The following is a 111,924-nucleotide window of genomic DNA, read 5'->3' as shown; positions in this document are numbered from 1 at the left end:
GTGCCGCCGCCGCCGCGCGCTCGCACGGCATGAAGTACCTCACCGGCACTGAAATCTCCGTCACATTCGCTGACCACACGGTCCACATCGTCGGCCTTGGTTTCGACCCGCGCAACGACGACCTGGTGCAGGGCCTCTCACGCATGCGCGGCGGCCGCGACCAGCGCGCGCGCCTGATGTCAGACGGCCTGGCCCGTGCGGGCATTCACGGCGCCTACGAAGGCGCCCTGAAATACGTAGGCAACCCCGACCTCATCTCCCGCACGCACTTCGCGCGCTTCCTGGTGGAAAGCGGCGTTTGCTCTGACACCAATGAAGTTTTTCGCCGCTTCCTCACTGAAGGCAAGCCGGGCTTCGTGACGCATCGCTGGGCGCCCCTGCGCGACGCGGTGCAGTGGATCACGCGGGCCGGCGGCATGGCGGTGATCGCGCATCCGGCCCGCTATGGATTCACGCCCAACGAAGAATATGCACTGTTCCTCGAATTCAAGGCGCATGGCGGGCGCGGTGTCGAAGTCGTCACGGGCAGCCACACCACTGCTGAATACGTGACGTACGGCGAGACAGCGCGTGAGTTCGGGCTCGCATCGTCCAGGGGCAGCGACTTCCACAGCCCCGAAGAAAGCCGCACCGACCTCGGCGGCCTTGCCTTCCTGCCCGGCGAGCTCACGCCAGTGTGGGAAGTGCTGGCCGACCGCATCCAGTGACAAGGCGTCCGCATGTGCTGGCGGGCGTCGCGCTCGCCGTGGCGGCGGTGGCGTGCTTCTCGGCACTCGACACCACCACCAAGTTCGTCAGCGCTTCCGTACCGTTGTTGATGGCGCTGTGGTTTCGCTATGCGTTCCAGGCGATTGCCACCACCATCGTGGTGCTGCCGTGGCGCGGCACCCGCGTGCTGCGCACGCTGCATCCGAAGTTCCAGGTCCTGCGCGGCGTGCTGCTCCTCACGTCGAGCCTGTTCGCATTCGCGAGCCTGCGCTACATCCCCGTCGGTGAATTTACCGCCATCGTGATGATTGCGCCGCTGGCCATCACGCTGCTTGCTGCCACCGTGCTGAAAGAGCACGTCTCAGCCATGCGGTGGACACTGGTGGTGGGCGGCTTCGCGGGCACGCTCATCATCATCCGGCCCGGCGGCGAGACGTTCCACTGGGCGAGCCTGCTGCCGCTCGGCCTGGTGGGCACGAACGCGTGGTTCCAGGTGCTCACGAGCCGCCTTGCACGCACCGAAGACCCCGTGACCATGCACCTGTGGACGGGCTGGGTCGGCACGATCCTCTCGTCGCTTGCCCTGCCCTTCGTCTGGACACAGCTGCACGACTACAGCCTGTGGGCGCTGCTGTGCTTCATGGGTTTGACAGCCACGGTGGGCCACTTCTTTCTGATCCTCGCTTACCAGCGAGCACCTGCGGCCACACTCACGCCCTACCTCTACGCGCAGATCGGCTTTGCGATGCTCGGCGGCTGGCTCGTGTTCGCGCACGTGCCGGACAATTGGTCGATGATCGGCATGGTGACGATTGCGGTGTGCGGCGCGGCTGGCGCGTGGCTGACCGTTCGCGAGAGCCGCGTACACATGGAACCCGTGGAACCCTGAGAACGCATGGCACAGTATTTCGACGTCCACCCGGACAACCCGCAGGCACGCCTGCTCAAGCAAGCCGTTGGCCTGCTTGAAAAAGGCGGCGTGCTGGCCGTGCCCACCGACTCCAGCTACGCCATTGCCTGCCACCTGGACGACAAAGCGGCCGCTGACAGGCTGCGCCAAATCCGCGGCGTTGACGACAAGCACCTTCTCACGCTGCTGTGCCGAGACCTGAGTGAGCTGGCGAACTATGCGCGCGTCGACAACCGCCAGTACCGCCTGCTCAAGCTCGCAACGCCCGGCCCTTACACCTTCATCCTTGAAGCCACGAAGGAAGTGCCGCGCCGCGTGAGCCATCCCCAGCGCAAGACCATCGGGCTGCGCGTGCCCGAGCACACGGTGCTGCAGGAGCTGCTCGCCCTGCACGGTGCGCCGCTGCTCGCATCAACGCTCTTCGCGCCGCACGAGAGCGAGCCGCTGAACGACGGCGAAGAAATCCGGCAGCGCTTTGAACGCCAGCTGGCCGGGGTCATTGGTGCGGGCGCCTGCCCTTCAGAGCCCACCACGGTGATTGACCTGGTGCCGATGGCAACAGGCGGCGATGCAGTGGTGGTGCGGCAAGGGCGCGGCAGCGTGGCAGCGCTGGGGCTTTAAGGCGCGGACTCCACATAAGCCGCATGGGCGCGCGGGTTGCGATGCTCTCGCAGGCCGAGCGCTGCATAGGCCGCATCGAACTTCAGGCCCAGCGCGTTGCGCGGGAAGCTGGCATCGGTACGGCTGCCCAGCGGGATGTTGAGCGTGATCACCGCCCATTCCAGCCGCCGCAGTGTGGCCTCGTCGAGCGTGCCAAGGTCCAGCTCGTCGACCAGGTCGTGCAGCGGCACATTCGTTTGCGACCGCGCGCGCTCCACCAGCTCGTCGATGAGCTGGGCGGGCAAGCCGCGCTCATGGGGTGCAGGCAGCCTGAAAGACGGAAAGTGCGGTTCCTCGCCCGGCACCCGGTCATACGGCTCACCGTGGTCTTTGTAAGCCTTCATCAGCCGTTCAGCGCCCGACTCAGACGCCTCCTTGCGTACGCCCCGGTACATGTCGAGCCGCTCCGCCGCCGTGATGACGTGCTGGGCCGCCTGAAGCGGAGTCGACACTTCACCGTCTGCGTCGAAAGCAACGCCTCTCGTGAACGACGCGATGGCGTAGAGAAAGCCGTGGCCGGCCGTCTCAAGCCGCTCACGCGCCCGGTCAACGCGGTCGCGGTGGCCATGGCTGGCGCGTGGAAGATTGGCAAACGCCTCACGCAACGCCAGGCGCTGCACACACAGCTCCAGCCGCCCTGCGGCGGTCAGCGGCGGCGGTGGTGGCGGCTCGTCTGCTTCGACCGCCTGCGCGCCCGTGCGCGGCCCAACCGCTTGCTGGTGAGTCAGCCGATGGCCCAATCCCGGTTCATGCTCCGCAGCCCGGCCTTGCGGCGTATGCAACCTGGGGCGGCGCGCACCTTCAACAAGGGCAACCGACCTTTGGAGCTGGCTCGGCGCTTCGCCTTGTTGATTCAACAGCGGGTCACTGCTTGTGCGCGGAACGAACTGCACTGGCAACTTGCCGCTGGAGCGGGACTGCGGACTGGGAGCACTCAACATTGGACATACCTTTCATCTGTTGGCTGTGAGTGACCAAGCAGGCGATGTAGTTCCAAGCGCGGCCCGGCCATTCACGGGCTGTGCCGGCGCTGTCTGCGCTGGTGTCTGCGATGGTGTGTGCGTCTGAGACAATTCACCGGGTGAATACCAACCTCCTGATCCAGACGATCCTGATCTACGCACTGCCGGTGCTGTTCGCGATCACGATCCACGAAGCAGCACACGGCTACGTAGCCCGCCACCTGGGCGACAACACGGCGTACATGCTCGGCCGCGTGTCGCTCAACCCGCTCAAGCACATCGACCCGATCGGCACCATTGCGATGCCGCTGCTGCTCCTGTTCTCTACAGCGGGGATTCCCGGCGGTCCTTACCTGCTCGGCTACGCCAAGCCGGTGCCCGTGGCGTTCGGCAAGCTGCGTCACCCCAAACGCGACATGGTGTGGGTTGCACTGGCCGGACCGGTGTCCAACTTCATCCAGGCGCTTGCGTGGGGCTTGTTGCTGGTGGCGCTTGTCGGCCTGCAAATCGAGGAATCGTTCTTCCTGCGCGTGGCACAGGCCGGCATCAAGGTCAACGTGATCCTGGCGGTGTTCAACCTGTTTCCGATTCCGCCGCTGGACGGCGGGCGCGTGCTCGTGGGCCTGCTGCCATGGAAGGCCGCGATGCAGTTCTCGCGCATCGAGCCGTACGGATTTTTCATCGTGCTGTTGCTGGCCGTTGCGCCACTTGCCAACGGTGCCCCCATCCTCAACCGCATCTGGATGTCGCCGCTGGTCGGCGCGTCCTTCTCGGTACTGAACTTCGTGCTCGAACCGCTGCTTGCACTTGTCCGCTGAAAACCTTGTCCGCTGAAATGAAACCAGTCCGTTACCTCACCGGCATCACCACCACCGGCACACCGCACCTGGGCAACTACGTCGGCGCGCTGCGGCCCGCCGTCGAAGCCAGCCGCCGCGCCGGCACCGAGAACTTCTACTTCCTGGCCGACTACCACGCGCTGATCAAGTGCGACGACCCGGCGCGCATGCAGCGCTCCACGCTCGAGATTGCCGCGTGCTGGCTCGCCATCGGCCTTGATCCCGAGCATGTGTTCTTCTATCGCCAGTCCGACATTCCCGAGATCCCCGAGCTCACCTGGCTGCTGACCTGCGTCACTGGCAAGGGGCTGCTCAATCGCGCGCACGCCTACAAGGCGTCGGTGGACAAGAACGCAGCAGCGGGCATCGATGCCGATGACGGCGTCACTGCAGGCCTGTTCATGTACCCGGTGCTCATGGCCGCCGACATCCTGATGTTCAAGGCGCACAAGATTCCCGTGGGCCGCGACCAGGCGCAACACATCGAGATGGCGCGCGACATCGCCTCCAGCTTCAACCATCTCTACGGCGAGCTGCTGGTGCTGCCCGAAGCCGCCATCGACGACAACGTCGCACTGCTGCCCGGCACCGATGGCCGCAAGATGAGCAAGAGCTACGACAACGCCATCCCGCTTTTCCAGCCGCGCGAGCAGCTGCGCAAGCAGATCGCCGGCATCGTGACGGATTCGCGCGCGCCCGGCGAGCCCAAGCAGGCCGAAGGCTCTGCCCTCTTCCAGATCTACGAAGCATTTGCATCGCCCGCCGAAACGCAGCAGCTGCTGCAGGCCTATGCCGACGGGATTTCATGGGCGGACGCCAAGCAGATGCTGTTCGAGCGCATCGAGCGCGAAGTTGCCCCCATGCGCGAGCGCTACGACGCGCTCATGACCAACCCGGCCGAGATTGAAAAGACGTTGCAGCGCGGCGCCGAGAAAGCGCGTGCATTGGCAACTCCGTATATCGGCGAGTTGCGCCATGCCGTGGGCCTGCGCAACCTCGCTGCGCAGGCCGCGCCTGTAAAGAAGGACAAGGCGGCCAAAGCCGCGCTGCCATCGTTCAAGCAGTACCGGGAGGCGGACGGCCTGCACTACTTCAAGCTTGTCGATGCGCAAGGCCGGCTGCTGGCGCAAAGCAGCGGGTTCGCATCACCGCAGGACGCAGGCCGCACGATCGCGCAGCTCAAACGCAACGAGTTGACGGGTGTGAGTTTGCAGCTGGCTGACGGCATCACCGACGCCGATGTCGCGAATGCCCTCTCAGCACTGGACGCGGCTGCGTGACTGATGGCATGCTAAAAGCGCACAGCGCGCAGAACCTGCGTATTCGAGGTTATCCTTAAGTCTATGCCCGTCGATTCGATCAAAACCCCCGCTCCCAAGCCGATGAACCTGTATGTCATTGACGACCATCCGCTCATGCGAGAAGCCGTGGTCATGCTGCTGCGCCGGCTGCGCCCCGGCTCGAATGTCATTGAACTCGACCGCCTTGGCGGCATCGAGTCTGCGGTACGCCAGCACGGCACGCCGGACCTGATCTGCCTCGACCTGAAACTGCCCGACACCACAGGCACCTCCGGCATCCATGAAATCAAGAAGCGCTATGGCGACGCACCGCTGGCCGTGCTCTCCGCCTCACCTGCGGCCGACGCGGAAGAAAGCTGCATCGACGCGGGCGCTGACATTTACATCGAGAAGTCGTCCGGCGCCCAGGAAATCGGCAGTGCGCTTCGTGCGCTGCTCAACGCCGATGGCGGCTTCGAGGAACTCAGCCCGAGCGACAACAAGCTGTCAAAGCGCCAGAAGCAGTTGATCGTCATGCTGGACCGCGGCTTGTCCAACCGCGATATCGCTGACGAACTCGGCATCAGCGAGCACACCGTGAAGGTCCACCTCTGGCGCCTGTTCCGCCGCCTGGGCGTCAAGAGCCGCACGCAGACGATTCACTACGCGCGCACTCACGGCATGTTGACCAGCTGAGCGACCGACGCGGCCGCCCTGTCGGCTGCGTCTTGCGGGTTAGTGGGCTTGAGCAACAGCCTGAACACCGTACCCTTGCCCACGCGTGAGGCCAGGCCCACAGGATGTCCAAGAATCGTCGCCAGCCGCGCGACGATATACAGGCCCAGTCCGAAACCGTCTTCGGTTCCTGCGTGGCCAGGCACCTTGTAGAACTCCCGGAAGATTTCGCGCTGGTGCACGGGTGCAATGCCCAGGCCGGTGTCCCACACCTCGATGCGGCAGCCGCGTGCGGACGATCGCGAGGCCAGCAGCACGCCGCCGTGCGGCGTGTACTTCACGGCGTTCGACACGAGGTTGCCCACGATCCGGCTGAGCAAAATCGGATCCGACATGACGGTGCCGGGGGTAGCGTGAACGCGAAATTGCAGTCCGCGCGCTTCAGCCAGCGGCCGGTACTGCAGTTCCAGGTCGTGCAGCAGCCGGGGCAAATCAACAGGCTCGATGTTGAGTTTGATCTTGCCGGAGTCCAGCCGCACCATGTCAAAGAGCGAGTCGAACAGCGCGTTGACTGCCTTTGTCGATTCAACAATCTTGGGCGCGAGCTGATGCACAAGCTCGGGCTCGGAACCCAGCCAGTCTGCGTAGAGCCCCAGCGCGTGCACGGGCTGCCTCAAGTCATGCGCGGCACTGGCGAGAAAGCGGTTCTTGATCTCGACCGCATCGAGCGCAGCCTGCGTCTGGCGGGTGAGCGAGTCGATCAGCTGGCTGTTGCGAAACTGCAGCTCGAAATTCTTGCGATGCGTGATGTGCAGGCGCAGCCCCGCCTGACGCAGCACCTGCCAGAAAATCCCGAGCAGCGCGATGATCCAGTAGTGATAGGCGGGCCCGCCGAATTGCAGCTCGACGCCGATGCGCCAGAGCATCACCGCGAGCGCCGTGCCTGCCAGCACATCGAGATAGCGCCTGACGGTGCGCAGGTGGCTCGACAGGCTGTTGATCGAGAACATCGCCAGGCCCGCCAGCACCAGCCAGCACACGAACTGGTCGTCCAGCGACGCGCGGTCGAAGTACAGCAGCGTGGACAATCCCCACACCATGGCGCTGGCCGGCCAGAGCAGCTGGTAGCGCTCGAAGAACGCAAGATGGGCGTCGGCCCCTGCAGCCATCACGTGCTGCACGTAGCGGCGAATCACCCAGAAGCGCGCGCCGACGATGGCAAGTGCGGCAAGGCTCCACAGCACCAGCGAGCCGAGCGGCGCGTCGTTCCACAGCACCGACAGAAAAACCGGGATCAGCACCAGGCTGGCGACCTGCGTGTTGCGCGCTGTTCGCATCAGGCTGCGAATGAGCTCGGACTCTACCCACCGTGATTCGGCAGGCGTGGCGATGGCGGGCGGTATCTCTGGCTTCACGGGGCAGGCGCCAGTTGCCAGACGGCCAGAGCGCGCGGGTTTGTGTTCAGGGCTTGATATATGCGAAATGCTCGCGCGACTGCAGCTGGCCAATGCGCACCACGCCGGAAGGAACAAACTCGGCATCAAGAATGAATTTGTCCTTGGAGATATTGCGGCTGCGCAGCGTGATCTCGCACACCTCGAACACAACGCCGCGCGCCTTGAGCGCGCTCACGAGCGAGGCGTAGTCGATGTCGGGGTTCTTTGCGTCTTTGGCGCCTTCCATCAGGAAGTCGATACCTTCCGCGTGCGTCACGACGACGATCTTCGTGGCAGGCGCCACGTCCAGGTGATTGCGGATGTTGCGCAGCCCCTTGGTCGCCTGGGTCGCTGCGCTGTCGATGTGATAGACGACCTTGTCCTGCGCAACGGCGAAGCCCGCGAGGCCGAATGCAAGTGCGAGAGCCACCCAGATGCGAATTGCCAGCTTCATCTTCTGTCTCCTGATGATCGGCGCTTAGATTACCACCAACTGATGTATTTCACGCCAAGGCAGAATCTCGTGTCATGACATCCCTCTCCTCCCCGCAAGCCATCACCCAATTCGTCCTGTGGGGCGGCCTTGTGCTCGGGCTCCTGTTTGGCGCCGTCGGCCAGTGGTCACGATTTTGTGTGCGCGGAGCCATCGCCGACTGGGTCGTGTTCCGCGGCACGTCGCGCTTCGTCTCGTGGATGCTGGCCATTGCGGTGGCGGCCATTGGCACACAGTTGCTGGTAAGCCTGAACCTGTTCGACGCCACACGCGCGCTCGCGTGGAGCAACCGGCTCACCTGGGTGTCATGCCTCGTGGGTGGAGCAATCTTCGGCTACGGCATGGTGCTGGCTGGTGGCTGCCCGCAGCGCAGCCTGGTCAAGACCGGTGCGGGCGACCTCAAGGCACTCATCACCTTGATCGTGACGGCGATCGCTGCGCTCATGACACTGCGCGGGCTCTTTGCTTCACCACGTGTAGACGCACTCGACGTGTGGAGCATCACGCTGGCATCGCCGCAAGACATGGGCTCGCTCGCTGCGCTCGCGGGCGCGCCTGCACCGGTGGTGAGGTGGTTGCTGGTGGCCGCGCTTGCTGCCTTTGCGCTCGCGCTGTGGTGGCGGCACCGTGCCACGCTCGACAAGAGTCACTGGGTTGGCGGCATCGCTGTCGGCCTGCTGGTGCCCGCAGCGTGGCTGATCACGGGTCACTGGGGCTTCCTGGCGGAGCACCCTGAAACGCTAGAGCCTGCCTGGCTGGGCACCCAATCGCGGCGGCCCGAAGGCCTGTCGTTCGTGGCGCCCATGGGGCAGGCGCTCGACCTGCTGACGCTGTGGTCCGACAAGAACACCAACGCCACCTTCGGCATCACTGCGGCGCTCGGCGTGCTGATCGGCAGCTTCGTCATGGCCAAACTGCGCGGCGACTTCCGGCTTGAGTCGTTCCAGAACGCGAAGATGCTCGTGTCGCACCTGGCAGGCGGCATGCTGATGGGCTTTGGCGGGGTCACCGCACTGGGCTGCACGATCGGCCAGGGGCTCACCGGGCTCGCGATGCTGTCGCTGGGATCGGTGCTGACTGTGGGCGGCATCGTTGCAGGCGCCGTCGCGGCCCTGCGCGTCGCGGCCCGTCATGTCGAGAGCGAAGCAGCAGCCTGAAAAACACGCGATAGACGCCGATCACCTCCGCGCACATCAGTGTGCGACTTAGGTATGAAGCTGGCCAGAACTCCGGTCTGTAGCATCAAGCCGCGTTTAAGCACCTCAGCACGGGTGCGAGCAGGCTGCGCGCATTTGACGATGGCTCGGATGGCGCCCCAGGGAGATGAAAACAATGAGTGGCATTCGGCAATTTGTAGAGATCCGCGAAGATGGCAGGCTCAAACCCGAAACAATGACGGTTGATGAATTCGTCGCGCAGGGCGTATCTCCCAAAAGGGTGGTCCAGGCACGATGGGAGTTTGACGGCCGCACGGTGCTGATCGCCAACAGGTTCGGGATGCACGCACAGGTCTTGCCGGAGCGCGACGGTGTTGTCGCGCTCTATGACCATGGCAACAACCCGCCGACGTGCGAGCTCAGGGTGGTCAACGGCGACGGCTCGCTGCGAATGGTGATCAACAATCGCGTACACATCAACGGAAGTGACTGCCCAGGCATATTCAGCTGGTTCTCGCCACCGCTGCTGAGTGCACCCGGCGCGTTCGGCGCAATTTTCAGTGCAGACAGCGGCTCGATGTGGCACCTCGACATCGACGCGAACGATGGCCGCGTGCTGGCCGCGCGCCAATCAAAGTAGTTCAGCGAGCACTTGCGCCAGCTGTGGCGCGCAGAAGTCAGCGCTTCTCTTTCAAAGTCACCGCCCCGCTCCCGTTTGAGTTTCTGATCGGCGCCGTGCTCACGCCGATGGAGCCCAACGCCGCAATCTCGCGCGGGGAAGGGCAGAAGAACATGCGAGCCCGTGCGGCCGCCCTGGGCGCCGGACTCGAGTGGCAGACGGGAGCAGGCGGCACAGTCCCGCGGCTGCGGACTCCGGATCGCAGCGGCGCCTAGAAGTGAAGCGACTGCGTCCCCACTACACTGGCCCGTCTGTTCCAGTCCAGTGAGGGTTTCATGAGGCTTTCCGTCCACGGCGTCGTTGCCGCGCTGGTGTTCGCGTCTGCCGGCCTCGTTGCTTGCGGCCACGCAAATGCGGCCGCTGACGCAGACGCACCCGCGCTCGCTGGAATTCATCGCGTTGCGGAATTCAAGAATCTGTTCGAATTCGACCAGGCGCGCGGCAGCGCACCCCATTCGGCTCCCGTGCGCGTCTCGCGCCGCGATAGCGAGGTCTACTGGGGCGTCACTCGCGATGGCGGTGCTTACGGCACCGGTGCGCTGTACCAGCTGTCGCTCGCGGGCCAGATGACGCTGGTGCACTCCTTCATCCAGGACGGGCAAGACGGCTTCTGGCCAGAGGCAAGTCTCACGCGCGCCTCGGACGGCAGCCTGTGGGGCACCACAGTCGGCGGAGGGCGTCACTACGGCGGCACGATCTTTCGCATTTCGCGTGCGGGGGTTTACAGCGTAGTGCACAGCTTCGGCGATGCAACCAATGACGGACGCTACGGCTCTAGCGCGCTCGTCGAGGCGCCTGACGGCAGCATGTTTGGCACCACAGCATTTGGCGGCCAGTACGGGCAAGGCACGATCTACCGCATCACGCCGGACGGCACGTACAGCGTGGCCTACGCACTCAAAGGACTTGACGGCACTGCTCCTCAATTCGGCCTGGTGCGCGCGCGCGATGGCAACTTCTACGGCGGCACGAACGTTGGCGGCGAACATGGCAACGGCACGCTCTTTCGATTCGAGCGGTCGGGCCGGTTCACCCGCCTGGTCTCGTTGCAGGGCCCCACGACTGGCGTTTACCCCTCGCGCCTTGTTGAGGGCCCCGATGGTTTGCTCTATGGGGCCATGGCCAGCTCCGGACCGGCCTATGGCGGCGCCTTGTTCCGCATGACGCTGAACGGCGACATCACCCTGATGCATCTCTTCGCGCCGACGACACTGGAAAGCCACTGGCCAACCGGCCTGATCTTCGCGAGTGACGGCAACTTTTACGGCACCAATGCCGGCTACAACGTCAATGCGGGTGCGCTGTTCAAAATGTCGATCACCGGACACGTCACGATCCTGCACAGCTTTTCGCCTGCCAGCCCGTACTTCCCCATGGACGGTGGCACACCCGTGTCACCACCTGTCGAGGTTCACCGCGGCTTGCTCGTCGGCACGACAAGTGTCGGCGGGAGTTCGCCGGGTCACGGCGCGGTGTACAGCTACACCCTGGCGCCGCACCACTGGCCGCGCTGAAGCCACGGGACGCATCGCCCATGACTGCGCACATCGACTCGCCCTCCAGCCTCGCTGGCGCACCACCCACACAAGCTGTCGTGCGCCACACCGCCATCTTCCTGCCGCTGTTCGCGCCTTTCGGCATCAGCAGCGGGTATGTGAGCGTGACACTGGCGTTCCTGCTGGGCCGCGCGGGTTTGAGCACACTGGAGATCACCACCATCATCGCGGCGACGATCTGGGTGCAGACGTGGAAGATCCTCTGGGCGCCCATCGTCGATACGGTCGGCAATCCAAAGCTCTGGTACGGCCTGGGCGCCGTGGGTGTCGGCGGGACGATTCTGGCGATGAGCGTGCTGCCGGCCACCGCGCAGCAAGTGCCACTGATCACTGTGCTTGCCGTCATTTCATCTGCCGCATCCACGCTGGTGAGCATGTCGTCCGAAATTTTTCTGGCGCAGTGCGTGCCCGCGCCAACGCAGGGCCGCGCGAGCGGCTGGTCGCAGGCAGGCAACCTCGGCGGCGCGGGCCTCGGCGGTGGCCTCGGCCTGCTGCTGGCCGAGCACGTGTCGCAGGCCTGGGTTTCGGGTGGCGTACTCGCCATCATCTGCGTTGCGTGCTGGGGCTGCCTTTACTTTGTGCCCGCCGCAATGCGAACACACTCTGCGCCGTCGTACTTCGACGAACTCAAAGGCGTTGCGACCGACGTGTGGGAAGTCGCGCGCTCGCGCGTGGGCTACCTCGCGCTGATCCTGATGGTGCTGCCTATCGCATCCGGTGCCGCGCCATGGTCCGCAATCGCCGGTGAGTGGAATGCCGGTGCCGACCTCGTCGCGTGGGTCAATGGCGTTGCAGGCGGGCTCGCTGCAGCGGCAGGTGCGATGGTGGGCGGCTACCTGTGCGACCGCATGAGTCCCGGCCGCGCGTATTGCGTGTTTGGCATGGGAGCTGGGGCTGTGGCAGTAGTCATGGCGTGGTCCGCACGCACGCCCACATCGTTTGTCGTTTTCACCATGGCTTATTCGGCAGTGGTCGGGTGCGGCTACGCGGCGTATTCGGCCATCGTGCTGCAAGCCATCGGGCAGCGATCAGCGGCGACCAACTTCAATCTGATGTCGGCGCTGGCGAATGTGCCGATTGCGGTGATGACAAGCTTTGACGGATGGGTGCATGACCGCTTCGGCACCAACGCCATGCTGTACGGCGAGCTTGCGCTGCCCGCGGCCACGATTGCCGCGTTCGTGGTGTTTACGTGGCTGACTCGGCCACGCGAGCCTGCTGGTACTGTCCGCACGTGAAGTTGGCGATGGGTGCGGCGCCCGTCACCCCAACACTCGCCCGAACAGCTCGCGCCAAATAAGCGCGTGCACACGCGCAGGAGTTGCTCGCGGGTGATGGGCGGCGCGTCACTCATGGGTTGGCTCGCCTCAAGCTCAGGCGGCAGGCGGAATCTGGAACCCCGGCGTGGACTTCGACAGCGCCTCTTCCTGCGGGGTCATCTCGGTGGCGACGCCATCGAACAGCGGTGTCGACAAGTAGCGCTCGCCAGTGTCGGGCAGCATGCAGCACAGCACCGAGCCTTCAGGTGCTTTCTGCGCCACCTGGATCGCCACCGCGAGCGTCGCACCGCCCGAGATGCCGGTGAAGATCCCCTCCTCAGCAGCCAGCCGCTTGGACCAGGCGATTGCGTCAGGACCCGCCACCGGGATCAGCTCGTCGTAGTACTGCTTGTCGACTGCTTCCTGCAGCACGTAGGGAATGAAGTCCGGCGTCCAGCCCTGGATCGGGTGCGGGGTGAAGGCCGGATGGCTGCTGGCGGGCGCATTGCCCTCACCGCGCTGCTGCGCAACACCACTGGCCAGCAGCGGCGCCATCGCCGGTTCGCTCAGCACAATGCGCGTTTGCGGGCGCTCCCTGCGCAGCACGCGGGCCACGCCCGTCACCGTGCCGCCAGTGCCGTAACCGCTGACCCAATAGTCGAGGCGCTCGTCCTTGAAATCTGCCAACAGTTCGCGCGCGGTGGTGTTCTCGTGAATCTTGGCGTTGTCCTGCGTCTCGAACTGGCGCGCATAAAACCACCCGTTGGCCTGCGCCAGCTCCTGCGCCTTCTGGTACATGCCCAGGGCTTTGGACGCGCGAGGCGTCAGCACGACCTTGGCGCCCAGAAATCGCATCAGCTTCCTGCGCTCAACAGAGAACGAGTCCGCCATGGTGATCACCAGCGGGTAGCCCTTGGCCGCGCAGACCATGGCCAGGCCGATGCCGGTATTGCCGCTGGTTGCCTCCACCACGGTCTGCCCCGGCTTCAAGTCGCCGCGGCGCTCGGCCTCTTCAATGATGCTGGCTGCCAGCCTGTCTTTGACGGAGCCTGCCGGGTTGAAGAATTCGGCTTTCACATACAGGCGCACATGCTTGGGCGCAATGTGATTCAGCCGGATGCAAGGGGTGTCGCCGACTGTGTCGACGACGCTGTCGTACAAGCGGCCGCGGCCTTGGGTCGATCGGGATTGCTGCATGGCCATGTAGAGCTCCTGCGTGGTTGCGGGCGCCTTGCGACGCGGAAACGTCCACAGGCTGCAGCCGCCGCACATGAGCCAAGACCGAGCCGCCGGACGATGAACCGCGATGGTAGCGGTTCATTGCTGCGAGCGCTTCACGGCCACGCATTGCATCTGGCGCCACTCACGCGCCATTTCGTCGCAGGGCTGGCGACACGGCATCGGCGCGCGGGAACACTTCGCCGGTGCGCTGCCTGTAGCGCTCGCCACAACCCGAAAGAACACCCGCCATGTCGACCCGCTCCCTCACCAGCTTCAGCGCCCTTCCATTGGTCATTGCAGCAGCCTGCCTTGGGGCACAGCCTGCAGCGAACGCCAGCGAGGCGGGCTATCGCCAGATGACCGTCACCGCCAGGGCCGCGGCCGACAAGCCGGCCCACTTCGCCCTTTACTACCCGGCGACCAGCGCGGCGCGCGTGATTCCCATGGGGCCGTTCCCGCAGACCGTGGCCATCAACGGCACACCGGAGCCGAAGTTCAAAGGCCTGGTCGTGATCAGTCATGGCACGGCCTCGACTGAACTGGGCTTTGCCACGCTGGCTACTGCGCTGGCGCGCAGTGGCTACCTGGTTGCCAGCGTGGAGCAAGTGGGTGACACTTGGCAGGACCAGTCGATGCGTGCCACGCTCGGGCGCTACTTTGCCGAGCGGCCGCGCCAGGTCTCGCGCGTGATCGACACACTGCTGGCCGACCCGCAGTGGCGCGCCGGCATTGCCAACAGTGCAGACGGGCGCCCGCTCATCGGCGCCGTAGGCCATTCAGCCGGCGGCTACACCGTGCTCGCGCTGGCAGGCGGCAAGCCGGTGATGTCGCAACTGCGCAAGCACTGCGAGACCGAAGCAAAGCTGGACCCGGTGCTGTGCGGCATGACGCACGAGATCGCCAGTGCATCAGCGCAGAACAGCGCTGCCGCTGACGGCCAGGAAGAGCCCGTGCAAGCCGACACACGCGTGCGCGCCGTGATGGCCCTCGCGCCGCTGGGCGCTGCATTCAGCGCGCGGTCGCTGGCAGCGATCAGCGTGCCCGTGGCCATCTACGCGGGTGAGAAAGACACGTTCCTCGTGCCGCGCTTTCACGCGCAATGGGTCATGCAGAACATGCCAGGCGCCACCACCACCTTCCAGCTCGTGCCCAATGCAGGCCACTACGCCTTCATGAACACGCCGACGATGGATTTGCCTTCACCGGACGGCAGTGTGGCCCGTGACCCGCAAGGCTTCGACCGCGCTGCTTTCCTGGACCGGCTGGCGCAAGAGTCTGTCGCGTTTTTCGACAAGACGCTGCGATAAGTTTGACGCGTTTGATAGGGGCTTCGCGTCAAGCCCCTATCAGCGCCTGCACATCCTGGCGGCCCTGCGGCGTCGTCATCAGGATCAGGGCCGAGCCCGGTTGCACCACATGGTCGTCACCCGGGTTGAAGACCCACTCGCCCTTCTCATGCGTTGCCATCAGCATGTAGCGGCGAGACCTGGGCAGCAATGCGCCGAGTGATCGGGCCGGCAGGTGGGCCGGCACGGTGACCTCCTCGACGCGCAGGCCTTCATCGGCACGCAGCATCTGGTCCATGAAGTTCACCACGTGTGGCCGCACCATGGCAGAGGCAATGCGCATGCCGCCGGTGAAGTCCGGTGAGACGATCTCATCAGCCCCGGCCTTGCGTGCCTTGTCTGAATTGCGGATGTCGTGCAGCCGTGCGACCACGCGCGTCGCCGGGTTGAGCAGCTTGACCGACAGCGCAATCATCAGGTTGTGGCTGTCGTCGCCTGTCACGGCGAACACGCCGGCAGCACGCATGACGCCTGCACGCAAAAGCGCGTCGTCGCTCGCGCCGTCGTCATGCAGGTAGAGCGTGTCAGGCGAGCGCTCGAGCCACTGCTCGATCGTGCCCACATCACGTTCGATCACCACGAATTCGCGCTGCGTCTTGAGCAGCTCAGCAGCAACGTTGCTGCCCACGCGCCCCACGCCGCAGATGATGTAGTGACCTTTCATGTCGGATATCTGGCGTTGCATGTGGCGTTTCCTCAAAACAGAATTCAGGTCGGATTCGAGCAGCAGGGCCACGAACGTGGAGAACAGGTAGCTCCAGGTGCCAATGCCGACGATCGCAATGGCGACCGTGAAGAGCCGGCCGAATGGATGAGCACTGAGATCAACCGTCTCGCCGTAGCCGATGGTGGCCACGGTGATGAACGTCATGTAGAAACTGTCGATCCACGTCGCGACTGGCCGGCCGATGAAGTGATAGCCCACCGTGCCCACCAGGTGGACCAGCGCCATGAGCAGGCCGCCCGTGACGAGGCCGCGGATGTGGCGGCTGCGGGCGATCTTCTTCAAGGGCGTTATCTCGAGCATGGGGGGGCAGGCTGACATTAGACCGGCAGCGGGCATGGCAGTTTGACCGATATCAAGACTGGCTGAGTTTGGGGGCGGGGCCGGTCGTGTATAAAACCAGCCAATCGCTGAGGATCCCATGAAGCAATCCGCCGCCGAACGCCCCGATCCCACCACCCAGCGCAAGGCCGCCATCGCCCGCGGCGCCGCGCTGGAGCACACTGGCAAGGTCCGTGTCGAGCCGATCCCGGATTTCGATCTTGATCGCACCATCTTCAAGACGCTCGAAGGCAGTGCCGCGCGCTTTGTGGTTACCACGCGCGTAGGCAAGGAGGCGCACTGGGACGCCGCGGCTGCCCAGGCCGTGCAGGCTGAATACGAGGGCGCCCGCGCGGCGCATCCGCTTCCGGCTGTGAGCGCGGAGCTGATGCAGTTCCTGGTGAGCGAGTGCGACTTCGATGTGGAGCACGCCGACGGGTCGTTCCTCGACCACCTCTACTTCTGCTTCGAGTACACCGTCCAGCACTATCCCCAACAGTCCGCGCTGGTCATGTTCCTGCACTCGATCCTCGGCACGGGCACCAACACCTTTGCAATGACTGCCGACAAGATACCGGCGTTGCGCAAGCTGATGTCGCCATCGGACTGGACGCAGGTCGAGGCCTTTCCCTCAGTGCTGCGGCTGCTCTACGCGGGCCCGCTGCGCCGCGAGCTGCGCGACAACGCCCACCGCGCCGACGCCATCGACACGATCTCCTTCCACCGGGTGATGGACAACGAGCCCATCACGATCAGCGGCAAGGATCTGTGGGTCGCGCTGAACTACCAGCTCATCCACCTGGTGGACTTCCTTCCCGTGGCGAACTGGGCCACGCACCAGAACGACACGTCGTTCATCCTGTTTCGCGACCTCTACGACCTGCTGGAGAAGGCCGGCAAACGCGAGGCGCATGTGGACTACACGCCGGGCCCCACCACTCGAAAGATGGAGGGCGAGCCGCAGGGTGTCGGCGCCTGGCTGACGACGCTGATCCCGGTGAGCGTGAGTGAACGGATGGCGGCCAAGTCAGTCACACGTTTCTCCGAGCGCATCGGGCATTCGCTCGACTACAAGATCGTCTGGGCCGCAGCCTGATGTTTAACTTGATCTCAATAAGGTGAACCAACCATGTGCGATTTGAGAGACCAGGACGACCTTCAGAAATACACCCACCGCGATTTCGCGGCATGGGCCGCCTCCGCCGGCCTGATCACGGCACTGCCTGCCGTCGCCAACGCTGCGGCCGTGTCCGAACGTGAAGTGACCATCACCACGCCCGACGGTGTTTGCGACGCGTACTTCGTCGCGCCGACGTCGGGCACCGCGCCCGGCGTGCTGGTGTGGCCCGACATCTTCGGCCTTCGCCCTGCCTTCAGGCAGATGGGCCGGCGCCTGGCCGAGTCAGGCTACAGCGTGCTGGTGGTCAACCCGTTCTACCGGCAAAAGAAGGCACCCACTGCACCGCAGGGCGGCAAGACGCCGATTGCCGAAGTGTTGCCGCTGATGCAGGCGCTGACACCGGCCATGCACCTGAGCGACGGCAAAACATTTGTGGCGTGGCTCGACGCACAACCCGAAGTGGACAAGGTGCGCAAGATCGGCACGACTGGCTATTGCATGGGCGGGCCGATTGCGGTGCGTACGGCGGTGGCCGCGCCGGGCCGCGTGGGCGCCATAGGAAGCTTTCACGGCGCCGCTATGGTCACTGCCGCGCCCGACAGCCCGCACCGGCTGGTCGCGCAGACGAAGGCGCACTACCTGATCGCCGTGGCCGAGAACGACGACCAGCGAGACCCTGAAGCCAAGAACGCACTGCGTACTGCGCTGCAGGCTGCAAAGCTGCCGGGTGAGGTGGAGGTGTATGCGGCCGCGCACGGCTGGTGCCCGCCTGATTCGCAGGTCTACGATGCGGCGCAGGCTGAACGCGCGTGGGGAAGGTTGCTGGCTACGTTCAAGCAAGGGTTGGTGTAGGCGGCAAAGAGCATGCTCAAGCTCTACGGCTTCTCGAAAGTCAACGCAATCGCGACCGGTGTCTGGGCCGCGATGCGTGGAAGCGGGTGATGCAGGCGTATTGCGACAGGGTGGTGGCGGGTTAGCTCAAGATCGCCAGTGCGAAAACCCACGCCGGGACCATGCGCCGGGCGCGCTGTGCACATAAGCCGGCCGGGGAAAGCGGCTCAACGCGCTGCAGGGACGGCGGGGAGCATGGCAGCGGCAGCAAGTCCGTGAAAGCCACCTTTGCCTCGGTCATCCTGCAAATCATGCTGGTCTACCTGGTGTTCTCGCTGGACTCCATCATCACCGCGGTGGGCGACAATCATGTGCCGAAAGGAAATGTGTACTTCGGAATGGCGTTTTCGCTCGCAGTGGAAATGCTGAACATCCGCATGCGCAAAAAAGGCGCGCGCACCGTTCAACTGAATCCGCCGCACATTCCTGGGGACTGATCCGGCACTGACCGGGCGATCAGGTCACTCGAAGTCCGTGCGCTTGAAGCGCGCAATTTGCCGCACATGCTCGCGTTGGCGCGCGCATATGGCCAGCACGACTTCCTTGAATCGATGCGCCACGGCTTCGGGAACGTGCTGTCCGATCATGTCTGACAGAAACCCGTCCATCACCGCGCTCACCTGCCCGCACAAGCTCTCAAGCTCATGCGCCACCAAGCGGAACGGCAGCTTGCACAGATGCGCGAAATGCGCCCACTCGTAGGGTTTCAGTTCGTCTTCGCTGAATGCATCGCCGATTGCCATCGCGTAGGTGTGCGAGAAACCAGCATCGAGCGCCTCCATGCAGACCAGGTCATAGGCCGGTGCCAGCCGCAACCCGCGTGCATCGCAGAAGAAAGACACGTTCTTGCCGTGCGCGTCGGTATTGCCGATCAACACCTGGAAAATCACCCATCGCAGCAAGCGCAGCCGGTCCACCGCGGGCAGCGGGCTTTGGTCGAGCAACGCGAACAGCTTTGGCAAGCTCGCACCATCACGCAGGTGCGCGACCTCGGCGGCGTCGCCATAGGCACGCTCGTACTTCATTGACACTGCCAGGCCCAGCGCCTGGCAGCCATCAACGATGTGAAGGCGCGTGACACCAGCGTCAGTTTCGACACGGTCAAAGCGGCGCACCAGCAGCACCGGTTCCGGCACATGCACAAGCCTCGTGTCTGCGGCTTCCATGCCGATGCGACGCGCCAGCTGCATGCACAGGTGCTCGTTGGCCGGCAAGGTGTCGAGCTGCTTGCGCATCGGCAGCGGCTTGACGATTTGCGTGGACGCGAGCCGGCCGCCTTCTGTCAGGTACCAACGCCCTTCGCTTTCATATACCGCGATCTTGTCCTGGTAGCCCGCAATCGAAAGCCGCACCTTGCCGTCCCACACGGAGAACGGCAGGCTCTCGCGCTCGCGAATCCGGCGTGAGAGTTGCTCAGGGGTGACTTCCCGCAGGCGCTGCGTATCAACAGCCGCGCGTTGAACCGGGTTGTCATCGGCAAGCGTGACGCGCAAGGCGCCAGCGGTCTCCCGGCCGATGGCGATCAGCAGGCCCACCAGATTGGAACGGGTCGTGCCAGCCGTCTGTGCGGCGTGGTCCAGCGCCTCGCCTTCGGGCAGCAGGTTCTCGAAAAACTGCCGTACCTGCGCGCTGTGCTGCTCAGGTGTTTCGCTGGCCGGGCGCTCCAGCGGCAGCAACGGGCTGAGCGGAAAACGCCCGTCAGCCCTAAGCCATTCGCGGGCGTAGTCGAAGGTGAAGCGATTGGCTTGTGAATCGTGTCCCAGCACACCCACCAGCTCATCACCTGACCACACGTTCAGCGTCGCCATGGCGCGTTACTTGTCTGGCGACGGCGCGTTCTGCGCGTCGTCTGGCGCGGTCATGCTGGCCAATGCACGACGCACGCCCTCGCGCTGGCCGCCGGGCACGGCCAGGATCGAGACGCCGAATTCACGGGCAGCACGCAAGGCGGTGTCGAGGCTGACGCTGCTCTTGGCGGTTTCGAGGTTGGTGAGTGTCTGCCGCGCCACGCCCAGCAAGAGCGACGCCTCGGTGAGCGTCATGTGGGCCCCGCGCCGCGCGGCGCGGATCGAAGCGCCGAACGCCTTGGTGTCGGACGCGATCAGGTCCGGGGGCGGCGGGAGTGGTTTGAGGCGGCTCATAATGACTAGATTTCTAGATTTTATGGCCCTTGGCACGCCATTGAAAGCAATTTGTCTAGAAAATTAGTCTTTTTATGTTTCTTTGGGTTTTTCAGGCAATTTGCCTAGTTTTCTAGACAAAACCTTCAAGCTTCGCCCCAGCAACTTAGGCGCCCCCATGCGCTTCGTCCACTCCGCAAAGCTGGCCGTCGGCCCCATCCACCGCAGTTGCTCGACGTCGCCAAACAGCTTCGCATCCGTCCTCAACGTAGCCAGCCGCTTGAACAACAGCGCGGCTTCGCGCTGCTCGCCGAGCACGCTCGCCGGAAAGTCTTCGATGGCGCCGTGCTCGTTCAGCAACCGCGCCGCACCCACAGCCCCTATCCCCTTGATACCCGGATACCCATCGGCTGCATCACCGACCAGCGCGAGATAGTCGGGGATCAACTGCGGCACCACGCCGAACTTTTCGCGCACTTCAACAGCGCCGCGCACCTTCTTTGTTTTCCGATCGACCTGCAGCACGCGGTTGTCGCGCACGCACTGGGCCAGGTCTTTGTCGGGCGTCCAGATGCGCACGAGTTCAACCCGCTCGTCTTCATCGGCGAGTCGCGCTGCGGTCGCGAGCGCATCGTCTGCTTCAAGCTCAACCATCGGCCACACAGCAACGCCCATCGCCGCCAGGCTTTCTTCCAGCGGATGGAACTGGGCGAGCAGTGCCGGCTCGATGCCCTCACCCGTCTTGTAGCCGGGCCACAGGTCATTGCGGAATGATTCGATCACGTGGTCGGTCGCAACGCCCACATGCGTCACGTCGCGCTCGATCATCTCGAGCACGGTGTTCAGCACGCCAACGACAGCGCCATACGGGCGGTCTTCGCCCTGGTTGAAGCGGCGCAGTCCATAGAAGTGCCGGTAGAGCTCGTAGGTGCCGTCGATGAGGTCGATGTTCATGATTCGGGATTGTCGCGCTGCCCTTTGTGGATCCCGTCAGCGTTGTTGGCGACTTGAGGCTTGCGGCAAGCAAAGTGACTACAGTCGCGCCATGACCTATGAACTCCACTACTGGCCGACGATCCCCGGTCGCGGCGAATTCGTCCGCCTCGCACTCGAAGCGGCTGGCGCGCCTTACATCGACATCGCGCGGGGCGCAGAGGACGCGGGCCGCGGTGTGCCTGCCATGCTTCGAACACTCGGCGACCGCAGCCTGCGCCAGCCGCCCTTCGCGCCGCCCTTTCTCAAAGACGGCGACTTCGTCATTGGCCAGACCGCCGCCATCCTGCAATACCTCGCACCGGTGCTCAAGCTGGTAGCGCGCAGCGAGCAGGCGCGCGCCTGGACGATGCAGATCCAGCTCACCATCGCCGACATGGTGACCGAGGCGCACGACACGCATCACCCCATCGCGACGAGCCTGTACTACGAAGACCAGAAGGCCGAGGCGCTGCGGCGTGCTGGCAACTTCTGCAGCGAGCGCATGCCGAAATTCCTGCAGTGGTTCGAGCGCATTCTTTCGCAGAACCCGGCGGGCGATCGCTGGCTGGTCGGCAATCGCATGAGCTATGCCGACTTGTCGCTGTTCCAGCTCGTCGAAGGCCTGCGCTATGCATTCCCGCTGGCGGCCGAGCGTGTGCTGTCGCGCACACCGCGGGTGGTGGGCACGCACAACCGCGTCGCCGCGCAGCCGCGCGTGGCGGCGTACCTGCGAAGCGAGCGGCGCATTGCGTTCAACGAGCAAGGCATCTTCCGGCGGTATCCGGAGCTGGATGTGCCGGCGGGCTAGCACGGCGCGCGGACACAGATGGCACCCGCCACCCGACCCGCAACCTCAATCGGCGAGCTGCCACTTGCCCTTGACCCAACGCAGCATCACGAGCGGCTGCGAACTCGCATCGAACCCGCCAGGGTCGGTCGCTGGGCAGCATCATGAAGAGTTGACTGGGTGAGCCAAGCGATACGGCCGCCGGAAAGAGAAAAGCCCTGATTGGTCAGGGCTTTTTTCTGGTGTGTTGGCGGAGCAGGTGGGATTCGAACCCACGGTACGGCATAACCGTACACCGGATTTCGAGTCCGGCGCATTCGACCACTCTGCCACCGCTCCTGATTCGGGTTCGCTGTGGTGCGAAGCCGCAAATTCTAACCGATCAAATGCCAGTGGCTGGCGTCAGGGTTTCCACACCGCCCATGTACGGCCGCAGCGCCTCTGGCACGGTGACTGAGCCGTCGGCGTTCTGGTAGTTCTCCAGCACGGCCACCAGCGTGCGGCCCACGGCCAGGCCCGAGCCATTGAGTGTGTGCACCAGCTCGTTCTTGCCTTGCGCATTCTTGAATCGCGCTTGCAGCCGGCGCGACTGGAACGCCTCGCAATTGGAGATCGAGCTGATCTCGCGATACGTGTTCTGCGCCGGCAGCCACACTTCCAGGTCGTACGTCTTGCTCGCACCAAAACCCATGTCGCCGGTGCACAGCAGCACCACGCGGTAGGGCAGGCCCAGCCGCTGCAGCACGGCTTCGGCGTTGCTCACCATCTGCTCGTGCGCTTCATAGCTCTTGTCGGGGTGAACGATCTGCACCATCTCGACCTTGTCGAACTGGTGCTGGCGGATCATGCCCTTCGTGTCGCGGCCGCCGCTGCCCGCTTCAGAGCGGAAGCAAGGCGTGTGGGCCGTGAGTTTGATCGGCAAGTCAGACTCAGCAACGATTTCGTCGCGCACAAAATTCGTGAGCGTGACTTCGCTGGTCGGGATGAGGTACAGCGCCGAGTTGTCGGGTGCAGCTTCGCCTTCCTGGCCGCCTTTTTTCGCAGCGAACAGGTCGCCCTCGAACTTCGGCAGCTGGCCCGTGCCGCGCAGGGTTTCCGCGTTGACGATGTACGGCGTGTAGCACTCGGTGTAGCCGTTTTCCTGCGTCTGGATGTCGAGCATCAGTTGCGCCAGCGCCCGATGCATGCGGGCGATCGCGCCGCGCATCACCGTGAAGCGCGAGCCCGCGAGTTTCACGCCCGTCGCAAAGTCGAGGCCGAGTTTTTCACCGAGGTCGGCGTGGTCTTTGACTTCGAAGTCGAACTGGCGCGGCTTGCCCCAGTCGCGAACTTTCTGGTTGCCGTGTTCGTCTTCGCCGATGGGCACGCTTTCATGCGGCAGGTTGGGCACCGACAGCAGCAGGGCCTGCATCTCGGGCTGGATCTGTTCAAGCCGCGCGGCGGAATCATCGAGCTCGCCCTTGAGCGCGGCGACTTGCGCCATCACGGCATCAACCGATTCGCCCTTGGCCTTGAGCTGGCCGATTTGTTTGGAGAGCGCATTGCGTTGCGATTGCAGTTCTTCTGTGCGCGTCTGTATCGACTTGCGCTCTGCTTCGAGGGCCGTGAATGCATCCACGTCGAGGAAGGCCTGCGGTTTCTTGCGCGTTTCCAGGCGCGCGATGACCGAGGGCAGGTCTTTGCGGAGATAGGTGATGTCGAGCATGTTGCGATTTTATGGGACGCTTCGGTTGTGCCACTTCACGGTGCTGCTGTTCGGGGTGGGCCGCGGACAGAGCGGTTCAGTAGTTACTCAGTGAGAACCGCTGCGCACACATCTACGGCGCAGCGGTTTTCACCGAGTTGATCGCCAACCACCCTGCTCAGGCTGTGGACGTTGGGCGGCCTTTTCCCGCAGGTAAAGAAGAGAGCTCGCCCCCGCGCCAGTAGGGCGCGCTTCGCGCTTTGTGCGGCGGAATGACACGGAGGGAAAAGGCCGCCCGACGGCCGCAGCCCACCCCCGAACAGTGAACGACCCAAAGAGCTCAAGAGCTCAAGAAAGCGTAGAAGGATCCAGATTCGCGCCGCAGATCACAAGGCACACAGTCTCGTCACGACGCGGGATGTACGCACCCGTTTGCAAAGCAGCAAGACCCAACGCAGCGGAAGGCTCCACCGCCAGCTTCATCTCTTTCCACAACCACAACTGCGCAGCGCGAATCGCGTCGTCGGGCAACACCAATGAATCTTTGACGTGCTGCTGCGTGATGTCCCACGCGATCGCGCCTATGCGCTTGGCGCCGAGAGCATCAGCGGCTACACCGCTGACAGCAACATCAACCGGCTCGCCTGCACGCCGTGCGTCGAACAACGTGGGGGCGAGCACGGGCTCGAGCGCGACGACACGCGAGCGTTGCTCGAACCACGCCGCGATGCCGGCGATCAAGCCGCCACCGCCGACACTCACGAGCACGTTGTCGGGCAAGCCGCCGTCCGCCTCGATCTCTTGTGCCAGCGTGCCTGCGCCTGCGACGACTTCAGCCTGGTCATACGCGTGCGTGAGGAGTGCGCCGGTTTCCTGCTGGCGCGCAAGGCACGCTTCGAGCGCTTCGGCATAAACCGCGCCGGTGACAACCACCTTCGCACCGAGCTCGCGCAGCTTGGCCTGCTTCATCGCGCTCGACACTGTTGGCACGAACACTTCGCATTTCACGCCGAGTGCCTTCGCGGCAGCTGCCGTCGCAATACCGGCATTGCCACCGGAAGCGACGATCACGCCGCTGGCCGGAATGTCGTTCGCAAGCAAGCGATTCAACATGCCGCGCGCCTTGAAGCTGCCGCCCACCTGCATGTGTTCGAGCTTCAACCACACTTGCGCGGCATTGATGCCAAAGGCGCTTGCGGGCAGCCTCCACAACGGCGTGCGTCGAATGAGGCCGGGCGTGCGCGCGGCGGCGCGACGAGTCGCGTCGATGATCTGCTGGCGGTTCAAATCCGAAGGCCCTTGGGTAGCGGAAACTTCACGGTCTCCTGGATGCCGTCCATCTTGCGCACGGACACTGCACCTAACGACTTCACGCGGTCGATCACCTGCTTGACCAGCACTTCGGGCGCGGATGCACCTGCCGTCAGCCCCACCCGCGACTTGCCCTCCAGCCACTCAGGCTGCAGCTCTTGCGCGCTATCGACCATATAGCTCGGCACGCCGAGCTTGCGCGCGAGTTCGGCGAGGCGATTGCTGTTCGAGCTGGTCGGGCTGCCGACGACGATCAGCACCTCGATTTGCGGCGACATGATCTTCACCGCGTCCTGCCGGTTCTGCGTGGCATAGCAGATGTCCTGCTGCTTTGGCTCGCGAATGCTCGGGAAGCGTTTGCGCACGGCGGCGCTGATTTCGGCTGCGTCGTCGACCGACAGCGTGGTCTGCGTGACAACGGCAAGCTTTTTCGTCTGCGCGGGCTGCACGTGCGCGACGTCTTCCACGTCTTCGACCAGGTGGATGCCGTGGTCGAGCTGGCCCATCGTGCCTTCGACTTCGGGATGGCCCTTGTGGCCGATCATGATGAACTCGTAGCCTTCCTTGGCGAGCTTGGCGACCTCGACGTGCACCTTCGTCACGAGCGGGCATGTCGCATCGAAGATGTCGAAGCCGCGTGCGCGCGCTTCCTGTTCCACCGCTTTGCTCACACCGTGTGCGGAGAAAACAAGTGTGGAGCCCGGCGGCACTTCAGCGAGGTCTTCAATGAAGATCGCGCCCTTGGCTTTCAAGTCGTTCACGACGTAGGTGTTGTGAACGATCTCGTGGCGCACGTAGATGGGCGCGCCAAACTTCTTGAGTGCGTGCTCAACGATGTCGATGGCACGGTCGACGCCTGCGCAAAAGCCGCGCGGCTCGGCCAGAAAGATTTCCACAGCTGCCTCAGTCATTGCAGGTGCATTTCATAGGACACCTACCACTTTCACTTCGAACGTGACGCCGTGCCCCGCGAGCGGGTGGTTGAAGTCGAACAGCACGGCATCGGCCTTGCCATCACCATCACCGTCTTTGCCCACCTGCACCACCGAGCCCGCATAGCTGGCCATGCCGTCGGGTGTGGGGAACTGCACCACCTCGCCCACCTGGTAATTCTCCAGCGGATCGCCCATTTGATTGAGCAGCTTGCGCGCTACCCACTGCTGCATCTCGGGATTGCGGTCGCCGAATGCTTCGCCGGGCGGTATCTCGAATGTGCAGTGCGCGCCCTCTTCCAGGCCGATCAGTCGCTTCTCGACTGCAGGCGACAGCTCCCCACTGCCCAGCGTGAGCGTGGCGGGTTTGTCGTTGAACGTGTTGATGATGTCGCCGCCCGGGCCAGCCAGGCGGTAGTGCAGCGTCAAAAAGGAGCCCGGCTGTATCCGGGGCGTGGGAGAAGGCATTCGGGTCACCAGTGATGTAGCGCCCATTGTAGGAACAGTTGTTGGCTGTCTGCGGTTCGGGGCGCCCATAGGGCCGGCGGGGGACACGGAGGGAAAAGGCCGCCCAACGTCCGCAGCCCACCCCCAAACCGTTGCCAGCAGCCAAAACACAAAAGACACCAAACCGCTGTAACCAACCACACAAGCAGCGGCACAAAACACGAACACAGCAATGACAAGCTCAGCAGCACATGATCAAACACATACCTTCCGATTCGCAGCCGCGCGAAAAACTGCTGGAGCGCGGACCCGCCGCGTTGAGCGACACCGAAATGCTCGCCATCCTGCTCAACACAGGCACCGCCGGCCGCGGCGTGATGCAGATGGCGTCGGAGCTGCTGGAGCGCTATGGCGGGCTGGCCGGCTTGCTGCATGCGACCGCTGACGACCTCAAAAACTTCAAAGGACTGGGCGGCAAGGCCAAGCGCGCATCGCTCATCGCCGTGCTCGAACTCGCGCGGCGGGCCATGGCCGAGCAACTCAAGGCGCGCGAAGTGCTGGCGTCGGAGTCCACCGTCAAGCAGTACCTGCAGATGCAGCTGGCCATGAAAAGCCACGAAGTGTTTGCCGTGCTGTTCCTCGATGCAAGGAGCCGCATGATCGAGTTGCGCGAACTCTTTCGCGGGACATTGACGCAAACCAGCGTCTACCCACGCGAGGTGGTCAAGCATGCGCTGGCACTCGACGCTGCGGCAGTCGTCCTCGCGCACAATCACCCCAGCGGCAACGTGCAGCCCTCGCGGGCGGACGAGGCCATCACGCAGACGCTGAAGGCAGCGCTCGCGCTGATCGATGTGCGCGTGCTCGATCACGTCATCGTCGCTCGCGGCGAGGCGTTGTCGATGGCCGAGCAGGGCCTTGTTTGATGGTGTTGTACTTACTTCAGGAGCCGGGCGTTTGCAGTCATGAAAGCGAAATCGCTCCAGGACCTTCACCACATCCAGAAGCTGCTGGCCGCGCAGCAGCGCGTTGCAGCCGCACAGGAAGCGGCGCGGCGTGAGGCCGAGCGCCGGGCCCAGGCTGATGCCAACCTTTTTGCGCGTGCCGCCGGCAAGGTCGAACCCCTGAAGCATCGCCAGCGCGTGAACCTCTCACCCGGGCAGCCGCCGCCAGTCGCGGTGCAAAAGCAGCTCGACGAGCAGCGTGTGCTGCAAGAAGCCATCAGCGACGAATTCGACGCGACGACACTGCTCGATGTGGATGATGCGTTGAGTTTTCGCAGGCCCGGTGTCGGCACCGATGTCACTCGCAAATTGCGCAAGGGCGGCTGGAGCATTCAGGGCGAGATCGACCTGCACGGCCTGCGCCGTGAAGAAGCACGCGAGGCGCTGGCTGGCTTCATCCGCGAGGCGCACAAGCGCGGCTGGCGCTGCGTGCGGGTCGTGCATGGCAAAGGGCTAGGCTCACCGGGCAAGACACCCGTGCTCAAGGGCCGCGTGCACAGCTGGCTGGTGCAGAAGAACGAAGTGCTCGCCTTTGTTCAGGCGCGCGGCGATGAAGGCGGCGCGGGTGCGCTGGTTGTGCTGCTCAAAGGTTGAGCTGCCGCAGCGCCACGCCGAGTGCAACGAGCTGCGTGACGTTCAGCGCAATCGCGCCGACATGCAGCTTGCGGAATCTGGAAATCTGCGCGGGGTCACCGCCGTTGTCGTGCATCGTGACGCGCAATGCGTCCATGCGCGTGAGCAGCCATTCGTGCATGAACAGCGCCAGCGCGGCGATACAGCCGACGCTGATGGCCAGCGCGAATCGCCCCGACCAGCTGTAGCCGATCGCGGCGCCCACACCGGCAACGGTGACCAGCCGGTAGCAGTAGTGAAAAACCTGCCGCACCACCCGCGAATCCATCGGCACGTCATGCTTGAGCACCAGCAGCGGCGTCGAGCTCAACACGAAAAAACCAAGAAAGACGAGCAGCAACACCGTCGAAATCATGGAAATGGCGATAGGCAGCATGTGGTCCCTCAGGGTGTGTTGCGCATCCAGTCAGCCGTTTGGAAAAACGATTCTCGCAGGCGGGCACGCAGTTTGTCATCCACGCCGGTCTCGCCCATGGCCTGGTCCATGCAGGCCAGCCACTGGTCACGCTCCTTGATGCCGATGGCAAAAGGCATGTGGCGCATGCGCAGCCGGGGGTGGCCGAATTTATCGGTGTAGTACTGCGGGCCGCCCAGCCAGCCGCACAAAAACCAGAACAGGTGCTGGCGCGCGCGGTCCAGGTGCGAGCCGTGTGTGGCGCGCAAGTCGGCGTAGGCTGGCTCGAGGTCCATCAGGTCGTAAAAGCGCGTGACCAGCGCCTGGACTTTGTCTTCACCGCCCATCCACTCAAAGGGCGTGTCAAAAGGCGGTTTGTCCTGGATTTGCATCGCCATATTGTCGGCGATGGGCGCCGGGCGCCAGCCGCCAAGACTACTCGGCCGCCCGCCGCAGCGTCTCGACGACAGGCCGGTTCAACACCTCGCGCAGGCCCCACCAGCCGGCGGCCAGAGCCAGGAATGCGCCGGCGACAGCGCCAAACAACGGCACCCAGGCCGAGGCCGTCCAGTCGAAGTCGAACACGTACTTCGCCATCGCCCAGCCGATCGCACTCGCCACGATGCTCGCCAGAAAACCGGCGAGCAAGCCCACGCCCGCCAGCTCCGCGCGTTGCACCTGCCGCAGCAGCCGGCTGCTTGCGCCCACGGCCCGCATGATCGCGAATTCACGCGCGCGTTCTTCACGCGTGGCCTGCACCGCCGCGAACAGCACGACGATGCCCGCCGCGAGCGTGAAGCCGAACAGGAACTCCACCGCGCGAATCACCTTGTCGAGCACGCCCTGCACCTGGTTGATGGCCGTGGTCATGTCCACATTCGTGATGTTCGGAAACGCGCGCACGAGCTCGCTGTCGAAGCCCTTGCGGTCGGGCGCGCGAAAGGCGCTGAGGTACGTCACCGGCACGTCCTGCAGGGTCGTCACCGGGTAGATCACGAAGAAGTTCGCGCGCATCGAGCCCCAGTCCACCTTGCGCAGTGAGGTGATCTTCGAGCTGGTCTGGATGCCGCCAATGTCAAAGCGCAGTTCGTCACCCAGCTTCAGGCCCAGCGTGGTCGCGATGCCTTCTTCGACACTCACGGCGCCGCGCTCCTCCTGCTGCCACTTGCCCGCCACGATCTGGTTGTGCTCGGGCTGCGCCGCAGAGGTCGACAGATTGAACTCGCGATCAACCAGCCGCTTGGCACGGTCTTCAACGTAGTCGTCGGGCGTCACTGTCTTGCCGTTCACGGCCACAAGGCGGCCGCGGATCATCGGGAACCAGTCGAACCGCGTCACGCCGGCATCGCGCAACTTCTGCTGGAACGCGTTGCCCTGCTCGGGCATGACGTTGATCACGAACCGATTGGGCGCATCGGCAGGCGTCGCGCGCCGCCAGCTGGAAATCAAATCGGTGCGCAACAAGACGAGCAAGACGAGCGCGAGCAAGCCGACGGCCAGCGCACTCACCTGCACCACGGCATACGCGGGCCGCGCAGAGATCTGCCGCGTGGCCATCACCAGCCAGCGCGGCGCTGTGGCTTCGTTCACCAGCGGTCGCAGCATCTTGACTGCAAGCCAGCTCAGGCACGCAAAGAGCACGACGGCGCCGGCAAAGCCCCCAACCGCCATCGCTCCGAGCTTCAGGTCGCTGCTCGCGCCGATCAAAAGCGCAGCAAAGCCGGCAACACCAATGCCCAGCACGGCGAGCGACGCCGGCTTGAGGTTGCCCACGTCGCGGCGGATCACGCGCAGCGGCGGCACTTGCGCGAGCTGCAGCACAGGCGGCAGGCCGAACGCCATCAACAGTGTGAGCCCCATGCCAACGCCGAATGCAGCCGGCCACAGGCTCGCGGCAGGCAGCGCTGTATCGACAAGGCCAGACAGCAGCAGGATGAACACGAAGTGCACGCCGAACCCGATCGCCACACCGAGCAAGCTTGCAGCGAGCCCCACGACGGCGAATTCGAAGGTGTAGCTCCAGGCAATCGTTCTCTGGCTCTGCCCGAGCACTCGCAGCATCGCGCAGTCGTCCAGGTGGGCCGCGGCAAATCCACGTGCGGCGAGCGCCACTGCCACAGCGCTGAGGAGCGCCGAGAGCAACGCAACAAGATTCAGAAATTTCTCGGCGCGGTCCAGCGTCTGGCGCATTTCGGGCCGGCCGCCTTCAAGCGACTCCACGCGCACGCCGCGAATCTCGGGCTTCTTGACTTCCTGCAGCGACCACTTGACGAACTCGCTCACCTTCGCGTCGGTGCCGGCCAGGGCAAAGCGGTAGGTCACGCGGCTGGCGGGCTGCACCAGCTGCGTCGCAGCCAGGTCGGCCTGGTTGATCATCATGCGCGGCGCAAAGCTCATGAAGCCGGCACCGCGGTCGGGCTCGAGCACGATCACGCGCGCCAGCTTGAGTTTTGCATCGCCCAGCAGCACGGTATCGCCCAGCTTCAACGCGAGCGCCTCCAGCAGCGGCGCATCGATCCATGCTTCACCGCGGGCCGGCACGTCGCGCGTGGCCGCACCTTCGCCGTCTGCCTGCGTCGCGACTTTGAGGCTGCCGCGCAGCGGATAGCCCGGCGACACGGCCTTGAGCGCTACCAGCCGCGTGCCGCCGCCCTGCTCGTCGCTGGCGCGCGCCATTGTTGGAAAGCCCAGCGTCGTGACACCTTCAAGGCCCAGCTCACGGGCTTTGGCAATGAACGAGGCTGGCGTCGGGTTGTCACTGGAGACGACGGCGTCGCCACCCAGCAACTGCCGCGCATCGCGCGTCAGGCCGCCCTGCAGACGGTCCGCAAAGAAACCGACTGCAGTGAGCGCGGCAACGGCAAGCGTCACGGCAACGATCAACAGACGCAGTTCGCCCGCGCGCAAATCGCGCCAGAGCGTGCGCCAGCCGAGCTGCCAGGGCGAGGGATGGTTCATGGGGAGACGTTAACCTGCAAGTCTCATTGCCGAATTAGGAGGTGGCCTGAATGGTGCTTGCCGCATGGGCCTAGCCGGGCCGGGTGCCCAGCCGCTGCTCCAGCTCATGCAGCACGGGCCGGATGCGGTCGCCCACGCTGATCTGCGGATTCGAAAAGCCGTCGGGCTTGTTGCCTTCGATCTCGCGCTGCTTGATCACCGGCACCGCCTGCGCAAAGGCCTGCTCGAACGAATGCGTCTTGCGCAACTGCTCATCAAACACCGCGCGGCCAAAGAACGTGAGTTTGGAACGGCTGCCGCAGCCATACGAGGTGTGGTCCGCATCTGCGGCGGTCATCACTAGCGTGGACTCGCTCGACAGCGGCCCGATCCAGCCGCCCGAATAGCAGGCCGACACGGCGATCACCCGGTTGCGGATGCCGGCCTTGTCGAGCGCACGGCGCAAGTCGCCCGGGCTCAGCGGCTCGACTTCCAGCGGCGGGTTCGCCGCGGCAAGCTTGAAGTCACGCGCGCCATGCGACGTGAGGTACACCACGAGCACATCGTTCTCACGGTCCATCTTCGCCGCTATCGCATCCACAGCGCGATCGAGGTTGTCGGGTGTGGCCCACGCAATGCTCTCGGGCGTCGCGGCGTTGTTGGCAAGGTGGATGACATGGCCCTGCGCGTCGAAGCGTTCGGCAAGCAGGTCAGCAACCATCCGGCTTTCACGCATGAACACTTCACCTTCTGCATAGGGCGAGAACACGATGCCATACACATCGACGATCCCCTCACGATGTGGCGCAACGCCTTGCAGCGTGCGCTCCAGCGTTGCCTGCTGTGCCTCGATCACCGGCTGGCTCAGCTGCATACGGTTGGCGGCTTCCGGCTCGGCCTGCGCCATCACAGGCTGCCACGGCCGGTCGGGAAACTGCCATGCACTCAACGCAAAAATGCCGATCATGCAGGCGCTCACCACCGCGAGGCGCAGCGGTGGTACGGCGAAGGAATGGAGAAGCCGGACCACTGCAGCGACGGTCCACAGCCACAGTCCGCCATAGAGCAGCCAGCCCTCCCACTCGAATTCGGACAGGAACGCGGGCAGCGCCTCATGCAGTTGAGCCAGCGTCAGCACCTGCGCAACCAGGCTCGGCAGGATGACGGCGCCCATCCACAGCGCAAACCACGCGGGCAGGCCCGAGGGGCGCTGCAGATGCTCGTCACGGCGCGGCAGGCCCCACCAGGCGATGAGCAGCATGGCAGCGGTGCTCCACCAGGGCGCGAGTGCACCGCGCAAGTCGAAGGCAGCTTCGCCCATCACTTCGAAACGGCCGAGTGCGATGTCGATCAGCGCGACGATCAATACAAGTGCACCGACTTGCAGCGGATTCGGCTCGCTGCCGCCGACGCGCGGCCTCAGCAGCAGGCCCGCGCGCAAGCCTTCCCGCAGCCATTGCGCCAGCGTGAGGCGGCGCGGTTTGAGCAGGCCGTTGGGGTCGATTTCGAAGCCGGGTTCCATCGGGCCATCATGCCACTGCGCCCTGGCAGCGTGTGCGCCTCAGGTGTCTTTGGAGATCGTGATCGAAGGGAACTTCGACGAAAAATCCTTGGCCTTGGCGGCGATCTTGATCGCGACCTGGCGCGCCAGCGCTTTGTAAATGCCGGCGACTTCACCTTCAGGATCGGCGACAACCGTGGGCTTGCCGCTGTCGGCCTGCACGCGGATGGCGATGTCGAGCGGCAGCGCGCCGAGGTAGTCCATGCCGTACTGCGCGGCCATCTTCTTGCCGCCACCCTCGCCAAAGATGTGTTCGACATGGCCACAGTTGCTGCATACATGCACCGCCATGTTCTCGACGATGCCCAGAATCGGCACGCCGACCTTCTCGAACATTTTGATGCCCTTCTTTGCATCGAGCAGCGCGATGTCCTGCGGCGTCGTCACGATCACCGCGCCTGTGAGCGGCACGCGCTGCGCGAGTGTGAGCTGGATGTCGCCGGTGCCAGGCGGCAGATCGACGATGAGGTAGTCCAGGCCCGACCAGTTGGTCTGCCGCAGCAATTGGTCAAGCGCCTGCGTGGCCATGGGGCCGCGCCAGATCATCGCTTCGTCCTGGTTGACCAGAAAGCCGATCGACATGACCTCGACGCCGTAGTTCTTCAGCGGGTCCATCGTCTTGCCGTCGCTTGACTCAGGGCGGCCTTCGATGCCCATCATCATGGGCTGGCTCGGGCCGTAGATGTCGGCGTCGAGCAGGCCGACCTTCGCGCCTTCGGCAGCGAGCGCGAGTGCAAGGTTCACGGCCGTGGTGCTCTTGCCAACGCCGCCCTTGCCGGACGCGACTGCAACGATGTTCTTGATGTTCGGCAGCAGCGCGACACCGCGTTGTGCTGCGTGGGCAACGATGTTGCTGCTGATCGAGACGGACACGTTTGCTACGCCCGGCACCGCCTTGGCTGCGGCGACCAGCAACGAGCGCAAGGCAGTGAACTGGCTCTTGGCGGGGTAGCCAAGCTCGATGTCGAAAGCCACATCGCCGCCATCGCTGACCGTGAGGTTGCGCAGCGCGCGCGTGCTGACGAAATCTTTGCCGGTGTTGGGATCGGTCACGGCCGCAAGGGCCTGCGACAGCTGGTCGGTGGTGACTGCCATGGGGAATGCCTCGTGTTTGGCGGTGAGTGTAGCGACTCGGCCCATCGCGCGTGAGCACACGCTGAGCTACGCGGTAGCACCCGCCTGCTGCAGCACCCGCTCAAATTCCAGCTCGACCGCTTGCGCATCGAATTGCGCCTCTATCTCTTCAAGATCGATCCGCGAGGGCGGATCAGTCTCGCGCAGATGTACCAGCACTTGCGGCGACCAACCGTCACCAACCATCAAGTCAGCCAGCACCTCGCGGAACTGCGCGAACACTGCGTATTTGCCCTGCGCCACCATGGCCGACGCTTCGATGGAAAAACCTTGCGTTCGCATGAACACATAGGTGGCGGTTCGCGCCGCCATCAACAGCGAACGCACCGCCCAGCGATCGACGATGGTGGCAGCGCGGCCCAGCATCGTCTTGGGTTCGGCTTGATAGTCAATCGGGTTGTCTGGCAGGCCGTCGCGCTTGCCGCCGTCCCACGTATGGATCACCACCGTGGCATTGACGCCGTTGCGCAGCACGTTGGTCAGGCAGGTGACGAGCACAGCGGCGACGAGGTCTTCGAAAACGACATCCTGGCTGACTCCATCGCCATTGGCCAACAGCGCCGGGGCGGCCATGCCGTTGATGAGAACGCAGGCGGCGATGTACGGCAGCAACCCTTGCGCGGCCGCCTTGATCCGGTCGTCAAAGGTCAAGCCGCGGCGATCAACCGATGGGCCGCAGCCACTCAGGAGCTCTTTGCCGATCTCGACCGCGAGCGCCTCGACGAGCGAGCCGGCCTGGCGCGCCAGAAGAAATCCGTCGGGCCCGCCTCCCATGTGGATCGCGCGGGATCCGCGTGGCACCGCGATGGTGAATGCACAAAAGGCCATAACGCCTGCGGCCACAGCTGCCAATACACAGCCCGCATTGATCCACGGCGGCACTTCCTCGCGGCTTCGGACGGCAACAACACGCGCTGCGCACAAGGCAATCGCGCTCACTGCCACCATGGACTCTGTCGCCATCACGGCCGCTTCGTTGCCAATTGCGCAAGCGGCGGCGAGCCCACCGCCCGCAGCTGCTGACAGCGCCACGGCTGCTTTGCTACGCGCTGTCGTCGTGCCGAACTGGTGGCAGGCGATGCGGCCCACCACCAGCACGCCCGCGCCTGCCGTCGCGCCGATCAAAAGACCGGTTGCAATCGTTTCGTCGCCGGACGACCACGCCCCTGCAGTAGCGCACAAGGTTGCCAGCCCCGCCAGTTTTGCAGGTGGCTGGGCGATGACTTCTCGCAGGCAGTGCGCCCCCACTGTGCGCAGCGAGCGCAAACGCTCAGACGTGCAGTGCATGGCGCATCCCAAACATGCCACCTTGCGCGCGAGCAGGTGGCGTCTCGTCAATAAAGAAACTCTCGCGCCATTCGCTCGCCTGCCCGGCCGCCTGCTCGATGCCAGCGAGCAGCGCCTGCGCGGTGAGCCCATGCAGGGCGCTCGAATAGGTGAAGACGACGCGGTCCGTCACGGGGTCAAGCGCGAGGCGCGGGCTGCCCTGGGCGCCGAGCAGCAGGTTGACTTCGAGCAATCGCTTGTAGACAGGCAGGGCCTTTTCCGTGGGGCAGGCGCCGAAGTCGATGAACACTTGAACAAGTTGGCCCTCGCGCGAATCGAGCGCAATCGTCAGTGCCACGCCGTTGAATTTGAAGTTGCCCGTGTGGTGAAGGCTGCCGGGCCGGCTGCGCAAGCCGACGAGCTGCGCCAAGTCTTCCATGAGACTGCGATAGGCATCCTCGAGCGGGGGAAGTGGGGGTTCCATGGGTGAATCCGTACTGCAAAAGAGCTGCGGATTCTAGGAATCAAATAAGTCAGTTCTGTGTATCTTTTTCTTATATGCACATGCAAAGCGCATTCGCGAGACCGAAGCATAGAATTCCCGGCTCCCCATCTGACAACCCACATGACACAGCGCCAGCTCTTCGTTACCACCGCCTTGCCGTACGCCAACGGCAAGTTCCACATCGGCCACATCATGGAATACATCCAGGCCGACATCTGGGTGCGGCACCAGCGAATGCAGGGCAGCCAGGTGCACTTTGTGTGCGCCGACGACGCGCATGGCGCGCCGATCATGATTGCCGCCGAAAAGGCGGGCAAGACGCCGCAGCAGTTCGTCGCTGAAATCGCAGCGGGCCGCAAGCCGTACCTCGAAGGCTTTCACATCGCCTTCGACAACTGGCACAGCACCGACGCGCCTGAAAACCATGAGCTCGCGCAGCAGATCTATCGCGACCTGAAGGCCAACAACCTCATCTCGAGCAAGACCATCGAACAGTTCTTCGACCCACAGAAGAACATGTTCCTGCCCGACCGCTTCATCAAGGGCGAGTGCCCCAACTGCCACGCGAAGGACCAGTACGGCGACAACTGCGAGGTGTGCAGCAAGGTCTACAGCCCGACGGACCTGATCAACCCCTACTCCGCCCTCTCAGGCGCGACGCCGGTGCTCAAGACATCGGAGCACTTCTTCTTCAAGCTGTCCGATGCGCGTTGCATGGCGTTCCTCAAAGAGTGGACGACCAGCGGCGCGGTTCAACCCGAAGTGCTGAACAAGATCAGCGAGTGGCTCGAGCCTGATGCCGACGGCAAGACGGCCATGGGCGACTGGGACATCAGCCGCGATGCGCCGTACTTCGGCATTGAGATTCCTGATGCACCGGGCAAGTACTTCTACGTGTGGCTCGATGCGCCGGTGGGCTATCTCGCTTCGCTGAAGAACTACCTTGGGAAGATCGGTGTGGACTACGACAAGTTCATCGCCGACCCGACCGTGGAGCAGTACCACTTCATCGGCAAGGACATCATCACGTTCCACACGCTGTTCTGGCCCGCGATGCTGCACTTCAGCGGCCGCAAGGTGCCCAACAAGGTGTTCGTGCACGGCTTTCTCACGGTGAACAACGGCGAGAAGATGAGCAAGAGCCGCGGCACGGGGCTTGACCCGCTGAAGTACCTGTCGCTGGGCATGAACCCCGAGTGGCTGCGCTACTACCTGGCCGCCAAGCTGAACGGCCGCAACGAAGACATCGACTTCAACCCCGATGACTTCATGGCGCGCGTGAACAGCGACTTGATTGGCAAGTACGTGAACATTGCCAGCCGGGCGGTGAAGTTCATTCCGCAAGGCCAGCTGGTCGCGTCGCCCGTTGATGAAGAAGCGCAGGCCCTGGTGCGCAACACGCAGGCGCTGTATGAAGGTCGCGACTACGCGCGCGCACTGCGCGAAATCATGGCGTATGCCGACAAGGTCAATCTGCGCTTCGATGCTGCTGCACCGTGGAAGCTGGTGAAGGAAGGCAAGGCTGATGAGGCGGCTGCTATTTGCTCTGCGTGCATCGAGAGCTTCAAGGTGATGACGGCGTGCTTGAAGCCCGTGCTGCCGACGCTCGCTGCGCAAGCGGAGAAGTTTCTCGCCTGCGCGCCGCTGGATTGGAGCAACGCTGCTGCGCCGCTGGGTGCGGGGCATAGCGTGGGCAAGTACGAGCACTTGATGCAGCGCGTTGACGTGAAGCAGCTGGATGCGCTGTTTGAGGTAGCGGGGGAAGAGCCCCCACCCCAACCCTCCCCCAACGGGGGAGGGAGTGAACTGCCAGTGGGCGAAGAAATCGCCCCCACCATCACCATCGACGACTTCGTGAAGATCGACCTGCGCATCGCGAAGATCGTCGAGTGCAAGGCCGTCGAGGGTTCGACCAAGCTGCTGCAACTGACGCTCGACGCTGGCGAAGGCCGCATGCGCAACGTGTTCTCCGGCATCGCATCGGCTTACAAGCCGGAGCAACTCGTCGGCAAGCTCACCGTGCTCGTGGCCAACCTGGCGCCGCGCAAGATGAAGTTCGGCGTGAGCGAAGGCATGGTGCTGGCGGCGAGCCACGGCGACGAGAAGGCGAACCCGGGCATCTACGTGCTCGAGCCCTCGCCGGGTGCAATGCCGGGCATGCGCGTTCGATAGCAACTCGGCTTCAAGGGCAGGCGTAAACTGGCTCCATGGGCCGTACCCCCTTTCTGCCCCTCTCGCGCCGCAAGCGTTTCATCACGCGACTGCATCACTGCGGCCCCCCGGAATTGAACTGACTTTTCTGGTCCGTTCAACTCCGGGAGCATTCATTGAAATTTCCGTTCGTTTTCCGTCCGCGGCTGCTGGACGCGTTGCCTGGTTACGACCGTGACCGCTTCCTGCGCGACCTGGGCGCCGGCATCACCGTAGGCATCGTCGCCCTGCCGCTGGCCATGGCGTTTGCCATCGCGTCAGGCCTCAAACCCGAAGCCGGCCTGTGGACCGCCATCCTCGCGGGTTTCATCATCGCCGCGCTCGGTGGCTCCAACGTGCAGATCGGCGGGCCTGCCGGCGCATTCATCGTGATCGTGTACGGCATCGTCGAGCGCTACGGCCTGGCCAACCTGCTCATCGCTACCTCGTGCGCGGGTGTGCTGCTCTTCCTGCTGGGCGTGCTGCGGCTGGGCCGCCTGGTGCGATTCGTGCCGGTGAGCATCGTCATCGGCTTTACCAACGGCATCGCCGTGCTCATTGCCAGCTCGCAGATCAAAGACTGGCTCGGCTTGAGCATCGCGAAGATGCCTGCGGATTTTTTCGCGCAGCTCACGCTCATCAGCCGCCACATCGACACGTTCAATCCGTATTCCTTCGCGCTGGGTGTGACCTGCGTGTTGGGCCTGTTCTTATGGCCGCGCCTGTGGGGCAGCAATTCGCCGATCAAGGGCGCGATGAATCTGCCGGGGATGAGCAGCACCGCTGCAATTTCGGCGCGTGTGCCCAGCCCTATCGTCGCGCTCGTCACGCTCACGCTCTTTGCGTGGTACTTCAAATTGCCCGTGGAGACAATCGGCTCGAAGTTCGGCTCCATCCCGCGCGGGCTTCCGGCGTTCGCACTGCCCGCCTTTTCGTGGGAGACCGTCAAGCTGCTGGTCACGCCCACGATCACGATCGCACTGCTAGGCGCCATCGAGTCACTGCTCTGTGCACGTGTGGCAGACCAGGCCTCGACGCTGCGGCGGCACGACCCGAACCAGGAACTGATGGCGCAAGGCATCGCGAATTTCGTGGTGCCGTTCTTTGGTGGCATGCCAGCCACCGGCACGATCGCGCGCACGGTGACCAACGTGCGCGCAGGTGCCACCACACCTGTCGCAGGCATCACGCACGCCATCACCATCGCCGTGATCGTGATGGCTGCGGCGCCGCTGGCGCTGCATGTGCCCCTCGCCGTGCTGGCCGGCATCTTGCTGTTTGTGGCTTTCAACATGGGCGAGTGGCATGAGTTCGCCAAGCTGAAAACCTACAGCGCGCACTACCGCATCCTGATGCTCGGCACGTTCTTCCTCACGATCGTGTTCGACCTGACGGTCGCCATGGAAGTGGGCCTGGTCACCGCCTGCGCGCTGTTCATCCGGCGCATGAGCGGCGTCTTCACCGTGGAGCGCGTCCCGGCAGACGGCACCGTGCTGCAGTTCAAGCTGTACGGCTCGCTTTTCTTTGGTGCCGTGGCGAAAGTGGACGAGGTGGTGGAAGCGATCGAGCAAGGCCCTGACCAGCCTGTCGTCGTGCTCGACTGCCTGCAGCTCGTGCACATCGACACCAGCGGCCTCGATGCGTTGCGCGGCGTCCAGAAGGCGGCACTGCAAAGAACGGGAACGCTTCGCCTGGACAACCTGCAGCCAGAGGTGCGGGAAGTGATCGTGCGCGCGGGGTTCGATGCTGGCAGGTAAAATCGCCCGACTATGTCTTTCTCGTCCCTGATGATCCGCATCTTCCGCCGTCCCGACTATGAGTCGGACGTTTCGCAGTTCATCGGCCAGCTCAAGTCCGAACAGCCCAATCTCGAAGCGCAGCAGCGCGCCGGAAGGGCCTTGCTGTGGGACAAACAGGTCAACCGGCAAGCGCAGGCCGAATGGCGCGACGCACGCGTGGCGCAGACACCGTACGTGTACGGCGGCAACGGCACCGGCCACTAAAAGCAGCCCCGCGCGATGTCGGCATCTGTCGATACAACGACCCTGCCCGACGCGCCCGTGGCGGACGTGCCCGGCATCCCGCAGGTGATCGACCAGGTCGCATTGGCCCGGCTCTACGGCGAGCCGCTGTTCGCCATGCCGACCGACCTGTACATCCCGCCGGATGCACTCGAAGTCTTTCTGGAGGCGTTCGAAGGCCCGCTGGACTTGCTGCTGTACCTCATCCGCAAGCAGAACTTCAACATCCTCGACATCCCGATGGCCGCTGTGACGCGGCAGTACTTGGTGTATGTCGATGAAATCCGCACGCGCAACCTCGAACTCGCTGCCGAATACCTGCTGATGGCGGCGATGCTGATCGAGATCAAGTCGCGCATGTTGCTGCCACCCAAGAAGGTGGCCGAAGGGCAAGAGCCTGAAGACCCGCGCGCCGAACTCGTTCGCCGCCTGCTCGAATACGAGCAGATGAAACTTGCCGCCGCCCGCCTGAACGAGATGCCGCAGATCGGGCGCGACGTGCTGCGCGCGCAGGTGTTCATCGAGCAGGCGCTGCAGCCGCGCTTTCCGGATGTGAACGTGGTCGACCTGCAGGAAGCCTGGCGCGATATCGTCAAGCGCGCCAAGCTCGTGCAGCATCACAAGATCACGCGTGAAGAGCTCTCGGTGCGCGAGCACATGTCGATCGTGCTGCGCCGCCTGCAGGGGCACAAGTTTGTCGAATTCGAAGATCTGTTCGATGTCTCGCGCGGCATGTCGGTGCTCATCGTCACGTTCATCGCGATGCTCGAACTCGCGAAGGAATCGCTGATCGACCTCACGCAAGCCGAGGCCTACGCCCCCATTTATGTGCGGCTGGCTTACCAGCCCGCCTGAACGCAGGAAACCTGATGCCTGAATCATCCGCCGCGCGCGACTTCGACGTATTGATCGTCGGCAGCGGCCTCGCGGGACTGACCGCCGCCCTTCACCTCGCACCCAACTATCGCGTCGCGATCCTGACCAAACGGTCGATGGCAGATGGCTCATCCGGTTGGGCGCAAGGCGGCATCGCGGCTGTGTTCAGCAAAGACGACTCGTTCGAATCGCATGTCGATGACACGCTGGTTGCTGGCGCTGGCCTGTCGGACATCGACGCAACGCGCTACGTGGTCGAGCACGCGCCTGAAGCAGTGGACTGGCTGCGCGAACTCGGTGTGCCGTTCACGCAGGAAGAAGGCCACCTGCATCTCACGCGCGAAGGCGGCCACAGCGCGCGCCGCATCGTCCATGCGACAGACGCCACGGGCGCTGCCGTCCAGCGCACGCTGATCGAAGTAGTGCGCCGCACGCCCAACATCACCGTGCTCGAAAACCACATGCTGGTGGACCTGATCACCAGCACCAAGCTCGGTGCTGGCTCGACGAACGGGCCGACCTGCCTGGGCCTGTACGCGCTCGACGAAACCACTGACGAAGTCATCACCTATCGCGCGCCGCACACCATCCTGGCGACAGGCGGCGCGGGCAAGGTGTACCTGTACACGACCAACCCCGACACCTCCACCGGCGACGGCATTGCGGCTGCGTGGCGCGCGGGCTGCCGCGTGACGAACATGGAGTTCATCCAGTTCCACCCGACGTGCCTGTACCACCCGCACGTCAAGTCGTTCCTGATCACCGAGGCCGTGCGTGGCGAAGGCGGCAGGCTGCTGCTGCCGCAATCGGCTGGCGGCACGCGCTTCATGCCGCAGCACGATCCGCGCGCCGAACTCGCGCCGCGCGATGTGGTGGCCCGGGCCATCGACTTCGAGATGAAGAAACACGGCGTCGATTGCGTGTACCTCGACATCTCGCACCAGCCGCCCGAGTTCGTGAAGGAACACTTCCCGAACATCTACGCGCGCTGCCTGGAGCTGGGCATCGACATCACGCGCGAGCCGATTCCCGTCGTGCCCGCAGCGCACTACACCTGCGGCGGCGTGCACACCGACCTGGCGGGCCGTGCGGACCTCAAGGGCCTGCAGGCCATCGGCGAGTGCGCCTACACGGGCTTGCATGGCGCGAATCGCCTGGCGAGCAACTCGCTTGTCGAATGCATGGTGTTCGCCCGCGCGGCGGCCAAGGACATCCAGGAGCATTCGCTGCCCATGCCACCCGTGCTGCCGCCCTGGGACGAGAGCCGTGTCACCGATGCGGATGAGACGGTGGTCATCTCGCACAACTGGGACGAACTGCGCCGCTTCATGTGGGACTACGTGGGTATCGTGCGCACGAACAAGCGGCTCGAACGCGCGTCGCACCGCATTGCCTTGCTGCAGGAAGAGATCCAGGAGTTCTACGCGAACTTCCACGTGACTCGAGACTTGCTGGAGCTGCGCAACCTGGTGACGGTGGCCGAGCTGATCGTGCGCAGCGCGCAGGCGCGGCATGAAAGCCGTGGCGGCCACTTCATCAAGGACTATCCGCAGCTCGAAGACGTCGCGCACCCGACGATCCTGGTGCCGGCCTGAAACTTCGCGGGCGCAAGGCGTTGCAATGAGCCCCCTGGTCATTCGTGCAGCCACCGCCGAAGACGCGCTGTGCATCAGCGTGCTGGCAACGCAGGTCTTCCTCGACACCTATGCGCCGCGTGGCGTCTCGGCGCAGATTGCGCGCGAAGTGCAAGGCGTTGTCGGGCTCGATGCGGTGACGCGCGAATTAAGCGATGCATCGGTGAAGGTGCTCGTTGCCACGCGCGATGAATTCCTGCTCGGGTTTGCCAAGTGGACGCCCGGCGCACGCCATGAACTGCTCGACGCAACTACGCCGGCCGCTGAGCTGGACAGGCTCTACGTGCAGGAAGCGTCAACAGGCCAAGGCATTGGCTCAGCGCTGATGCGCGAGGTGGAGGCGCAAGCCGCCCGCGCGGGTGCCGCAACCCTCTGGCTCACGGCGTGGGTACACAACGAACGGGCGCTGCGCTTCTATCCGCGCCAGGGCTACACCGATGCGGGCGGCACGCTCTATACCTACGAAGGCGTCTCGCACGACAACCGGCTTTTCGTCAAAACGCTTTGAGGCCGCCAGCGATGCAACTCGTTCGACCTGCACTCGATCACCTACCCAGCTACATCGCCGCGCTCGAGCGCGTCTGGTCCGCTGATTCGATTCGCCCGGAAGCGGGCGCCGAGGAGCTCGCGCGCATTCGCGATGACGCGCAGGCATTCATCGCGAGCATGGAAGACCGCGAAGGCAATGGGCCCAAAGTCAAATTGCCGGACGGCACGCTGGTGAACCGCATCCCCGGCTATACGCGCTGGATGTGGGACGGCGAGTTTGCCGGCAGCATCAACTTTCGCTGGCAGCCGGGCACATCGGAATTGCCGGCGCGCGTGCTTGGGCACATCGGCTACGCGGTGGTGCCGTGGAAGCAGCGGCTGGGCTATGCAACGTCGGCCTTGCGCCAGTTGCTCGATGAAGCGCGCGCAGAAGGACTGCCCTACGCCATCATCACGTGCGATCAGACGAACATCGCCTCGCAGCGCGTGATTGAAGCCAATGGCGGCGTGATGATCGAGCGGTTTCTCAAGCTGCCGCAGTTCGGCAGCAAGCCGAGCTTTCGCTACCGGATCGCGTTCAACTAGGACACAGCGAACGCCAGCGCTGCCTCAGGCCGCGCCGATGTTCGGCACCAGCGAGCCCGCAGGCTGACCCGCCTTCAATGCCGCCGTGAAAGCCAGCATCCGGTCGATCGGCAAGCGCGCACGAAAACCCAATGCCGGGTCGACGTGAACTTCATTGGCGCCCGTCTCCAGCACATGTGCCAGACCTGCCAGGCCATTCATCGCCATCCACGGGCAGTGCGCGCAGCTCTTGCACGTCGCGCTGTTGCCGGCAGTCGGCGCTTCGATGAACACCTTGCCGGGGTTCAACGTGCGCAGCTTGTGCATCATGCCGTTGTCCGTCGCTACGATGAACTCCTGCGCGTCCAGCTCTTTCGCAGCGCGCAGGATGCCCGAGGTCGAACCCACTGCATCGGCCAGTGCAATCACGTCAGCCGGTGACTCCGGGTGCACAAGCACTTTCGCCTTCGGATGCTGCTTCTTCAGCTCCACCAGCTCGAACGCCTTGAACTCGTCGTGCACGATGCATGCGCCGTTCCAGAACACCATGTCCGCGCCAGTCTCGCGCTGGATGTACGAGCCGAGGTGTTTGTCTGGCGCCCACAGCAGCTTGTGGCCTTTGTCTTTGAGGGCGCGCGCAATGTCGAGCGCGCAGCTGGACGTGACGAGCCAGTCAGACCGCGCTTTGACGGCGGCGCTCGTGTTCGCATAGACCACGACAGTGCGGTCCGGATGCTGGTCGCAAAACGCGGAGAACTCGTCGGCAGGGCAGCCGAGATCGAGCGAGCAGGTCGCATCCAGATCAGGCATGAGCACGCGCTTTTCAGGCGAAAGAATCTTCGATGTCTCGCCCATGAACCGCACACCCGAGACCACCAGCGTCGTCGCCGGGTGATCACGGCCAAAGCGCGCCATCTCGAGCGAGTCGCTCACGATGCCGCCAGTCTCTTCAGCCAGGTCCTGCAGGTCCGGGTGAACGTAGTAGTGCGACACCATCACGGCGTTGCGCTCTTTCAAAAGGCGCTTGATGCGCTCCTTGAGTTCGGCGCGCTCGTGCGGCAGCGGCTCCACAGGTACGCGCGCCCACGCATGACGTGTGTCGCACGCGTTGGCCGCGGGCTCGGGGTGGTCGTACTCGACGTCGAAGATCGGAATGACTGCGCTCATCACAGCTCCTTCAGGCGCATGGAAAAATCGGTGGCCTTCACGTCTTTGGTGAGCGCGCCGATGGAGATGCGATCCACGCCCGTCTCAGCCAGCGCCCGCACCGAATCAAGCGTCACGCCGCCGGAGATTTCGAGAATGGCGCGACCATTGTTGATGCGAACGGCTTCACGCAAAGTGGGCAGCGGCATGTTGTCGAGCAGGATCATCTTCGCGCCGGCACCCAGGGCTTCTTCCAGCTGCGCGAGCGTCTCGACTTCGATCTCGATGAATGTCGCGCTCGCCGCAGCTTGCGCCGCTGCCTTCAGCACTTGCGTCACGCCGCCGGCGGCAGCAATGTGGTTTTCCTTGATGAGCACGGCGTCGTACAGGCCGATGCGGTGATTGGTGCCGCCGCCCGCGCGCACGGCGTACTTCTGCGCAAGCCGCAATCCCGGCAGGGTCTTGCGCGTATCGACGATGCTGGCGCGCGTGCCTCGAACGGCATCGACATACGTTGCCGTCTTGGTGGCAACGGCGCTCATCATCTGCAGGAAATTGAGCGCGGTGCGCTCGGACGTGAGAAGCCCGCGTGCGGTGCCTTCTATCTCAACAACGATTTGGTCTGCGGTGCACCTTGCGCCTTCACGCACGAGCCAATGAACAGTCGCGTGCGGCTCAACGAGTTTGACGGCGGCATCGAACCACGGCTGGCCGCAAATCACCGCCGCTTCGCGGGCCAGAACGCGCGCGCGCGCACGGCGTGCGGGGTCCACCAGGCTGGCTGTCAGGTCACCATCGCCAACATCCTCTGCAATGGCGCGAGCGGCATCGTCGCGGGCCAGCCGCTCGATGGAAGCAGTAGAAAAATCAAAGGGCAGACTCATGCCGCCAAGCATAGCCGCATGCCGGAATCCGCGTGGATCAGAGACAATGTTCGGCATGGAATCCGCCTACATGACGCAGGCGCCAACGCGCACGGAAATCGACAGTGCGACGGGCGCCATGGTGCTCAACTTCGGCACCGACTGGTGCGGCCACTGCAAGGCCGCCGCGCCGCTTGTGCAGCAAATGCTGCAGGGGCACGGCGATGTGCAGCACGTCAAGGTGGAAGACGGCAGCGGCCGGGAACTGGGGCGCTCCTTTCACGTCACGTTGTGGCCAACGCTGGTGTTCCTGCGCGATGGTGTTGAGCAGGCGCGCGTCGTGCGGCCGCGCAGTGTGGATGTGATCCGTGAGGCGCTCGCGAAGATCGCCTGAGCAAAGATCGCTTGAGAACGGCGCGTTACGCCTCCGCCGCCGGGCCGCGGCCCATCAAAGCAGCCAGCGCCTGTGCGGGCGTGACAGCGCCATCAAGCAGGGCCACCACACCCGACGCTATCGGCATGTCCACGCCCAGGGCCAGAGCGCGTGCAACCACCGTGCGTGCGCTGTTAACGCCTTCTGCCACATGCCCGAGTGAGGCCACGGCCTGGTCCAGCGTCTGGCCTTTTGCGAGCGCCAGGCCCACCTGCCGGTTGCGGCTGAGGTCACCGGTGGCTGTGAGCACCAGGTCACCCAGCCCCGACAAGCCCATGAACGTTTCAGCGCGCGCGCCCAGCGCGATGCCCAGCCGCGTCATCTCGGCCAGGCCGCGCGTGATCAGCGCAGCGCGCGCGTTCAAACCAAGGCCCAGGCCATCGCACAAGCCCGTTGCAATCGCCAGCACGTTCTTGACGGCGCCGCCCACTTCAACGCCAACGAGATCGTCGTTGGCATACACGCGCACGTTCGCACCATGGAAAGCGCGCACGAGCGCTTCACGCACGGCGCGCTCTGAACTGGCGGCCACAAGCGCCGTGGGCTGGCCGCGCGCCACCTCCAGCGCAAAGCTGGGCCCGCTCAGCACGCCAGCCTGCAAGCGCGGTGCGACTTGCGCGCGAATCTCGTGGCCCAGCAGGCCGTCATGCCCCTGCTGTGGCAGCTCGAAGCCTTTGCACAGCCAGGCCACCGTCGCGGGGCAGTCTTGCAACTCGATGAGTTTCTGGCGCAAACCAGCCATGGGGGTGGCGATGACGGCCAGCTCGCAGCTGCCCGCCAGCTCAGGCATGAGGGCAGTGCTTTGCGCAACGACGTTCAGCTGCGGTGCCAGCGCAACGCCAGCGAGGTAGCGTTGGTTCTCGCGCGACGACTGCATGGCCTGCGCCTGCTGCGCGTCACGCGCGACAAGCGTCACGTCGTGCCGCGCAGCCGCGGCGCTGGCAAGTGCTGTGCCCCAGGCGCCAGCGCCGAAGATCGCGATCTTCATTGGCGGGCCCGGGGGTCGCTTCAGGCGGTCGTGATGATCTGCGACGGCGCGGCTGCCTGCGCCAGTTCGGCCTGCTGGCGCTCGTACATGGCCTGGAAGTTGATCTCAGCCAGGTGCACCGGCGGAAAGCCCGCGCGCGTGACCAGGTCGGCCACGTTGCCGCGCAGGTACGGGTACACGATTTGCGGGCACGCAATGCCCAGGATCGGGTTCATCTGCTCGGCCGACAGGTTGCGGATTTCGAAGATGCCGGCTTGCTTGGCTTCAACGAGGAACACCGTCTTGTCCTTGATGGTGGTCGTCACTGTGGCCGTGACGCTCACTTCGAAAACGCCGTCGGCCACGTTGCCGGCCTCGACACCCAGCTGGATGTCGACGGAGGGCTGTTCCTGCTCCAGCAGGATGGCGGGGGAATTCGGCTGCTCGAGCGAAGCTTCCTTCAGGTAGACGCGCTGGATCTGGAAAACGGGTTCGGTGGAAGGTTGCTGCTGTTCGTCGGCCATGGTTGTCTTTGAGGTTCGGGGAAAACGGGGATTATCTCAGCTGGGTTTTGGCAGCCGCTCAGGTGGCGGTGGCCGCGCCCTGCAGCAGCGGCATCAAGCCGCCGCGGCTGTCGAGCGCCATGAGGTCGTCGCAGCCGCCCACGTGGGTGTTGCCAATGAAGATCTGCGGCACGGTGCGCCGGCCGGTGATTTCCATCATCTTCATGCGCTCATCGGGTTGCATGTCGACACGGATCTCGTCGATCGATTCGACGCCGCGCGCCTTGAGGATTTGCTTGGCGCGAATGCAGTATGGGCAGACGGCCGTGGTGTACATCGTGACGGATTGCATGTGCGTCTCTCAGGCCGGGCGTCAGGCTTTTTCGACCGGCAGGTTGGCCTCGCGCCAGGCCTTGAGCCCGCCCGTGAGGACCTGTGCCTGCTCGTAGCCCAGCTTCCTGGCCGTAGCCAGCGCCCGGTTGGCGCGAGCGCCGGTGGCGCAGACCAGAATCAGCGGTACGGTCTTGTTCTTGACGACTTCCGGCAACCGCTTTTCAAGCTCGCCGACGGGCACGTTCTTGGCGCCGCCCACATGGCCAGCGGCAAACTCGTCAGCCTCGCACACATCAACAACGATGGCGCGTTCGCGGTTGATGAGTTGCACGGCACCTGCCGTGGAAATGCCACCGGCAGTTGCCCCCTGAATGACGGGCCACATCAGCATGCCGCCAGAGGCGAGCGCAACCGCGATGAGCTGCCAGTTGTCGAGAATGAATTTCACTTGTTTCCTTGGGCGCGGGTTGGGGGTCAGCCCTCGATTCTAAAATGCCGGGTTACGCCACGCATTCACTCCATCCAAAACCCATGTTCAAGCTCGTGCTCATCCGCCACGGCCAGTCCACCTGGAACCTCGAAAACCGATTCACGGGCTGGGTCGATGTGCCCCTGACACCCCAGGGCGTGAACGAAGCCAAGTCCTGCGGGCGCGTGCTGCGCGAAGAAGGCTACGACTTCGATGTCTGCTACACGAGCGTCCTCAAGCGAGCGACGCATACCCTGTGGCACTGCCTCGACGAAATGGATCGCACCTGGCTGCCCGTGCTGCATACCTGGCGGCTCAACGAGCGTCACTATGGTGCGCTGCAGGGGCTCAACAAGGCCGAAACCGCCAGGCAGTACGGCGACGAGCAGGTCCTGATCTGGCGCCGCAGCTACGACGTGCCGCCGCCCGCCCTCGACGCGAATGACATCCGCAGCGAACGCGGCGACGTGCGCTACGCCAAGCTCGAACCCGGCCAGCTGCCGCTGACCGAGTGCCTGATGGACACGGTCGAGCGCGTGATGCCCGTGTGGAACGAAAGCATTGCGCCGGCCATCAAGGCGGGCAAGCGCGTGCTAATCACGGCGCACGGCAATTCGATCCGCGCGCTGGTCAAATACCTGGACAACATCAGCGACAGCGCCATCGTCGGCCTGAACATCCCGAACGGCGTCCCGCTGGTCTACGAGCTCGACGAGCACCTCAAGCCGATTCGCAGCTACTACCTGGGGCTGCCCCAGCAGTAAAGTTCAGGTAAACAAAGACTTTTTCACAGAGTCACAGCAACACCCGCGGGAACTGCGGGCATGCGATTTGCCTCTTACTCCACTCGCAGGTGTATATTTTCGACACTAGAGGACTGGATTGAGTCGCATGAGCCACAAACTGAAGATTGCCGGCTGGGTTACTGTTGGCGCACTCGCTGGCGCGCTGACCACGGTGTCGCTGCAAACGGTTGCACGAGGAGCGCTCGCCCCCTTGCCACTGGAGGAGCTGCAGCAGCTGGCCGCCGTATTTGGCATGGTCAAGAGCGACTACGTCGAGCCCGTCGACGAGAAAAAGCTGATCCAGGATGCGATTGCCGGCATGGTGGCCAGCCTCGATCCTCACTCGCAGTACTTCGACAAGAAGTCCTTCAAGGAATTCAAGGAAGGCACGACGGGCCGTTTTGTGGGCGTCGGCATCGAGATTTCCCAGGAAGACGGCCTCGTCAAGGTTGTCTCGCCGATCGAAGGCTCGCCGGCCTTCCGCGCAGGCCTCAAGCCCAACGACCTCATCACCAAGATCGACGACACGGCCGTCAAGGGCCTGTCGCTCAATGAAGCCGTCAAGAAGATGCGCGGTGAGCCCAACACCAAGGTGATGCTCACGATCTATCGCAAGGACGAAAGCCGCAGCTTCCCCGTCACGATCAACCGCGAAGAAATCAGGACGCAGTCCGTCAAGGGCAAGGTGCTGGAGCCGGGTTACGCCTGGATCCGCTTGTCGCAGTTCCAGGAGCGCACGGTTGACGACTTTGCGCGCAAGCTCGAAGAGATCTACAAGGCTGAGCCCAACCTCAAGGGCCTGGTGCTCGACCTGCGCAACGACCCGGGTGGCCTGCTCGACGCAGCGGTCGCCGTCTCTGCGGCTTTCCTGCCGGAAAACGTCACCGTGGTTTCGACCAACGGCCAGCTGGCCGAATCGAAGTTCACTTACAAGGCCGCGCCGGAGTACTACCAGCGCCGCGCCGGCAACGACCCGCTGCGCCGCCTGCCCGCGTCGATCAAGACAGTGCCGCTGGTGGTGCTCGTGAATGAAGGCTCTGCGTCCGCCAGCGAGATCGTCGCTGGCGCCCTGCAGGACCATCGCCGCGCCACCGTGATCGGCAGCCAGACGTTCGGCAAGGGTTCGGTGCAGACGGTGCGCCCCCTCGGCCCCGATACGGGCCTGAAGCTCACAACAGCCCGCTACTACACGCCCAGCGGCAAGTCGATCCAGGCCAAGGGCATCGTGCCCGACGTGATGGTGGACGAGTCTGAAGAAGGCAACGTGTTCTCGGTGCTGCGCACCCGCGAGGCTGACCTTGAAAAGCACCTGGGCAGCGGCCAAGGCGCAGAAGTGAAGGACGCGGCTCGCGAAAAGGCCCGCGACGAAGCGCGCAAGAAGGCCGAGGAACAGGCCAGCAAGGCGCCGAGCGAGCGGCCCAAGGTGCCCGAGTTCGGCAGCGACAAGGACTTCCAGCTGGTTCAGGCACTCAACCAGCTCAAGGGTCGCCCGGTGCTCATCTCCAAGACGATGGTCGAGCGCAAGGAAGAGAAGAAGGAAAATTGATCCTGGCCCTTGGGTCCTGAACAAAGCCGGCGCCAGCCGGCTTTTTCTTTTGCGGCCATGCCCTTTCCTCCACAATCCGCCACATGACCGACGACCAGTTGCTGCGTTACTCGCGCCATATCCTGCTCGATGAGATCGGCGTGGAAGGCCAGCAGCGCATCGCCGCGGCCCACGTGCTCGTGATCGGCGCGGGCGGCCTGGGCTCACCGGTCGCGCTCTACCTCGGAACGGCAGGCGTTGGCCGCATCACGCTGGTGGACCACGACACGGTGGACCTCACGAACCTGCAGCGCCAGATTGCCCACAGCATGGCGCGCGTGGGCCAGCCAAAGGCGCAGTCCGCACGTGAGGCCATTGGCGCCATCAACCCGGAACCCATCGTGGACGCGATTACGCAACGCGCCGATACCGCGCTGCTGGATCGCCTCGTGCCGCGGGCCGACGTGGTGATCGACTGCACGGACAACTTCAAGACCCGGCATGCAGTGAATGCAGCCTGCGTGGCGCACGCCAAACCGCTCGTGTCGGGCGCTGCCATACGGTTCGACGCGCAGATCTCGGTCTATGACACACGCTACACCACTGCACCTTGCTACGCATGCGTGTTTCCGTTCGACCCCGACTTCGAAGAAACGCTGTGCGCAACGATGGGTGTGTTCGCGCCAATCGTGGGAATCATCGGCGCGATGCAGGCGGCCGAGGCACTCAAGCTCATCGCCGGCGTCGGGCAATCGCTGGCCGGACGGCTGCAAATGCTGGACGCGCGAACGATGGAATGGAATGAAGTGCAGGTCGCGCGCGATGGGGCGTGCGCGGTGTGCGGGCATCGGGGGTAACAACTAGCGGCGGGGAGTGCCCCCACCCTAACCCTCCCCCGGGAGGGGAGGAAACCATACGAACTACAGGCGCAGCTGCGCATACAGCGCATCGGAAATCGCGAGGCCTTCTGCGCGCGCCTTGCGCTCCAGCGCGAGCCGCCTGGCACCGGCCAGCCGCACGCCGTCGTCGGAGAGCATCTCTGCGATCACTGTCTCCATCCGCTCGTAGTAAACCGCCGGGCCGGCCAGCGACGCAGGGTCGATCAGGATGAACGCCTGGCCGATCCGCGGCGCATTGCCTTCATCCACAAAAAACGACGACGCCTCGAAGCCGAAGTTCGCGCCAGTCAGCGTCGTGACGAGCAGCTCGACGATCAGCGCCAGCATCGCGCCTTTGCTGCTGGTCGCCGCACCCATCGGCAGCATGGAGCCTTCCATCGCGAGCCACGGATCTGTCGTCGGGTTGCCGTCCTTGTCGAGCGCCCAGCCTTGCGGAATGGCGCGGCCGTCACGCGCTGCCGCCATGACTTTGCCGCGTGCCACTTCAGACAGCGCGAGGTCAATAAGCAGCGGGTCATCACTGCGCCGCGGAAAGATCGCGGCAATCGGGTTCGTGCCGAACATCGCATGGCGCCCGCCTGCCGCTGGCATGGCCGCGGGCGAATTGGCGAACGCCAGGCCAACAAACCCCGCCGCACCCGCAGGACGCAGGTGATCGACCAGCACGCCGGCGTGATGGCTGTTCGTCACAGCGGCGATGCAGATGCCCGTGTCGCGCGCCATGCCAATCGCCTCTTGCACAGCGAAGTCGCATGCAGGAAAGGCCAGGCCCTGCTTTGCATCAACCAGCACCGCCGTTCCCTTGCGCCGCAGCAGCGATGGTTCTGCATCGCCCTTCACGCGGCCATTGAGCAAGTGCACGCAGTACTGCTGCACCCGCACGAGGCCGTGCGAAGAAATGCCCTGGGCTTCAGCAAGCACGAGCGCACGCGCGGTGCTGGCGGCCATGTCGTGGCTTGCGCCAGCCTTGTGCAGCTGCGCATAAGCGAGCTGCACGGCCTCGTCAAAGCCCAGGACAGGCATTACGCCGACTCGTAAAGACGCGTGAGCACAAACTCGCGGTGGCCCAGTGCCTCGGCCGCTGTCAGGCGCCCGTTCGCCGTGCGCAGCATGCATTCGAGCAGCTGGTCGCCCGCCTGGTCGAGCGTGATCTCGCGCTGCAGCAGGCCCGAGGTATCGACGTCGATGTGCTCGCTCATGAGCCGCACCGTGCGCGGGTTCGCGCAGATCTTGATCACCGGCAGGATAGGGTTGCCAATGACGTTGCCCTGCCCCGTCGGGAAGAAATGCACCGCGTAGCCTGACGCGGCGCACAGCGTCACCATCTCCGCCGCTGCACTCGACGAATCCATGAACCACAGGCCCGGATGCGTCGGCATCTCGGCCTTGTCGATCACGCCGTCCACCGTGCAGGTCTTGCCGATCTTCTGGATGTTGCCCAGCGCTTTTTCTTCGATCGTCGTCAAGCCGCCCGCGATGTTGCCCTTGGTGGGCTGCGAGTCCGACAGGTCGCTCGTCTTGTGGCGGTTGATCACGTCCTGGTAGCGGTTGAACATGAACATGAACTGCTCGCGCACCGCGTCGTTCGCGCAGCGCGCCGCGACGATCTGCTCGCCGCCCGTGAGCTCGGTCGTCTCGCCGAAGCACAGGTAGGTGCCCAGCTTGTGCAGCTTGTCGAACGCATTGCCCACCGTGGGGTTCGCACCGCAGCCCGATGTTGTGTCCGACTCGCCGCATTTGGTGGACACCCACAGATCGCTGATGGGGCACGGCTCGCGCTGCTTCTCGCTCGCCCACTGCACGTATTCGCGCGCGGCCTTGCTTGCACGCATGATCGTGTCGTGATCGCCGTGGCCTTCAATGCCGAAGCCCGTCACGGGCTTGCCGGTGGCGGCGATCCCATCGACGACTTTCTTCGTCCAGCCGTCCTCGATGCCGATGACGACAACCGCCGCCACATTCGGGTTGCAGCCCGTGCCGATCAGCGTGCGGAAATGCAGCTCGAGGTCAGCGCCGAATTGCAGCCGGCCGTACGGATGGGCAATCGCCATCGCGCCCTTGATGTTGTGCGCGACGGCTTCGGCAGCTGCATTCGACAGATCGTCGAGCGGCAGGATGATGACGTGGTTGCGCACGCCCACACGGCCGTTCTCGCGCCGGTAGCCGAGAAACGTGGTGTCACTCTGGATAACTGCCATGTGATTCACCACCGTTTCGTTTTGATGTTGTGGACGTGGGCATGTTCGCCCGCGTGGATGGGCGCGACGACCCGGCCCATGTCGATGCCGTACTTGACGACGGTGTCGCCCACGGCCATGTCCTTGAGCGCGATCTTGTGACCGATGGGGATGTCCTGGCGGGCCTGCAAGTCAACCATGCGGTCGTCGTCCATGACCCAGCCCGTGAGGCCTGCGCCCGCCTTGACGCCTTCGACGACCACCACCGCCACGGTGTCGTGTGCATCGTGCAATACGAAGTGAATCAACTGCTTGTCTCCATCGAATAGTGGAGCGGCCAGTTTACGGGCCGGTCACTGCCCTGCCAAGCAACGTTTCTACCGTGTCGCGGCGGCTGCGGCAGCGGGTTTGCCCGCACCGAAGATGCGCTGCCAGAACGTGGGCTTGCGCTGGTCCGCAGGCGCTGCCGCGCCGTTGTTCGCGTCAGCGCCCTCCTGCGCCATGATCGCCACCTTGGCCTGCATGTCGGTGGAGGCGGCATCGCGCAGCACTGTGCGGCAATTCGCATCCTTGCCCGGGCCTGTCTCGACCGTCGAAGCAAGCGCGAGCAGCGGATTGAGCGCGCCGAGCGCGAGCGCGAAGCCGGCCCGCTGCGCAAGTGCGCCCTTGTCCACGCCAGCCTTTGGCGCGTCGAACGTACCGGAAAGTGTGAGCGGCGAACGCAGCGACAGGATGCTCATGTCCTTGGGGTAGGGCCGCAATGTCAGGTCCAGCGACTCCCTGGCCAGGCTGATGCCGCCGCTGCCGTAGATGATCGTGTCTTCGGTATCGAGCACGAATGCGCGGCTCGTCATCAGGCCGTCTTTCACATCGAAGGAGGCCGCACCGCACCGCAGCACCACGTTCTTGTCGCCCCGGATCAGGAACTTGATGATCTCGCCGCCGTCCAGCCCGGCGAACTCCATCAGCAGGTTGCTGATCTCGCCACGACCCATCAGCATCGACACACTGCCCGACGATGTGCCGAGCATCGTCGCCACTGAGTTGCCGCGGCCCTTGAGGTCGATGTCGCCGTGCAACTTGCCGAAGCTCGCCTGCGTGATCTTCAACCTCGGAAAGAGTTTGTTCAGCTCCAGGGCACGCGCATCCAGGTGCGCCTCGGCCAGCGCAGGGTTGGTGTTGCCGTTGATGATGATCGAGCCGGCAAGCGAGCCGCTGGCAACGCCCAGCTTCATCGGGCCCAGCCGCAGGAAGCCATCTGCCATCACCACCCGCAAGCTCATTCGCTCCAGCGGCAGGCCACGCGCATTCACCACGCGTGCCGCGCTGTAGTCCACTTCGGCGGTCATCGCCTTCAGGCGCGCAAGATCGAGTTGCGCGGTTGGCAGCACCTTGTGCCCCTTGTCGTGCACGACCTTCTCGACCTTGCCACCCGGCGCGACTGCGGGCATTGCAGCTGCACTGCGCGGCTGCTCAGGCAAACCGACCAGCGGCGCAAGATCATCAAAGTCCAGCGATTGCGAATGCAGCCTGCCCGCCAGGTGGGGCACATCCTTTGAACGGTCGAAGTCCAGTTCACCCACCAGGTCGGAGTTGCCGAGTTTTCCGTTCAACCCGCGCGCATGCCACACATCGCCTTGCCTGAGCAGGTGGCCACGCAACGCGTAGCGCGGCGTCGCAGGCAGGACCACGCCGAGCAGCTTGTAGAGCGTCGACAGATCCTGGCCACGCAAGTTGAAGCTCAGGTCGGCGCCGTCAAAAGTGGCCAGACTCGCCACAGCGCCGTTGGCCTGCATGGCCGTCGTGCCCGACGCGGCGCTCACCTCCAGCGGGAACGGCTCGCGGCTGGCGCTGTTGATAGTCAATACGCTGCCTGTCCGGCCTTGTGCGGTGAATGGCTCCTTGCACCAGGTGCCTTTGGACTTGAATGTCATTGGCATCGGATGCGCCGCCGCCGAGGCTGCCGTGTCGATCGCGAATTCGGTCAGGATGTCCGCACCGTGCTCGCTTGCCACGAAGTGCGCCGAGCCGTTGTCGACAACCAGCAGCCCGATGTGCGGAATATTCTGCGGATCGCCTTCGTCGCGGCCCAATGCCCAGGTTCGCCTGCCGTCCGGCTCGATCTGCAGGCCCAGCACCGGCTTGCGCAATGCGATGCGCGCAATCTCGATCCGGCGGTGGAACAGCGCAGACAGCTCGATGTCCAGCTCCGCGCTTTCAGCGGTGACCAGGTTCCTGTCTTGCGCCCAGGCCGGATTCGCGAACTCCAGGCCATCGGCGAACACGCGCGTCGTGCGACCGAGTTTGACATCAAGCTTGCGCGTGATCTCGAAGTGCCGGCCAGTGCGCTCGCTCACGTAACGATTGAGCGGGCCGCGCAGCACATCCCACGGGAAGAAGATCACCAGCAGGGCGAGCAGCGTGATGGCGGCCACCACTGCCACGAGCCACTTGACCCAGGGTGTGCGACGCAGTTGCGCAAAAGAAGGGGGCGTGGCATTGCTCATCGGGTGAGTGTGGAGGGCATGCGCCGCTTTCGCAGTCAGTGCTCTGCGTCAGCACCTGTCGTCCTGCGACTACGGCGTACATGGGGCAGACATGGGTGCGGGTATGGGTGCGGGTATGGGTGCGGGTATGGGTGCGGGTATGGGTGCGGGTATGGGTGCGGGTATGGGTGCGGGTATGGGTGCGGGTATGGGTGCGGGTATGGGTGCGGGTATGGGTGCGGGTATGGTCGCAACGGTGACAGCGTCATGGCTGTAGGAAACTTCCTACCGCCCATCCGCGGCGTGACTGGCAGAATCAGCACCACACGTCAGTGACCGACATTTCGCCCCTGCAGCTCCACCCAACAACCGTGCAACTGCGTACCTATATCGTCGAAGACAACCCCACCATCCGTGAGAACCTGGTCGGCACGCTGGAGGAACTCGCGTCCGTGCAGGCCCTTGGCTGGGCCGAGACTGAATCGGACGCGAGGTCGTGGCTGTCGGCCAACCAGTCGACATGGGACCTGACCATCGTCGACCTGTTCCTCAAGAAGGGCAGCGGGCTGGGTGTGCTCGAAGCGTGCATGCAGCGGCGCCCCGGCCAGCGCGTGGTGGTCCTGAGCAACTACGCCACGCCCGACATGCGCAAGCGCTGCAGCCAGTTGGGCGCCGACGCCGTGTTCGACAAGTCCAACGAGATCGACGCACTGGTGGACTACTGCATCGGGCAGGCGAGGGCTGGCGCGTGAGCGTGCAGGCAACCGTGCTTGCAACCCGCGAGAATTCCATGCACAACAGGTGCAGACATTGACACCAACGCGCCCGGCGACACCTGCGCCCTCTTCCCTGCCTTCGCGCACGCTGCCCAGGATAGCCATCAGCCTCGTGCTCGCGCTCGTGGCGGCGACTTTCCTGATCGGCATCAACGAGACGGGCTACAACCAGTCGGCCAGCGCACTCAACGACATTGCTGAAGCGTCGAAGACGCGCGCCTCGCTCAATCGCGTACTGCAGCACGTGCTCGATGCAGAAACAGGCTCGCGCGGCTACCTGCTCACCGGCGATCCGCGCTACCTCGAGCCGTACAACGCCGCACTCGCTCAGCTCACAGAACAGCTTGACGCGCTTCGGCTCGTGTACACAAACAACGCCGACGAATATGCGACGCTCGCGCAACTGTCGCGCAACGTGCAGCGCAAGCTCGCCGAGATGGACTTGTCCGTGCGCATGCGCAAGCAGGGCAACGAAGACGCGTGGAAGTTCGTGCTGATGACCGACGTCGGCAAGGAGCACATGGATGCGATCCGTGAACAGGCCGCCAAGCTGATCGAGAGTTCGACCGCGCGCATGGACGTGAGCCAGCGCCAGGTGCGCCGCACGCTCATGCTCTCGCGCCTGGGCATCGGAGGCGTGACGGTGCTGGGCCTGCTGGCCTTCTACCTGTACCTGCGCCAGACGACGAAGCTCAAGCTCGCGGGAGATCGCCAGCAGGAAGCGCTGGAGCGCGAGCGCGACTTGCTCGAGCGCCAGGTCCGCGAACGCACGGCCTCGCTCGCGCAACTGGCCACGCACCTGCAGAACGTGCGCGAAGAAGAGCGCGGCCATCTCGCGCGCGAGCTGCACGATGAACTCGGCGCGCTGCTCACGGCAGCCAAGCTCGATGTCGCGCGCCTGAAATCGCGCCTGGGCCCGCAGGCCGGGCCGGAGATTGCCGAGCGCCTGCAACACTTGACCGGCGCGCTCAATAGCGGCATTGCGCTCAAGCGCCGCATCATCGAAGACTTGCGCCCCTCGTCGCTGTCCAACCTGGGGTTGACGGCGTCCCTCGAAATCCTGGCGCGCGAATTCTCGGATCGCGCAGCGCTGGAGGTCACGTGCGAGCTCGAGCCCGTCGATCTTGACGAAGGGCAACAGCTCACGGTGTACCGGCTGGTGCAGGAGTCGCTGACCAACGTCGGCAAGTATGCCGAGGCCGCACAGGTGGAGATCAGCGTGCGCGACTACGACAGCTTTGTGGAAGTTGACATCAAGGACAACGGCAAGGGCTTCGATGTGTCGCAGATCCGCCCCTCGACGCACGGCATTGCCGGCATGCGTCACCGCGTCGAAGCCGCCGGCGGCAAGCTGATGGTGACCTCCGCGCCCGGCAAAGGCACGCGCATCGCGGCCGTCATGCCCAAGGTGGCTGCCGCTGCTTGCGCATAGGCAGGCAAGCGCCGCGCGCCAGTCGGCGCTCTCCTACACCACTCCAACGCGAATGCCCACAGCCGATCACGCCTGCCGCTGATCAGGCAGACCCGGCTGCTGCGCTGACACTTGCTGCAGGCGACTTGCAGGGTTTGCAAGACGCATTCAAAACACGCGGGCCTGCCCCGCCATGGAGATACAGATGCTGCACTACGCCGTCGTGTTCCTCGTGATCGCGCTGATCGCTGCCGTTTTCGGCTTTGGTGGCATTGCCGCCGGCGCCGTTTCGATCGCCAAGATCCTGTTCTTCGTCTTCGTGATCATGGCCGTCGTCGCATTCGTGATCGGCCTGGGTCGCAAGAGCTGATTCATCCACCTAACGGAACTCCCACATGACCAACACCAAAGAACTCGCCAGCACGGCCCTGGATGCGGCAAGCGACAAGATTCGCGACCTTCGTGTCGGCGCGCGTGACCTCGCACACCGCGGCGCGAACAACCTGGGCAACTACACCCAGGCCACGACCCGCTACGTGAGCGAGCGTCCCCTGCAGTCTGCATTGATCGCCGCCGCCGTAGGCGCCGCAATCGCAGGCCTGGTGATCGCGCTGCGCCGCAGCGAGAACCGCTACTACTGATCGCACAAGAGAGCATCCGCGCGTGCCAATGGTCCATCCGGTCTTCACAGTCCTGATCACTCGCCCCGAGCTGGTGATGGACCACGTCGCTGCCTATACCGCGCTTGCACAGGAAGAGGCGTCGAGTGTCGGCCTGCATGTGGCCCGCCGGGTACTGGCCTGGGGCGTTGCGGTCATGGCGCTGCTGGTGTTCCTGATCCTGTGTGGTGTGGCCGTGATGCTCGGTGCGATGCACGACGACTTCAGCTGGGCCCTGGTGGTCACACCCGGGGTCGCGCTGGTAATGGCCGTCGTTGCGGTAGTGGTCGCCAGGCAAAAATTGCCTTCCAAAGGCTTTACGCAGTTGCGGGCTCAGCTGGAAGCAGATTCTCAGGCGCTGCGCACGATTGGGGCGAACTCATGAGCGACGCGACAGACAAGCTCGCGCTCACGCGGCTCGCCATCATCGAATACGTGTGGCGTCGCGAGCCTGGCAACGAATTGCCAGGCTCGAGGCCATCAGGCTCCACCGGTCGTGCGAAGGCCAGCAATGGCAGCCGCAACCCGGATGCGGCGGCCGCCGACGCGCACAAAGAGTATGCAGATGCCAGGCGCCACGGCGCGGGCTGGGCCGGCGCTTTCAGGCGTGCGGCGGGCACCTGGTGGCGTCGTCACCCTGCGCGCACTGGGCTCGATCTGGTGACGCCGATGTTGTCCTCGTACGCAGCCAGGCGTCCTGTGGTGTACCTCGGAGCGGCCGTCGCGCTGGGCGGGCTCGTCGTCGTCACACGTCCGTGGCGGCTGATATCGGTCACGGGGCTGGTCATCGCGGTGCTGAAGTCATCGCAGCTGTCAGGCATGGTCATGTCGGCCATTTCGGCAGCGAGCTACGACGGTGAATATTCGCCGTAGCGCAGAAAAGAAAAAACAAACCTGCGAGGCGTGGTGCCACACGCGGGTGAGTCTGAGAGTGAAGCTGGGGCACCGCTAGCCAATTTTTTGTCAACTGAAGGAGAAACTCATGAACTACACAACCCGAGCCATCGCTATCGCCCTCGTCGCCGGCGCCACCCTCGTGTCCACTGGCTGCGCCGTTGTGCGCAACCAGGAAACCGTCGGCGCTTATGTCGATGACGCAGCCATCACCACCGCGGTGAAGGCCAAGTTCGTCGAAGACAAGACCGTGGATGCCGGCGCGATCAAGGTCGAAACGCTCAACGGCGCCGTGTCGCTGTCCGGCTTCGCCAAGTCGTCAACGGAGAAGGCACAAGCCGAATACATCGCGCGCAACACCAAGGGTGTTCGCCAGGTGCTCAACAACCTGTCGGTTCGTCCGTAAGGACTTGCGGGCAGCGGCCGGCTTGCCCGCCCCTCAAAGGCAGGCGAGTGACATCGCCTGCCTTTGTCGTTCTGGTTTGCGCTTTTTGCATTGAGGCTTGCAATGAGAACCTTCCGCTGCGATCACTGCGGGCATGCACTGTTCTTCGAAAACGTCCAGTGCCTGCTCTGCGGAAGTGACCTCGCGTTCCTTGCCCACAGGCTGGCGCTGTGTTCGATCGAGCCGGCACCGGGCAAACCTGCGGGCTGCTGGCAGCGCAAGTCGTCCAGCCGGCGCAGCGGCGCCAAACGCTTCTACAGGCTGTGCGCCAACCACACAGCGCACCAGGCATGCAACTTTGCCGTGCCCGTTGACGACCCGAACGAGCTGTGCGTGTCGTGCCGCCAGACCCGCCTGTTGCCAGACCTGACGCTTGGCGACAACCACCAGCGCTGGTACCGCATCGAAGTCGCGAAGCGGCGCCTTTTCTATACGCTCGCCAAGCTGCGGCTTGCCTCCGTGGACATTCCCAGTGGCCTGAGTGACGGACCCATCTTCGAATTCCTGGCAGACCAGCCCGGGCAGGCGGTGATCACGGGTCACGTCAATGGCGTCATCACGCTGAATATTGCAGAGGCCGACGACGCCGAACGCGTGCGCCGCCGCGTCGAGTTGCGCGAGCCTTATCGCACCCTGCTCGGGCACTTGCGTCACGAGTCCGGCCACTACTACTGGGACAAGCTGATTCGTGATGGCGGCCGCCTCGAGTCGTTCCGCGAGATCTTCGGCGACGAGTCGGTGCTGTACCGCGAAGCACTCGACACGTACTACCGCAGCGGCGCGCCAGCCGGCTGGCAAGACAACTATGTGAGCGCGTACGCCACCGCGCACCCATGGGAAGACTGGGCCGAGACCTGGGCACACTACCTGCACATGGTCGACCTGCTGGAGACGGCATCGTCGTACAACACCAAGGTCGTCGTCCCTGGCGACGACAACGAGGAAGAAGTCACCAATCCGTTTGAGACAGACAAGGCCGAGTTCATGCAGCTCGTCGATCAATGGGTGCCACTGACCCTGCTCGTGAACAGCCTCAATCGCAGCCTCGGACAAGACGACGCGTATCCGTTCGCGCTGTCAGCGCACGCGCTCGAGAAGTTGAAGTACGTCCACGACGTGATTCATGCGCCGCCGCAGCCGGACAGCAGGGCCTGAGCGTCAGCCGGGATCGTTCTCCATATCGCGAATGATCCGGTCGAGCCGGGTGGAGAGCTGCTCCGTGGTGAGCTGCTCGCGGAAACGCTCGACCATCAGCGGCAGGCTCATGGGGCTGGGGTGGCGCAGCTGCACGTAGTCCACACGCAGCTTGCTCATTTTCTTGAGCGTGGCGCGCAGGCGCGAGATCTCCAGCTCCTGGCTCAGCACTTCTTTCTGTGCCTGCGTGAGCAACAGGTTGCCCTCGTCGTACTTGCGAAATACCTCGAAGAACAGGCCACTCGACGCCTGCAGCTGCCTGGTGCTCTTGGGCTGCCCCGGATAGCCTGAAAACACAAGACCCGCCACCCGGGCGATCTCGCGAAAGCGCCTTTGCGCCAGCTCGGTGGAGTTCAGCGATGCGAGCACGTCATGCAATAGCTGCGCCGTATCGAAAACGGATGTGTCCACGACGGGCGTGACATTGAACGGCTGCGCGCTCACCAGCTCGAAGCCGTAGTCGTTCACGGACATGCTGAACGTGTTGGGCTGCTGGCGCGCGAGGCGCCACCCCAGCAAGCTCGCCAGGCCCAGATGCACGTGCCGCCCTGCGAAGGGGTAGACATACAAGTGATGCCCTTCACGCGACGTGAATGCCTCGACCAGCAGCGTGTCAGGTGTGGGAATGCGCGACAGGCGCGCCTGGGTCTGCAGCATGGGCCGCGACGCCTGCAGCTCCGGCTCGAAGAAGTCGCCCTGCGCGGCGCGCTGCATCATCTCAAGCACGGCATCGCCCAGCTCGGTGGACAGTGCCATCTTGCTGCCTTGCCACGAGGGCACCGTCCCCTTGTTCTTCGCGGCCTTCTTCACATACGCAGCCATCTCCCGCACGCGCACGAATTCAAGCAGCTTGCCCGCGAAGAAGAAGCAGTCGCCCTGCCGCAGGCGCGCAATGAAGCCCTCTTCGATCGTGCCGATGTTCGCGCCGCTCATGTACTTCACCTGCATCGACGCATCGCTCACGATGGTGCCGATGCCCAGCCGGTGACGCTTGGCGATGCCCCGGTCGGGCACGTGATAGACGCCCTCTTCGTTCATCACGATGCGGTGGTAGTCGGGGTAAGCCGTGAGGCTCGCGCCGCCCCGCTCGCAAAACGCCAGCGCCCAGTCAAACTCCTGCTGCGTCAGGCTGCGATAGGCCCAGGCCGTGCGCACTTCGGCATACAGCTGCGCCGCCACGAAGCCGCCACCGAGCGCGATCGTCACGAGATGCTGCACAAGCACATCGAGCGGCTTGTCGGGCGACTGCCTCTCCTCGACCCGCCCTGCGTACGCGGCACGACGCGCTGCGGCCGCCTCGATCAATTCCATCGTGTTGGTCGGCACGAGCGTCAGGCGGCTGGAGCGGCCGGGCGCATGACCGCTGCGGCCCGCGCGCTGCATGATGCGTGCGACGCCCTTGGCCGAGCCGATTTGCAGCACGCGTTCCACCGGCAGGAAGTCCACGCCCAGGTCGAGCGAGGAGGTCGCCACGACCGCGCGCAATGTGCCCGCTTTCAGGCCCTGCTCCACCCAGTCGCGCGTGGCTTTGTCCATCGAGCCGTGGTGCAACGCAATCTCGCCCGCCCACTCGGGCCTGGCTTCGAGCAGCAGCTGGTACCAGATCTCCGCCTGCGAGCGCACATTGGTGAACACGAGTGTGGTGCCCGACTTCGCGATCTCATCGACCACGGGTTGCTGCATGCGCGCGCCCAGGTGCCCCGCCCACGAATACTTGCCAGGCTCCGGTGGAATCAACGTGTCGATCACCAGGCTCTTGTCGATGCGCCCGCGCACCAGCGCAGGTTCAGGCGCGGTGCCTTGTGCAATGGCAGGCTGGCACAGAACCTCCATGGCCTCACGCAGGTTGCCCAGCGTCGCGCTCAGGCCCCACGCGACGAGCCTGGTGTTGAACTGCCACAGCCGCGCCATGGCAAGCTGGACCTGCACACCCCGCTTGCTGCCAATCAGCTCGTGCCATTCATCGACGACCACGTATTCAACCGATCGCAGCTCTTCGCGCGCATTCGCACGCGTGAGCATCAGGCTGAGCGATTCAGGCGTGGTGACCAGCACCGTGGGAAAGCGCCTGTCCTGCCTCGCACGCTCGGAAGCGGGTGTGTCACCGGTGCGCTGGCCGATGGTCCACTGCGGCGCAAGCGCATGCAGCGGCTGCGACAGGGCGCGCGTGGTGTCGGCGGCAAGCGCCCGCATGGGTGTGAGCCAGATCGCTCGCAATGGCTCGGCACCACGGTCCGGCGGGTGGTCATGCAGCAGGCGATCGAGTATGCCCAGCCACACGGCATACGTTTTGCCGCTCCCCGTGGTGGCATGCAGCATGCCGCTGCGGCCCTGCGCAATGGCCTGCCACACCTCCTGCTGGAACTCGAAGGCTGCCCAGCCACGCCCCGCAAGCCACTGCTGCACGGGCGACTCAATACGGGAGGAAGGATCAATAGGGGGCGGCACCGTTGGCGTACGCATTGCCCGCACAGTATGCTTCGAAGCAAACACCCACAAGTCGATGAACCACAGCTTTTCACCGCGGCGGCGCGCTACCGCTGCATTGATCGCCTCCGGCCTCCTGCCATGGGGCATCCGCGCGCAAACCTCAGCCACAGCATTTCCGACCAAACCCATCCACGTGCTGATCGGCGTGCCTGCCGGTGGCACGCAAGACGTGCTCACGCGCGCCATCGGCGAATATGTGCGGCCCACCCTCGGGCCGCTGGTGCTCGACAACCGCGGCGGCGCGGCGGGCCGCATCGCCATCGAAGTCGCGAAGAACGCCGAGCCAGACGGGCACACCATCATGCTGGGCACTGCTGGCACCATGACGATGTTCCCGAATGCGTACAAGAGCCTGAACTACGACCCGTTCAAGGACTTCGCGCCCATCGTCAACGCGGCGAGCTTCGAGCTGGCGTTGACGGTGCACAAGGACGTGCCCGCGAACACGCTGGCCGAGTTCATCACCTGGGCGAAGTCGCAAGGCAACAAGGTCAGCTTTGCATCCTATGGTGCGGGCACGCCCTCGCACTTCCTGGGCGAAATGCTCAATCGTTCAGCGGGCCTGCAGATGCTGCACATCCCCTACCGTGGCTCCACGCCCGCACGGCAGGACATACTGGGCGGCACGGTCCCGGTGTTCTTCGACACGGTAGGCGGCGCGATCACGTCGCTGCAGACGGGCCGCGTCAAAGTGCTGGCGACCAGCGGCTCGAAACGCTCGCCGCCCATGCCCGCCATCCCCACGTTTGCGGAGCAGGGCTATCCGGACGTGGTCGCCAATTCGTGGTTCTCTTTTTACGCACCCGCCAAAACGCCGCAGCCGGTGCTCGACAAATTGCGCGCCGAGTTCACCAAAGCCGTCAATTCGCGCGAGGTGCGCCAGCAGTTGCTCGTCAACGGCATGTACCCCGTGGGCGATGGCCCCGAGGCACTGCTCAAGACAATGCGTGAAGACACGGCGCGGTGGGGGCGCATCATGCGTGCGGTGAACTTCGTGACCACGGACTGAATCGCTGTGAAACAGCCCAACATCAAGCCCAACATCATCTTCATCGTTGCAGACGACCTTGGCTTTGCTGATCTTGGCTGCTATGGCGGGCGCGCGCCGGTATCGCCCGTGCTTGATGGGCTGGCGGCCAACGGCCTGAAATTCACCCAGGGCTACTCGAATTCGCCCGTCTGTTCGCCCACCCGCTTTGCCTTGATGACGGCGCGCTACCAGTACCGGCTGCGCGGCGCGGCCGAAGAGCCGATCAACAGCAAGAGCCGCGGCAGCACCACATTGGGCCTGCCGCCCGAACACCCCACGCTGCCGTCGTTGTTGAGGGACGCGGGCTATCGCACGGCGTTGATCGGCAAGTGGCACATGGGCTATCCGCCTTCGTTCGGCCCGCTGCGCTCGGGCTACGACGAATTCTTCGGGCCCATGTCGGGCGGGGTGGACTACTTCACGCACTGCGGCTGGACGGGCGCGCATGACTTGTGGGAGGGCGAGGAAGAAAAGCACGAGCCGGGCTACCTCACGGACCTGATCTCGCGCCGCGCGGTTGACTACATCGGGCGTGCGGGCGCGGGCGATGCGCCCTTCTTCCTCAGCCTGCACTACACCGCGCCGCACTGGCCGTGGGAGACGCGCGACGACGAAGCGCTGGCGCAGGAGGTGAAGGACAACCTCTTTCACCTGCACGGCGGCAACATACACAGCTACCGCAAGATGATCCATCACATGGACGAAGGCATCGGCTGGGTGATGCAGGCACTGCGCGCAAAAGGCATTGCCGACAACACGCTGGTCGTGTTCACGAGCGACAACGGCGGCGAGCGCTTCTCGGACAACTGGCCACTCGTGGGCGGCAAGATGGACTTGACGGAGGGCGGCATCCGCGTGCCGTGGATTGCGCACTGGCCAGCGGTGATACAGGCTGGCGGCCTCAGCGAGCAGTTGTGCATGACGATGGACTGGTCGGCCACCATGCTCGAAGCAGGTGGCGCGAAGGCGCATCCTGACTACCCGCTCGACGGTGTGTCGTTGATGAAGGTGCTGCGCGACTCTTCAGTCTCTTTCGACCGCCCGCTGCATTGGCGCATGAACCACCGCGGCCAACGCGCGCTGCGCGACGGCAACTGGAAATACCTGCGCGTGGATGGCAACGACTACCTCTTCGACATTCCGGCTGACGAGCGCGAACGCGCCAACCTGGCCACGCGCCAGCCGCAGCGCCTTGCCGACATGCGCGACGCGTGGCAGGCGTGGAACGCGACCATGCCGCCGATACCGCCAGACGCCACCGTGAGCCTCGGCTTCTCGGTGAAGGACATGCCCCAGCGTTGAAAACCGATCTCTCCCGCTGGCTGCCCTTCCTGCGCTGGCCGCGGCTGGATGCGGCGCTGCTGCGCAGTGAGACCGTCGCCGCCATCACCGTGGCGGTGGTGATGATTCCGCAGTCAGTCGCGTACGCGAGTCTGGCTGGCATGCCGCTTGTCACCGGGCTGTACGCCGCGTTTTTGCCAGCGCTCATTTCGGTGTTGTTCAGTGGCTCGACACGGCTGTCCGTCGGGCCGTCGGCGTTGACGAGCGTGCTGGTCGGCACCTCACTCATCGGCCTGGCCGAGCCGATGAGCGGCAACTGGATTGCACTGGTCGCGTGGCTCGCGCTGCTCTCGGGCGGCATCCAGCTGGCCATCGGTGCGATGCGTGCCGACTGGGTGCTGAACCTGGTGAGCTCGCCCGTGCTTGCGGGCTTCAGCCAGGCGGCAGCGCTGCTGATCATTGCGTCGCAAGTGCCCGCGCTGATCGGGTTGCACGGCGGCCTTGCGGAACTGTTGAACGCGCCTTCACTCGACGCGATGGCGCTCGCCTTCGGCATCGCGAATGTCGTGTTCTTTCTTGCAGCCAAGCGATGGTTGCCAAGCCTGCCCGCGGTGCTGATTGGCATTGCGGTGTCTGGCCTTGTGGCCTGGCTGTCGGGCTACTCGGCGCACGGCGCAGTCGTCGGCGCATTGCCTGCGGGCTTGCCCTCACCGTACTGGCCGGCATGGCCCGGCTGGACGCAGATGGGCGCGCTGGTGGTGCCTGCGCTGGTGATTGCGCTGGTGAGCTCGCTGGAGATGGCATCGAGCGCCAAGATCGAAAGCCAGCACGATGGCAAGCGCTGGGATGCGGGGCAGGACTTGATCGGCCAGGGCGCGGGCAAGATCGCCGCTGCGTTGTCGGGCAGCTTTCCCACGAGCACGTCGTTCTCGCGGTCAGCGATCACGCTGTATTCGGGCGCGCGCACCGGCTGGGCGACGGTGTTGAGCACGGCGATTGTGGTGGTGGTGCTGCTGGTGCTGACGCCCGCGTTGCAGCATGTGCCGCGCGCTGCGCTGGCCGCCGTTGTGGTCGTCGCGGTGGCGGGGCTTGTGAAGCCCCGTACGCTGCAACAGTTGTGGCGCATTGACCGTGTCGAGGCATCGACAGCGCTGGTGACTTTCGCCGTCACGATCATCACGGCGCCGCGAATTTACTGGGGTGTGATGACGGGCGTGCTGATCGGGCTCGCGCACTTTCTGTACTTGCGGCTGCATCCCCGCATCATCGAAACGGGCCTGCATCCTGATGGCAGTTTGCGCGATCGACACTTGTGGTCGTTGCCGCTGCTCGCGCCGCATTTGTACGCACTGCGGATGGACGGCGAGCTGGACTTCGCGTCGGCGAGTTCATTCGAGCGCGCAATTGTCGATCACCTGGCCGCGCATCCGGATGTGCGGCATGTGTGCCTGTTCGCGCAGCCGATCAACCGCATCGACACCACGGGGGTGGAGGTATTTTTGCGGCTGCGCAAGATGTTCGAGTCGCAGGGCATCAAGCTGCACATCAGCGGCATCAAGTTGCCTGTGGAGCGGGTGCTGGAGCGCTCAGGTGCGCTCTATGCGAGCCCGCTGCTGGCGATGTACCGCACGGATGCGGAGGCGCTGGTGGCGCTGGCTCACGTGGGCGAGCACTGAACGCTCTCAGCTGGCAGAGCCTGCCGCGAGGGCCCGGACCCACGGCCTACGCGCTGAGAATCCACCCCTCCAGCGGATCAGCCCTCGCAGGCAACCCGAAGCGCGGCCCGCCCTGCCCCGCACCCCAAGCCGCCTGCATGAGGCACAGCACGGCATCCAGGCAATCACCACTTGCATCGTCAACCAGCATGTCGCGCTGGGCATGCGTGAGCTTCAGGCGCAACTTCAAACGGGTCTGGCCGTGTTCGAGCGCGGTGATCAGGTCTTTGCGCGCAATCAGGCGCTCGGGCGTCTGCTTGGCCTTGTCGTCGTTCTTGTAGCTGCGGTTGCCGATCAACTCACGCGCGAGCAGGCCCGGGTACGCCTCCAGCGCAACACGCGTTTCGTCGCCTTGACGCAACCCGGGCAAATGAACACCGGCATCGAGCAACAGCGGAACACCCGCGTGCAACATGTACGCCACTGGCGGGTTCACCCACTTCATCGACGGGCTCGAACCCGCCAGGTGGTCGCAGGCGCGATGCGCAAACTTGGAGCCGACAGGCCGCGCGTTGCAGAACGCTGCAAACGTGTCGCGAATCTGCGGGCGCGACAGGCTCGCGTAATGGAGCATGCACTCGTGCCAGTCAAGCGGCCATTGCAGCTGCTCCACCAGTTCGCGCGGCAAGCCGAAAGGGAAATCAAAAGCGCCTGTCCACTCACCCGGTTGCGCGAGCCATTCGCCAAACGCCTGCAGCGTCGCAAACTTCTCCAGCTTCGACAGCACGACGCGGCCACTGCGTTGCGTGCCCAGTGCCATCACGACCGGCTTGCGCTTGGTCGGGCTGCTGGAGAAATCGCAGCCGAGCAACAGGGGCGCATGCATCGCTTCGTTCGTCATCATCAGATCAACCCAGCGCGAGCGCCATCACGCCTGAGCCGATCAGCACGGCGCCGGCAACACGCATCAGCCTGTCGCCCTCACCGAGCAACTGGCCGCCGATGAGCGCTGCGAACAGCATCGACACTTCACGCGCAGGCGCGACGTGCGACAGCGGCGCGACTTGCATCGCGTACAGCACCAGCACGTACGACACGGGGCTGATGATGCCGACGAACACCGCGTACTTCCATTGCCGCTGCCACATCAGCGCAGCCGTCTGCACGTCGCGCAAAAACGCCGGCGCCAATACAGCGAGGCGGAAAACAGCACCCGCATAGTCGAGCAGGATCGGCGACATCAGCAGGTACTTCACGCCGTAGCCATCCACCACGGTGTAGCTCGCGATGAAGGCACCACTGAGCACGCCGTAGAACATGCCCTTGTTCACGCGCGCACGGCGCTCTGCGCCCGGCGTTGCGCGCCACAGGCCCGGCCCGCCTGCGATGAGAAAAACACCGACGACTACGCCTGCAATGCCCGCCACCCCCAGCGCCGAGATGCTTTCGCCCAGCAGCATGATTGCCGCCAGCGACGAGAGCAACGGACCCGACCCACGCGCCAGTGGATACACCACGGTGAGATCGGCCTTGCGATAGCCGCGCAGCAGCACGATGTAGTACATCGTATGGAAGACCGCGCTTGCGGCAACAAGCAGCCACTCGTTGCGCCCCCATGCGGGCATTTGCTTCACACCAAGCCAGATGCCGAGCGGCGCCCAGAAGACGATCATCACGACGGTGGTGAAAACAGCAAAGCGCGAGTCACCACCGGCCTTCTTGGCGGCGATGTTCCAGCTGGCGTGAATCAGTCCGGCGAGAAGGACGAGAGCGAGTGCGCTCGCGGGCACAAGTGATTAGGCGCGGCCGCAGATGTTGGCCGTGGCCATCAGGTCTTCAAGCAGTGCGAACGACACTTTGCCCGACACCGAGTACGGATCGAGCTCCGGCTTTTCAGAATACTTCAGCAAGATCGCGTGATTGAGCTTGGACAGGTTGACTTGCCCCATCGTCCAGCCGCCAAAGCGACGCTCGGAGATTTCTTCATAGTGCAGCAGCGCGACGTCCTTGTGGCGCACATCGCGCTGGATGTGGCCGAACAGCTCGCTGACCTGCATGCGGCCGCCTTCGATGGCCTGCAGGAAGATCCCGCCGCCATAACAAAGGATGCCGGTGATGCCGGTCACCGGGTTGTGCTGGCGCGACTGGTTGAGGATCGACTCGATGGCCTCGGGGCTCGTGTCCACCGCGCGGCTGGCGTAAAGCAGTCGTACGAGCATGGTGTTGGTTTCCTAGTTCTTTCCGGGGATGAGGGCGAGGAATTCGCGGCGCAGTGCGGGATCTTTCAGGAAGGCTCCACGCATGACCGAGTTGATCATCTTCGCGTCCATGTCTTTCACGCCGCGCCAGGCCATGCAGAAGTGGCTGGCTTCCATCACGATGGCCAGGCCATCGGGCTGTGTCTTTTCCATGATCAGGTCCGCCAGCTGCACAACCGCTTCTTCCTGGATCTGCGGCCGGCTCATGACCCATTCAGCCAGGCGCGCGTATTTCGACAGGCCGATCACGTTGGTGTGCTCGTTGGGCATGACGCCGATCCAGACCTTGCCGATCACGGGGCAGAAGTGGTGGCTGCAGGCGCTGCGCACGGTGATCGGGCCGACGATCATCAGCTCGTTCAGGTGCTCGGCATTCGGGAATTCGGTTATGGCGGGTTGCTTGAGATAGCGGCCCTTGAACACCTCGTTGAGGTACATCTTGGCCACGCGCCGCGCGGTGTCGCCCGTGTTGTGGTCGTTCGATGTGTCGATGACCATGCTCTCGAGCACGCCCTTCATCTTCTCCTCGACTTCGTCAAGGAGCTTTTCAAGCTCGCCCGGCTCGATAAAGGCTGCAATGTTGTCGTTCGAGTGGAAGCGCTTGCGCGCCGCGACAACACGCTCGCGAATCTTGACGGACACAGGCGTGCCGTCGTCATCGGGCGTGAGGGTGGAGGACGGGTCGGCCTTCATAAGCATCGCAAATCCTAACACTGCTATTGAAGGCCGGGTTCGGCAAGGGGTTACAGCAGCCGCTCCAGATCTTCAAGCGTGTTTGCCTCGTGTAGCGGCTTGTCGAAGCGTATGCGCAGCATGCGCGGAAAGCGCACCGCAATGCCGCTTTTGTGGCGCGGGCTGCGGTTGATGCCTTCAAAGCCGAGCTCGAACACGAGCGAAGGCTTCACGCTGCGCACCGGCCCGAATTTCTCGATGGTCGACTTGCGGATGATCGCATCGACCTGCCTGAACTCCTCGTCGGTCAGGCCCGAATACGCCTTCGCAAACGCAACGAGCTGCAAGGCATCGGGCTGCGCGGGCACCTTGCCGGCGATCGCTTCAATCACAGCATCGGCTTCGGCCTGGTCTCGCGGCTCGCGGTTCCAGACGGCGAAGGTGTAGTCGGTGTAGACCGAGGCGCGCCTGCCATGGCCGGCTTGTGCGTAGATCAGCACGCAGTCGATCGTCATCGGCTCGATCTTCCACTTCCACCACAGGCCTTCGGCCTTGGTGCGGCCTGTGCCGTACGCCGCATCATTGCGCTTGAGCATGAAGCCTTCCATGCCGAGTTCGCGCGATTGCTCGCGGCGCTGCGCAAACTCTGCCCACGAGCTCGCCGACTCGACCGGCGACATCATCAGGCGCGTGGTGGCCAGCAGCAATTCGAGGCGCTGGCGGCGTTCATGCTGCGGGGCGGCACGCACATCCACACCGCTTTCTTCCAGCAGGTCGTAGGCCATGAATGACACGGGCGCGTCGGCAAGGATTTTTTTGGTGAGCGTCTTCCTGCCGATGCGCTGCTGCAGCAACGAAAACGGCGCGGGACGGCCATCGAGCCACACCAGGATCTCGCCGTCCAGCACGGTGCCATCGGGCAGGTCATTCGCAAGCGCAACAATTTCCGGAAAGCGCTCCGTGACCAGTTCCTCGCCGCGCGACCAGACCCACACCTGGCCCGCACGCTTGACCACCTGGCCGCGGATGCCGTCGTACTTCCATTCCACTTGCCAATCGGTGACCGGGCCGAGCTTGCTCGCGAACACTTCAACCGGCGCGTCGAGCTGGTGCGCAAGAAAGAACGGATACGGTTGCCCCGCGTCCTGAGGTGCGGCCTCGCCCTCGGGCGTGTTGGCAATAAGCGCCAGAAAGCGTTGCGCTGTCGGGGCGACCTTGATGTCGGTGTAGCCCATCATCCGCTGCGCAATGCGCTTGGCGTCGACGCCTGAGTGCGCGGCCAGCGCGCGTTGCACGAGCAGCTTGCTCACGCCGACGCGAAAGCCTCCGCCCACGAGCTTGGACAGCAGGAACCGGCCTTGCGGGTCGAGCTCGCGCCAGTAGCTGCGAATGCGCGCCACGATTTCTTCTTCGGGCAGGCCACGCAAAGGCAACAGCCGCTCTTCCACCCAGGTTGCCAGCCCCACATCCGAAGGCTGCGCGTCACGCGGCAGGATGTGGGCAATGGTCTCCGCAAGATCGCCGACGGCCTGGTAGCACTCATCGAACAACCACGGCGCTAATGCTGCGATGTCGCAGGCAAGGCCAGCGAGGATCGACATCGACACGACCTGCCGCGGCTTGCCGCCGGACAGAAAGTAAACAGCCCACGCCGCGTCGCGTGCGTCCGCCTGGTCGAAGTAGCGCTGGAGCGCTTCCACCTTGGCGTTGGTGGAGGTTGTCGCATCGAGTTCGGTGAACAGTTGCGCGAACTGCCTCATGGCGCGCTCTCCTGGGGCGGTTCAGCCGGTAGTTCAGCGCTCCCGCCTTTCTCAACAGCGGCTTCCAGGTCGTCGCTGCCATATTCGGTGTCGAACGATTCAGCCTCCAGCCCCTGCTCGCGCAGGTAGCGCACCATCGCGGCAATGCTGCCGTGCGTGACGATCACGCGCTGCGCGCCCGTCGCGCCGATGGCACCCATCAGCCCCGGCCAGTCGGCGTGGTCCGACAGCACAAACCCGCGGTCATAGCCGCCGCGCCTTCTCGCGCCGCGAAGCTGCATCCAGCCACTGGCAAATGCGGTGCTTGCCTCACCGAAGCGGCGCAGCCACGTGCTCGCCACTGCGCTCGGCGGGCATACGACCAGCGCGCGCCTGAGCTCACTCCTGTCGGCGACGTCGGTCACCAGCCGCGTGGGCGGCAGGGCGACGCCAGCTTCGCGATAGGCGGCATTGAGCGGCTCGACGGCGCCGTGCACGATGATGGGCCCGATCGACGCATCAACACCCGCCAGCACGCGTTGCGCCTTGCCGAAGCTGTAGCACGCCAGCACACTCGCACGCCCGGCTGCGGCATTGCGGCTCCACCAGTCATTGATGCCGGTGAAGAGCTCTTCATCGGGAATCCAGCGATAGATCGGCATGCCGAATGTCGATTCGGTGATGAACACATCGCACTTCACCGGCTCGAACGCTGCGCACGTCGGGTCGGGCGCGACCTTGTAGTCGCCGCTGGCCACCCATACCTGGCCGCCATGTTCAAGCCTGACCTGCGCCGAGCCCAGCACATGGCCCGCCGGATGAAGCGACAGCGTCACACCGTTGTGCGAGATGCGCTCGCCATAAGGCAGCGTCTGCAAGTCGATCGAACCGAGCCGCACACGCAGCACGCCCTGCGCATCGCTGGACGCGAGGTAGTGGCCGTGCCCATAGCGGGCATGATCGGCATGTGCATGCGTGATCACGGCCCGTGCCACGGGTCGCCACGGGTCGATATAGAAGTCACCCGGCGGGCAATACAGGCCTTCGGGTCGCTGCACGACGAGGTCGTTCGGCTTCACAGGTAATGCTTGCCCTGGACGAGCAGCAGCACGCGCATCACGACGAGAGCAACGCGCTCGAACACGCGCTGGCGAAACGGCCGGTTGGCATAGTCAAGCGCGCTCATCGCGCCGCCCACCGTGTCGATGGCGTGCACGAGTTGCGAGCGCAGTTGCACGGCGAACTCAGCGTCTTCGACGACCAGGTTCGCCTCGCGCGCCAGCAGCAGGCTGAGCGGATCGAGGTTCGATGAGCCCACTGTCGCCCACCGGCTGTCGATCACCGCCACCTTGGCGTGCAGGAAGCTCGCCGAGTACTCGTGGATCTCGACGCCGGCTTCCAGCAACGCACCGTACACAGGGCGCGCGGCGTAGTACTGCATGAAATATTCGTAGCGGCCCTGCAGCAGCAGCCTGACCTTCACGCCGCGGCCAGCGGCCTCGATCAGCGCGCGGCGTAGCTTGCGACCCGGCACGAAGTAGGCATTGGCAATGATGATTTCATCGCGCGCGGTGGCAATGGCACGGCGGTAGCTGCGCTCGATGCTGGATCGGTTGCGCACGTTGTCGCGCAGCACGAACGCAGCGCGGGCCAGGTGTGCACTGTCCGGTGCTGCCACTTGTGGCAAGGGCGCCTGCGCACCTGCAGCGCGCAGCGATGTGATGGCACCTGCCAGGCGTGCGTGGCGCATGTCCTGCACGGCCTGCATGCGCATCCACAGGCGATTCATCGTGGTTTCGATCTGTGCAACCAGCGGGCCAGCCACGCGAACCGCGAAGTCGAATCGCGGCGATTCGAGCACGCCATGGTTCGGGTCGAACAGGTCGTCGAGCAGGTTGATGCCGCCGCAGAACCCGGTGACACCGTCCACCACGCACAGCTTGCGGTGCAGGCGGCTCCAGTTGCCCGGCCACGCCATGCCCAGCCAGCCGAGCCGGCGAAACACGCGCAACTGCACACCGGTTTGCAGGAATCGCTCCTGCCAGTGCCCGGGAATGTCAGCGGTGCCAAAGCCATCGACGGCGATGCGCACGATGACGCCGCGCCGTGCGGCACGCTCCAGCGCATACGCCACCTCAAGGCTCATGCGGGTGAAGTCGAAGATGTACGTTTCCAGCAGCACGGTGTGCACGGCCGCATCGATCGCCTCGACCAGCGCGGGGCAGTACTGCGTAGCGCCGCACAACAGCTCGAGCCGGTGACCGGGGCGCGGTGTGGAATCTGCCTGCGCCATCCAAGCCCTAGAGGTGAAACTCCGCGATCAGCGGCAGGTGGTCTGACATGCGCCCCCAGATGGGTCCACGCGGCACTTCAACGCCGGTGGGCCTGAGGCCGCGGGCATAGACGAAGTCGAGTTGCGCGAGCGGCAGGCGCGACGGAAAGGTGAACTGCCCCGCGCCGATGAAGTCCAGGAAGCCGGCGGCTTTCATGGCAGGGCGCAACTTCGCGCCGAAGTCGTTGAGGTCACCTGCGACAACGACAGGCTCGCCCTTGGGAATTTCACGCTCGATGAACGCAAGGACTTTCAGGATCTGCCGCGCGCGACTCGATGCGATCAGGCCCAGGTGCAACACGACAACATGAATCGGGTGGTCGTGCACGACCACGTGCGCGTGCAGCAAGCCCCGCTGCTCAAAGCGATGATCCGACACATCTTCATGCGCGTTGTGCAGGATCGGCCAGCGGCTGAGCAGCGCATTGCCATGCTCACCGTGCTTGGTCGTCGCGTTGGTCTGGTAGATGGAGTCGTAGCCCTCGGGTGCGAGGAATTCGGCCTGGGGCAATTGCGGCCACCGCGTGAAATGCTTTTCCTCGCGCCGGTGCAGCTTGCGCACTTCCTGCAGGCAGATGATGTCGGCATCGAGCTGCTCGACTGCGTGGCCGATGTTATGGATTTCAAGGCGGCGCACAGGCCCGACGCCCTGGACGCCTTTGTGGATGTTGTAAGTCGCAATCCTGACTAGTGATCCACTCATCGCACAAATTGTGGCAGCAACAGGATGGCTTCGGCGTTGCTGGGCGAATAACACTTGTCAGCGGCCTCGCGCCAGGGCAGCCAGCAGAAGGCCGTGTGCTCGCGCGGGTTGAGCGTGACGGGTGTTCCGTCGGGCACGCAAAGCCCGAACACGTGCTCGGTGTTGCGCGTCACGCCGGGTGCGTAACGATGTGCCCAGCGTGGGTAAATGTCGTAGATGTTCTCGAGCTGCCAGTCGGTGAGCACGCCGAGCTGCGCGCCGATGCCGGTCTCTTCGAAGGCTTCACGCGCCGCAGTCGCTTCAAATGGCTCATCGATGAAGTCTTTGGCGCCGGTGACGGACTGCCAGAAGTCCGGTGCGTCGGCGCGCTGGATGAGCAGGACGTCGAGCGCCGGCGTGTGAATGACGACGAGGACGGACTCGGGGATTTTGAAGGGGCGTGGGTCAGACACCGGAGACAACCGCATCCAACGCGTGAACGAGCAGACTGGCCTCGTGCTTCAGTGACGCAACAGGCCCATCCAGATCCCGAACCGCGTCAAGGCGCTTACCAGGTACGAATTCCTCAAGGGGAATGCCGTACTTCTCGACCAACGCGTTCTGTTCGGCGAACCAGTCCTTGTAGGTCTCATCGAGCTCCTTCTTGCGCTGGGCGAAAGACTTCTTCTCGCCAGCAGACGTCAAGGCCATACGCTTGCGTCAGGCTGCCGCTGCCGTATTGCGCAGCCGAATATGCAGCTCGCGCAGCTGCTTCTCGTCAACCGGCCCGGGCGCTTGCGTGAGCAGGTCTTGCGCGCGCTGCGTCTTGGGGAAGGCGATCACGTCGCGCAGGCTTTCGGCGCCCGTCATCAGCATCACGAAGCGGTCCAGGCCGATCGCAATGCCGCCGTGCGGCGGCGCGCCGTATTGCAGTGCGTCGAGCAGGAAGCCGAACTTCAGCTGTGCCTCTTCAGCGTCGATCTTGAGCGCGCGGAATACCTTGCTCTGCACGTCTTCACGATGGATACGAACGGAGCCACCGCCGAGTTCGATGCCGTTGAGCACGGCGTCGTACGCCTTGGCAACAGCCTTGCCCGGATCGGTTTCCAGCAAGTCTTCGTGACCATCCTTGGGCGAAGTGAACGGGTGGTGAACGGCGTTCCAGCGTTGTGCGTCTTCGTCGAACTCGAACATCGGGAAGTCGATGACCCACAGCGGGCGCCACTCGCCTTCGACCAGGCCGTGCGCCTTGCCGAACGGGCTGTGACCGACCTTCACGCGCAGCGCGCCGATGGCGTCGTTCACGACCTTGGCCTTGTCGGCGCCGAAGAAGATCAGGTCGCCATTGGCCGCGCCCGTGCGCTTGAGAATCTCGGCGATGGCTGCGTCGTGCAGGTTCTTCACGATGGGCGACTGCAGGCCTTCGCGGCCGGCTGCTGCATCGTTGACCTTGATCCACGCCAGGCCCTTGGCACCGTAGATCTTCACGAACTCGGTGTAGCCGTCGATCTCGCTGCGGCTCATGTCGGAGCCGCCGGGCACGCGCAACGCCACCACGCGGCCGTCTTCCGCATTGGCAGGGCCGGAGAACACCTTGAAATCAACGTCTTTCATCACGTCGGTGATTTCGGTGAATTCCATCTTCACGCGCAGGTCAGGCTTGTCGGAGCCGTACAGGCGCATTGCGTCGGCGTGCTTCATCACGGGGAAGGCGCCGATATCGATGCCCTTCACGTTCATGAAGGTGCTGCGAATCATGCCTTCGAACATCGTGCGGATTTCCTCTTCCGTGAGGAACGATGTCTCGACGTCGATCTGCGTGAACTCAGGCTGGCGGTCAGCGCGCAGGTCTTCGTCGCGGAAGCATTTGGTGATCTGGTAGTAGCGGTCGTAGCCGGCCACCATCAGCAGCTGCTTGAACAGCTGCGGCGACTGCGGCAGCGCGAAGAACATGCCGTCGTGCACGCGTGAAGGCACGAGGTAGTCGCGCGCGCCCTCGGGCGTGCTCTTGGTGAGCATCGGCGTTTCGATGTCGATGAAGCCGTTGGCATCGAGGAACTTGCGCACCTCCATCGTCACCTTGTAGCGCAGCATCAGGTTGTTCTGCATGTACGGGCGGCGCAGGTCGAGCACGCGGTGCACAAGGCGCGTCGTCTCGGACAGGTTTTCGTCGTCGAGCTGGAACGGCGGTGTGACGGACGGGTTGAGCACCGTCAGCTCGTGGCACAGCACTTCGATCTTGCCGCTCTTGATGTTGTCGTTGGTCGTGCCGTCGGGGCGTGAGCGCACGAGGCCCTTGACCTGCACGCAGAACTCGTTGCGCAGGCCTTCGGCCGTCTTGAACATGTCGGCGCGGTCGGGGTCGCAGACGACTTGCACGTAGCCTTCGCGGTCACGCACGTCCACGAAGATCACGCCGCCGTGATCGCGCCGGCGATTGACCCAGCCGCACAGGGTGACGGTTTGGCCCAACAGCGCCTCGGTCACGAGGCCGCAGTAGGTGGTGCGCATTTGGGAAGACATAGGAGCAGACTTTCTTGACAAAGGAGCGGCAGGCGCTGGAGGCGGGCCTGCCTTAACGAACGCTGCCGGGTACGACGACGCCCATCGAGATGACGTACTTGAGCGCTTCATCCACGCTCATCTTCAGCTCGACGCAGTCGCTCTTGGGGAGCATCACGAAATAGCCGCCCGTGGGATTGGGCGTGGTGGGAACATAAACACTGAGGTAGTCGCTATCGAGGTGCGCGGCGACTTCACCGCCCGGCGCGCCAGTGACGAACGCAATCGTCCAGACGCCTTCACGCGGCCACTGCACGAGCACTGCCGTGCGAAAGGCGTTGCCGCCTTCGGAAAACAGGGTGTCGGAGACTTGCTTGACGCTCGAATAGATCGAACGCACGACAGGGATGCGGCTGACGACTTTGTCACCCCAGCCCACGAGCTTCTTGCCGATGAAGTTGCTCACCACAGCGCCTGTGAGCAGCAGGATGCCCAGCGTGAGCAGCACGCCAAAGCCCGGGATGTGCACGCCGATCAGTTTGTCGGGCCGCCACGCCTCAGGCAGGATGAGCAGCGTCTGGTCGAGGGTGCCGATGATCCACTGCAGCACGGCAATGGTGATCGCCACGGGGACGATCACCAGCAAGCCGGAGAGGAGCCATTTGCGAAGCGGGGCCACGTCGTGCCCTTTCAGTCTTTGCTGGCCGACGGCGCGGGTGCGCTCACGGCTGGCTTCGGTGTGGAATCGGCGGGCTTGGCGTCGGCGGCTTTCGACTCAGCAGGCTTGGCGCCTTCAGCAGGTGCTGCGCCATCGCCTGACTTGTCTGATTTGTCTGAGGGTGCGGCAACGGTTGCGCCCGATCCGTTCTTGAAGTCTGTTGCGTACCAGCCCGAGCCCTTGAGCTGGAAGCCGGCCGCCGTGACTTGCTTGACGAAGGTTTCCGCGCCACACGCAGGGCAGGTCGTCAGCGGGGGATCGCTGATTTTCCGAAGCACGTCTTTGGCATGGCCGCAGGTGGCGCACTTGTAGGCGTAGATAGGCATGGGTTGGACGGGTTGGCGGCACGCGCGGCGCGGCCAGTTGCAAAGCCTTCAATTATAGGCGGCAGGGTGAAAACTCAACCGTTTTGGCCTTGGTGGTGCGAGACTTTGGCGGTTGTCTGCTCTGTTCAGGGCGCTCTCTTTGTTTCGGGGGGGGGCTCTGGTTGTTCAGGGCGCTCTGTCTGTCCAGGGCAGCTCGCGTCAGGCGGACTCTGGCGCGGCCTCCTGCTGTGACGGTTTGCGCTAGTCGCGCAAACTTCGCTTTGAAATTTGTCTTCAGGCCGGCGCAAAAGAACTCCCTGCGAGTTTGCAAGCAAACTCTCCGGTCAAACAGCTTTTGCGAGTCAGTTCACGCGTCGCGCAAGCGCGATCCGGCCTGAAGACAAATTTCAAAGCCGCTCACAAAAGTCGGCCGCGCCAGAGTCCGCCTGCCACGAGCCAACAGCTGCGCTTGATCAACGAGATACCGACCGCTCTGCTTCTTGCCGGTGAGTGCACGCAGCAATTGGCCGCAAACACCGTCTCGCTCTACCGCACTGTCCCTCATTCCAGGCAATGCGAAGCGAGCCGAGACTTTGTCACCACCCCCAGTTGGTGAACTCGCGGCAGGTGGACTCTGGTGGGGCCGATTTCTTTTGTGGCTTCAAGAATTGGCTCGAAGCCGGATCGCGCTTTAGCGCGACACGTCATCTAGCTGCGAAAGTTGTCTGAGCGGAGAGTCCGCTTGCGAACGCGCAGCGAGTTTCTTTCGCACCGGCTTCGAGCCAATTCTTGAAGCGACGTTTGCGCGACAGCGCAAACCACAAAAGCATGAGGCCCCGCCAGAGTCCACCTGCCGCGAGCGCCCTGAACAGACGACCCCGAACAGACAGCCAGAGTCCCCCTGACGCGAGCGCCCCGAAACTAAACCGAAGCCCCCGGCACCAGGTGACTCGTATGCTCATGCCGGTTCTTCAGCACCTGCGGCAACAGCGAGCCGGCAATCATGCCAACGAACGCAGCGGCCAGCCCCGCCAGCTGCCCCGGGAACAACTTGCTCAACTCCTCGCCACCGACTTGCGGAAAGAAGGCCACCCAGACAGCGATGCCGGCTGCAACGGACAAGATCGCGCCCTGGGTCGTCGCGCGCTTCCAGTAGAGCCCCATCACCAGCGGCACGAACGCGCCGACCAGCGTGACCTGGTAGGCCGACGACACGAGGTCATAGATCGACGTGCCCTTCATCGCAATCGCATAGGCCAGCACGACACCGGTGAAGACAACGATGGTGGCGCGCATCGCGAACAGCTGCTCCTTGTCTTTCATGCCGGGGCGCAGGTTCTTCAGGATGTTTTCCACGAAGCTGGTCGAAGGCGCGAGCAGCGTTGCCGACGACGTGCTCTTGATCGCCGAGAGCAGCGCACCGAAGAACAGGATCTGCATGATCAGCGGCATCTTGGTCAGCACGAACGTGGGCAGCAGCCGCTGGTAGTCGTCCTTGGCGAGCGACAGCGCGCTTTCGCCCATCACGACCACGGCGCTCGCCACGATGAACATGGGCACGAACGCAAACAGGATGTAGCTCACACCGCCAATCACGGCGCCATTGCGTGCCGTGTTCTGGTCCTTCGCGGACATGACCCGCTGGAAGACGTCCTGTTGCGGGATGCTGCCAAGCATCATGGTCAGGGCCGCGCCAACGAAGAAGGCGATCTCAGTGAAGGTGGGTGCGGGCAGGAACTTGAACAGCTCCTTGTTCTGCGCCAGCGCGATGACGTTGCTCGCGCCGCCCGCAAGGTCGCTCGCAAAGATCGCAATGATCGACATACCCACGACCAGCACGATCATCTGGATGAAGTCCGTCCAGGCGACAGCGAGGAAGCCGCCAATCACCACATACACCAGCACGGCGAGCGTGCCGACGACCATGCCCGTCACTTCCGACATCGCACCATTGGTGAGCACCGAGAAGACAACACCCAGCGCCGTGATCTGCGCAGCCACCCAGCCGAGGTAGCTCAGGATGATCGCCATCGAGCAGAACACTTCGATGCCGCGGCCGAATCGCTGGCGGTAGAAGTCGCCAATCGTCAGCAGGTTCATCTTGTAGAGCTTGGTCGCGAAGAACAGGCCGACCAGGATCAGGCAGGTGCCGGCGCCAAACGGGTCTTCGACCACGGCATTCAAACCGCTCTGCACGAACTTCGCCGGAATGCCCATCACGGTCTCGGCGCCAAACCAGGTGGCGAACGTGGTGGTCACCACCATGATCAGTGGCAAGCGCCGCCCGGCGATGGCGAAGTCGGTCGTGTTCTTGATGCGTGTTCCGGCCCAGACGCCAATGGCGAGCGTGCCGAGCAGATACAGGACGACGAACGTGATCAGCGTGTTATTCATGCGAGCCCCAATCGTTTTGCGGCAGTTTCGTTTGCGCCACTTGCTGGGTGCGCATTATGCGAAAAATCCGGACGCAGTCCTAAAACATCGGAATGCGCAGGAAGAACTGCATCACCAGCAGCCCCAGAGCAAAACCCACGCCACCTGCCACCAGTGTCTGCAGCAGCCGGTTGGTGCGCTTTTGCTCGGCAAGCAGCTCGATCAGCTCGTTGCGCTCACCGTCCTGGCGCTGCCGCAGGAACTGGTGCACCAGCCTCGGCAGCTCGGGCAGGAGCTTGGCGTAGCGCGGCGCCTGGTCGCGCAGCTCCTGCAACAGTTTCTGGGGGCCGACCTGCTCGATCATCCATTTCTCGAGGAACGGCTTGGCCGTGGCCCACAGGTCGAGCTCCGGGTCGAGGTCGCGCCCCAGCCCTTCGATATTCAGCAGTGTCTTTTGCAGCAGCACGAGCTGCGGCTGGATCTCGACGTTGAAGCGGCGCGAGGTCTGGAACAGGCGCATCAGCACGAGGCCGAGCGATATTTCCTTGAGCGGCCTGTCGAAGTAAGGCTCACACACGCTGCGGATCGCGGACTCGAGTTCGTCCACGCGCGTGTCGCCAGGCACCCAGCCGGACTCGATGTGCAGTTCCGCCACCCGCTTGTAGTCGCGCCGGAAGAACGCGGTGAAGTTCTGGGCGAGATATTCCTTGTCGTGCTCCGTGAGCGTGCCGATGATCCCGAAGTCCAGCGAGATGTAGCGCCCGAACGTGGCCGGCGCCAGGCTCACCTGGATGTTGCCGGGGTGCATGTCGGCGTGAAAGAAACCGTCGCGAAACACCTGCGTGAAAAAGATGGTGACGCCGTCGCGTGCCAGTTGCCTGTGATCGACGCCCGCCTCGCGCAGCTTGTCGATCTGGTTGATCGGCAGGCCGTACATGCGCTCCATCACCATCACTTCCGGATGGCAATAGTCCCAGTACATCTCGGGGATGAGCACGAGGTCGAGGCCGGCCATATTGCGGCGCAACTGCGCAGCGTTGGCTGCCTCGCGCATGAGGTCGAGTTCGTCGTGCAGGTACTTGTCGAATTCGGCGACAACTTCACGCGGTTTCAGGCGCTTGCCATCGTCTGAAATTCGCTCGATCCAGCCGGCCATCATTCGCATGAGGGCGATGTCTTTGTCGATGACGGGGAGCATCCCCGGTCGAAGCACTTTCACAGCGGCCTGGCGCGTCTGCCCGTCGCGGGTGATCAGCGTTGCAAAGTGAACCTGCGCGATCGAGGCGCTGGCCACCGGCTCACGTTCAAAGCTGGTGAAGATGGTGTCGATGGGTTTGCGAAATGCGCGCTCGATCGTCGCGATGGCGATCGACGAGTCGAATGGCGGCACGCGGTCTTGCAGCAGCGCGAGCTCGTCTGCGACGTCGGGGGGCAGCAAGTCACGGCGCGTGGACAGCACTTGCCCGAATTTCACGAAGATGGGGCCTAGATGCTCCAGTGCTTCGCGCAGCCGCTGGCCCCGTGGTGCGCGCAAGTTCCGGCCGAAGGCCATGACGCGGGCAAAGGCCGTGAGGCCTGGCCGCTTGAAGCTCTGCAAAAGAAGCTCGTCCAGCCCGTAGCGCCACGCCACCCAGACGATGAAGATACCGCGCAGGTAGCGCGTCATGAACCGGCCTGGGGACTCGTGGTTGGCTCAGGCGTCGCCACGGTCACCGGGCCCGGCTTGTCCGGCGCGCCCGGCGAGCGAGCGACAAATTGCCGCAGCGCCTGCGTCGCGCGGCGCGCCGCTTCGCCGATGGCGTGAGCAGGTGCGTCGCCGATGACGCGCGAGAGGTCTTCCTCCAGATCCCAGCGCACGTTCTCCACCAGCCAGTTGATCTCTGCGGCGAATTGCACGTCGCCCGCAATGCGCACCGGCGGTTTGTCGCCACGCAAGGCGGCCTGCGCCAAACCCCAGGGGGACTCTTCAGTGAGGGTGAGCGTGAGATCGGGTGCGACCGCCGCAGAGGCGATGTCAAACAGACCCGCGGGCGTGATGGCCAGGCGCATCGTGAATACACGCCAGCGCGCCTCGACCACGCGGCCCGCCTGTTTCGCGAGACGGGAAGTCGCTTCACTCTCTTGCATGAGCACGTGGTTGACAACAAGAACGATGCGGCGCTGGACTTCCTCGACCACCCATGCCGGTGGCTGCAACCCGCGGGTCACCTTGGAAACGAAGTCGTCCAGAAATGCAAAGGGGGATGGTGTGGCCATCCCCCTATTATGGGTTGAGCGCTCGGCGTTCAGCGTTTTGCGAAGTCACGCCCCACGCTCAACGCCCAACGCCAAACCTCATTGCAGCGCCTGGACTCCAGCGACCAGCCATCCGCTTGTGCCGCTCTTGGGTTTGGTCATGTTCCACACCTCGCGAAATGGGCTCGGGCCACTCGACGGGTCTTCGCGGATCATCCCGGAGAATTCAATGCTGGCCATGTAGTCGTTGCCCAGGTCTTCAATACCGAGCAACTGCGCCTCGAGCATGACGACGTCCGTCTTGTTCGGCTGGCCCGCCGTGTGGTTCTCCCGCTCGGCCAGCTGCGACTTGATCTCGACCAGCATGTCGTCGGTCATCATCGAGCGCAGCGACACCATGTCGGAGCGGTCCCAGGCGTCTTGCAGGGTGATGAAGTTGCGCTTGGCCGCCGTCACGAAGCCTCGGGTGTCGAAGCCCGCAGGCACGCCCCACGACTGCGGCCCCGCAAGGGCCGAGCCGATCTGCACGCCACTGCCCTGCCCGTTGTACTTGGACGAATCGAATGCCATGCTGCTGCGCTCCCAGGGGCGCGCCGAGGCATCGTTGCCGACCTTGTCAGGGCTGTACTGCGGCGGCGATGCGGCGACATCAGCCGGTCCGCCAGCGCCTTCAAACGCGTACGTGCGCTGCCGCGCAGGTGGTCCGCGGCGCGAGCGCATCACGAAGCCGATCACCATCATGACGACCAGCACGAGCAGCGCAATCATCAGGAACTGGCCGAACTCAGCGCCCAGCCCAAGCGAATGGGCAAGCCAGGCGAGGCCCAGGCCAGCGGCCAGGCCGCCCAGCATGGCGCCCCATGGCCTCCTGGGTGGTTGCGCCGCGGCAGCAGCACCGGGGGCGGCGGGCGCGGGGGTGGCCTGGTTCTGGTTGGCGGGCGCGGCAGGCTTGGCGGCCTCGCGCTGCGTGACGTTGTTTGACTGCCGGCCCATCGAGCTGCCACCACCCAGTCGACGCGCGGCCTCGGCGTCAAGACTGCCGAAGGTCAGCATGGCGACGAGCGCCCAAGTCCACATCTTCATTTTCTTGTCTCCTGTAGAACGAAACGTCCTGCTAGCACTTGATTCCAACATGCAGGGCGACGACGCCGCCCGTCAGGTTATGAAAGTCCACATGCCCAAAGCCGCCTTTCTTCATCATGGACTTGAGTTCTTCCTGCCCCGGATGCACGCGGATCGACTCGGCAAGGTACTTGTAGCTTGCCGCATCGCCGGCGACGAGGCGGCCCAGCTGTGGCAACACATTGAACGAGTACCAGTCGTACACCTTCGACAGGGGCTGGGCGACCTTCGAGAATTCGAGCACGAGCAGTTTGCCGCCGGCTTTGAGGACGCGATTCATTTCAGCCAGCGCCTCGTCCTTGTGGGTCATGTTGCGCAGGCCGAAGGCCACAGTCACCGTATCGAAGCTCCCGCTTGCAAATGGCAGTTTCTCTGCGTCGCAGACCAGCGTTGGCAGCACGACGCCGGCGTCCAGCAGCCGGTCCCGGCCGGTGCGCAACATGGCCTCGTTGATGTCGGTGTGCACCACCATACCGGTCGTGCCGACCTTCCTGGCAAATGCCAGCGCGAGGTCGCCAGTGCCGCCTGCAATGTCGAGGACACGATCACCGGGCCTGGCATTCGCAACGAGCATCGTGAAGGCCTTCCACGCGCGGTGCAGGCCCATGGACATGAGGTCGTTCATCACGTCGTATTTCGGCGCGACAGAATCAAACACGCCGCGAACGCGCTTGGCCTTCTCGCGTTCATCAACGGACTCAAAGCCGAAATGGGTCTTGCTCATCGTGGGGTCCAGGGTGAATGGGTTGCATGCTAGGCCCTATCTGGCCCTGCGTGGACACAACCCTCAGGTGGTGCCGGGTATGCATTGAATCAATGGCTGCAGCCGTGGCCGGCTTTTTCGGGCATCGGCGAGTCGCGCCCGAGCCCTGCCTCACCAAGGCGGCGCTCATAGTCAGACCACAGCCTGGCTTCTTGCGAGCCCAGGAAATACAGGTAGTCCCACGAGAAGATGCCGGTGTCGTGGCCGTCGGAGAACCTCGGCTGCACAGCGTAGTTGCCGACGGGCTCGAGTGCCAGCAGCCCTACGTCGCGCTTGCCGGTCTGCAGTACTTCCTGGCCTGGTCCGTGCCCCTGCACTTCGGCCGATGGCGAATACACGCGCATCAACTCGAACGGGATACGGAAATGCGCGCCATCCGAAAAGACGACTTCAATGACGCGCGATTTGCCGTGAACCGTGAGTGACGACGGAGTTGGAGAGTCGGAGCGTAAACCTGCCATGCGCAGATTCTAGGCTGCGCAGGCCTGCTTGAAGACGCGTCAGAACCGTACGGACAAGCTCAGGTAGAAGCGGTCGTCCCCGCGCTTGGGCGCGGCGGAGTTCAGGATCAATGGCACTTTGCTGCCATGAATCAGGCGGCCGTAATCCATGGAGAGCGCAAACGGCTCTGCGGAATAACGCAGGCCCAGGCCCACGCTGCTCAGCCAGTCAGATGTGGGCTTGTCGGCCAGGCCATTCGACTTGTTGTTGCTCAGGTAGCCGGCATCGAAGAAACCGATGAAGCGCAAGCCGGGAGAGACCTCGGGCGAAGTCACTTCGAAGGTGCCCGACAGACCACTGTCGCCCGTAATGGGCCTGTCGATGTCCGTGCCGCGCACAGAACCCAGACCGCCCAGGCCGAACTGCTCGCCAGCAATCAATACATCGGGGCTGTACTGATACTGACCACGAACAGCCCAGACCCATTCCTTGTTGGCGAACGGTGCAACGTAGCTGAAGGCACCGCGCAGGGCCTTCCAGTGAACAGTGTCGATGCGCGCGTTTTCGTTCTGGTAGGAGAAGAGGTCGTTGTTGTTGCCGCTGCCCGTGTTCATGGCCAGATCGGCATTCCACGACCAGGATGCCGTGTCAGTGTCGGTGCGCGAGCTGTAGCCCACGGTCAGGGGACGGCTGCGCCTGTCGACGAGGCCGGGCGCGACGACGCCGTTGATCACGGTGGCGTCGAACACCTTGTCGTCCAGGCCGAAGGTCCAGTAGGTGCGCTGACCACCATCGGGCGGCATGTGCAGCGTGTAGTTGACGCCCAGGGTATGGCCAGCGCCGGTGCTCGAGAAGGTACCGAAATTACCCACCACGTCGGAGCGCGTGTAGGTGGCACCGAGCACGCCGCCGTACGCATACAGCGGAACGCGATAGGTCAGGCCGAGCTGCTTGACGTCGCCCGTCTTCTGCAGGGACGTCGTGTAGGCGGCGGCAAAGCTGTGGTCGCGGTTGAACAGGTTGGAGTGGCCACCCGAAATCGTGAACCGGTCACGCCCGGACGATGGCGAGCCGCCGTTGGACAGGCTGGCCGCAAAATTCCATGGCTTCTTTTCGCTGACGGTGATCGTGGCGTCGATCTTGTCGGCCTCGTCACCTTCTTTCAACCCCAGCTGAATCAGCTTGTTGGGGTTTTCGTTGGCGATCGCAGTCTGGATGGCCAGCGTCTTGAAGTTCGGACTCTCGCCTTCGCGCAGCTCGGGCAGCGTGCCGCGGACATTGGCCTCGTCGTAGATCGAACGGCCCTCGATCACGACCTTGCCGATCGTGAACTTGACGATATTCAGTGTGACGGTGTCGCCGACTTCCTGCGGTGGCAAGGCAACGCGATGCAGGCCGAAGCCCCTGTCGCGCAAGGCGGTTTCAAGCGCTGCGGTGGCTTTCTGGAGCGTATCGATCGTTGCGTCGCTGCGCAGGAAGGGGGCGAGGACGCTGGAGGTGTCGCCATCACCGAGCGGGTTGTCGCCGGTGATTTTGAAACCCTTGATGGCAAACACCGGCGTTGGGGCCGCGGAGGCCATCGGCGCGTTGGTGGGTGCCTGGGCCAGTACAGAACCGGTTGCGCAAAACGCGACCGCGACTGCCCAGCTCAGGCGGTTCAGGCCGCCGCGTGAACGGGGCGCAAAAAGCCCTGTGACCATAGGATTCTCGCCCTCTTATTGGTAACCGATGAGCGGGAATTGTCTCATCGGCGTTACGTTCTTGTCACCCCGCCAAATGCTATTTGCACTGGCCCCCGGTCTTGACGCCCGACTCGTTCAGAACGCTCACAAGCAGCGGGTTCTTGGAATTGGGCAGGGGAATCTTGTCGAAATCGAGGAATCGCGGCACCGTGTTCGGCCGACGCGTCTCACCGCCGAGCCCCGCAAAACCGGCTTCGCCCTTGCCCAGCTGCAAGATGTCATTCGCAGTGGCGATCTCGATGTGGCCGTCGCGAACGAAGACAAAAAGCCCTTCACTGTTTTCCGGAACGTTGTCGCCAGAAAACAACTTCGGCGGAACGACGACGCCATCCGGGCGCGGCGCGTCGATCGTCGGCTGATTCGCAATGAACTGCATCGGGCCTGTGGGCGGGATATAGAGGCCCTGGCCCGCTTGAAGCACTTGAAGCGCCGTTGCATTGCAGGAGCCGCCTTGAGTCAATGGCTGGCTGCCTGCCGCGCAAGGCGACACGGTGAACGAGTCGAGCCATGCATACACAGTCAGGCCAGTGCCTGGCGCGCCCGGCTCGCCTGCGCAGGCGCCGGTGCAGACGATGTCGCCGCCGCTGCCGCGGATACCGATGGTGGCCGTGGCGGTCGCGTAGCCGACGTTGCGCGTGTTGGCCTTGCCGATCAACCCCGTCAATGCGCGCACGGAGCCCTTGAGCAACGAGACCAGGAAGCGGCCTTCGCCGGCGTTCTTTTCGTCGTACACGAAGTTGTCGACACGGAAGCGCGTCGTGGAGCCCAGCGTGACCTTGCTTTCGTCGCGGAACGCGAGCACGGCATTCGTGCCTGCGCCCGTTTCGACCAGGTCGCCCGGGTAGATGCTGCCGCCATCGACAACGCGGCGGCGCGTGCCGCTCGCGTCGGTCGCATTGACTTCACCGCGCGAGTTCACGACCTTGGCGCTGGCCAGCACGGCGTTCGGCCGGGCCTTTTCCTCGACCTTGGCCGACTCGGCCCCGCACTCGCGCGCGCACACGCGCGCATCAAAGTCAGTGCCACGGATGCCGATCGTTGCCGTGTTGGTCTGCACCTTCGCCGCATTCGGCGCGTTCTTGGAGATGAGCCCGGTCACTGCGCGAAAACCGCCCCGCACCAGCTGCATCAGCATGCTGTTGTCGGGCGCGTTTTCCTTGAAGTGATATTGCGTCAGGACCAGTTCGGAATTGGGCCGCACCGTCATGCGGGTGCCGTCTTCGAGTTTGATGATGGCAGAGGCGCCATCTGACGTTGTGAGCCGGTCGCCTTCGCGAAGGGGCAAGCCCTTGCCAAGCGTGCGGGGGGTCTGCCCCGGCGTCTGGGCGAAACCAACGCCGCGGGAGAACTCCACCTCGCCGGCGGTCTGTGCGTGCGATTGCGCCGCTACAACCAGCAGACACAGGCCGATGGCGAGACCGGTCAGCGCACCTGGCGCGAACGCCGGTTTTTCAATTTGTCGGGCCAGCATGATCAAACACCTCCGGAGAGCTCACGTTACCTCTGATAACCACTTCTCATCGGCGGTTATACACGCTTGTGCTTGCCGCCACTACCGCTGCATCCCCCTATGCAGGGGGATGCGTGCAGAAGTCACAAGCCCGTGCAATTTCCGGACCCGGCCCTCAAGCGCTGCGAAATCAGCGCATCGAGCGCTTCGAGTTTCGCTTCGACTGCCTGAAGACTGGCAGCGTCGGGTGCGCGCAGCACGGGCGACCACACCGATGCGGGAAATCGCTCGTCCCAGCGGTAGCGCGCGACAACATGCCAATGAAGATGCGGTACGGCGTTGCCCAATGCGGCGAGGTTGATCTTGTCGGGCTGGAGCACCTCGCGCAGCGCTTGCTCGACCACAACGGCCGCGCTCATGACGACGGATCGATCGGCGGGCGACAGGTCCGAAAATTCCGCGACATGTTCTTGCCACACCACCCGGTAGAACGCGGGAAATCCGGCCTCATTCGCGCGGATGACGCGAAAGGCAGCACATTCGAAAACAAGACTGCCGCCCGGCCCCTCGCACAACGGGCAGCCGGCGGCGCGACTCACACCAGCACCCGCTCGATGCCGCCGCTGTTGGCCACATGCACGTAATCAGCCATCCAGTTGTCGCCCAGGATGCGGTTGGCCATCTCGACCACGATGTAGTCCGCCTCCAGCAGGCCGTTCTGCAGGTCGTTGCCGTATCGCGACAGGCCCTGCAGGCAGCTCGGGCAGCTCGTGAGGATCTTGATGTTGCCTTTGTCGCCAGGCCCGTTGGGCGCGTCCTTCATGGACGAACGAAGTGCCACCTCGTCTTTGCGCAGTTCCTCTTCCTTGCGGAATCTCACCTGCGTGGAAATGTCCGGCCGCGTGACGCCGAACGTGCCGGACTCACCGCAACAACGCTCGGACTTGCGAATGTTGTCGCCCATCAGCGCTTTCACCGTCTTCATCGGCTCCTGCAGCTTCATGGGCGAATGGCAAGGGTCGTGGAACAGGTAGCCGCTGGCCGCTGCAGGGTCGGACAAGTCGAGCGTGATCCCCTTTTCAAGCAGGTACTCGTGGATGTCGATGATGCGGCAGCCCGGAAAGATCTTGTCGAACTCGTAGCCCTGCAGCTGGTCGTAGCAAGTGCCGCAACTGACCACAACGGTCTTGATGTCGAGGTAGTTCAGCGTGTTGGCCACGCGGTGGAAGAGCACCCGGTTGTCCGTGATGATCTTCTCGGCCTTGTCGAACTGCCCGGAGCCGCGCTGCGGATAACCGCAGCACAGATAGCCCGGTGGCAGCACCGTCTGCACACCCGCGTGCCAGAGCATCGCCTGCGTGGCAAGCCCGACCTGCGAGAAGAGGCGCTCAGAGCCGCAGCCCGGGAAGTAGAAGACCGCCTCCGTCTCGGCCGTCGTTGCCTTCGGGTTGCGAATGATAGGGACGTAGTCCTTGTCCTCGATGTCCAGCAAGGCACGCGCAGTTTTCTTGGGCAAACCACCAGGCAACTTCTTGTTGATGAAGTGGATGACCTGCTCTTTGACAGGCGCGCGGTCGTGCGTGGACGGCGGTCTTGCGGCCTGCTTGCGCGCAAGCCCGCGCAGCAGGTCATTGGCCAGCCGCTGCACCTTGAAGGCCACATCGACCATCGCCGATCGCATGACCTTGATCGTCTCGGGATTCGTCGCGTTCAGCATGAGCATGGCCGCCGCATTGCCGGGGCGGAAGCTCTTTTGCCCCATCTTGCGCAGCAGGTTGCGCATGTTCATCGACACATCGCCGAAGTCAATCTTCACCGGGCAAGGCGACTCGCACTTGTGGCACACGGTGCAGTGATCGGAGACATCTTCGAATTCCTGCCAGTGCTTGATCGAAACACCGCGCCGCGTCTGCTCTTCATAGAGAAACGCCTCGACCAGCAGCGAGGTCGCCAGGATCTTGTTGCGCGGGCTGTAGAGCAGGTTCGCGCGCGGCACGTGCGTGGCACACACCGGCTTGCACTTGCCGCAACGCAGGCAGTCCTTGATGCTTTCGGCGATGGCGCCGATATCGGACTGCTGCATGATCAGCGACTCGTGGCCCATCAGCCCGAAAGACGGCGTGTAGGCGTTCGTCAAGTCGGCATACACGGATGTCGCCGAGTCAACTTGCGCGTGACGCAGCAGCTTGCCACGATTGAAACGCCCCTGCGGATCGACTCGCTGCTTGTAGTCGGCAAACGGCTTGAGCTCGTCGTCAGTCAGGAACTCCAGCTTGGTGATGCCGATGCCATGCTCGCCCGAGATCACGCCATTGAGCGCGCGCGCCAGCACCATGATGCGTTTCACGGCCCCATGCGCCGTCTGCAGCATCTCGTAGTTGTCGCTGTTGACCGGGATGTTGGTGTGCACATTGCCGTCGCCCGCGTGCATGTGCAGCGCCACCCAGACGCGCCCTTTAAGTACGCGTTGGTGAATGGCCGCGCACTCGGCCAGGATCGCGGCAAACGGGTCGCCGCTGAATATCGTCTGCAGCGGCGCGCGAATCTGCGTCTTCCAGCTCGCGCGCAGCGAATGCTCTTGCAGCTGGGCAAACAGTGGATCAACGTTGTCCAGCCAGTCCTGCCACTGCGCGCGCACCGCGCGCAGCAAGTCCAGCGCCTGCGTCACGCGGTCTTCGAGCAGTTCGGCCGACGGAATTTCGCTCGCGTCATCCTGCTTGCCCAAAGGAAGCGAGCCGCGGCTGAAGAAAGCAATCAGCTCATCAGCCAGCTTGAGCTTGTTAGCCAGCGACAGCTCGATGTTGATGCGCTCGATGCCATCGGTGTACTCGGCCATGCGCGGCAACGGAATGACGACGTCTTCGTTGATCTTGAAGGCGTTGGTGTGTTTGCTGATCGCAGCGGTGCGCTTGCGGTCCAGCCAGAACTTCTTGCGCGCTTCGGGGCTGATCGCCACAAAGCCTTCGCCGCTACGCGAATTGGCGATGCGCACAACCTCGGAAGTAGCCCGCGCCACGTCATCGGCGTTGTCGCCAGCGATGTCGCCCACCAGCACCATCTTCGGCAAGACGGCGCGCTTGGACTTCGTCGCATAGCCCACAGCCTTCAGGTAGCGGTCGTCGAGGTGCTCGAGCCCGGCCAGCAGCACGCCTGTGCGCACCTGCTCGGCAAACATGAAGTCCTTGATTTCCACAATGCTTGGCACCGCATCGCGTGCGTTGCCGAAGAATTCGAGGCACACAGTGCGCGTGTGCTTGGGCATGCGGTGCACCACCCAGCGCGCACTCGTGATGAGGCCGTCACAGCCTTCCTTCTGGATGCCCGGCAGGCCCGACAGGAACTTGTCGGTCACGTCCTTGCCCAGCCCTTCCTTGCGGAAAGTGCTTCCGGGGATCACCAGGGTTTCGGTGCGCACCGGCGTCTTGCCGTCGGCCTCGAAATAACGGCATTCAAAGGTGGCAACCTCGGCGTCATGGATCTTGCCCAGGTTGTGGTCCATGCGCGTGACTTCGAGCCACTGCGCCTGCGGCGTGACCATGCGCCAGGAGGCCAGGTTGTCGAGCGCTGTGCCCCACAACACGGCTTTCTTGCCGCCCGCGTTCATGGCGATGTTGCCGCCAATGCACGATGCTTCGGCCGATGTCGGATCAACTGCAAAGACGAAACCGCCGCGCTCAGCTGCATCGGCAACGCGTTGCGTCACCACGCCCGCTTCAGTCCAGATGGTCGGCAGCGGCTGCGCATGGCCCGGCAGCGACACCATCTCGACCTCGGTCATCGCTTCGAGCTTTTCGGTGTTGATCACCGCGCTCTTCCACGTCAGCGGGATTGCGCCGCCCGTGTAGCCCGTGCCGCCCCCGCGCGGAATGATCGTCAGGCCCAGGTCGATACACCCCTTGACCAGGCCCGCCATCTCGGCCTCGGTGTCGGGCGTGAGGACCACAAACGGATATTCCACCCGCCAGTCGGTCGCATCGGTCACGTGCGACACGCGCGACAGGCCGTCGAACTTGATGTTGTCCCGGGCCGTGTAGCGGCGCAGCGCACGCTGCGTCTGCCTGCGCAGCTGCGCCATGTCACGAAAGCTCGTGTCGAAGGCGCGCACCGCTTCGCGGGCGTCCTTGAGGAGTTCACCGACCAGGGCATCGCGTTCGGCATCGGCGCCGGGTGTGCGCCGCTTTTCGACCTCACCGAGCCTGTGGTTCAACGCATCGACCAGCTGGCCGCGGCGACGCGGGTTGTCGAGCAGGTCGTCTTGCAGGTACGGGTTGCGCTGCACGACCCAGATATCGCCCAGCACCTCGTACAGCATGCGCGCCGAGCGGCCCGTGCGCCTTTCCTCGCGCAACTGGTTCAGCAGCGCCCAGGCGCGCATGCCCAGCAGGCGAATGACGATCTCGCGGTCGGAAAACGAGGTGTAGTTGTACGGAATCTCGCGCAGGCGCGGGGCGTCGCTGTCGGCCGAGGCGACCAGCTGTTGGAGCGAAATCGGAGCGTTCAAAGTGGCTGCTTTCCTGTCAGCCAAACGAATGCATCGCGGCTGGAAAAGGATGTTACCGCAGTGCAGCAACGCACAGTGACCGTAGGGCCTGCCTCGCCGTCTGGCCGCCACCTTATGGAAACCCCGCTTGTGGCGCCCGCCAAGGCGTCAGTACATTGACTGTCACAAATAGTCCTTAAATTCGGCGCTACCGCCTGACAGTTGTCCGGCAGGACCCGTATCCGAAGTCATCCAGGAGCATCAATGAAGCTGAAACTCTCCCTCGCGGCCGTCGCGCTTGCAATCTCTGCCGGCGCGCAGGCACAGACCGAAATCCAGTGGTGGCACTCGATGACCGCCGTCAATGGCGAGACCGTCAACGCGCTCGCCGCTGACTTCAATTCCAAGCAGAAGGACTACAAGGTCGTGCCCGTCTACAAGGGCGGCTATGACGAGTCCATGACTGCTGCCATTGCCGCGTTCCGCGCGGGCAATGCTCCCACCATCCTGCAGGTGTTCGAAGTGGGTACCGCCACGATGATGGCCTCCAAGGGCGCTATCGTCCCGGTGAGCAAGGTCATGGCAGACGCCGGCAAGAAGTTCGACACCGCCGCCTACGTGCCCGCCGTTGCGGGCTACTACACGGCACCGAACGGCCAGATGCTGAGCTTCCCGTTCAACAGCTCGACCACGGTTTTCTACATCAACAAGGACGCGTTCGACAAAGCCGGTATCGACTCCTCGAAGCCGCCGTCGAGCTGGCCCGAAGTGGTGTCGGCAGCAGCCAAGCTCAAGGCGAGCGGCCACAAGTGCCCGATCACGCTGGCCTGGCAAGGCTGGACCCAGCTGGAGAGCTTCTCTGCCTGGCACAACACGTTGCTGGCCACCAAGCGTAACGGCCTCGACGGCATGGACGCGCGCCTGGTCGCGAACTCGCCGCTGCACGTTCGTCATATCGAGAACCTGGCTAACATGGCCAAGCAGGGCCTGTTTGTTTACAAGGGCCGCGCCAACGTCCCCGAAGCTACGTTCGTTTCCGGCGAGTGCGCCATGATCACGACATCGTCCGGCTTCTACGGCAACGTGTCCAAGAACGCCAAGTTCAAGTTCGCCGTGGCACCCCTGCCCTACTACCCAGACGTTCCGGGCGCTCCGCAGAACACCGTGATCGGTGGCGCCAGCCTGTGGGTCATGGCCGGCAAGAAGCCTGAAGAGTACAAGGGTGTCGCCACCTTCTTCGAATACCTGTCGCGCCCCGAAGTGCAATCGGAATTCCACAAGAAGACGGGCTACCTGCCGATCACGCTGGCGTCGTACAAGTTGACGGAGAGTTCCGGCTTTTACAAGCAGAACCCCGGCACCGACACAGCCGTGAACCAGATGATCCGCAAGACGACCGACAAGTCGCGTGGCATCCGCCTGGGCAACTACGTGCAGATCCGCACTATCGAGGACGAAGAACTCGAACAAGTGTGGTCCAGCAAGAAGACTGCAAAAGAAGCACTGGATTCCATCGTCAAGCGTGGTAACGAACTGCTCGAGCGCTTTGAGAAAGCCAACAAGGGCTGAGCCCTTTACGCCTGTTGACTTGAGTACAACAACGGCCGGCCCTTCAAGGGGCTGGCCGTCTCTTTTGTGAGTCGCTCGCCAAGAGCGCGCTAATAATCCGGGCAGATGGAAAAAAGCGTCACCTTCCGTTCGTCGTTGCTGCCTTGGGTGCTTATTGCGCCGCAGGTACTCATCATCTCGGTGTTCTTCTTCTGGCCGGCAGCGCAGACCCTGATCCAGTCGTTCCAGCAGCAGGACGCGTTCGGCACGTCGGTGCAATGGATCGGCCTGGAGAACTTCCGCAATCTCTTTAACGACGAGACCTATCCGCAGGCGTTCAAAGTCACAGCCAAGTTCTCGCTGCTCGTCGCGTTCTTCGGCCTGACACTCTCACTGATCCTGGCCTACTTCGCCGACCGCGTCGTGCGCGGCATGACGTTCTACCGCACGCTGCTGATCTGGCCCTACGCCGTGGCGCCGGCTGTCGCTGGTGTCGTCTGGCTGTTCCTTTTCTCGCCGAGCATTGGCGTCATCGCGTACTGGATGCGCAGGGTGGGCATCCACTGGGATCCGCTGCTCGACGGTGACCACGCCATGACGCTGGTGGTCATGGCTGCCGTGTGGAAGCAGATCTCGTACAACTTCCTGTTCTTCGTCGCGGGCCTGCAGAGCATCCCGAAGTCACTGATCGAGGCTGCTGCCATTGACGGCGCTGGCCCGTGGCGCCGCTTCTGGACGATCCAGTTCCCGCTGCTGTCGCCCACCACCTTCTTCCTGCTGGTGATCAACATCGTGTACGCGTTCTTCGACACGTTCGGCATCATCGACGCGGCCACGCACGGCGGCCCGGGCAAGGACACCTCCATCCTCGTCTACAAGGTGTACTTCGATGGCTTCAAGGCGCTCGACCTCGGCGGCTCCGCGGCGCAGTCTGCGATTCTCATGACCATCGTGGTCGTGCTCACGGTCGTGCAGTTCCGCTTTGTCGAAAAGAAAGTGAATTACTGATGGTCGAGCGCAACCGGTTTCTCTCGATCGTCACGCACCTCGTGCTGATCCTGGGTGTGCTCGTCGTCGCATTCCCTGTGTACCTGACGTTCATCGCATCCACCCACACGACGCAGGATGTGGTGCAGGTGCCCATGCCGATGACGCCGGGCTCGGCCATGATCGACAACTACCGCACCGCACTCTTCGGCGGGCGCACGGGCGGTGGCTCACACGCGCCCGTGGGCAACATGCTGATGGTCAGCCTGATCATGGCGCTCGTCATCACGGTGGGCAAGATCACGATTTCGCTGCTATCGGCCTTTGCGATCGTGTACTTCCGCTTTCCGTTTCGCATGGGATTTTTCTGGGCGATCTTCATCACACTGATGCTGCCCGTCGAAGTGCGCATCCTGCCCACGTACAAAGTGGTGTCCGACCTCGGCATGCTCAACACGTATGCGGGCCTGACTATCCCGCTCATCGCCTCAGCAACCGCCACGTTTTTGTACCGGCAGTTCTTCCTGACGGTGCCCGATGAACTCGCAGAGGCAGCCCGCATGGATGGCGCCGGCCCGATGCGATTCTTCAAGGACGTGCTGCTGCCGCTTTCAGCCACAAGCACGGCGGCGCTCTTCGTGATCCAGTTCATCTACGGCTGGAACCAGTACCTCTGGCCGCTGCTGGTCACGACGAATGAAAACATGTACCCGGTCGTCATGGGCATCAAGCAGATGATCTCGGGCGGCGACGCGCAGATTGAATGGAACATCGTCATGGCCACTGCCGTGCTCGCAATGATTCCACCGGCGCTCGTCGTGATGCTCATGCAGAAGTGGTTCGTCAAAGGCCTGGTGGATACCGAGAAATAAGAAAGAAACGCAGATGGCTGGAATCACGTTACGCAACGTCACCAAGACGTACGGCAAAGGCAAGCAGGCGCTGCAGGTAATCCACGGCGTGAACGCCGAGATCGCCGATCATGAATTCGTGGTGATCGTCGGGCCGTCGGGTTGCGGCAAGTCCACCTTGCTGCGCATGGTGGCGGGCCTGGAAGAAATCACGGGCGGCGAGATCGACATTGGCGGGCGCGTCGTCAACGACCTGGAACCCGCCGAGCGCGACATCGCGATGGTGTTCCAGAACTACGCGCTCTATCCGCACATGAGCGTCTTCCAGAACATGGCCTACGGGCTGAAGATCAAGAAGGTGCCCGAGGCAGAAATCAAGGCGCGCGTTGACAAGGCCGCTGCAATCCTGGAACTGGGCCAGCTGCTCGAGCGCAAGCCGCGCCAGCTGTCGGGCGGGCAGCGCCAGCGCGTGGCGATGGGCCGCGCGATCGTGCGCCAGCCGCAGGTGTTTTTGTTTGACGAGCCGTTGTCGAACCTCGACGCGAAGCTGCGCGCGCAAACACGTATCGAAATCCAGAAGCTGCATCGCGAGCTGGGCATCACATCGCTCTTCGTCACGCACGACCAGGTCGAGGCGATGACGCTGGCCGAGCGCATGATCGTGATGAACGCGGGCCGCATGGAACAGTTCGGCACACCCGAAGAGGTGTATCACCGCCCTGCCTCCACGTTCGTGGCCAGCTTCATCGGATCGCCGCCCATGAACTTGCTCAAAGCCGCGCCAGGTGCGCGTGACGGCTCGATCATGGGTATCCGCCCAGAGCATCTCGACATCAGGCCCACCGGCTGGGAAGTCAAAGTCGAGACGACTGAATTGCTGGGCGCCGAACGGCTCGTCTACGGGCGGCTGCACGGCGCGTCGAGCGGGCCGGGCGAACAACTCATCGTGCGCTGCGAAGAAAACCAGCCCGTGCCCGCGCCTGATTCGATCATTCACGTGGCACCGCGCGAAGACCGCGTGCACTGGTTCGACGCTGCAAGTGGCAAGCGCATCTGACTCGATGGCCGAGTGGCCTTATCCGCGCTGGATCGCCCATCGGGGCGCCGGCAAGCTCGCACCCGAGAACACGCTGGCAGCGTTTCGCGTTGGCGCGTCGTATGGGTATCGCATGTTCGAGTGCGATGCAAAGTTGTCGGCCGATGGCGTGCCCTTCCTGATGCACGACGCGACGCTGGAGCGCACGACCAACGGCCACGGCACAGGCGGCGACAAGCCGTGGAGCGAGCTGTCGCAGCTCGATGCCGGTAGCTGGCACTCACGCACGTATGCGGGCGAGCCGCTGCCGACGATGGCGGCGCTGGCCCGGTACTGCATTCACAACGGCTGGTTCCTGAACATCGAAATCAAGCCGACGCCCGGCGTGGAAGCGCGCACCGGTGCAGTCGTTGCCGCCGAAGCCCAACGCTTGTGGGCAGGCCAAGCCGTGCAGCCGTTACTCACTTCATTCCGACCTGACGCGCTGGAAGGCGCACAACGCGCAGCGCCTGCATTGCCTCGCGGCCTGCTGCTCGACACGCTGTGGAAGGGCTGGCTCGAAACCGCGCTGACGCTCGATTGCGTCGCGATCGTGTGCAACCAGAACCTGTGGGATGTTTCGACCGTGACGCAGGCCAAGAGCGCAGGCTTTCGCTGCCTGAGCTACACCGTGAATGATGAATGGGCTGCTGAGAGGCTCATCGAGCTGGGCACCGACGGCATCATCACGGACCGCGTCGACCTGTTCTCGCCAGCCTGACCTATTTCAAATCGCCTGCCAGCGAAGCCAGCGCCTCCGCCGGAATCGTCATGTGCGCGGGATAGTTGGTGTGATCGCAACCGAGCTTCACCGCCGCACCCGCCTTGATCGCCGACACCATTGCAGGCGTGAACTCGAAGCGCACGAAGTGCACGGCTGACGTCTTCTCGTCGTTCTCGCGGTCGAGGTCTTCATCGGCAATGGCGTACACGCGGCCATGCCCTTCCACCTCGACAAACATCCTGTCTTCCACACCGATGAGCCGCGCGAGCTCGCGCTTGCGCTCGTTTTCGTCGGGGTATTCGATCAGCATCGTCGCCTTCCAGTTGGCGCCATCGGGCATGAGCGGTGCATAAGCCTCGATCTCTTGCTGGATGCCCTCTTCCTCGAAGATTTTTTCGATGCGCAGCATCTCCTGGATCTGGTAGCGGATGCTCGTCTCGCTCTCGAACTGCAGCGTGACGTGATCGCCCAGGTGCACGCTGCGCAGCTTGCGATGCGCGATCACATCGGCCTTGTGCGCCTTGCGATATTTGGCGTACGCCTCCAGCGTCATGAGGCTTTCGCGCGTGATGCTTCCAGTCAGTTGCATGTGTTCAATCCAGGCCGTACGCCATGCGCACGAGCGTCAAAGGATGTTCGAGTTTCGGCGCGCCCAACTCGTTGCGCTCAAAACCCTGTTCGATGTGATGACCGCCCAGCGGGCAGTCAGAGCTGATGTAGTCGGGCGTGCCACCCTGCGGGTGTTCGGCCATCTTCTTGAAGAGCGGCTTGCCGATCTTCATCGCCTGCTCGTGATACGGCACCTTCACGCCGAACGTGCCCGCGTGGCCTGAGCAACGCTCATTCGTCTGCACATACGTCTCGGGCACCATCTTGAGCATCTCTTCGGTTTTCTTGCCGATGTTCTGCACGCGTGAATGGCAAGGCACCTGGTAGCTGATCTTGCCGAGCGGCCTGCTGAAATCCGTCTTGAGCAAGCCGTCGCGCTTGCGCTGCATGAGGTATTCGAACGGGTCCCACATGGCTTCTTTGACGGCCTGCACATCGGCATCGCCGGGGTACATCAGCGGAATTTCCTGCTTGAACATCAGCGTGCAGCTGGGCACAGCCGTGATGATCGCGTAGCCATCGCGCGCGTACTTTGCGAGCACCGGAATATTCGCCTCTTTGCTCTCATTCACCGACTCAAGATCGCCGAGTTCGAGCTTGGGCATGCCGCAGCACTTCTCCTTGTTCACCAGCACATACGGCACTTCGTTGTGCTGCAGCACCTTGAGCAAGTCGTGGCCGATGCCCGGCTCGTTGTAGTTGATGTAGCAAGTCGAAAAGATCACGACCTTGCCGGGCGTCTTCGCGCCATCCTTGATCGAAAAATCAGGCGACTTGGGCGCGCTGGAGCGGAACTTGCGTGTGGCGAGTTCCGGCAGCCACGCGTTGCGGTCCACATTGAGCACCTTCTCCATCGCCGCGCGCGCGGGCTTCGTGTGGTTCACCGCATTGGCAAGCTGCACGACGATAGGGATGCCCGCGAACTGGCCGTGCACGTCGGTCGATGAGAGGAATTTTTCGCCCAGCGAGACATCGCCCTTCTTGAACTTGATCGCCTTGGCGCGCAGCATCGTGTGCGGGAAATCCAGGTTCCATTCGTGCGGCGGCACGTAAGGGCACTTGGTCATGTAGCACAGGTCGCACAGGTAGCACTGGTCCACCACCTTCCAGTAGTCCTTGCGGTCCACACCATCGACCTCGCCGGTCTTGCTCTCATCGACAAGATCAAAGAGCGTCGGGAACGAGCCGCACAGGCTCACACAGCGGCGGCAGCCATGGCAAATGTCGAAGATGCGTTCGAGCTCGTCGAACGTCTTCTTCTCGTCGTAGTACTCGGGATTTTTCCAGTCGATCGGGTGGCGTGTGGGCGCCTCCAGATTGCCTTCACGTGCTGCGGCCATGGACATGCTCTGTTGAGGACTGAGGTGAAGGCGCGAATAACGCCCTCAGCTCAGACCTCTCCTGGCGGGGAGAGGTCAACGCACTGGTCAACGCACCGGTCAGTCAACCAGTTCGTTCAGCGCCTTGGTGTAGCGGTTGGCGTGCGAGCGCTCGGCCTTGGCCAGCGTCTCGAACCAGTCGGCCACTTCGTCATGGCCTTCTTCGCGCGCCGTCTTGGCCATGCCCGGGTACATGTCGGTGTACTCGTGCGTTTCGCCGGCAACGGCGGCCTTGAGGTTGTCGCGCGTCGGGCCGATCGGCAGGCCGGTAGCCGGGTCGCCGCATTGCTCCAGCCACTCGAGGTGGCCGTGGGCATGGCCCGTTTCGCCTTCAGCGGTGGAGCGGAAAAGCGCCGCCACATCGTTCTGGCCTTCCACGTCCGCCTTGTTTGCGAAGTAGAGATAGCGGCGGTTGGCCTGAGATTCGCCCGCGAATGCGGCCTTCAGGTTCTCTTCGGTCTTCGACCCTTTGAGTGCTGGCATGGTGTTCTCCGGTGATGAATGGAAACGTTGAACGCGTTGCTAGTGTAGTGCGCTGCTGTGATGCGCCCGGGTTCAACCACGACGTGTTTGGGGGAGTGATGTGCGAAGGATCGGTTGGGCGCAGACCCTCTAGCTTTGTAGTTTTTTAGATACTGATCCTTGAATACTTTGTAGTACCAAGGTAGCCTCTGCATACTTTTGGCTATAAAGCCTATGCTGATGCACCTGACTTCTGACCCACCTGATTTGTTACCGCCGCCAGTCCTGGCCTCTGACGCGGCACCCGTCCTGCAAGCCCCTCCCCTGGTGTTCATCCTGAGCTCTGTCCGGTCAGGCTCAACACTGCTGAAGGCGATGCTCGACTCCCATTCCAGGATCTTTGCGCCGGCGGAGCTGCATCTCTTGCCGTTCGACCACCTGGGTGATGCGCAAAGGCAGCTCAACGGCACCGTGCTTGGCCGCGGGCTTCATGAGGCGGCGGCCCGGCTCGTCGGCGAAGAGCAAGCACAGCAGATCGTCGAGTCGTTCTACGCAAACAACACGCCGGTTGCGCAGATTTACCAGTGGCTGCAAGCGCAGCTCGATGGCCGCATTCTTGTTGACAAGTCGCCGTCGTACCTGGGCAACCCGCGCATCCTGCAAAGGGCGGAAACCGTTTGCGACACGCAGCCGCTCTACATCTTCCTCACGCGACACCCATTCGATGTATTCGACTCTTTCATGAGCAATGGGTTCGACCGCCTCATGCGGCGCCTGCGGCTGAACTACGAGCGCATTCGCAAACAGGCGCAGCCCGGCTCCTCAGACTGGGTGATTCCGTATCACCCCTCGCCTGACAACCGGTGCAAAACCTCATTCGAGATCGCCGAAGCAACTTATGTGAATGCCAATCGCACTGCACTTGAATTCCTGAAAACCATTCCGGCTGAACGCCAGGTCACGGTCACGTATGAAAACCTGGTGCACGCGCCTGAAGCCGAGCTCGAAAAGATCTGCCGCCTGCTGAAGATCGATTTCGAGAGCGCGATGCTGTCGCCCTACAAGGGCACGCTCCCGCAGGAAACCGTGGTTGACCCGAAGTTCTACCTGCATCAGAACGTGTCCACCCAGCGCGCAATGAAGTGGCAAGAGCGGGCGGACGACTGGCTCAGTCATACCTATGCCGCAGACACCGTGGACCTGGCAGCTCAGATGGGCTACGACTTGTCGCACGCGCCTTCGCGCATACCTTTGACGCCTGCCCAGGCCGTGTTCTTCAAGGCAAATGGTGCGGTCGCGCACTTCTGCCTCGTCATGACAACCACGCGGCGCGATTCAGCCGGGCTCGTCGAGCAAATGCGGGCGCGCCTGCCGGCGCTATTGCAGGCCTTTCCCGGCTTGCGTCATTGCTTCGTGCAGCATGAGGGCCGCTGGACGCAAAAATGCTTACCCGTGCGCAGCTTCGAGGTGCCGCTGCTTCATGAAACGTTTGAGTCAGGCACTGCGGGCGAACAGGCGTTTGCCGAACGCGTGGGCGCGCTGGCGCAAAGCATCAGCCTTGAGCAAGCCCCGCTGTTTCGCGTGCTGGTAGGCCAGTTTGGCGCGCACGACTATCGCGTCGCCTATGGGTTTCATCACCTGCTGCTCGATGGCAAGGCGCTGCTGGCATTTCATGAGGCGTTGTGGTCAATGGCTGCGTTGCCCGCGCAATCCGTCATGGCTTACACGGCTGCCATGCAGCAGCTGCGCAAGAACTACCCGCTTGCACCGGCGCAGGCAGCACTCGCGGCCTTGATTGCGCCTTGCGCACCCCTGCCTGTTCATGAACGCAGCGAGCAAGGCGTGATCACGCGCCAGATCGCCTACGCAGGCGGCAAAGGCTATCGCTTCCATGAATGCACGCTCGCGCTGGAGCACGCCTATCGTGCGGTTTACCCGGGCGACAGCGCAGTCGTTGCCCATCGCATTCACCGGCGGCGGTTTGACAGCGAGCACGACTACACAGGCCTGGTTGCCTGGCTCGCAGGCGATGTGCCGCTGGCATGCACGGCTGAAGTGAGTGTCTCCAGGCACAGCCGCCGCATGAAGCACGCAGTGAAAGACTGGACAGCGTTGTCGCTCGCTTACGACTGGCTGTATCTCGACAACCAGCTGCCAGCGCTGCCTGAACGGGTGCGCCTGCGCCTGAACTACTTCCCCGTGCCTGAGGGCGACATGCACGACACGCGCGTCGACCTGCATCAATCAAGCAGCGGCCTGCGGGGTGACTACCTCATCGACTTCATCGTGCGCGACCACCAGACGCACGCAGAAATCATCGTGCGCTTCTTGCAGCCCGCCGTGGCGCCGGCCGAAGTGCACGAACTACTCGACCAATGGGCCACCGCCCTCGAAGGAATGCACTGATGGCCGACCCTATCTACCACCCATTTGCAGGCGTGACCTTCGCGCAGTGGTGGTCCATCCTGGCGCAAAACAAGTTCCGCATTCATGAAGCGCGGAAGTTCGCCTTCCTCACCGCCAAGAGCATCAAGAACTCATTTGAAGCGCTTGATGAAGCGCGCCAGTACGGCGAACAAATCGCCAGCCACCAGATCAAGCAGCCACCGATCTTTATCGTGGGCCATTGGCGCAGCGGCACCACGCACCTGGAAAACATCCTGTGCAAAGACCCGGCGTTCGGCTACCTGAACGTCATCCAGTCGATCTACCCCTATTCATTCCTGACGCAAGGCGACACCTACGCGCGGCGCTTTGTGCAGACCAAACGCTACATGGACAACGTGGCGCTGGCCGCGCAATCGCCCTCTGAAGAAGAAGTGGCGCTTGCCGTGCTCGCACCCGGCAGCTTCTGGCACGGCTACTACTTCCCCGGGAGGATGGATGACTACTTCGACAGGTACGTCCTGTTCAAAGACATCGACAACGCCGAGTTGACGCGCTGGAGAAATTCCTACGACTATCTCCTGCGCAAGCTCTCGTTTGCGCAGCACGGCAAGCCGCTGATTCTGAAGAACCCGCCCAATACCAGCCGCATTGCCGTGCTGAAGGCGATGTATCCCGATGCCAAATTCATTCACATCCATCGCAACCCCTACGAGGTGTTTGTCTCGCGCATGGCGCAGTTCGACAAGGCGGTGCTCAAGAAAGCACTGCAGCCGATCACGCAGGGCGAGTGGCAAGCGCGCAGCCTGCGCTACTACGTGGACATGATGGCCGCCCACCTCGAGCAGCGGCAAGGCCTGCCCGCGCACCAGTACGTGGAAGTGTCGTTCGATGAGTTGCGCCGCGCGCCGATGGCCACCATCGACAGGATCTACAGCCAGCTGCAGATCCAGAGCTTCAACACGGCGCAAGAGCCCATCAAGGCGTACCTCGACACCCTGGGTGGCTACGAACAGAACCAGTATCAGATGGACAAGGCACTGACTGACCGCATCTATCAGCACTGGCACCGGACCATTGACCTGTGGGGCTACCAACCATGATTTTTCCTGAAACATTCGGCGCGCAAATCTCGCCGCAGACCGGCACGCTCGAGCCTGCCCTTGCGCATGACCTGCTGCAGGACAGGAAAGCCCTGCTCTTTCGCGGATTCGGCTTAACTGCCGACACCTTTTGCGAATTCTCGGAAAGCCTGGGCGAGGGCTTCATGGACTACCAGGGCGGCGCATTCGAGCGCAAGGCCATCAACCAGAACCCCACACTGCTGTCCGTGACAGGCGAAGGCCAGAGTTTTGCCGTGCCCTTTCATGGCGAGATGTATTACCGCCGCCATAAGCCGCAGCTACTCTGGTTTTACTGCGCGGTGGCGCCGTCGAAAGGCGGCGAGACCACCTTGTGCGACGGCGCAGAGTTCTTCAAGCGGCTGTCACGCCGCACACGTGACCTGTTCCTGAAGCGACGCATTGCGTACATACGCAGATACACACCGCAGCAGTGGCACGTGATCTATCAAACCAGCGATGAAGCTGAAGTCCGCGCGGTTTGTGAACGCAATGGGCTCGAATGCCGCCTGTCGCCTTCGGGCGAGCTTGAAACGCGCTACGAAACCTCTGCGGTCGTTCATGACGCCAGCGGCCAGCCGATGTTCATCAACAACGTACTGCCCATCCTGATGCAAGAGCGTGTGTGGCTGCTCGACAGCAACCTGGTGCGCTTTACCGGCAATGAAAGCATTTCAGATGACATCTTCCAGGAATTGCTGGAGGTGTCTGCTGCGCTGGAAGTAGCGATCCCCTGGCAGACGGGCGATGTGGTGCTGGTGGACAACCGGCGCCTGATGCATGGGCGCCGCGAAATCGAGGACCTCAAGAGAAAAGTGCTGGTTCGCATGTCGAATTTGAAACAACTCGAACAAACATCCAACGCTTCCAGGGAACTGTCATGTGGGCCAACCGCCACGGTGATGTCTTAAATTCAGATTACCTTGATTGCGCGAGCGGTCCGCACCTGGACTTGCAGTGGCGCGCACTCAAGAACATACCGGCAGCCACAGTGGCCTGCTACAACGCGAGCGGCCACATATTTGTTTCCACGCTGAATGCACCTACCGAAGATGCCGGGTGCCTGTGGTGCTTCAACGGTGACGGGCAGGTGTTGTGGCACAGCGGAACGCGAGTGCGTGCCAGCCTCACGTCGCCCGCCGTGACGCAAAGCGGCAGTGTCGTGGTTGCCGATGGCACGCACGTTTTTCATTGGGCAGCCAACGGCGAATTGCTGTGGCAGGTGCCGTTTGCACACGAGACGTCGGGCGTGATGATTGCGCCGCAAGGGCAGATCGTGGTGCTGGGGATCGACGGTGTGCTGGCTGTATTTGACGCCGGGCACGGCACGCAACTTCATACGCTGCGCCTTGAAAGCGTGGCGATGGCGCAAGGCGTGGGGCATTCGCACATGCGCGGTCGCGCGGGTGAGGGCATGTGGGCGCGACTGCAGCAACGAGGCGTCGATGCTTCGTATGTGGACACGGCGATACGGCGCTTTCTGGGAATCGGCGTGGCGGCCAAGAACGTGCCGGCGCTGCACCCGCACAGTGGCCGCATCTTCATTGCTGCGGCTGGCGAAACGGCTGGCGAAACGGCTGGCGCCGGCATCCTGTGCGGCATCGATTTGATGAACCTGGAGCGCGCCTTCAAAGTCGCGATGGGGCCAGGCTGCGACACCAGCCCGGCCCTGTCGTTCGACCTGACGCAGGTGTTCTGCGCCGACCAGCGCGGATGCATCACATCCCACGCCACAGACGATGGAGGCGTGCTGTGGGAAACACCTTTGCCCGGCACGTCGTCAGCGTCACCCAACCCAACGCCGGATGGCAGGCTCTATATCTCGATCAAGTCAGACGTCGTCTGTTTGTCTGCCACCGGCGAGATTCTGTGGACGTCTGAATTGAAGAAGCAGACCGGCGCCGACGTGCAGATCAATTCCGTGCTGTGCGTGAACCAGCAGTTCATTTATTGCGTCGCCGCATTGGGACAAGCGTCGGCGGCGCAGTGGTTTGCGGCGAGGGCACATGTGCTGCTGACGCTCGATCGCTTCACGGGGCAGATTGCATCCCACGCACCGTTGGCCCATGAGAGCGTGTGCACCTTGTCGATGTGGCCCGACGGCAGCGTGCTGGTGCCGAGCAAACCGTTCCTTTATGAGGCGCAGGGCGATGAGTTTTTTGGGCTGGCGAAGTACCGGGTGAGCGCTGCATCCCGGGGTCCATGGGAAAGATAGAACCGCGATCCCTGGCGGCAAGGCCGCGAAGGATCAGTTGCCTACTAGGCTTTTCGTAGGCCTGCGATGAGCCTGTCCAGCGAGGCAGTGATGGGTGCCACGTATTCCCGGCTGAGCAAGTTTCGCCGTTGCAAACGGTTGAGCCCCCTTTGATAGGCCTCAAGTGCATCGGCTATTGCGGGCTTCTTATCGGCACGAGGGGCAAGTTTGCGCGGTAGGCAGACTCCTTCGACGATTTGGGCCACTTGCTGCGGACCGAGGCCCGCTCGTTCCAGGCCCGTCATCAACTCTGTCACTGCTGCTGCACGCCCGCCGAAAAGTGCGTAGAACAGCCCAGGGCACCCACGAGAATCCTTCTCGGCGACGATATTGGCAACTTGCTGCCCGCTCAGGCCCGCTCCTGCCAGACCGTCCATGAACGCCGTCACCGCGGCCGCATGTTCGTTGAAAAGCGCCCAGTGCAGGCCGGTGTGCCCATCATGAAATTTGGCGGTGACGATGTCGGCAATTTGCTGCGGGCGCAGGCCTGCCTTTGTCAGCGCTTCCAGAAACGCCGTCACGGCACGTGCGTGCCCCTCGCGAAGCGCACTGGCCAACCCAGGGAGCGCATCCGAACTTTTGGCGGTGACGATTTCGGCAATTTGCTGCGGGCCGAGGCCTGCTCTTTTCAAGCCTTCAACGAAAGCTGTCACTGCTGCAGCGTGTCCGCTTTTCAGCGCAATCACCAAAGTGGAGTGCTGACCATGGATTTTGGCGGCGGCGATTTGGGCCACTTGCTGCGCACTCAGGCCTGCGCCTGTCAGGCCGTCCATCAACGCGGTGATCGCTGCCGCGTGGCCATTGCCAAGCGCGCCGCTCAAACAAGGGGTGTTCTCAGGGCCTTCTTGACCAGCAGCAATTGCGGCCACTTGATGCGGGCTTAGCCCTGCCTCTTTCAAACCTTCCAGAAACGCAGTCACTGTAGCGGCGTGTCCGTTCAGAAGCGCAAGACACAAGCCAACGTGTCCAGGCGAATCGTCTTCGCCGGTCACGATTTCGGCGATTCGCTGCGGGCAGAGGCCGGCCCTTACCAGCTTGTCCAATACGGCAGTCACCCCAGCGGCGTCACCTGCAGCCAGCGCGTCGGCAAGGTCCGTCTTGACGTCCCTGCCCGGGCCCACCCGTCGCGCTCCCTCGGCTTGCGCAGGCGCGCCAGCCACGTCCGGTCCTACCACCTCACGGTCATCGTTATCCTCATCGTCATCCTCATCGTCATTCGCCGGTCCGACCACGCCATCGTCTGGCGGCGGCCGCTTCATCTGCGTTGCATGAAGATGAAACGAGACGCGGGGCTGCTGCGACGCCTGATGGTCGACAACGGTGAGACCCACGCCGCAAAGTGCGTCCGTGAGGACGCGCCTGACAGGCGCGCTGAGATCAACGGCCAGCGCGAGCGCGCCGGCGTCATCGGTACACAACGGCGCCAGTCGGTCCCGCTCGCGCCGCAAGGCCGTCAACTCTTGATGCGTGAGCCCGTTTGAGGGGTCTTCTTCTTTGAGCGCCGTATCGTCGCCGATAGCCCGGTTGATGCTGGCGACAAAGCGCTTCTGCGCATCGATGCTGACACTCGCGCCCAGTTGTGCACCCGCAATGCCGGACGCATTGAATGGATAGGAAGCAGGCTTGGACTGCTGGACGCTGGAAGCTGGATTCATAGTGAAGAGACGTTCTTGCAGTACCGGCTCTCGCGGGCTACGGGTTGGGACACGCTCCGTACTGCAAGCGGGAGCGGGAGATCAGCGCGCGCCGATCATATTTGCAAACCAATGCATTACGCGGCTTGTTGCCTGACGCGAGGCTTAACGCGTGACGCTCCCCGCCCTCCAACGGCTCTTGGCCGCGACGCCATGCATTACGGTATAGTAAATGCGTTACGCATTAGTAAACGGAAGAGACATGAACGCCGTCCTCAAATCTTCTCCCCAGGCTGTGGGTTCCACGCTGCCCGCACCAGCGCCTATTCACCAGCTGCACCACTATGCCTACCGCGCGAAAGACGCAGAGGAAACGCGGCACTTCTATGAAGACATCCTGGGCTTGCCGCTGTATCACATCATCCAGAGCGATGTGGTGCCAAGCACGGGTGAATACTGCCCGTACACGCACTTTTTCTTCCGGCTGCAAGACGGCTCGTTCATCGCGTTTTTCGATCTCGGCAACGACGAGGCGGCCCTGCCCTCACCCAACACGCCAGCGTGGGTCAATCACATTTCATTTCGCGTGGATTCGCAGCAAGACTTGCGCGACATGAAGGCGCGGCTTGAAGCGCACGGTATTGACGTGCTGGGCATCACCGACCATCACATCTTCCACAGCATCTACTTCTTCGACCCCAACGGCGTGCGCCTGGAGCTCACCGCGCAATTCGCCGATGAATTCCAGATGCTGCAAGAGAGCAAGACTGCGCATGCGCGGCTTGCCGAATGGACGGCCCGCAAGGAGCAGTGGCGCGCCGACCGCGCTGCCGGCCGCGCCGCAGGCGCGCTGAAGCCGCAGCAAAACGACAGGCCGGAGTTCGTGAAGAAGGACTAGGCATGGCCACGCACTACGCGCCCACAAGCTTCTCAAACAGCTACGAGTTCACCGCGGGCAGCGGCTACCAGCTGCCTGAATACCCTTTCGTCGCGCCGCCTGAAATCGCAAGCGGTGAGACGGCGCATCACCCCATCGTGATCGTCGGTGGCGGACTGGCGGGCCTGACGCTCGCTGGCCTGCTCGCACGCCACGGCATCCGCTGCGTGCTGCTCGACGAAGACAACACCGTGGGCGTCAAAGGCGCTTCGTCGCGCGGCATCTGCTACACGCAGCGCTCGCTTGAAATCTTCGAGCGCCTGGGCATTTATGAACGCATCGCCGCCAAGGGCATCCAGTGGAGCGTGGGCCGCACGTTCGCGGGCAACGATGAGGTGTATTCGTTCGACCTGCGCCAGCAAGGCGCATTCAACCTCTCGTCGCAGCCGCCCTTCATCAACATCCAGCAGTTCTACATCGAGGGCTACCTTGTCGAGCGCATCCACGATCTCGGCCACGCTGAGATCCGCTGGAGTAACCGCGTGATCGGCTTCGAGCAGGACGACGCGGGCGCGACGCTCACCGTCACGACGCCTGCGGGCGACTACCGCATTCGCGCCGAGCATGTGATCGACGCGACGGGCTCGCGCAGCCCGTTTCGCGCATGGGCGGGTGCATCGGTCACAGCCAGGAAGGGCGACGACAGGTGGTGCATTGCCGATGTGCGTTTCAGCAAGCATCCGCCCGTGGAGCGGCACACGTGGATCGAAGCACCGTTCAATGAAAACCGCGCGGTGTGGCAGCACCTGATGGGCGATAACGTCTGGCGCATCGACTACCAGATGGCGCCGCACGCTGACCCCGAGCAAGTCAGCCGCGAAGACGTGGTGCGCGAGCGGCTCACGCGGCAGTTCGGCGCGGACTGCGAGATCGAGATTGTCTGGGTTGGCCCCTATGCCTATCGCAGCGAATGCATCGACAAGATGCGTTGCGGCCGCGTGTTCTTCATGGGCGATGCAGCCAAAGTCGTGAGCCCCTTCGGCGCGCGTGGCGGCAACACCGGCATTGCCGATGCAGACAACCTGGCGTGGAAGCTCGCGGCGGTCATGAGCGGCCACGCGGCACCCGCCTTGCTCGACAGCTATCACGACGAGCGGCATGAAGCGGCGACGCAGAACGTGCTGGTGACCAACCGCACGGCGCGCTTCCTGCGGCCTGCCGATGGGGTTGAAAAGCTGTTTCGCACAGCGGCGCTCAGCCTCGCGCGGCAACACGTGTTTGCGCGGCAGTTCGTCAACACGGGGCGCATGGCGATTGCCAATCCGTACACACGCTCCAGCGCGTGCTGCGACACGGGCGGCCTGCCGGTGCAGAACGTTTCGTTCCAGTGGGCAGACGGCTCGGCGGGCACGGTGAACGACCTGCTCGCATGGGCCGGCAGCCGCATGCTGTTGCTGCTGTTTGGTGACGTGAGCGACGCCTGCATCGAACGCACAAAAGCCTTGGCCGCGAGCGCGCCGCTGTTGTGCGTGCAGGTGCTCGGCGCCGACGAGCCGGCCCGCGTGAAGGAACATGTGCGCGACCCCAAAGGCCACCTGCAGGGCGCGTGCCATGTCTTCGGCCACGCATGGGCGCTGCTGCGGCCTGACAGCTATATCGCGGCGACTGGTGAAGTAGTGGATGCATCGCTGATCGACGCGCTGGCCAGGGCGCTTGGCGCAGTGGGAGGTGACAAATGAAAACAGCGCTGAACCTGCAGGACGCCGATGGCTTTTACGAGCAGCTGCTCGACTCGCACGAGGGGCTGTCTGCCGACGAATCGCAACTGCTCAATGCCCGGCTGATCCTGCTGCTGGCCAACCAGATCGGCGACGCGAAGCTGCTCAAGGAATGCATCGACGCAGCGCGGCAGTTGCCAACGTAAAATCTGGCCTCCACCACGAAGAGCCAGGTACCTGAAGAGTCGCACCAGCGATTTTTCAGGTGACACCATCTATGAGCGATACGCGCGAGCAACCCGGGCTGAAGAGCCTGTCCAAATCATTCGAACCCGCCGCCATCGAGGCGCGCTGGGGTCCGCTG

At 63.6% G+C, this 111,924-nt stretch carries 109 protein-coding genes, 1 tRNA gene and 1 pseudogene (2 of these 111 cut by a window edge); 53 read left to right on the top strand and 58 right to left on the bottom strand.

Going from position 1 to position 111,924, the window contains the following annotated elements; translation table 11 throughout:
- The 3 genes in view from GHT07_RS03445 to GHT07_RS03435 are tightly spaced (at most 14 nt apart) and all read left to right on the top strand, a layout consistent with a single transcriptional unit that may run on beyond the window.
- Positions 1 to 707: the 3' portion of a 3',5'-nucleoside bisphosphate phosphatase gene (locus tag GHT07_RS03445; RefSeq protein WP_323740773.1), read on the top strand. Its footprint begins 145 nt before the window's first position; only the last 707 of its 852 coding nucleotides appear in the window; the start codon falls outside the window, past its left edge; its stop codon occupies positions 705 to 707.
- A gap of 14 nt (positions 708 to 721) precedes the next feature.
- A complete protein-coding gene (locus GHT07_RS03440) occupies positions 722 to 1,597 on the top strand; it encodes a DMT family transporter (RefSeq protein ID WP_323740772.1) in 876 nt (291 codons plus the stop codon).
- 6 nt (positions 1,598 to 1,603) lie between these two features.
- Positions 1,604 to 2,239: an L-threonylcarbamoyladenylate synthase gene (locus tag GHT07_RS03435; RefSeq protein ID WP_153583647.1), complete on the top strand. Its 636-nt coding sequence runs from the start codon at positions 1,604 to 1,606 to the stop codon at positions 2,237 to 2,239.
- On the opposite strand, the gene GHT07_RS03430 is transcribed toward GHT07_RS03435, so the two are convergent.
- The gene (locus GHT07_RS03430; protein WP_153583646.1) at positions 2,236 to 3,018 is read right to left on the bottom strand and encodes a hypothetical protein; all 783 of its coding nucleotides are present in this window, start codon (positions 3,016 to 3,018) and stop codon (positions 2,236 to 2,238) included. The genes GHT07_RS03435 and GHT07_RS03430 overlap by 4 nt on opposite strands.
- A gap of 341 nt (positions 3,019 to 3,359) precedes the next feature.
- Between GHT07_RS03430 and GHT07_RS03425 the strand changes: the two genes are divergently transcribed.
- The 3 genes from GHT07_RS03425 to GHT07_RS03415 all read left to right on the top strand — a co-directional run bounded on the left by GHT07_RS03425 (position 3,360) and on the right by GHT07_RS03415 (position 6,055).
- Complete coding sequence (locus tag GHT07_RS03425) at positions 3,360 to 4,058, top strand: site-2 protease family protein (RefSeq protein WP_323740771.1); 699 nt, start codon at positions 3,360 to 3,362, stop codon at positions 4,056 to 4,058.
- A 17-nt stretch (positions 4,059 to 4,075) separates the two neighbouring features.
- The gene (locus tag GHT07_RS03420) at positions 4,076 to 5,359 is read left to right on the top strand and encodes a tryptophan--tRNA ligase (protein ID WP_153583645.1); all 1,284 of its coding nucleotides are present in this window, start codon (positions 4,076 to 4,078) and stop codon (positions 5,357 to 5,359) included.
- Positions 5,360 to 5,461: 102 nt separating this feature from the next.
- A complete protein-coding gene (locus GHT07_RS03415) occupies positions 5,462 to 6,055 on the top strand; it encodes a response regulator transcription factor (protein WP_153583705.1) in 594 nt (197 codons plus the stop codon).
- Here GHT07_RS03415 and GHT07_RS21385 read toward each other — a convergent pair.
- Both GHT07_RS21385 and GHT07_RS03405 read right to left on the bottom strand, forming a co-directional pair.
- Positions 6,034 to 7,449 carry a sensor histidine kinase gene (locus tag GHT07_RS21385; protein WP_323740770.1) on the bottom strand — a complete coding sequence of 472 codons (1,416 nt, stop codon included), beginning with the start codon at positions 7,447 to 7,449 and terminating at the stop codon, positions 6,034 to 6,036. The genes GHT07_RS03415 and GHT07_RS21385 overlap by 22 nt on opposite strands.
- Positions 7,450 to 7,495: 46 nt before the next feature.
- Entirely contained in the window at positions 7,496 to 7,924 is a 429-nt protein-coding gene (locus GHT07_RS03405) for a DsrE family protein (protein WP_153583643.1), read from the bottom strand.
- 74 nt (positions 7,925 to 7,998) lie between these two features.
- Between GHT07_RS03405 and GHT07_RS03400 the strand changes: the two genes are divergently transcribed.
- The 4 genes from GHT07_RS03400 (at position 7,999) to GHT07_RS03385 (ending at position 12,593) form a co-directional block, all read left to right on the top strand.
- On the top strand, positions 7,999 to 9,120 hold the full coding sequence (locus GHT07_RS03400) for a YeeE/YedE family protein (RefSeq protein ID WP_153583642.1): 1,122 nt from the start codon (positions 7,999 to 8,001) through the stop codon (positions 9,118 to 9,120).
- 175 nt (positions 9,121 to 9,295) lie between these two features.
- Positions 9,296 to 9,760: a hypothetical protein gene (locus GHT07_RS03395; RefSeq protein WP_153583641.1), complete on the top strand. Its 465-nt coding sequence runs from the start codon at positions 9,296 to 9,298 to the stop codon at positions 9,758 to 9,760.
- A gap of 314 nt (positions 9,761 to 10,074) precedes the next feature.
- Positions 10,075 to 11,313, top strand: a complete 1,239-nt coding sequence (locus GHT07_RS03390) for a choice-of-anchor tandem repeat GloVer-containing protein (RefSeq protein ID WP_153583640.1) — start codon at positions 10,075 to 10,077, stop codon at positions 11,311 to 11,313.
- Between the two features lie 20 nt (positions 11,314 to 11,333).
- A complete protein-coding gene (locus GHT07_RS03385; protein ID WP_153583639.1) occupies positions 11,334 to 12,593 on the top strand; it encodes an MFS transporter in 1,260 nt (419 codons plus the stop codon).
- 135 nt (positions 12,594 to 12,728) lie between these two features.
- Here the strand turns inward: GHT07_RS03385 and cysK are convergent, their stop codons facing one another.
- Positions 12,729 to 13,817, bottom strand: a complete 1,089-nt coding sequence (gene cysK / locus GHT07_RS03380) for a cysteine synthase A (RefSeq protein WP_153583638.1) — start codon at positions 13,815 to 13,817, stop codon at positions 12,729 to 12,731.
- Between the two features lie 266 nt (positions 13,818 to 14,083).
- Here cysK and GHT07_RS03375 point away from each other — a divergent pair, with 266 nt between their 5' ends.
- Positions 14,084 to 15,142: an alpha/beta hydrolase family protein gene (locus GHT07_RS03375; RefSeq protein ID WP_153583637.1), complete on the top strand. Its 1,059-nt coding sequence runs from the start codon at positions 14,084 to 14,086 to the stop codon at positions 15,140 to 15,142.
- 28 nt (positions 15,143 to 15,170) lie between these two features.
- Here GHT07_RS03375 and GHT07_RS03370 read toward each other — a convergent pair whose 3' ends face one another.
- Positions 15,171 to 16,208, bottom strand: coding sequence for a potassium channel family protein (locus GHT07_RS03370; protein WP_153583636.1), 1,038 nt, complete (start codon positions 16,206 to 16,208; stop codon positions 15,171 to 15,173).
- Positions 16,209 to 16,326: 118 nt separating this feature from the next.
- On the opposite strand from GHT07_RS03370, the gene GHT07_RS03365 reads away from it, so the two are divergent.
- The 3 genes and pseudogenes from GHT07_RS03365 to GHT07_RS03355 form a co-directional block, all read left to right on the top strand.
- Positions 16,327 to 17,322: a hypothetical protein gene (locus GHT07_RS03365; RefSeq protein ID WP_153583635.1), complete on the top strand. Its 996-nt coding sequence runs from the start codon at positions 16,327 to 16,329 to the stop codon at positions 17,320 to 17,322.
- 33 nt (positions 17,323 to 17,355) lie between these two features.
- On the top strand, positions 17,356 to 18,198 hold the full coding sequence (locus tag GHT07_RS03360) for a dienelactone hydrolase family protein (RefSeq protein WP_153583634.1): 843 nt from the start codon (positions 17,356 to 17,358) through the stop codon (positions 18,196 to 18,198).
- Between the two features lie 227 nt (positions 18,199 to 18,425).
- A pseudogene (locus GHT07_RS03355) lies at positions 18,426 to 18,674 on the top strand (TerC family protein); the annotation flags it as partial.
- Positions 18,675 to 18,698: 24 nt separating this feature from the next.
- Here the strand turns inward: GHT07_RS03355 and GHT07_RS03350 are convergent.
- From GHT07_RS03350 to GHT07_RS03340, 3 genes are all read right to left on the bottom strand, one after another.
- Positions 18,699 to 20,045 (bottom strand): HipA domain-containing protein, encoded by a 1,347-nt coding sequence (locus GHT07_RS03350; protein WP_153583633.1) that lies wholly within the window; start codon positions 20,043 to 20,045, stop codon positions 18,699 to 18,701.
- A 6-nt stretch (positions 20,046 to 20,051) separates the two neighbouring features.
- On the bottom strand, positions 20,052 to 20,378 hold the full coding sequence (locus tag GHT07_RS03345; RefSeq protein WP_153583632.1) for a helix-turn-helix transcriptional regulator: 327 nt from the start codon (positions 20,376 to 20,378) through the stop codon (positions 20,052 to 20,054).
- A 72-nt stretch (positions 20,379 to 20,450) separates the two neighbouring features.
- Positions 20,451 to 21,311: a 5'-3' exonuclease gene (locus tag GHT07_RS03340; protein ID WP_153583631.1), complete on the bottom strand. Its 861-nt coding sequence runs from the start codon at positions 21,309 to 21,311 to the stop codon at positions 20,451 to 20,453.
- Between the two features lie 91 nt (positions 21,312 to 21,402).
- Between GHT07_RS03340 and GHT07_RS03335 the strand changes: the two genes are divergently transcribed.
- A complete protein-coding gene (locus GHT07_RS03335) occupies positions 21,403 to 22,140 on the top strand; it encodes a glutathione S-transferase (protein WP_153583630.1) in 738 nt (245 codons plus the stop codon).
- Positions 22,141 to 22,367: 227 nt separating this feature from the next.
- Here GHT07_RS03335 and GHT07_RS03330 read toward each other — a convergent pair.
- From GHT07_RS03330 to GHT07_RS03310, 5 genes are all read right to left on the bottom strand, one after another.
- Positions 22,368 to 22,458 (bottom strand) — tRNA-Ser (locus GHT07_RS03330).
- A 43-nt stretch (positions 22,459 to 22,501) separates the two neighbouring features.
- On the bottom strand, positions 22,502 to 23,824 hold the full coding sequence (serS, locus tag GHT07_RS03325) for a serine--tRNA ligase (RefSeq protein WP_153583629.1): 1,323 nt from the start codon (positions 23,822 to 23,824) through the stop codon (positions 22,502 to 22,504).
- Between the two features lie 327 nt (positions 23,825 to 24,151).
- Entirely contained in the window at positions 24,152 to 25,090 is a 939-nt protein-coding gene (locus GHT07_RS03320) for a threonine/serine dehydratase (RefSeq protein WP_153583628.1), read from the bottom strand.
- Positions 25,087 to 26,025: a 4-hydroxy-3-methylbut-2-enyl diphosphate reductase gene (gene ispH, locus GHT07_RS03315; protein WP_153583627.1), complete on the bottom strand. Its 939-nt coding sequence runs from the start codon at positions 26,023 to 26,025 to the stop codon at positions 25,087 to 25,089. Before ispH ends, GHT07_RS03320 begins: the two co-directional genes overlap by 4 nt.
- Positions 26,026 to 26,037: 12 nt before the next feature.
- The gene (locus GHT07_RS03310; protein ID WP_153583626.1) at positions 26,038 to 26,514 is read right to left on the bottom strand and encodes an FKBP-type peptidyl-prolyl cis-trans isomerase; all 477 of its coding nucleotides are present in this window, start codon (positions 26,512 to 26,514) and stop codon (positions 26,038 to 26,040) included.
- A 230-nt stretch (positions 26,515 to 26,744) separates the two neighbouring features.
- On the opposite strand from GHT07_RS03310, the gene radC reads away from it, so the two are divergent.
- Both radC and GHT07_RS03300 read left to right on the top strand, forming a co-directional pair.
- On the top strand, positions 26,745 to 27,419 hold the full coding sequence (radC, locus tag GHT07_RS03305; protein WP_153583625.1) for a RadC family protein: 675 nt from the start codon (positions 26,745 to 26,747) through the stop codon (positions 27,417 to 27,419).
- A 39-nt stretch (positions 27,420 to 27,458) separates the two neighbouring features.
- A complete protein-coding gene (locus GHT07_RS03300; protein ID WP_153583624.1) occupies positions 27,459 to 28,091 on the top strand; it encodes a Smr/MutS family protein in 633 nt (210 codons plus the stop codon).
- On the opposite strand, the gene GHT07_RS03295 is transcribed toward GHT07_RS03300, so the two are convergent.
- The 7 genes from GHT07_RS03295 to GHT07_RS03265 form a co-directional block, all read right to left on the bottom strand.
- Positions 28,081 to 28,506, bottom strand: coding sequence for a hypothetical protein (locus GHT07_RS03295; RefSeq protein WP_153583623.1), 426 nt, complete (start codon positions 28,504 to 28,506; stop codon positions 28,081 to 28,083). The genes GHT07_RS03300 and GHT07_RS03295 overlap by 11 nt on opposite strands.
- Before the next feature lie 8 nt (positions 28,507 to 28,514).
- Entirely contained in the window at positions 28,515 to 28,916 is a 402-nt protein-coding gene (locus GHT07_RS03290) for a group II truncated hemoglobin (protein ID WP_153583622.1), read from the bottom strand.
- Positions 28,917 to 28,959: 43 nt separating this feature from the next.
- Positions 28,960 to 31,482, bottom strand: a complete 2,523-nt coding sequence (locus GHT07_RS03285) for an ABC transporter permease (protein ID WP_153583621.1) — start codon at positions 31,480 to 31,482, stop codon at positions 28,960 to 28,962.
- Positions 31,483 to 31,552: 70 nt separating this feature from the next.
- Positions 31,553 to 32,983, bottom strand: coding sequence for a C13 family peptidase (locus tag GHT07_RS03280; RefSeq protein WP_153583620.1), 1,431 nt, complete (start codon positions 32,981 to 32,983; stop codon positions 31,553 to 31,555).
- Positions 32,984 to 33,022: 39 nt separating this feature from the next.
- Complete coding sequence (apbC, locus tag GHT07_RS03275) at positions 33,023 to 34,117, bottom strand: iron-sulfur cluster carrier protein ApbC (protein WP_153583619.1); 1,095 nt, start codon at positions 34,115 to 34,117, stop codon at positions 33,023 to 33,025.
- A gap of 66 nt (positions 34,118 to 34,183) precedes the next feature.
- A complete protein-coding gene (locus GHT07_RS03270; RefSeq protein ID WP_153583618.1) occupies positions 34,184 to 35,443 on the bottom strand; it encodes a hypothetical protein in 1,260 nt (419 codons plus the stop codon).
- A complete protein-coding gene (locus GHT07_RS03265) occupies positions 35,427 to 35,906 on the bottom strand; it encodes a CesT family type III secretion system chaperone (protein ID WP_153583617.1) in 480 nt (159 codons plus the stop codon). The genes GHT07_RS03270 and GHT07_RS03265 overlap by 17 nt, the downstream gene beginning before the upstream one ends.
- 141 nt (positions 35,907 to 36,047) lie before the next feature.
- On the opposite strand from GHT07_RS03265, the gene metG reads away from it, so the two are divergent.
- From metG to GHT07_RS03230, 7 genes are all read left to right on the top strand, one after another.
- Positions 36,048 to 38,099 carry a methionine--tRNA ligase gene (gene metG, locus GHT07_RS03260; protein ID WP_153583616.1) on the top strand — a complete coding sequence of 684 codons (2,052 nt, stop codon included), beginning with the start codon at positions 36,048 to 36,050 and terminating at the stop codon, positions 38,097 to 38,099.
- 155 nt (positions 38,100 to 38,254) lie between these two features.
- On the top strand, positions 38,255 to 39,874 hold the full coding sequence (locus tag GHT07_RS03255; protein WP_153583615.1) for a SulP family inorganic anion transporter: 1,620 nt from the start codon (positions 38,255 to 38,257) through the stop codon (positions 39,872 to 39,874).
- Between the two features lie 12 nt (positions 39,875 to 39,886).
- Positions 39,887 to 40,120 (top strand): DUF3460 family protein, encoded by a 234-nt coding sequence (locus GHT07_RS03250; RefSeq protein WP_228488143.1) that lies wholly within the window; start codon positions 39,887 to 39,889, stop codon positions 40,118 to 40,120.
- Between the two features lie 15 nt (positions 40,121 to 40,135).
- A complete protein-coding gene (locus GHT07_RS03245; protein ID WP_153583614.1) occupies positions 40,136 to 40,993 on the top strand; it encodes a segregation and condensation protein A in 858 nt (285 codons plus the stop codon).
- A 14-nt stretch (positions 40,994 to 41,007) separates the two neighbouring features.
- Entirely contained in the window at positions 41,008 to 42,609 is a 1,602-nt protein-coding gene (gene nadB, locus GHT07_RS03240) for an L-aspartate oxidase (RefSeq protein ID WP_153583613.1), read from the top strand.
- A 25-nt stretch (positions 42,610 to 42,634) separates the two neighbouring features.
- A complete protein-coding gene (locus GHT07_RS03235; protein ID WP_194792805.1) occupies positions 42,635 to 43,156 on the top strand; it encodes a GNAT family N-acetyltransferase in 522 nt (173 codons plus the stop codon).
- Positions 43,157 to 43,167: 11 nt separating this feature from the next.
- The gene (locus GHT07_RS03230; RefSeq protein WP_153583611.1) at positions 43,168 to 43,722 is read left to right on the top strand and encodes a GNAT family N-acetyltransferase; all 555 of its coding nucleotides are present in this window, start codon (positions 43,168 to 43,170) and stop codon (positions 43,720 to 43,722) included.
- Between the two features lie 24 nt (positions 43,723 to 43,746).
- Here GHT07_RS03230 and nadA read toward each other — a convergent pair whose 3' ends face one another.
- Together nadA and nadC are read right to left on the bottom strand one after the other, a co-directional pair.
- Entirely contained in the window at positions 43,747 to 44,868 is a 1,122-nt protein-coding gene (gene nadA / locus GHT07_RS03225) for a quinolinate synthase NadA (RefSeq protein ID WP_153583610.1), read from the bottom strand.
- The gene (nadC, locus tag GHT07_RS03220; RefSeq protein WP_153583609.1) at positions 44,868 to 45,731 is read right to left on the bottom strand and encodes a carboxylating nicotinate-nucleotide diphosphorylase; all 864 of its coding nucleotides are present in this window, start codon (positions 45,729 to 45,731) and stop codon (positions 44,868 to 44,870) included. The genes nadA and nadC overlap by 1 nt, the downstream gene beginning before the upstream one ends.
- A gap of 55 nt (positions 45,732 to 45,786) precedes the next feature.
- On the opposite strand from nadC, the gene GHT07_RS03215 reads away from it, so the two are divergent.
- Positions 45,787 to 46,104 carry a thioredoxin family protein gene (locus tag GHT07_RS03215; protein ID WP_153583608.1) on the top strand — a complete coding sequence of 106 codons (318 nt, stop codon included), beginning with the start codon at positions 45,787 to 45,789 and terminating at the stop codon, positions 46,102 to 46,104.
- Between the two features lie 25 nt (positions 46,105 to 46,129).
- On the opposite strand, the gene GHT07_RS03210 is transcribed toward GHT07_RS03215, so the two are convergent.
- The 4 genes from GHT07_RS03210 to GHT07_RS03195 are packed head-to-tail and all read right to left on the bottom strand — an operon-like array spanning position 46,130 to position 48,394.
- Positions 46,130 to 47,131: an NAD(P)H-dependent glycerol-3-phosphate dehydrogenase gene (locus GHT07_RS03210; protein ID WP_153583607.1), complete on the bottom strand. Its 1,002-nt coding sequence runs from the start codon at positions 47,129 to 47,131 to the stop codon at positions 46,130 to 46,132.
- 20 nt (positions 47,132 to 47,151) lie between these two features.
- On the bottom strand, positions 47,152 to 47,634 hold the full coding sequence (gene secB, locus GHT07_RS03205; protein WP_153583606.1) for a protein-export chaperone SecB: 483 nt from the start codon (positions 47,632 to 47,634) through the stop codon (positions 47,152 to 47,154).
- A gap of 58 nt (positions 47,635 to 47,692) precedes the next feature.
- Positions 47,693 to 47,965 (bottom strand): glutaredoxin 3, encoded by a 273-nt coding sequence (gene grxC / locus GHT07_RS03200; protein WP_153583605.1) that lies wholly within the window; start codon positions 47,963 to 47,965, stop codon positions 47,693 to 47,695.
- Between the two features lie 21 nt (positions 47,966 to 47,986).
- Positions 47,987 to 48,394 carry a rhodanese-like domain-containing protein gene (locus GHT07_RS03195; protein WP_323740769.1) on the bottom strand — a complete coding sequence of 136 codons (408 nt, stop codon included), beginning with the start codon at positions 48,392 to 48,394 and terminating at the stop codon, positions 47,987 to 47,989.
- An 83-nt stretch (positions 48,395 to 48,477) separates the two neighbouring features.
- Between GHT07_RS03195 and gpmA the strand changes: the two genes are divergently transcribed.
- The 3 genes from gpmA to GHT07_RS03180 all read left to right on the top strand — a co-directional run bounded on the left by gpmA (position 48,478) and on the right by GHT07_RS03180 (position 51,582).
- Positions 48,478 to 49,179, top strand: coding sequence for a 2,3-diphosphoglycerate-dependent phosphoglycerate mutase (gpmA, locus tag GHT07_RS03190; RefSeq protein WP_153583604.1), 702 nt, complete (start codon positions 48,478 to 48,480; stop codon positions 49,177 to 49,179).
- Between the two features lie 127 nt (positions 49,180 to 49,306).
- The gene (locus GHT07_RS03185) at positions 49,307 to 50,746 is read left to right on the top strand and encodes a S41 family peptidase (protein ID WP_153583603.1); all 1,440 of its coding nucleotides are present in this window, start codon (positions 49,307 to 49,309) and stop codon (positions 50,744 to 50,746) included.
- Positions 50,747 to 50,829: 83 nt separating this feature from the next.
- A complete protein-coding gene (locus tag GHT07_RS03180; protein WP_153583602.1) occupies positions 50,830 to 51,582 on the top strand; it encodes a HesA/MoeB/ThiF family protein in 753 nt (250 codons plus the stop codon).
- A 63-nt stretch (positions 51,583 to 51,645) separates the two neighbouring features.
- Here GHT07_RS03180 and GHT07_RS03175 read toward each other — a convergent pair whose 3' ends face one another.
- From GHT07_RS03175 to GHT07_RS03160, 4 genes are all read right to left on the bottom strand, one after another.
- The gene (locus tag GHT07_RS03175; protein ID WP_153583601.1) at positions 51,646 to 52,647 is read right to left on the bottom strand and encodes an Ldh family oxidoreductase; all 1,002 of its coding nucleotides are present in this window, start codon (positions 52,645 to 52,647) and stop codon (positions 51,646 to 51,648) included.
- Positions 52,647 to 53,822: a UxaA family hydrolase gene (locus tag GHT07_RS03170; protein ID WP_153583600.1), complete on the bottom strand. Its 1,176-nt coding sequence runs from the start codon at positions 53,820 to 53,822 to the stop codon at positions 52,647 to 52,649. Before GHT07_RS03170 ends, GHT07_RS03175 begins: the two co-directional genes overlap by 1 nt.
- A 5-nt stretch (positions 53,823 to 53,827) precedes the next feature.
- Positions 53,828 to 54,109 carry a UxaA family hydrolase gene (locus GHT07_RS03165; protein WP_153583599.1) on the bottom strand — a complete coding sequence of 94 codons (282 nt, stop codon included), beginning with the start codon at positions 54,107 to 54,109 and terminating at the stop codon, positions 53,828 to 53,830.
- 69 nt (positions 54,110 to 54,178) lie between these two features.
- A complete protein-coding gene (locus GHT07_RS03160; RefSeq protein WP_153583598.1) occupies positions 54,179 to 56,308 on the bottom strand; it encodes an AsmA family protein in 2,130 nt (709 codons plus the stop codon).
- Between the two features lie 91 nt (positions 56,309 to 56,399).
- Here GHT07_RS03160 and GHT07_RS03155 point away from each other — a divergent pair, with 91 nt between their 5' ends.
- From GHT07_RS03155 to GHT07_RS03115, 9 genes are all read left to right on the top strand, one after another.
- Positions 56,400 to 56,564 (top strand): hypothetical protein, encoded by a 165-nt coding sequence (locus tag GHT07_RS03155; RefSeq protein ID WP_153583597.1) that lies wholly within the window; start codon positions 56,400 to 56,402, stop codon positions 56,562 to 56,564.
- A 94-nt stretch (positions 56,565 to 56,658) separates the two neighbouring features.
- Entirely contained in the window at positions 56,659 to 57,039 is a 381-nt protein-coding gene (locus GHT07_RS03150) for a response regulator (RefSeq protein ID WP_323740768.1), read from the top strand.
- Positions 57,040 to 57,097: 58 nt separating this feature from the next.
- Positions 57,098 to 58,495 carry a CHASE3 domain-containing protein gene (locus GHT07_RS03145; protein ID WP_407646588.1) on the top strand — a complete coding sequence of 466 codons (1,398 nt, stop codon included), beginning with the start codon at positions 57,098 to 57,100 and terminating at the stop codon, positions 58,493 to 58,495.
- A gap of 184 nt (positions 58,496 to 58,679) precedes the next feature.
- A complete protein-coding gene (locus GHT07_RS03140) occupies positions 58,680 to 58,844 on the top strand; it encodes a DUF1328 domain-containing protein (protein ID WP_153583596.1) in 165 nt (54 codons plus the stop codon).
- A 25-nt stretch (positions 58,845 to 58,869) separates the two neighbouring features.
- Positions 58,870 to 59,115: a glycine zipper domain-containing protein gene (locus tag GHT07_RS03135; protein WP_153583595.1), complete on the top strand. Its 246-nt coding sequence runs from the start codon at positions 58,870 to 58,872 to the stop codon at positions 59,113 to 59,115.
- 76 nt (positions 59,116 to 59,191) lie between these two features.
- Positions 59,192 to 59,518: a phage holin family protein gene (locus tag GHT07_RS03130; protein WP_194792804.1), complete on the top strand. Its 327-nt coding sequence runs from the start codon at positions 59,192 to 59,194 to the stop codon at positions 59,516 to 59,518.
- Positions 59,515 to 60,006 (top strand): hypothetical protein, encoded by a 492-nt coding sequence (locus GHT07_RS03125; RefSeq protein WP_153583593.1) that lies wholly within the window; start codon positions 59,515 to 59,517, stop codon positions 60,004 to 60,006. Before GHT07_RS03130 ends, GHT07_RS03125 begins: the two co-directional genes overlap by 4 nt.
- A 109-nt stretch (positions 60,007 to 60,115) precedes the next feature.
- Positions 60,116 to 60,433: a BON domain-containing protein gene (locus tag GHT07_RS03120; protein WP_153583592.1), complete on the top strand. Its 318-nt coding sequence runs from the start codon at positions 60,116 to 60,118 to the stop codon at positions 60,431 to 60,433.
- A 102-nt stretch (positions 60,434 to 60,535) separates the two neighbouring features.
- On the top strand, positions 60,536 to 61,627 hold the full coding sequence (locus GHT07_RS03115) for a zinc-binding metallopeptidase family protein (protein WP_153583591.1): 1,092 nt from the start codon (positions 60,536 to 60,538) through the stop codon (positions 61,625 to 61,627).
- Between the two features lie 3 nt (positions 61,628 to 61,630).
- Here GHT07_RS03115 and GHT07_RS03110 read toward each other — a convergent pair whose 3' ends face one another.
- Positions 61,631 to 64,129 (bottom strand): ligase-associated DNA damage response DEXH box helicase, encoded by a 2,499-nt coding sequence (locus GHT07_RS03110; protein ID WP_153583590.1) that lies wholly within the window; start codon positions 64,127 to 64,129, stop codon positions 61,631 to 61,633.
- Between the two features lie 40 nt (positions 64,130 to 64,169).
- Here GHT07_RS03110 and GHT07_RS03105 point away from each other — a divergent pair, with 40 nt between their 5' ends.
- The 3 genes from GHT07_RS03105 to GHT07_RS03095 are packed head-to-tail and all read left to right on the top strand — an operon-like array spanning position 64,170 to position 68,143.
- On the top strand, positions 64,170 to 65,165 hold the full coding sequence (locus tag GHT07_RS03105) for a Bug family tripartite tricarboxylate transporter substrate binding protein (protein WP_153583589.1): 996 nt from the start codon (positions 64,170 to 64,172) through the stop codon (positions 65,163 to 65,165).
- Positions 65,166 to 65,171: 6 nt separating this feature from the next.
- Positions 65,172 to 66,488: a sulfatase family protein gene (locus GHT07_RS03100; protein ID WP_323740767.1), complete on the top strand. Its 1,317-nt coding sequence runs from the start codon at positions 65,172 to 65,174 to the stop codon at positions 66,486 to 66,488.
- Positions 66,485 to 68,143: a SulP family inorganic anion transporter gene (locus GHT07_RS03095; RefSeq protein ID WP_153583588.1), complete on the top strand. Its 1,659-nt coding sequence runs from the start codon at positions 66,485 to 66,487 to the stop codon at positions 68,141 to 68,143. Before GHT07_RS03100 ends, GHT07_RS03095 begins: the two co-directional genes overlap by 4 nt.
- Positions 68,144 to 68,189: 46 nt before the next feature.
- Here GHT07_RS03095 and GHT07_RS03090 read toward each other — a convergent pair whose 3' ends face one another.
- From GHT07_RS03090 to GHT07_RS02980, 23 genes are all read right to left on the bottom strand, one after another.
- Complete coding sequence (locus GHT07_RS03090) at positions 68,190 to 69,026, bottom strand: DUF429 domain-containing protein (RefSeq protein WP_228488142.1); 837 nt, start codon at positions 69,024 to 69,026, stop codon at positions 68,190 to 68,192.
- A 4-nt stretch (positions 69,027 to 69,030) separates the two neighbouring features.
- Positions 69,031 to 69,912, bottom strand: coding sequence for a DMT family transporter (locus GHT07_RS03085; protein WP_323740766.1), 882 nt, complete (start codon positions 69,910 to 69,912; stop codon positions 69,031 to 69,033).
- 6 nt (positions 69,913 to 69,918) lie between these two features.
- A complete protein-coding gene (locus tag GHT07_RS03080; RefSeq protein ID WP_153583587.1) occupies positions 69,919 to 70,341 on the bottom strand; it encodes a BLUF domain-containing protein in 423 nt (140 codons plus the stop codon).
- Positions 70,342 to 70,353: 12 nt separating this feature from the next.
- Entirely contained in the window at positions 70,354 to 71,079 is a 726-nt protein-coding gene (folE, locus tag GHT07_RS03075) for a GTP cyclohydrolase I (protein ID WP_153583586.1), read from the bottom strand.
- A gap of 44 nt (positions 71,080 to 71,123) precedes the next feature.
- Positions 71,124 to 72,812: an ATP-dependent DNA ligase gene (locus GHT07_RS03070; protein WP_153583585.1), complete on the bottom strand. Its 1,689-nt coding sequence runs from the start codon at positions 72,810 to 72,812 to the stop codon at positions 71,124 to 71,126.
- Complete coding sequence (locus GHT07_RS03065; protein WP_323740765.1) at positions 72,809 to 73,870, bottom strand: ligase-associated DNA damage response exonuclease; 1,062 nt, start codon at positions 73,868 to 73,870, stop codon at positions 72,809 to 72,811. The genes GHT07_RS03070 and GHT07_RS03065 overlap by 4 nt, the downstream gene beginning before the upstream one ends.
- Entirely contained in the window at positions 73,867 to 75,084 is a 1,218-nt protein-coding gene (clsB, locus tag GHT07_RS03060) for a cardiolipin synthase ClsB (protein WP_153583584.1), read from the bottom strand. The genes GHT07_RS03065 and clsB overlap by 4 nt, the downstream gene beginning before the upstream one ends.
- A 7-nt stretch (positions 75,085 to 75,091) precedes the next feature.
- Positions 75,092 to 75,826 carry an endonuclease/exonuclease/phosphatase family protein gene (locus GHT07_RS03055; RefSeq protein WP_153583583.1) on the bottom strand — a complete coding sequence of 245 codons (735 nt, stop codon included), beginning with the start codon at positions 75,824 to 75,826 and terminating at the stop codon, positions 75,092 to 75,094.
- Positions 75,823 to 76,293, bottom strand: coding sequence for a dihydroneopterin triphosphate diphosphatase (gene nudB / locus GHT07_RS03050; RefSeq protein ID WP_153583582.1), 471 nt, complete (start codon positions 76,291 to 76,293; stop codon positions 75,823 to 75,825). Before nudB ends, GHT07_RS03055 begins: the two co-directional genes overlap by 4 nt.
- Positions 76,271 to 76,516 (bottom strand): hypothetical protein, encoded by a 246-nt coding sequence (locus GHT07_RS21260; RefSeq protein WP_194792803.1) that lies wholly within the window; start codon positions 76,514 to 76,516, stop codon positions 76,271 to 76,273. The genes nudB and GHT07_RS21260 overlap by 23 nt, the downstream gene beginning before the upstream one ends.
- 9 nt (positions 76,517 to 76,525) lie before the next feature.
- The gene (gene aspS / locus GHT07_RS03040) at positions 76,526 to 78,328 is read right to left on the bottom strand and encodes an aspartate--tRNA ligase (protein ID WP_194792802.1); all 1,803 of its coding nucleotides are present in this window, start codon (positions 78,326 to 78,328) and stop codon (positions 76,526 to 76,528) included.
- A 52-nt stretch (positions 78,329 to 78,380) separates the two neighbouring features.
- The gene (locus GHT07_RS03035; RefSeq protein ID WP_323740764.1) at positions 78,381 to 78,986 is read right to left on the bottom strand and encodes a DUF502 domain-containing protein; all 606 of its coding nucleotides are present in this window, start codon (positions 78,984 to 78,986) and stop codon (positions 78,381 to 78,383) included.
- An 11-nt stretch (positions 78,987 to 78,997) separates the two neighbouring features.
- Positions 78,998 to 79,351, bottom strand: a complete 354-nt coding sequence (locus GHT07_RS03030; RefSeq protein ID WP_153583580.1) for an FmdB family zinc ribbon protein — start codon at positions 79,349 to 79,351, stop codon at positions 78,998 to 79,000.
- 900 nt (positions 79,352 to 80,251) lie between these two features.
- A complete protein-coding gene (locus tag GHT07_RS03025; RefSeq protein ID WP_153583579.1) occupies positions 80,252 to 81,724 on the bottom strand; it encodes a sodium:solute symporter family protein in 1,473 nt (490 codons plus the stop codon).
- 79 nt (positions 81,725 to 81,803) lie between these two features.
- Positions 81,804 to 83,369 (bottom strand): ubiquinone biosynthesis regulatory protein kinase UbiB, encoded by a 1,566-nt coding sequence (gene ubiB, locus GHT07_RS03020; RefSeq protein ID WP_153583578.1) that lies wholly within the window; start codon positions 83,367 to 83,369, stop codon positions 81,804 to 81,806.
- A complete protein-coding gene (locus GHT07_RS03015) occupies positions 83,366 to 83,959 on the bottom strand; it encodes a hypothetical protein (RefSeq protein ID WP_153583577.1) in 594 nt (197 codons plus the stop codon). Before GHT07_RS03015 ends, ubiB begins: the two co-directional genes overlap by 4 nt.
- Positions 83,960 to 84,037: 78 nt before the next feature.
- On the bottom strand, positions 84,038 to 85,021 hold the full coding sequence (locus tag GHT07_RS03010; protein ID WP_153583576.1) for a Tim44 domain-containing protein: 984 nt from the start codon (positions 85,019 to 85,021) through the stop codon (positions 84,038 to 84,040).
- A gap of 31 nt (positions 85,022 to 85,052) precedes the next feature.
- Complete coding sequence (ubiE, locus tag GHT07_RS03005) at positions 85,053 to 85,784, bottom strand: bifunctional demethylmenaquinone methyltransferase/2-methoxy-6-polyprenyl-1,4-benzoquinol methylase UbiE (protein WP_153583575.1); 732 nt, start codon at positions 85,782 to 85,784, stop codon at positions 85,053 to 85,055.
- 89 nt (positions 85,785 to 85,873) lie between these two features.
- Positions 85,874 to 86,284 (bottom strand): gamma-butyrobetaine hydroxylase-like domain-containing protein, encoded by a 411-nt coding sequence (locus GHT07_RS03000; protein WP_153583574.1) that lies wholly within the window; start codon positions 86,282 to 86,284, stop codon positions 85,874 to 85,876.
- A gap of 39 nt (positions 86,285 to 86,323) precedes the next feature.
- Entirely contained in the window at positions 86,324 to 87,844 is a 1,521-nt protein-coding gene (locus GHT07_RS02995; protein WP_194792801.1) for a ShlB/FhaC/HecB family hemolysin secretion/activation protein, read from the bottom strand.
- Positions 87,845 to 88,043: 199 nt separating this feature from the next.
- On the bottom strand, positions 88,044 to 89,477 hold the full coding sequence (locus GHT07_RS02990; RefSeq protein ID WP_153583572.1) for a FecR family protein: 1,434 nt from the start codon (positions 89,475 to 89,477) through the stop codon (positions 88,044 to 88,046).
- Positions 89,478 to 89,599: 122 nt separating this feature from the next.
- Positions 89,600 to 90,055, bottom strand: a complete 456-nt coding sequence (locus tag GHT07_RS02985; protein WP_323740763.1) for an HIT family protein — start codon at positions 90,053 to 90,055, stop codon at positions 89,600 to 89,602.
- Positions 90,052 to 93,957, bottom strand: a complete 3,906-nt coding sequence (locus tag GHT07_RS02980) for a DUF3683 domain-containing protein (RefSeq protein ID WP_153583571.1) — start codon at positions 93,955 to 93,957, stop codon at positions 90,052 to 90,054. The genes GHT07_RS02985 and GHT07_RS02980 overlap by 4 nt, the downstream gene beginning before the upstream one ends.
- Positions 93,958 to 94,200: 243 nt before the next feature.
- Between GHT07_RS02980 and ugpB the strand changes: the two genes are divergently transcribed.
- From ugpB to ugpQ, 5 genes are all read left to right on the top strand, one after another.
- On the top strand, positions 94,201 to 95,505 hold the full coding sequence (gene ugpB, locus GHT07_RS02975) for a sn-glycerol-3-phosphate ABC transporter substrate-binding protein UgpB (protein ID WP_153583570.1): 1,305 nt from the start codon (positions 94,201 to 94,203) through the stop codon (positions 95,503 to 95,505).
- A 105-nt stretch (positions 95,506 to 95,610) separates the two neighbouring features.
- Positions 95,611 to 96,492 carry a sn-glycerol-3-phosphate ABC transporter permease UgpA gene (gene ugpA, locus GHT07_RS02970; protein ID WP_153583569.1) on the top strand — a complete coding sequence of 294 codons (882 nt, stop codon included), beginning with the start codon at positions 95,611 to 95,613 and terminating at the stop codon, positions 96,490 to 96,492.
- The gene (gene ugpE / locus GHT07_RS02965) at positions 96,492 to 97,343 is read left to right on the top strand and encodes a sn-glycerol-3-phosphate ABC transporter permease UgpE (protein ID WP_153583568.1); all 852 of its coding nucleotides are present in this window, start codon (positions 96,492 to 96,494) and stop codon (positions 97,341 to 97,343) included. Before ugpA ends, ugpE begins: the two co-directional genes overlap by 1 nt.
- A gap of 13 nt (positions 97,344 to 97,356) precedes the next feature.
- Entirely contained in the window at positions 97,357 to 98,379 is a 1,023-nt protein-coding gene (gene ugpC, locus GHT07_RS02960) for a sn-glycerol-3-phosphate ABC transporter ATP-binding protein UgpC (protein WP_153583567.1), read from the top strand.
- 4 nt (positions 98,380 to 98,383) lie between these two features.
- Positions 98,384 to 99,118, top strand: coding sequence for a glycerophosphodiester phosphodiesterase (gene ugpQ / locus GHT07_RS02955; protein ID WP_153583695.1), 735 nt, complete (start codon positions 98,384 to 98,386; stop codon positions 99,116 to 99,118).
- 1 nt (position 99,119) lies between these two features.
- Here the strand turns inward: ugpQ and GHT07_RS02950 are convergent, their stop codons facing one another.
- The 3 genes from GHT07_RS02950 to GHT07_RS02940 form a co-directional block, all read right to left on the bottom strand.
- Positions 99,120 to 99,710, bottom strand: coding sequence for a DUF3501 family protein (locus GHT07_RS02950; protein ID WP_153583566.1), 591 nt, complete (start codon positions 99,708 to 99,710; stop codon positions 99,120 to 99,122).
- A gap of 4 nt (positions 99,711 to 99,714) precedes the next feature.
- A complete protein-coding gene (locus GHT07_RS02945; protein WP_153583565.1) occupies positions 99,715 to 101,070 on the bottom strand; it encodes a (Fe-S)-binding protein in 1,356 nt (451 codons plus the stop codon).
- 99 nt (positions 101,071 to 101,169) lie between these two features.
- Complete coding sequence (locus tag GHT07_RS02940) at positions 101,170 to 101,592, bottom strand: rubrerythrin family protein (RefSeq protein WP_153583564.1); 423 nt, start codon at positions 101,590 to 101,592, stop codon at positions 101,170 to 101,172.
- A gap of 213 nt (positions 101,593 to 101,805) precedes the next feature.
- On the opposite strand from GHT07_RS02940, the gene GHT07_RS02935 reads away from it, so the two are divergent.
- From GHT07_RS02935 to GHT07_RS02920, 4 genes are read left to right on the top strand one after another with little or no spacing between them, the layout of a single operon-like run.
- Positions 101,806 to 103,977: a sulfotransferase gene (locus GHT07_RS02935; RefSeq protein ID WP_153583563.1), complete on the top strand. Its 2,172-nt coding sequence runs from the start codon at positions 101,806 to 101,808 to the stop codon at positions 103,975 to 103,977.
- A complete protein-coding gene (locus GHT07_RS02930) occupies positions 103,977 to 105,059 on the top strand; it encodes a sulfotransferase family protein (RefSeq protein ID WP_194792799.1) in 1,083 nt (360 codons plus the stop codon). The genes GHT07_RS02935 and GHT07_RS02930 overlap by 1 nt, the downstream gene beginning before the upstream one ends.
- On the top strand, positions 105,056 to 105,988 hold the full coding sequence (locus tag GHT07_RS02925; RefSeq protein WP_153583561.1) for a TauD/TfdA family dioxygenase: 933 nt from the start codon (positions 105,056 to 105,058) through the stop codon (positions 105,986 to 105,988). The genes GHT07_RS02930 and GHT07_RS02925 overlap by 4 nt, the downstream gene beginning before the upstream one ends.
- Complete coding sequence (locus GHT07_RS02920; RefSeq protein WP_153583560.1) at positions 105,958 to 107,292, top strand: outer membrane protein assembly factor BamB family protein; 1,335 nt, start codon at positions 105,958 to 105,960, stop codon at positions 107,290 to 107,292. Before GHT07_RS02925 ends, GHT07_RS02920 begins: the two co-directional genes overlap by 31 nt.
- Positions 107,293 to 107,336: 44 nt before the next feature.
- Here GHT07_RS02920 and GHT07_RS02915 read toward each other — a convergent pair whose 3' ends face one another.
- Positions 107,337 to 108,986, bottom strand: a complete 1,650-nt coding sequence (locus GHT07_RS02915; protein ID WP_153583559.1) for a hypothetical protein — start codon at positions 108,984 to 108,986, stop codon at positions 107,337 to 107,339.
- Between the two features lie 241 nt (positions 108,987 to 109,227).
- On the opposite strand from GHT07_RS02915, the gene GHT07_RS02910 reads away from it, so the two are divergent.
- The 4 genes from GHT07_RS02910 to GHT07_RS02895 all read left to right on the top strand — a co-directional run.
- Positions 109,228 to 109,863: a VOC family protein gene (locus GHT07_RS02910; protein ID WP_153583558.1), complete on the top strand. Its 636-nt coding sequence runs from the start codon at positions 109,228 to 109,230 to the stop codon at positions 109,861 to 109,863.
- Positions 109,864 to 109,865: 2 nt separating this feature from the next.
- Entirely contained in the window at positions 109,866 to 111,581 is a 1,716-nt protein-coding gene (locus GHT07_RS02905; RefSeq protein WP_153583557.1) for an FAD-dependent monooxygenase, read from the top strand.
- Entirely contained in the window at positions 111,578 to 111,766 is a 189-nt protein-coding gene (locus tag GHT07_RS02900; RefSeq protein ID WP_153583556.1) for a DUF2783 domain-containing protein, read from the top strand. The genes GHT07_RS02905 and GHT07_RS02900 overlap by 4 nt, the downstream gene beginning before the upstream one ends.
- Positions 111,767 to 111,837: 71 nt before the next feature.
- A protein-coding gene (locus GHT07_RS02895) for a valine--tRNA ligase (RefSeq protein ID WP_153583555.1) crosses the window boundary here: on the top strand, positions 111,838 to 111,924 show its start. Its footprint extends 2,817 nt past the window's final position; only the first 87 of its 2,904 coding nucleotides appear in the window; it begins with the start codon at positions 111,838 to 111,840; its stop codon lies off the right edge, out of view.

Source organism: Caenimonas koreensis DSM 17982 (assembly GCF_009646335.1).
Classification (GTDB): domain Bacteria; phylum Pseudomonadota; class Gammaproteobacteria; order Burkholderiales; family Burkholderiaceae_C; genus Ramlibacter; species Ramlibacter koreensis.
This window is presented reverse-complemented; position numbering and strand designations above follow the sequence as displayed.

What these genes read in the sequence shown, in the direction of transcription:
- GHT07_RS03435 (WP_153583647.1), top strand. Translation starts at nt 1,604, where the DNA reads ATGGCACAGTATTTCGACGTCCACCCGGACAACCCGCAGGCACGCCTG.
- GHT07_RS03420 (WP_153583645.1), top strand. Translation starts at nt 4,076, where the DNA reads ATGAAACCAGTCCGTTACCTCACCGGCATCACCACCACCGGCACACCG.
- GHT07_RS03415 (WP_153583705.1), top strand. Translation starts at nt 5,462, where the DNA reads ATGAACCTGTATGTCATTGACGACCATCCGCTCATGCGAGAAGCCGTG.
- GHT07_RS03405 (WP_153583643.1), bottom strand. Translation starts at nt 7,924, where the DNA reads ATGAAGCTGGCAATTCGCATCTGGGTGGCTCTCGCACTTGCATTCGGC.
- GHT07_RS03400 (WP_153583642.1), top strand. Translation starts at nt 7,999, where the DNA reads ATGACATCCCTCTCCTCCCCGCAAGCCATCACCCAATTCGTCCTGTGG.
- GHT07_RS03395 (WP_153583641.1), top strand. Translation starts at nt 9,296, where the DNA reads ATGAGTGGCATTCGGCAATTTGTAGAGATCCGCGAAGATGGCAGGCTC.
- GHT07_RS03390 (WP_153583640.1), top strand. Translation starts at nt 10,075, where the DNA reads ATGAGGCTTTCCGTCCACGGCGTCGTTGCCGCGCTGGTGTTCGCGTCT.
- GHT07_RS03385 (WP_153583639.1), top strand. Translation starts at nt 11,334, where the DNA reads ATGACTGCGCACATCGACTCGCCCTCCAGCCTCGCTGGCGCACCACCC.
- cysK (WP_153583638.1), bottom strand. Translation starts at nt 13,817, where the DNA reads ATGGCCATGCAGCAATCCCGATCGACCCAAGGCCGCGGCCGCTTGTAC.
- GHT07_RS03375 (WP_153583637.1), top strand. Translation starts at nt 14,084, where the DNA reads ATGTCGACCCGCTCCCTCACCAGCTTCAGCGCCCTTCCATTGGTCATT.
- GHT07_RS03370 (WP_153583636.1), bottom strand. Translation starts at nt 16,208, where the DNA reads ATGCTCGAGATAACGCCCTTGAAGAAGATCGCCCGCAGCCGCCACATC.
- GHT07_RS03365 (WP_153583635.1), top strand. Translation starts at nt 16,327, where the DNA reads ATGAAGCAATCCGCCGCCGAACGCCCCGATCCCACCACCCAGCGCAAG.
- GHT07_RS03360 (WP_153583634.1), top strand. Translation starts at nt 17,356, where the DNA reads ATGTGCGATTTGAGAGACCAGGACGACCTTCAGAAATACACCCACCGC.
- GHT07_RS03350 (WP_153583633.1), bottom strand. Translation starts at nt 20,045, where the DNA reads ATGGCGACGCTGAACGTGTGGTCAGGTGATGAGCTGGTGGGTGTGCTG.
- GHT07_RS03345 (WP_153583632.1), bottom strand. Translation starts at nt 20,378, where the DNA reads ATGAGCCGCCTCAAACCACTCCCGCCGCCCCCGGACCTGATCGCGTCC.
- GHT07_RS03340 (WP_153583631.1), bottom strand. Translation starts at nt 21,311, where the DNA reads ATGAACATCGACCTCATCGACGGCACCTACGAGCTCTACCGGCACTTC.
- GHT07_RS03335 (WP_153583630.1), top strand. Translation starts at nt 21,403, where the DNA reads ATGACCTATGAACTCCACTACTGGCCGACGATCCCCGGTCGCGGCGAA.
- serS (WP_153583629.1), bottom strand. Translation starts at nt 23,824, where the DNA reads ATGCTCGACATCACCTATCTCCGCAAAGACCTGCCCTCGGTCATCGCG.
- ispH (WP_153583627.1), bottom strand. Translation starts at nt 26,025, where the DNA reads ATGACTGAGGCAGCTGTGGAAATCTTTCTGGCCGAGCCGCGCGGCTTT.
- GHT07_RS03310 (WP_153583626.1), bottom strand. Translation starts at nt 26,514, where the DNA reads ATGCCTTCTCCCACGCCCCGGATACAGCCGGGCTCCTTTTTGACGCTG.
- radC (WP_153583625.1), top strand. Translation starts at nt 26,745, where the DNA reads ATGATCAAACACATACCTTCCGATTCGCAGCCGCGCGAAAAACTGCTG.
- GHT07_RS03300 (WP_153583624.1), top strand. Translation starts at nt 27,459, where the DNA reads ATGAAAGCGAAATCGCTCCAGGACCTTCACCACATCCAGAAGCTGCTG.
- GHT07_RS03295 (WP_153583623.1), bottom strand. Translation starts at nt 28,506, where the DNA reads ATGCTGCCTATCGCCATTTCCATGATTTCGACGGTGTTGCTGCTCGTC.
- GHT07_RS03290 (WP_153583622.1), bottom strand. Translation starts at nt 28,916, where the DNA reads ATGCAAATCCAGGACAAACCGCCTTTTGACACGCCCTTTGAGTGGATG.
- GHT07_RS03285 (WP_153583621.1), bottom strand. Translation starts at nt 31,482, where the DNA reads ATGAACCATCCCTCGCCCTGGCAGCTCGGCTGGCGCACGCTCTGGCGC.
- GHT07_RS03280 (WP_153583620.1), bottom strand. Translation starts at nt 32,983, where the DNA reads ATGGAACCCGGCTTCGAAATCGACCCCAACGGCCTGCTCAAACCGCGC.
- apbC (WP_153583619.1), bottom strand. Translation starts at nt 34,117, where the DNA reads ATGGCAGTCACCACCGACCAGCTGTCGCAGGCCCTTGCGGCCGTGACC.
- GHT07_RS03270 (WP_153583618.1), bottom strand. Translation starts at nt 35,443, where the DNA reads ATGCACTGCACGTCTGAGCGTTTGCGCTCGCTGCGCACAGTGGGGGCG.
- GHT07_RS03265 (WP_153583617.1), bottom strand. Translation starts at nt 35,906, where the DNA reads ATGGAACCCCCACTTCCCCCGCTCGAGGATGCCTATCGCAGTCTCATG.
- metG (WP_153583616.1), top strand. Translation starts at nt 36,048, where the DNA reads ATGACACAGCGCCAGCTCTTCGTTACCACCGCCTTGCCGTACGCCAAC.
- GHT07_RS03250 (WP_228488143.1), top strand. Translation starts at nt 39,887, where the DNA reads ATGTCTTTCTCGTCCCTGATGATCCGCATCTTCCGCCGTCCCGACTAT.
- GHT07_RS03245 (WP_153583614.1), top strand. Translation starts at nt 40,136, where the DNA reads ATGTCGGCATCTGTCGATACAACGACCCTGCCCGACGCGCCCGTGGCG.
- nadB (WP_153583613.1), top strand. Translation starts at nt 41,008, where the DNA reads ATGCCTGAATCATCCGCCGCGCGCGACTTCGACGTATTGATCGTCGGC.
- GHT07_RS03235 (WP_194792805.1), top strand. Translation starts at nt 42,635, where the DNA reads ATGAGCCCCCTGGTCATTCGTGCAGCCACCGCCGAAGACGCGCTGTGC.
- GHT07_RS03230 (WP_153583611.1), top strand. Translation starts at nt 43,168, where the DNA reads ATGCAACTCGTTCGACCTGCACTCGATCACCTACCCAGCTACATCGCC.
- nadA (WP_153583610.1), bottom strand. Translation starts at nt 44,868, where the DNA reads ATGAGCGCAGTCATTCCGATCTTCGACGTCGAGTACGACCACCCCGAG.
- nadC (WP_153583609.1), bottom strand. Translation starts at nt 45,731, where the DNA reads ATGAGTCTGCCCTTTGATTTTTCTACTGCTTCCATCGAGCGGCTGGCC.
- GHT07_RS03215 (WP_153583608.1), top strand. Translation starts at nt 45,787, where the DNA reads ATGGAATCCGCCTACATGACGCAGGCGCCAACGCGCACGGAAATCGAC.
- GHT07_RS03210 (WP_153583607.1), bottom strand. Translation starts at nt 47,131, where the DNA reads ATGAAGATCGCGATCTTCGGCGCTGGCGCCTGGGGCACAGCACTTGCC.
- secB (WP_153583606.1), bottom strand. Translation starts at nt 47,634, where the DNA reads ATGGCCGACGAACAGCAGCAACCTTCCACCGAACCCGTTTTCCAGATC.
- grxC (WP_153583605.1), bottom strand. Translation starts at nt 47,965, where the DNA reads ATGCAATCCGTCACGATGTACACCACGGCCGTCTGCCCATACTGCATT.
- gpmA (WP_153583604.1), top strand. Translation starts at nt 48,478, where the DNA reads ATGTTCAAGCTCGTGCTCATCCGCCACGGCCAGTCCACCTGGAACCTC.
- GHT07_RS03185 (WP_153583603.1), top strand. Translation starts at nt 49,307, where the DNA reads ATGAGCCACAAACTGAAGATTGCCGGCTGGGTTACTGTTGGCGCACTC.
- GHT07_RS03180 (WP_153583602.1), top strand. Translation starts at nt 50,830, where the DNA reads ATGACCGACGACCAGTTGCTGCGTTACTCGCGCCATATCCTGCTCGAT.
- GHT07_RS03175 (WP_153583601.1), bottom strand. Translation starts at nt 52,647, where the DNA reads ATGCCTGTCCTGGGCTTTGACGAGGCCGTGCAGCTCGCTTATGCGCAG.
- GHT07_RS03170 (WP_153583600.1), bottom strand. Translation starts at nt 53,822, where the DNA reads ATGGCAGTTATCCAGAGTGACACCACGTTTCTCGGCTACCGGCGCGAG.
- GHT07_RS03160 (WP_153583598.1), bottom strand. Translation starts at nt 56,308, where the DNA reads ATGAGCAATGCCACGCCCCCTTCTTTTGCGCAACTGCGTCGCACACCC.
- GHT07_RS03155 (WP_153583597.1), top strand. Translation starts at nt 56,400, where the DNA reads ATGGGTGCGGGTATGGGTGCGGGTATGGGTGCGGGTATGGGTGCGGGT.
- GHT07_RS03140 (WP_153583596.1), top strand. Translation starts at nt 58,680, where the DNA reads ATGCTGCACTACGCCGTCGTGTTCCTCGTGATCGCGCTGATCGCTGCC.
- GHT07_RS03135 (WP_153583595.1), top strand. Translation starts at nt 58,870, where the DNA reads ATGACCAACACCAAAGAACTCGCCAGCACGGCCCTGGATGCGGCAAGC.
- GHT07_RS03130 (WP_194792804.1), top strand. Translation starts at nt 59,192, where the DNA reads ATGGACCACGTCGCTGCCTATACCGCGCTTGCACAGGAAGAGGCGTCG.
- GHT07_RS03125 (WP_153583593.1), top strand. Translation starts at nt 59,515, where the DNA reads ATGAGCGACGCGACAGACAAGCTCGCGCTCACGCGGCTCGCCATCATC.
- GHT07_RS03120 (WP_153583592.1), top strand. Translation starts at nt 60,116, where the DNA reads ATGAACTACACAACCCGAGCCATCGCTATCGCCCTCGTCGCCGGCGCC.
- GHT07_RS03115 (WP_153583591.1), top strand. Translation starts at nt 60,536, where the DNA reads ATGAGAACCTTCCGCTGCGATCACTGCGGGCATGCACTGTTCTTCGAA.
- GHT07_RS03110 (WP_153583590.1), bottom strand. Translation starts at nt 64,129, where the DNA reads ATGCGTACGCCAACGGTGCCGCCCCCTATTGATCCTTCCTCCCGTATT.
- GHT07_RS03105 (WP_153583589.1), top strand. Translation starts at nt 64,170, where the DNA reads ATGAACCACAGCTTTTCACCGCGGCGGCGCGCTACCGCTGCATTGATC.
- GHT07_RS03090 (WP_228488142.1), bottom strand. Translation starts at nt 69,026, where the DNA reads ATGATGACGAACGAAGCGATGCATGCGCCCCTGTTGCTCGGCTGCGAT.
- GHT07_RS03080 (WP_153583587.1), bottom strand. Translation starts at nt 70,341, where the DNA reads ATGCTCGTACGACTGCTTTACGCCAGCCGCGCGGTGGACACGAGCCCC.
- folE (WP_153583586.1), bottom strand. Translation starts at nt 71,079, where the DNA reads ATGCTTATGAAGGCCGACCCGTCCTCCACCCTCACGCCCGATGACGAC.
- GHT07_RS03070 (WP_153583585.1), bottom strand. Translation starts at nt 72,812, where the DNA reads ATGAGGCAGTTCGCGCAACTGTTCACCGAACTCGATGCGACAACCTCC.
- clsB (WP_153583584.1), bottom strand. Translation starts at nt 75,084, where the DNA reads ATGGCGCAGGCAGATTCCACACCGCGCCCCGGTCACCGGCTCGAGCTG.
- GHT07_RS03055 (WP_153583583.1), bottom strand. Translation starts at nt 75,826, where the DNA reads ATGAGTGGATCACTAGTCAGGATTGCGACTTACAACATCCACAAAGGC.
- nudB (WP_153583582.1), bottom strand. Translation starts at nt 76,293, where the DNA reads ATGCGGTTGTCTCCGGTGTCTGACCCACGCCCCTTCAAAATCCCCGAG.
- GHT07_RS21260 (WP_194792803.1), bottom strand. Translation starts at nt 76,516, where the DNA reads ATGGCCTTGACGTCTGCTGGCGAGAAGAAGTCTTTCGCCCAGCGCAAG.
- aspS (WP_194792802.1), bottom strand. Translation starts at nt 78,328, where the DNA reads ATGTCTTCCCAAATGCGCACCACCTACTGCGGCCTCGTGACCGAGGCG.
- GHT07_RS03030 (WP_153583580.1), bottom strand. Translation starts at nt 79,351, where the DNA reads ATGCCTATCTACGCCTACAAGTGCGCCACCTGCGGCCATGCCAAAGAC.
- GHT07_RS03025 (WP_153583579.1), bottom strand. Translation starts at nt 81,724, where the DNA reads ATGAATAACACGCTGATCACGTTCGTCGTCCTGTATCTGCTCGGCACG.
- ubiB (WP_153583578.1), bottom strand. Translation starts at nt 83,369, where the DNA reads ATGACGCGCTACCTGCGCGGTATCTTCATCGTCTGGGTGGCGTGGCGC.
- GHT07_RS03015 (WP_153583577.1), bottom strand. Translation starts at nt 83,959, where the DNA reads ATGGCCACACCATCCCCCTTTGCATTTCTGGACGACTTCGTTTCCAAG.
- GHT07_RS03010 (WP_153583576.1), bottom strand. Translation starts at nt 85,021, where the DNA reads ATGAAGATGTGGACTTGGGCGCTCGTCGCCATGCTGACCTTCGGCAGT.
- ubiE (WP_153583575.1), bottom strand. Translation starts at nt 85,784, where the DNA reads ATGAGCAAGACCCATTTCGGCTTTGAGTCCGTTGATGAACGCGAGAAG.
- GHT07_RS03000 (WP_153583574.1), bottom strand. Translation starts at nt 86,284, where the DNA reads ATGGCAGGTTTACGCTCCGACTCTCCAACTCCGTCGTCACTCACGGTT.
- GHT07_RS02995 (WP_194792801.1), bottom strand. Translation starts at nt 87,844, where the DNA reads ATGGCCTCCGCGGCCCCAACGCCGGTGTTTGCCATCAAGGGTTTCAAA.
- GHT07_RS02990 (WP_153583572.1), bottom strand. Translation starts at nt 89,477, where the DNA reads ATGCTGGCCCGACAAATTGAAAAACCGGCGTTCGCGCCAGGTGCGCTG.
- ugpB (WP_153583570.1), top strand. Translation starts at nt 94,201, where the DNA reads ATGAAGCTGAAACTCTCCCTCGCGGCCGTCGCGCTTGCAATCTCTGCC.
- ugpA (WP_153583569.1), top strand. Translation starts at nt 95,611, where the DNA reads ATGGAAAAAAGCGTCACCTTCCGTTCGTCGTTGCTGCCTTGGGTGCTT.
- ugpE (WP_153583568.1), top strand. Translation starts at nt 96,492, where the DNA reads ATGGTCGAGCGCAACCGGTTTCTCTCGATCGTCACGCACCTCGTGCTG.
- ugpC (WP_153583567.1), top strand. Translation starts at nt 97,357, where the DNA reads ATGGCTGGAATCACGTTACGCAACGTCACCAAGACGTACGGCAAAGGC.
- ugpQ (WP_153583695.1), top strand. Translation starts at nt 98,384, where the DNA reads ATGGCCGAGTGGCCTTATCCGCGCTGGATCGCCCATCGGGGCGCCGGC.
- GHT07_RS02950 (WP_153583566.1), bottom strand. Translation starts at nt 99,710, where the DNA reads ATGCAACTGACTGGAAGCATCACGCGCGAAAGCCTCATGACGCTGGAG.
- GHT07_RS02945 (WP_153583565.1), bottom strand. Translation starts at nt 101,070, where the DNA reads ATGGCCGCAGCACGTGAAGGCAATCTGGAGGCGCCCACACGCCACCCG.
- GHT07_RS02940 (WP_153583564.1), bottom strand. Translation starts at nt 101,592, where the DNA reads ATGCCAGCACTCAAAGGGTCGAAGACCGAAGAGAACCTGAAGGCCGCA.
- GHT07_RS02935 (WP_153583563.1), top strand. Translation starts at nt 101,806, where the DNA reads ATGCTGATGCACCTGACTTCTGACCCACCTGATTTGTTACCGCCGCCA.
- GHT07_RS02930 (WP_194792799.1), top strand. Translation starts at nt 103,977, where the DNA reads ATGGCCGACCCTATCTACCACCCATTTGCAGGCGTGACCTTCGCGCAG.
- GHT07_RS02925 (WP_153583561.1), top strand. Translation starts at nt 105,056, where the DNA reads ATGATTTTTCCTGAAACATTCGGCGCGCAAATCTCGCCGCAGACCGGC.
- GHT07_RS02920 (WP_153583560.1), top strand. Translation starts at nt 105,958, where the DNA reads ATGTGGGCCAACCGCCACGGTGATGTCTTAAATTCAGATTACCTTGAT.
- GHT07_RS02915 (WP_153583559.1), bottom strand. Translation starts at nt 108,986, where the DNA reads ATGAATCCAGCTTCCAGCGTCCAGCAGTCCAAGCCTGCTTCCTATCCA.
- GHT07_RS02910 (WP_153583558.1), top strand. Translation starts at nt 109,228, where the DNA reads ATGAACGCCGTCCTCAAATCTTCTCCCCAGGCTGTGGGTTCCACGCTG.
- GHT07_RS02905 (WP_153583557.1), top strand. Translation starts at nt 109,866, where the DNA reads ATGGCCACGCACTACGCGCCCACAAGCTTCTCAAACAGCTACGAGTTC.
- GHT07_RS02900 (WP_153583556.1), top strand. Translation starts at nt 111,578, where the DNA reads ATGAAAACAGCGCTGAACCTGCAGGACGCCGATGGCTTTTACGAGCAG.